The 88,207-nt window shown below is 68.3% G+C and carries 79 protein-coding genes, 1 tRNA gene, 1 pseudogene and 1 riboswitch (1 of these 82 only partly in view); of the genes and pseudogenes, 36 read left to right on the forward strand and 45 right to left on the reverse strand.

The features are described 5' to 3' along the window. Positions 1-460 carry the end of an acetaldehyde dehydrogenase (acetylating) gene (locus ACWEKS_RS06695; protein WP_452339172.1) on the forward strand. It extends 524 nt beyond the left edge of the window, so only the last 460 of its 984 coding nucleotides appear in the window; the start codon falls outside the window, past its left edge; the stop codon is at positions 458-460. After that, a complete protein-coding gene (gene dmpG / locus ACWEKS_RS06700) occupies positions 457-1,488 on the forward strand; it encodes a 4-hydroxy-2-oxovalerate aldolase (RefSeq protein WP_452339173.1) in 1,032 nt (343 codons plus the stop codon). The genes ACWEKS_RS06695 and dmpG overlap by 4 nt, the downstream gene beginning before the upstream one ends. Positions 1,489-1,537: 49 nt before the next feature. Here the strand turns inward: dmpG and ACWEKS_RS06705 are convergent, their stop codons facing one another. From ACWEKS_RS06705 to ACWEKS_RS06730, 6 genes are all read right to left on the reverse strand, one after another. Then, the gene (locus tag ACWEKS_RS06705) at positions 1,538-2,167 is read right to left on the reverse strand and encodes a hypothetical protein (protein WP_452339174.1); all 630 of its coding nucleotides are present in this window, start codon (positions 2,165-2,167) and stop codon (positions 1,538-1,540) included. A gap of 160 nt (positions 2,168-2,327) precedes the next feature. Further along, positions 2,328-5,129, reverse strand: a complete 2,802-nt coding sequence (locus tag ACWEKS_RS06710; RefSeq protein ID WP_452339175.1) for a DUF5682 family protein — start codon at positions 5,127-5,129, stop codon at positions 2,328-2,330. Positions 5,130-5,203: 74 nt separating this feature from the next. Continuing rightward, positions 5,204-6,322 (reverse strand): ATP-binding protein, encoded by a 1,119-nt coding sequence (locus ACWEKS_RS06715; RefSeq protein ID WP_452339176.1) that lies wholly within the window; start codon positions 6,320-6,322, stop codon positions 5,204-5,206. Between the two features lie 13 nt (positions 6,323-6,335). Beyond that, positions 6,336-7,697 (reverse strand): VWA domain-containing protein, encoded by a 1,362-nt coding sequence (locus tag ACWEKS_RS06720; protein ID WP_452339177.1) that lies wholly within the window; start codon positions 7,695-7,697, stop codon positions 6,336-6,338. Next, positions 7,694-9,070, reverse strand: coding sequence for a hypothetical protein (locus ACWEKS_RS06725; RefSeq protein WP_452339178.1), 1,377 nt, complete (start codon positions 9,068-9,070; stop codon positions 7,694-7,696). Before ACWEKS_RS06725 ends, ACWEKS_RS06720 begins: the two co-directional genes overlap by 4 nt. Then, the gene (locus tag ACWEKS_RS06730) at positions 9,070-9,480 is read right to left on the reverse strand and encodes a hypothetical protein (RefSeq protein WP_452339179.1); all 411 of its coding nucleotides are present in this window, start codon (positions 9,478-9,480) and stop codon (positions 9,070-9,072) included. The genes ACWEKS_RS06725 and ACWEKS_RS06730 overlap by 1 nt, the downstream gene beginning before the upstream one ends. A 505-nt stretch (positions 9,481-9,985) precedes the next feature. Here ACWEKS_RS06730 and ACWEKS_RS06735 point away from each other — a divergent pair. The 5 genes from ACWEKS_RS06735 to ACWEKS_RS06755 all read left to right on the forward strand — a co-directional run bounded on the left by ACWEKS_RS06735 (position 9,986) and on the right by ACWEKS_RS06755 (position 15,748). Next, positions 9,986-11,929: a serine/threonine-protein kinase gene (locus tag ACWEKS_RS06735; protein WP_452339180.1), complete on the forward strand. Its 1,944-nt coding sequence runs from the start codon at positions 9,986-9,988 to the stop codon at positions 11,927-11,929. Between the two features lie 144 nt (positions 11,930-12,073). Then, positions 12,074-13,342 carry a glycosyltransferase 87 family protein gene (locus ACWEKS_RS06740; protein WP_452339181.1) on the forward strand — a complete coding sequence of 423 codons (1,269 nt, stop codon included), beginning with the start codon at positions 12,074-12,076 and terminating at the stop codon, positions 13,340-13,342. A 105-nt stretch (positions 13,343-13,447) separates the two neighbouring features. After that, positions 13,448-14,410 (forward strand): DNA polymerase domain-containing protein, encoded by a 963-nt coding sequence (locus ACWEKS_RS06745; protein WP_452339182.1) that lies wholly within the window; start codon positions 13,448-13,450, stop codon positions 14,408-14,410. A gap of 301 nt (positions 14,411-14,711) precedes the next feature. Next, positions 14,712-15,236 carry a DUF3558 family protein gene (locus ACWEKS_RS06750; protein ID WP_452339244.1) on the forward strand — a complete coding sequence of 175 codons (525 nt, stop codon included), beginning with the start codon at positions 14,712-14,714 and terminating at the stop codon, positions 15,234-15,236. Continuing rightward, the gene (locus tag ACWEKS_RS06755) at positions 15,236-15,748 is read left to right on the forward strand and encodes a DUF3558 family protein (protein ID WP_452339183.1); all 513 of its coding nucleotides are present in this window, start codon (positions 15,236-15,238) and stop codon (positions 15,746-15,748) included. The genes ACWEKS_RS06750 and ACWEKS_RS06755 overlap by 1 nt, the downstream gene beginning before the upstream one ends. A 97-nt stretch (positions 15,749-15,845) precedes the next feature. Here ACWEKS_RS06755 and ACWEKS_RS06760 read toward each other — a convergent pair whose 3' ends face one another. Continuing rightward, positions 15,846-16,262: a hypothetical protein gene (locus ACWEKS_RS06760; protein ID WP_452339184.1), complete on the reverse strand. Its 417-nt coding sequence runs from the start codon at positions 16,260-16,262 to the stop codon at positions 15,846-15,848. A 280-nt stretch (positions 16,263-16,542) separates the two neighbouring features. Beyond that, positions 16,543-16,723: riboswitch (M-box (ykoK) riboswitch) on the reverse strand. Positions 16,724-16,827: 104 nt separating this feature from the next. Here ACWEKS_RS06760 and ACWEKS_RS06765 point away from each other — a divergent pair. Beyond that, the gene (locus ACWEKS_RS06765; RefSeq protein WP_452339185.1) at positions 16,828-18,168 is read left to right on the forward strand and encodes a magnesium transporter MgtE N-terminal domain-containing protein; all 1,341 of its coding nucleotides are present in this window, start codon (positions 16,828-16,830) and stop codon (positions 18,166-18,168) included. Further along, entirely contained in the window at positions 18,165-19,805 is a 1,641-nt protein-coding gene (locus tag ACWEKS_RS06770) for an NRAMP family divalent metal transporter (protein WP_452339186.1), read from the forward strand. Before ACWEKS_RS06765 ends, ACWEKS_RS06770 begins: the two co-directional genes overlap by 4 nt. Positions 19,806-19,827: 22 nt before the next feature. Here ACWEKS_RS06770 and ACWEKS_RS06775 read toward each other — a convergent pair whose 3' ends face one another. From ACWEKS_RS06775 to ACWEKS_RS06805, 7 genes are all read right to left on the reverse strand, one after another. Next, positions 19,828-20,019, reverse strand: coding sequence for a hypothetical protein (locus ACWEKS_RS06775; protein ID WP_354835950.1), 192 nt, complete (start codon positions 20,017-20,019; stop codon positions 19,828-19,830). 258 nt (positions 20,020-20,277) lie between these two features. Then, positions 20,278-21,270: an AraC family transcriptional regulator ligand-binding domain-containing protein gene (locus ACWEKS_RS06780; RefSeq protein ID WP_452339187.1), complete on the reverse strand. Its 993-nt coding sequence runs from the start codon at positions 21,268-21,270 to the stop codon at positions 20,278-20,280. 9 nt (positions 21,271-21,279) lie between these two features. After that, entirely contained in the window at positions 21,280-22,152 is an 873-nt protein-coding gene (locus ACWEKS_RS06785; protein WP_452339188.1) for an AraC family transcriptional regulator ligand-binding domain-containing protein, read from the reverse strand. 91 nt (positions 22,153-22,243) lie between these two features. After that, positions 22,244-23,164 (reverse strand): AraC family transcriptional regulator ligand-binding domain-containing protein, encoded by a 921-nt coding sequence (locus ACWEKS_RS06790; protein ID WP_452339189.1) that lies wholly within the window; start codon positions 23,162-23,164, stop codon positions 22,244-22,246. Between the two features lie 125 nt (positions 23,165-23,289). Beyond that, on the reverse strand, positions 23,290-23,481 hold the full coding sequence (locus tag ACWEKS_RS06795; RefSeq protein WP_452339190.1) for a hypothetical protein: 192 nt from the start codon (positions 23,479-23,481) through the stop codon (positions 23,290-23,292). Between the two features lie 41 nt (positions 23,482-23,522). Then, a complete protein-coding gene (locus ACWEKS_RS06800; RefSeq protein ID WP_452339191.1) occupies positions 23,523-25,223 on the reverse strand; it encodes an AMP-binding protein in 1,701 nt (566 codons plus the stop codon). After that, positions 25,220-26,857, reverse strand: a complete 1,638-nt coding sequence (locus tag ACWEKS_RS06805; protein WP_452339192.1) for an AMP-binding protein — start codon at positions 26,855-26,857, stop codon at positions 25,220-25,222. The genes ACWEKS_RS06800 and ACWEKS_RS06805 overlap by 4 nt, the downstream gene beginning before the upstream one ends. A gap of 55 nt (positions 26,858-26,912) precedes the next feature. Between ACWEKS_RS06805 and ACWEKS_RS06810 the strand changes: the two genes are divergently transcribed. Beyond that, positions 26,913-27,794: a response regulator transcription factor gene (locus ACWEKS_RS06810; protein ID WP_452339193.1), complete on the forward strand. Its 882-nt coding sequence runs from the start codon at positions 26,913-26,915 to the stop codon at positions 27,792-27,794. A 33-nt stretch (positions 27,795-27,827) separates the two neighbouring features. Here the strand turns inward: ACWEKS_RS06810 and ACWEKS_RS06815 are convergent, their stop codons facing one another. Together ACWEKS_RS06815 and ACWEKS_RS06820 are read right to left on the reverse strand one after the other, a co-directional pair. Next, positions 27,828-28,175 (reverse strand): ribosomal subunit interface protein, encoded by a 348-nt coding sequence (locus ACWEKS_RS06815; protein ID WP_364608230.1) that lies wholly within the window; start codon positions 28,173-28,175, stop codon positions 27,828-27,830. A 135-nt stretch (positions 28,176-28,310) separates the two neighbouring features. Continuing rightward, positions 28,311-29,519, reverse strand: coding sequence for a UDP-N-acetylglucosamine--N-acetylmuramyl-(pentapeptide) pyrophosphoryl-undecaprenol N-acetylglucosamine transferase (locus ACWEKS_RS06820; RefSeq protein WP_452339194.1), 1,209 nt, complete (start codon positions 29,517-29,519; stop codon positions 28,311-28,313). A gap of 276 nt (positions 29,520-29,795) precedes the next feature. On the opposite strand from ACWEKS_RS06820, the gene ACWEKS_RS06825 reads away from it, so the two are divergent. Together ACWEKS_RS06825 and ACWEKS_RS06830 are read left to right on the forward strand one after the other, a co-directional pair. After that, positions 29,796-31,958, forward strand: a complete 2,163-nt coding sequence (locus tag ACWEKS_RS06825) for a terpene synthase family protein (protein ID WP_452339195.1) — start codon at positions 29,796-29,798, stop codon at positions 31,956-31,958. Between the two features lie 732 nt (positions 31,959-32,690). Next, positions 32,691-33,095: a hypothetical protein gene (locus tag ACWEKS_RS06830; protein WP_452339196.1), complete on the forward strand. Its 405-nt coding sequence runs from the start codon at positions 32,691-32,693 to the stop codon at positions 33,093-33,095. 24 nt (positions 33,096-33,119) lie between these two features. On the opposite strand, the gene ACWEKS_RS06835 is transcribed toward ACWEKS_RS06830, so the two are convergent. Next, entirely contained in the window at positions 33,120-33,932 is an 813-nt protein-coding gene (locus ACWEKS_RS06835; protein ID WP_452339197.1) for an SAM-dependent methyltransferase, read from the reverse strand. A 129-nt stretch (positions 33,933-34,061) separates the two neighbouring features. Here ACWEKS_RS06835 and ACWEKS_RS06840 point away from each other — a divergent pair, with 129 nt between their 5' ends. Next, a complete protein-coding gene (locus tag ACWEKS_RS06840) occupies positions 34,062-35,240 on the forward strand; it encodes a cytochrome P450 (RefSeq protein ID WP_452339198.1) in 1,179 nt (392 codons plus the stop codon). Positions 35,241-35,277: 37 nt separating this feature from the next. Here ACWEKS_RS06840 and ACWEKS_RS06845 read toward each other — a convergent pair whose 3' ends face one another. After that, positions 35,278-35,991, reverse strand: a complete 714-nt coding sequence (locus ACWEKS_RS06845) for a phosphatase PAP2 family protein (protein ID WP_452339199.1) — start codon at positions 35,989-35,991, stop codon at positions 35,278-35,280. Between the two features lie 95 nt (positions 35,992-36,086). Between ACWEKS_RS06845 and ACWEKS_RS06850 the strand changes: the two genes are divergently transcribed. Then, complete coding sequence (locus ACWEKS_RS06850) at positions 36,087-36,809, forward strand: response regulator transcription factor (protein WP_452339245.1); 723 nt, start codon at positions 36,087-36,089, stop codon at positions 36,807-36,809. Here ACWEKS_RS06850 and ACWEKS_RS06855 read toward each other — a convergent pair. Next, positions 36,723-38,141, reverse strand: coding sequence for a sensor histidine kinase (locus ACWEKS_RS06855; RefSeq protein ID WP_452339246.1), 1,419 nt, complete (start codon positions 38,139-38,141; stop codon positions 36,723-36,725). The two genes, ACWEKS_RS06850 and ACWEKS_RS06855, sit on opposite strands and share 87 nt — an antisense overlap. Before the next feature lie 6 nt (positions 38,142-38,147). Further along, positions 38,148-38,771 (reverse strand): TetR/AcrR family transcriptional regulator, encoded by a 624-nt coding sequence (locus tag ACWEKS_RS06860; protein WP_452339200.1) that lies wholly within the window; start codon positions 38,769-38,771, stop codon positions 38,148-38,150. A gap of 120 nt (positions 38,772-38,891) precedes the next feature. Here ACWEKS_RS06860 and ACWEKS_RS06865 point away from each other — a divergent pair, with 120 nt between their 5' ends. Continuing rightward, positions 38,892-39,704, forward strand: coding sequence for a class I SAM-dependent methyltransferase (locus ACWEKS_RS06865; protein ID WP_452339201.1), 813 nt, complete (start codon positions 38,892-38,894; stop codon positions 39,702-39,704). Between the two features lie 75 nt (positions 39,705-39,779). Here ACWEKS_RS06865 and ACWEKS_RS06870 read toward each other — a convergent pair whose 3' ends face one another. The 4 genes from ACWEKS_RS06870 to ACWEKS_RS06885 all read right to left on the reverse strand — a co-directional run bounded on the left by ACWEKS_RS06870 (position 39,780) and on the right by ACWEKS_RS06885 (position 43,699). After that, positions 39,780-40,853 (reverse strand): amidohydrolase family protein, encoded by a 1,074-nt coding sequence (locus ACWEKS_RS06870; protein ID WP_452339202.1) that lies wholly within the window; start codon positions 40,851-40,853, stop codon positions 39,780-39,782. Positions 40,854-40,899: 46 nt separating this feature from the next. Next, positions 40,900-42,234, reverse strand: coding sequence for an FtsW/RodA/SpoVE family cell cycle protein (locus ACWEKS_RS06875; RefSeq protein WP_452339247.1), 1,335 nt, complete (start codon positions 42,232-42,234; stop codon positions 40,900-40,902). A gap of 113 nt (positions 42,235-42,347) precedes the next feature. Then, entirely contained in the window at positions 42,348-42,602 is a 255-nt protein-coding gene (locus tag ACWEKS_RS06880; protein ID WP_452339203.1) for a hypothetical protein, read from the reverse strand. Positions 42,603-42,694: 92 nt separating this feature from the next. Further along, positions 42,695-43,699, reverse strand: a complete 1,005-nt coding sequence (locus tag ACWEKS_RS06885) for a polysaccharide deacetylase family protein (protein WP_452339204.1) — start codon at positions 43,697-43,699, stop codon at positions 42,695-42,697. Between the two features lie 123 nt (positions 43,700-43,822). Between ACWEKS_RS06885 and ACWEKS_RS06890 the strand changes: the two genes are divergently transcribed. Next, positions 43,823-45,154 carry a putative glycoside hydrolase gene (locus ACWEKS_RS06890; protein ID WP_452339205.1) on the forward strand — a complete coding sequence of 444 codons (1,332 nt, stop codon included), beginning with the start codon at positions 43,823-43,825 and terminating at the stop codon, positions 45,152-45,154. A 51-nt stretch (positions 45,155-45,205) separates the two neighbouring features. Here ACWEKS_RS06890 and ACWEKS_RS06895 read toward each other — a convergent pair whose 3' ends face one another. Then, positions 45,206-45,565, reverse strand: coding sequence for an ArsR/SmtB family transcription factor (locus ACWEKS_RS06895; RefSeq protein WP_452339206.1), 360 nt, complete (start codon positions 45,563-45,565; stop codon positions 45,206-45,208). A gap of 104 nt (positions 45,566-45,669) precedes the next feature. Between ACWEKS_RS06895 and ACWEKS_RS06900 the strand changes: the two genes are divergently transcribed. Next, on the forward strand, positions 45,670-47,643 hold the full coding sequence (locus ACWEKS_RS06900) for a heavy metal translocating P-type ATPase (protein ID WP_452339248.1): 1,974 nt from the start codon (positions 45,670-45,672) through the stop codon (positions 47,641-47,643). On the opposite strand, the gene ACWEKS_RS06905 is transcribed toward ACWEKS_RS06900, so the two are convergent. After that, a complete protein-coding gene (locus tag ACWEKS_RS06905) occupies positions 47,625-49,298 on the reverse strand; it encodes a PHA/PHB synthase family protein (protein ID WP_452339207.1) in 1,674 nt (557 codons plus the stop codon). The genes ACWEKS_RS06900 and ACWEKS_RS06905 overlap by 19 nt on opposite strands. A 216-nt stretch (positions 49,299-49,514) precedes the next feature. Here ACWEKS_RS06905 and phaZ point away from each other — a divergent pair, with 216 nt between their 5' ends. Further along, positions 49,515-50,354 carry a poly(3-hydroxyalkanoate) depolymerase gene (gene phaZ / locus ACWEKS_RS06910; protein ID WP_452339208.1) on the forward strand — a complete coding sequence of 280 codons (840 nt, stop codon included), beginning with the start codon at positions 49,515-49,517 and terminating at the stop codon, positions 50,352-50,354. Between the two features lie 126 nt (positions 50,355-50,480). After that, the gene (locus tag ACWEKS_RS06915) at positions 50,481-51,836 is read left to right on the forward strand and encodes a DUF2254 domain-containing protein (RefSeq protein WP_452339209.1); all 1,356 of its coding nucleotides are present in this window, start codon (positions 50,481-50,483) and stop codon (positions 51,834-51,836) included. Here ACWEKS_RS06915 and ACWEKS_RS06920 read toward each other — a convergent pair. From ACWEKS_RS06920 to ACWEKS_RS06935, 4 genes are read right to left on the reverse strand one after another with little or no spacing between them, the layout of a single operon-like run. Then, positions 51,807-54,035 carry a hypothetical protein gene (locus tag ACWEKS_RS06920; protein ID WP_452339210.1) on the reverse strand — a complete coding sequence of 743 codons (2,229 nt, stop codon included), beginning with the start codon at positions 54,033-54,035 and terminating at the stop codon, positions 51,807-51,809. The genes ACWEKS_RS06915 and ACWEKS_RS06920 overlap by 30 nt on opposite strands. Continuing rightward, positions 54,032-55,273 (reverse strand): hypothetical protein, encoded by a 1,242-nt coding sequence (locus tag ACWEKS_RS06925; protein ID WP_452339211.1) that lies wholly within the window; start codon positions 55,271-55,273, stop codon positions 54,032-54,034. The genes ACWEKS_RS06920 and ACWEKS_RS06925 overlap by 4 nt, the downstream gene beginning before the upstream one ends. 4 nt (positions 55,274-55,277) lie before the next feature. Continuing rightward, positions 55,278-55,421 (reverse strand): hypothetical protein, encoded by a 144-nt coding sequence (locus ACWEKS_RS06930; RefSeq protein WP_452339212.1) that lies wholly within the window; start codon positions 55,419-55,421, stop codon positions 55,278-55,280. Between the two features lie 9 nt (positions 55,422-55,430). Beyond that, positions 55,431-56,534, reverse strand: coding sequence for a serine/threonine-protein kinase (locus ACWEKS_RS06935; protein ID WP_452339213.1), 1,104 nt, complete (start codon positions 56,532-56,534; stop codon positions 55,431-55,433). Between the two features lie 188 nt (positions 56,535-56,722). Here ACWEKS_RS06935 and ACWEKS_RS06940 point away from each other — a divergent pair. Then, positions 56,723-56,795, forward strand: a tRNA-Ala gene (locus tag ACWEKS_RS06940). Positions 56,796-56,870: 75 nt separating this feature from the next. Here the strand turns inward: ACWEKS_RS06940 and ACWEKS_RS06945 are convergent. Further along, a complete protein-coding gene (locus ACWEKS_RS06945) occupies positions 56,871-58,343 on the reverse strand; it encodes an ATP-binding protein (protein ID WP_452339214.1) in 1,473 nt (490 codons plus the stop codon). A gap of 198 nt (positions 58,344-58,541) precedes the next feature. Between ACWEKS_RS06945 and ACWEKS_RS06950 the strand changes: the two genes are divergently transcribed. From ACWEKS_RS06950 to ACWEKS_RS06960, 3 genes are all read left to right on the forward strand, one after another. Next, complete coding sequence (locus ACWEKS_RS06950; RefSeq protein WP_452339215.1) at positions 58,542-58,772, forward strand: ribbon-helix-helix domain-containing protein; 231 nt, start codon at positions 58,542-58,544, stop codon at positions 58,770-58,772. Then, positions 58,769-59,212, forward strand: coding sequence for a PIN domain-containing protein (locus ACWEKS_RS06955; protein WP_452339216.1), 444 nt, complete (start codon positions 58,769-58,771; stop codon positions 59,210-59,212). The genes ACWEKS_RS06950 and ACWEKS_RS06955 overlap by 4 nt, the downstream gene beginning before the upstream one ends. A 215-nt stretch (positions 59,213-59,427) precedes the next feature. Further along, positions 59,428-59,796 (forward strand): hypothetical protein, encoded by a 369-nt coding sequence (locus ACWEKS_RS06960; protein WP_452339217.1) that lies wholly within the window; start codon positions 59,428-59,430, stop codon positions 59,794-59,796. 58 nt (positions 59,797-59,854) lie between these two features. Here ACWEKS_RS06960 and ACWEKS_RS06965 read toward each other — a convergent pair whose 3' ends face one another. Then, positions 59,855-60,208, reverse strand: a complete 354-nt coding sequence (locus ACWEKS_RS06965; protein ID WP_379379016.1) for a hypothetical protein — start codon at positions 60,206-60,208, stop codon at positions 59,855-59,857. A 348-nt stretch (positions 60,209-60,556) separates the two neighbouring features. On the opposite strand from ACWEKS_RS06965, the gene ACWEKS_RS06970 reads away from it, so the two are divergent. The 3 genes from ACWEKS_RS06970 to ACWEKS_RS06980 are packed head-to-tail and all read left to right on the forward strand — an operon-like array spanning position 60,557 to position 62,984. Further along, positions 60,557-61,411, forward strand: a complete 855-nt coding sequence (locus ACWEKS_RS06970; RefSeq protein WP_452339218.1) for a GntR family transcriptional regulator — start codon at positions 60,557-60,559, stop codon at positions 61,409-61,411. After that, positions 61,408-62,835, forward strand: coding sequence for an amidase (locus ACWEKS_RS06975; RefSeq protein ID WP_452339219.1), 1,428 nt, complete (start codon positions 61,408-61,410; stop codon positions 62,833-62,835). The genes ACWEKS_RS06970 and ACWEKS_RS06975 overlap by 4 nt, the downstream gene beginning before the upstream one ends. Continuing rightward, complete coding sequence (locus tag ACWEKS_RS06980; protein ID WP_364617505.1) at positions 62,832-62,984, forward strand: hypothetical protein; 153 nt, start codon at positions 62,832-62,834, stop codon at positions 62,982-62,984. Before ACWEKS_RS06975 ends, ACWEKS_RS06980 begins: the two co-directional genes overlap by 4 nt. Positions 62,985-63,184: 200 nt before the next feature. Here ACWEKS_RS06980 and ACWEKS_RS06985 read toward each other — a convergent pair whose 3' ends face one another. Next, the gene (locus ACWEKS_RS06985) at positions 63,185-64,048 is read right to left on the reverse strand and encodes an Ig-like domain-containing protein (RefSeq protein WP_452339220.1); all 864 of its coding nucleotides are present in this window, start codon (positions 64,046-64,048) and stop codon (positions 63,185-63,187) included. Positions 64,049-64,471: 423 nt separating this feature from the next. On the opposite strand from ACWEKS_RS06985, the pseudogene ACWEKS_RS06990 reads away from it, so the two are divergent. Continuing rightward, a pseudogene (locus ACWEKS_RS06990) lies at positions 64,472-65,793 on the forward strand (family 1 glycosylhydrolase). 161 nt (positions 65,794-65,954) lie between these two features. Beyond that, a complete protein-coding gene (locus tag ACWEKS_RS06995; RefSeq protein WP_452339221.1) occupies positions 65,955-66,953 on the forward strand; it encodes an MBL fold metallo-hydrolase in 999 nt (332 codons plus the stop codon). Here ACWEKS_RS06995 and ACWEKS_RS07000 read toward each other — a convergent pair. Next, positions 66,945-69,674 (reverse strand): helix-turn-helix transcriptional regulator, encoded by a 2,730-nt coding sequence (locus ACWEKS_RS07000; RefSeq protein ID WP_452339222.1) that lies wholly within the window; start codon positions 69,672-69,674, stop codon positions 66,945-66,947. The genes ACWEKS_RS06995 and ACWEKS_RS07000 overlap by 9 nt on opposite strands. A gap of 119 nt (positions 69,675-69,793) precedes the next feature. On the opposite strand from ACWEKS_RS07000, the gene ACWEKS_RS07005 reads away from it, so the two are divergent. Further along, positions 69,794-71,038 carry a M24 family metallopeptidase gene (locus ACWEKS_RS07005; protein WP_452339223.1) on the forward strand — a complete coding sequence of 415 codons (1,245 nt, stop codon included), beginning with the start codon at positions 69,794-69,796 and terminating at the stop codon, positions 71,036-71,038. A 57-nt stretch (positions 71,039-71,095) separates the two neighbouring features. Then, positions 71,096-71,512 carry an anthrone oxygenase family protein gene (locus ACWEKS_RS07010; protein WP_452339224.1) on the forward strand — a complete coding sequence of 139 codons (417 nt, stop codon included), beginning with the start codon at positions 71,096-71,098 and terminating at the stop codon, positions 71,510-71,512. Positions 71,513-71,589: 77 nt separating this feature from the next. Here ACWEKS_RS07010 and ACWEKS_RS07015 read toward each other — a convergent pair whose 3' ends face one another. The 6 genes from ACWEKS_RS07015 to ACWEKS_RS07040 all read right to left on the reverse strand — a co-directional run bounded on the left by ACWEKS_RS07015 (position 71,590) and on the right by ACWEKS_RS07040 (position 75,052). Beyond that, positions 71,590-71,718 carry a hypothetical protein gene (locus tag ACWEKS_RS07015; RefSeq protein ID WP_379439127.1) on the reverse strand — a complete coding sequence of 43 codons (129 nt, stop codon included), beginning with the start codon at positions 71,716-71,718 and terminating at the stop codon, positions 71,590-71,592. 202 nt (positions 71,719-71,920) lie between these two features. Next, entirely contained in the window at positions 71,921-72,796 is an 876-nt protein-coding gene (locus ACWEKS_RS07020; protein WP_452339249.1) for an NAD(P)-dependent oxidoreductase, read from the reverse strand. 154 nt (positions 72,797-72,950) lie between these two features. Next, entirely contained in the window at positions 72,951-73,433 is a 483-nt protein-coding gene (locus ACWEKS_RS07025) for a Dps family protein (protein WP_452339225.1), read from the reverse strand. A gap of 32 nt (positions 73,434-73,465) precedes the next feature. After that, entirely contained in the window at positions 73,466-74,311 is an 846-nt protein-coding gene (locus tag ACWEKS_RS07030; protein ID WP_452339226.1) for a catalase, read from the reverse strand. Between the two features lie 31 nt (positions 74,312-74,342). Then, positions 74,343-74,798: an aquaporin gene (locus ACWEKS_RS07035; protein ID WP_452339227.1), complete on the reverse strand. Its 456-nt coding sequence runs from the start codon at positions 74,796-74,798 to the stop codon at positions 74,343-74,345. After that, positions 74,744-75,052, reverse strand: a complete 309-nt coding sequence (locus tag ACWEKS_RS07040) for a hypothetical protein (protein WP_452339228.1) — start codon at positions 75,050-75,052, stop codon at positions 74,744-74,746. Before ACWEKS_RS07040 ends, ACWEKS_RS07035 begins: the two co-directional genes overlap by 55 nt. Positions 75,053-75,212: 160 nt before the next feature. Between ACWEKS_RS07040 and ACWEKS_RS07045 the strand changes: the two genes are divergently transcribed. Both ACWEKS_RS07045 and ACWEKS_RS07050 read left to right on the forward strand, forming a co-directional pair. Continuing rightward, the gene (locus ACWEKS_RS07045; protein WP_452339229.1) at positions 75,213-75,902 is read left to right on the forward strand and encodes a response regulator; all 690 of its coding nucleotides are present in this window, start codon (positions 75,213-75,215) and stop codon (positions 75,900-75,902) included. Between the two features lie 184 nt (positions 75,903-76,086). Beyond that, entirely contained in the window at positions 76,087-77,061 is a 975-nt protein-coding gene (locus tag ACWEKS_RS07050; RefSeq protein WP_452339230.1) for an aldo/keto reductase, read from the forward strand. A 35-nt stretch (positions 77,062-77,096) separates the two neighbouring features. Here ACWEKS_RS07050 and ACWEKS_RS07055 read toward each other — a convergent pair whose 3' ends face one another. Beyond that, complete coding sequence (locus tag ACWEKS_RS07055) at positions 77,097-78,548, reverse strand: purine-cytosine permease family protein (RefSeq protein ID WP_452339231.1); 1,452 nt, start codon at positions 78,546-78,548, stop codon at positions 77,097-77,099. A gap of 106 nt (positions 78,549-78,654) precedes the next feature. On the opposite strand from ACWEKS_RS07055, the gene ACWEKS_RS07060 reads away from it, so the two are divergent. Further along, on the forward strand, positions 78,655-80,229 hold the full coding sequence (locus tag ACWEKS_RS07060) for a PucR family transcriptional regulator ligand-binding domain-containing protein (RefSeq protein WP_452339232.1): 1,575 nt from the start codon (positions 78,655-78,657) through the stop codon (positions 80,227-80,229). Positions 80,230-80,289: 60 nt separating this feature from the next. Here ACWEKS_RS07060 and ACWEKS_RS07065 read toward each other — a convergent pair whose 3' ends face one another. From ACWEKS_RS07065 to ACWEKS_RS07075, 3 genes are read right to left on the reverse strand one after another with little or no spacing between them, the layout of a single operon-like run. Continuing rightward, positions 80,290-81,159 (reverse strand): polysaccharide deacetylase family protein, encoded by an 870-nt coding sequence (locus ACWEKS_RS07065; RefSeq protein WP_452339233.1) that lies wholly within the window; start codon positions 81,157-81,159, stop codon positions 80,290-80,292. After that, positions 81,156-82,277, reverse strand: coding sequence for an oxidoreductase (locus ACWEKS_RS07070; protein ID WP_452339234.1), 1,122 nt, complete (start codon positions 82,275-82,277; stop codon positions 81,156-81,158). Before ACWEKS_RS07070 ends, ACWEKS_RS07065 begins: the two co-directional genes overlap by 4 nt. Further along, positions 82,274-82,906 carry a DUF1989 domain-containing protein gene (locus ACWEKS_RS07075; RefSeq protein WP_452339235.1) on the reverse strand — a complete coding sequence of 211 codons (633 nt, stop codon included), beginning with the start codon at positions 82,904-82,906 and terminating at the stop codon, positions 82,274-82,276. The genes ACWEKS_RS07070 and ACWEKS_RS07075 overlap by 4 nt, the downstream gene beginning before the upstream one ends. A gap of 119 nt (positions 82,907-83,025) precedes the next feature. On the opposite strand from ACWEKS_RS07075, the gene ACWEKS_RS07080 reads away from it, so the two are divergent. From ACWEKS_RS07080 to ACWEKS_RS07090, 3 genes are all read left to right on the forward strand, one after another. Further along, positions 83,026-84,351: an amidase family protein gene (locus tag ACWEKS_RS07080; RefSeq protein WP_452339236.1), complete on the forward strand. Its 1,326-nt coding sequence runs from the start codon at positions 83,026-83,028 to the stop codon at positions 84,349-84,351. Positions 84,352-84,606: 255 nt separating this feature from the next. Next, positions 84,607-86,139, forward strand: a complete 1,533-nt coding sequence (locus ACWEKS_RS07085) for a GAF domain-containing protein (protein ID WP_452339237.1) — start codon at positions 84,607-84,609, stop codon at positions 86,137-86,139. Positions 86,140-86,629: 490 nt separating this feature from the next. Next, positions 86,630-86,884: a hypothetical protein gene (locus tag ACWEKS_RS07090; RefSeq protein WP_452339238.1), complete on the forward strand. Its 255-nt coding sequence runs from the start codon at positions 86,630-86,632 to the stop codon at positions 86,882-86,884. 5 nt (positions 86,885-86,889) lie between these two features. On the opposite strand, the gene ACWEKS_RS07095 is transcribed toward ACWEKS_RS07090, so the two are convergent. Next, on the reverse strand, positions 86,890-88,207 hold a 1,318-nt coding region (locus tag ACWEKS_RS07095; RefSeq protein WP_452339239.1), incomplete at its 5' end, for a LuxR C-terminal-related transcriptional regulator.

Genomic DNA, 88,207 nt, shown 5'->3' on the forward strand with positions numbered 1-88,207 from the left:
GTTCACCGAGACCACCGCGCACGCGATCGAAACGGTCGGTGGCGCCCAGCGCGGCAAGGCCATCATCATCCTCAATCCCGCGGACCCGCCGCTGATCATGCGCGATACGGTGCTGTGCCTGATCACAGCGCCCGATGCCGGCACGCACCGGGCGATTCGCGAATCGGTGGAGCAGATGGTCGCGCAGGTGGCCACCTACGTGCCCGGCTACCGCCTCAAGCAGCGAGTTCAGATCAGCGCCGTGCCGCAGGATCAACCGGTGCGCACCCTGCTCGGCCCGGACACGGCGGCCGCGCCCACGCATCAGGTGTCGGTCTTCCTGGAAGTCGAAGGAGCCGCCCACTATCTCCCGGCATACGCCGGCAACCTCGACATCATGACCTCGGCGGCGGTGCGCTACGCCGAATCCATCGCCGACACGATCACCGCCGCCCCGGCAGAACAGGAAGCGCTCCGATGACCACCCGGCTGTTCATCCAGGACGTCACACTCCGCGACGGCATGCACGCGGTGCGCCATCGCATCACGCCCGGCGACGTCGGCCGGATCGTGGCCGCGCTCGACGCGGCGGGTGTCGACGGTATCGAAGTCGCCCACGGCGACGGTCTCGCCGGCGGCAGCTTGAACTACGGGCCGGGGAGCAACACCGACTGGGAATGGATCGAGGCCGCCGCCGCCAATCTCACGAACGCTCGGCTGACCACGCTGCTGCTGCCCGGCATCGGCACCATCGAAGAACTGAAGCAGGCCTACCGGCTGGGCGTCCGGTCGGTGCGCGTGGCCACCCACTGCACCGAAGCCGATGTGTCGGCCCAGCACATCGCCACCGCACGGGAACTCGGCATGGACGTCTCCGGATTCCTGATGATGTCGCACATGGCCGAACCGGCTCGCCTCGCCGAACAGGCGAAAATGATGGAATCGTATGGGGCGCAGTGCGTTTACGTCACCGATTCCGGTGGCCGGCTGACCATGAACGGTGTCCGTGACCGGGTTCGCGCCTACCGTCAGGCGCTCGATCCGGGTACCGAGATCGGCATTCACGCGCACGAGAACCTCTCGCTCTCGGTGGCCAATTCGGTGGTGGCGGTCGAAGAAGGCGTCACCCGGGTCGATGCCTCGCTCGCCGGACACGGCGCGGGGGCGGGCAACTGCCCGATCGAACCCTTCGTCGCGGTCGCCGACCTGGCCGGCTGGAAGCACAACTGCGATCTGTTCGCTCTGCAAGACGCCGCCGACGACCTGGTGCGGCCGCTGCAGGATCGTCCGGTGCGGGTAGACCGCGAAACCCTCACCCTCGGGTACGCCGGGGTCTACTCGTCCTTCCTGCGCCATGCCGAAACGGCGTCGCGGCGCTACGGCATCGACGTGCGCACGATCCTGCTCGAGGTGGGACGCCGCGGACTGGTCGGCGGACAGGAGGACCTGATCGTCGACATAGCCCTGGACCTGCTCCCCGCCGCCGACAGGGCGACAGCCCTTTCCTGACGTGTGAAACGAGAAAGGCACGGTCCATCAGGACCGGGCCTTTCCACATTCAGAGGGTGCCGTTTTCGATGTCGCGTTTCAGCGCCGCCTGGTACGCCTGGTGGGATGAGACGCCGTTGTCGACGGTGAAGTTGATGAGCAGCGGGTTGGCGATGAAGGTGAGGTGCTCGTTCACCGAGGTGGTGCCGTTGCCGTTGTCGACGAAGGTGACCTTCTGATGGGTGATGACGCCGGGCGAGTCGTAGCTGTCGGTGAGGTAGTAGTGATCGACCGGGTAGAGGCGCTGTTCGGCCTGGGTTTTCGCGGGGTAGTCGACCGAGCCCATCGGGATGTTCTCCAGCGCGGTGAAATCGATGGTCTCGGTGGCGCCGTCGGTGCAGGTGCGATGCACGATGATGTCCTTCAGGAACGGATGCCGCCCGATGTCGTTGCGCAGGTTCGAGTACACCGTCCATACCTTGGCGATCGGCGCATTGATGGTGATCGGCAGATCGACCGTCCGCGACGACGTGCCGGACGACGGACTCTTCTGCTCGGCCTGGTACGTGGCCCAGCCGGTCTGCCAGCCGGCGGTGTAGGCGTTCGGGGTGTCGGTACAGGTCGGTGCGGAATCCGCCTGCGCCACCGGTGAACCCGCCGCGAACGACAGGGCCATTGCGCATCCCACAAGATATTTCACGGGCGGACTGTAACGTGTTCTCGCGCCCGATCGCGAGGCGCTCCCGAATTCGAGACCGAACCGTATGAATTGTGCTGTGCGGCCCGCCTACCAGCAATGCACGGTCCGAATGACCGTCCGGCCGGCCGACCGTCGGAAGGACGAGCCGGCCGGACCCGCGTCAGCTCCGCGCGGCCGGCACGCCGAGTAGCGCGGCCAATCCCGCAGCGGTGCCGGGGAATCGCTCGAGCAGGCCGGCTACCTCGTGGTTTCCGGCCGGGCCGGCCTCCTGCCAGCCGCCCTCGATGCCGAGCAGTCCGCTGAGTGCGTCACACGCGGCGGGGTGGGCGGCCAGCAGTTCGGTGACCGGCCCGCGCGGTGCGGCGGCCACCGGCGGTGCGGCCGTGGTGAATTCGGCCGACCAGGGCGGGACGAAGGCGTCCACGGCGGGCAGCGCGCCGGGGAAGGTACGGCCCGCTTCCCGGACCAGGCCCGGGATCAGATCGCCCGCCTGATCCTTCAGGGTGGTGATCAACTTCGGCAGCCAGGGCAGCAGTACCGTGTCCGGCAGCGTGCCGAAGGCCTTCGACAACAGCTCCACCACAAAGGGTTTCAGTGCCGGAGCCGGGTCGATGGCCTGCACGAAGCCGCTCACGTACTGCGGAACCGTCGGCAGCACCAGCGGATTGGCCAGCATCCCGTCGCACCGCGCGCGCAGCTCGGCCATGGTCAGCAGGCCGAGCTGGAACCGCGCCGCCCACAGCAGGGCCACCTTGGCCGGCGCCTCCGGATGTGATTGCAGCACCGCCAGTTCCAGCTGGGTGTGATCGCAGCCCAGTGACAGCGCCAGGTTCTCCATCCCGAACAGGAAGCCCAGCATGGCCGCCACCTGCGCCGGCCCGGTCTCCTCGGCGGCGAAGGCGGTGGGCAGCAGGGTGCAGTAGTGCGCGTACCCGGCTGTCACGAACCGTTCGCACCACGCCGGTAGGCCGTCCTCGGTGGAGCGGAAGTAGTTGAGCAGCACCCGGATCCGCCGCAGCACGACGGGCGCGTCGTCCACTGTCCGTTCGGCGGCGAGGAGTTCGACCGCGCGCCGGCCCAGCTCGTCGGCGAGCCGGACCGAGCCCAGATACACCAGCGCGTCCTCGACCGCGCCCAGCGCCACGGCCGCGGTCGCGTCCGGCGCGGCGACCGCGCGCCGCAGGCGCTGCTCCAGCACCTGCTCCACCGACACGCCCTCGTACCCGAGCTCCACCAGTGAGCGCTGGTGTTTGCCGAGCCCGATGTCCCAGCTCTCCTGGATCGAGGTCTCACCCAGTCCGCGCGAGCCCATGATGGGCCGCAGCGCGTCCTGCGGCAGCAGCCTGCGCAGCAGCCACAGCAGATCCGAGCACGGCCGCAGGTCCGGATTCGCCTTCAGGTCCAGCAGCGCGCGTTGCAGCGTCCGCTTGGACAGATCCAGTCCCAGCGGTGCCAGCCGGTCGAGCACATCGCGGGCCAGCGGCGGCAGCGCCGCGTACCCGACCTGGCCGATGCGGTCGCCGCCGAGCAGGATCTCGCACAGTCGCCGCACATCCCGCCGCCCCGGTACCCGGTCCTTCTCGAGGCAGGTGACGGCCGCGTCCTGGAAGTCGTACGGCGTCGGACGGGCACGATTGCGCAAGCCCGCCAGCAGGATCGAGGTCTCGAAGATGGCGATGGCGTCGGCGGTGCTGGCCAGGTAGCCGTTGCGCCGGGCCAGCCGGACGATATCCACCGACCACTCCAGGAGCTCGGCCTCGTCGAGCGGGTCCAGGATCGGTGGCCGGGACAGGAAGCCCGAAAGCCGGTCCGTCACTTCGGCTTCCGCTTCCGCCGGAAGTGGCGGCTGCTTGACGCGCTTCTTCGCTCCCTGCTGGCCTTCCAGCTGGAACGACTGCAATTTGCCGCGCCGCAAGCCCTTCGCCCAGGTGGCCGCCGCGATCGACACCGCGCCGCCGGCCAGCCCGAACTGCGCCTCGATGGCGGAGTGGCTGGACGGGATCAGCCCGTAGTGCCATTTCGTGGCCGAGCGCGGCGAGATCTCGAACGGCTCCGACGCAGCCAGTCCGAACTGTTCGACGGGGCTGGCCGCATGGGCCGCGCCGCACACGTACAACGCCTGCGCCGGATCGATCTCGTTGGCGGCCAAGTGTTCCCGCATGCGGGTCCACATGTACCGTTCGCGGTCCTCGTCCTCGACGGTGCTGCCGCGCCGCAGCCGGCGGAACAGGCTGCCGATCATCACCATGACCTGACGGTAGGTGTCGTAGTCGGCGTCCACGAGGGGCTGCTCGACGTACTGGTCCCACCATTCCGACCAGTGCCGGACCTTGCCGTGGTGCAGCAGGTGTTCTTCCAGTTCGGCGAAACGCGGTCGCAGATCACCGATTTCGAGGCCGACCGCGCCGCCGTGCAGGCCGTCGTCCTCGGCCTGCTCGCTGTCGGCGGGTGTCTCGGACTGCTTCGCCTCGGGAGCCCACTGGAAGACGTGATCGGTGGACCGATCCACCAGCACCAGTTCGACGCCCGGCGTATCGAGCGCGTAGGCGATGGCCTGGTACTCGGCCGACGATTCGGTGATCGGCGCGACCACCGACAGCGGCGCCCATTCCGCGGGGAAGCCCTCGATCTCGGTGGCGAAGGCCTGCAGCGCAATCGGCAGGCGGCAGTTGCGCAGCTCGTCCAGCAGCGGCCGCATGTCCTCGCACAATTCCAGGTAGATGACGCTCGGCTGCTTCTCGCGCAGCCGTCGCACCATGGCCAGACCGGAGGCGGGCGAGTGGTGGCAGACCGGGAAGATCTCCAGCCGCTCCGACAGCGCCCGGTCGACATCGTCGACGATGCCCGCCAGGATGTCGCCCGCCGCCCCGGGTGCGCCGGCGAACGCGACGGCCGCGTCCGCCAGCTGATCCCGCAGCGCGGCAAAGGTATTCGGCGCGGGCCGGGTGTCGGGCACGCTCACGGCTCCACCTCGCTGGCGCTCGGTTCCGCCGTGCGCGTGGGCGCGCTGTATCGATGGTTCGCTCGCAAGCTCGCTCACGACAGCCTCGCGATCGCTGCCCGGCCGCCCTCGAGGAATTCGCCCCAGGCGGCATCGCCCTTCTTGTCCTTGGTGCGCGGCTCGACGACACCGTGCAGGTACTTGTTGAGAATGGCCAGGTCCTCGGGCGTGCGCCGGGCCAGCGACCCGACCAGCGAACCGGCGAGGGTCTCCGCGCGCAGTTCCTTCGCACCGAAGAACTGGCTGTGCAGGATGGCGTCCTCGAGTACGCCGATCTGCTCGGCGGTGGACAGCGCCGACTCCAGCTTGTCGTCGTCGCTGGTGGCGGCCGCCGCGGCGGCGCGCAGATCGGCGAAGCTCTCCAGCAGGATGTCCAGCAGCGTGGGCGGCAGTTCCAGCTCGATGGAGTGGCGACGCAGCAGTTCCGCGGTGCGGAAGCGCACGATCTCCGCCTCGCTCTTCTTGTTGGACACCACCGGAATTCGCACGAAGTTGAAGCGCCGCTTGAGTGCCGAGGACAGGTCGTTCACGCCGCGGTCGCGGCTGTTGGCGGTGGCGATGATGGAGAAGCCCGGCTGCGCGAACACCACATTGTCGTCATCGAGCTCGGGGATCGAGACGTACTTCTCCGACAGGATGGAGATCAGCGCATCCTGCACATCGCTGGTGGACCGGGTGAGCTCCTCGAAGCGGCCGATCACGCCCTGCTCCATGGCGGTCATGATCGGGGACGGGATCATCGACTCCCGCGATTGACCCTTGGCGATGACCATGGAGATGTTCCACGAGTACTTGATGTGGTCCTCGGTGGTGCCGGCGGTGCCCTGCACCACCAGCGTGGAATTGCGGCTGATGGCCGCCGACAGCAGCTCGGCCAGCCAGCTCTTGCCGGTACCCGGATCGCCGATGAGCAGCAGACCCCGGTCCGAGGCCAGCGTGACAATGCTGCGCTCGACGAAACTGCGGTCACCGAACCACTTCTGCTCCACCTGGCGGTCCAGTCCGTCGGCGCGTTCGGACCCGAGTATGAACAGCCGCACCATCTTCGGGCTCAGCCGCCACGCGAACGGCTTGGGGCCGTCGTCGATGGACTCCAGCCAATCCAGTTCTTCGGCGTACTTGACCTCGGCGGGGGCGCGCAAAACGTCGTTCATGATGGCTGGTCTCCTAGTCGAGAAAGTTCTTGAGTTCGTGCACGAGCTTCTGGATGCGTCCGGAAATCACCGGGGTGCCAAGATTTTTGAACCGCTCGCGGAACCACGGGTTGACGCTCTGGTGGCCGGAGCTGTTCACCGAGCCGACCGGGATGAGCTTCACCCCGGAGCGGTGCACCGCCTCCATGGCCTCGAACAGCGGCTGGGAGCGATCGAACTCGTAGAAGTCCGAAATCCACACCAGCACGGTGTTCTTCGGGTCGGTGATCTTGGGCTGGGCCATCGCCATGGCGATCGGGCCGTCGTTGCCGCCACCGAGATTGGTGCGCAACAGCACCTCGAACGGATCGTGCACCCACGGGGTGAGATCCAGGGCGCGGGTGTCGTAGGCGATGAGATGCACATCCACCTTGGGCAGGCCCGCGAAGATCGAGGCCAGGATGGTGCAGTTCACCATGGAGTCGACCATGGAGCCGGACTGGTCCACCACCACGATCATGCGGGCGGGGACGGTGCGCTTGGCGGTCTGGCGGTAGTAGAGCCGGTCGACGTACAGCCGCTCGTCCTGGGGGTTCCAGTTGGGCAGGTTCTTCCAGATGGTCCGATCCACATCCAGATTGCGCAGGATCCGCTTGGGCGGGACCGAGCGGTCGACGGTGCCGACGCTGGTCTGCTGCACCTGGGTACGCAGCACTTCGGCGACCTCGTCGATGTAGCGGCGGATGAGGCGTTTGGCATTGGCCAGGGCCACGCCGGACAGATTGTGCTTGTCGCGCAACAGTTGTTCGATGAGCGACATGCTCGGGGTGAGCTGGGCGGCCAGGTGCGGATCGGCGAGCACCTCGCGCAGCCGCATGCGGGACACCAGCTCACCTTCCAGACCAGTGAGCACGCCTTGCACGGCGCCGGCCTGCTCCTCGCCCAGGCAGCGCCGCAGCCAGTTCGCATCGGACTGCCAGCCCGCCAGCTGGGTGGCGCTGACCTGGCCGGCGCCGGTGGCGAAGACGTTCAGCAGCAGCTTGGAAACCAGTGCGGCGGTGCGGACATCGGCCGCGCCGATGGATTGGGGCGCGTCGTCTTCGATCTCGGTCCCGGCGGCTTCGGCCTCGGTCCCGGCGTTTTCGGCTGCCGGTCCCTCGGTCGCGGAGTCCCCGGTTTCGGAGAAGTCGAGGCTTTCGAACTCCGCCTGCATCTCCGGATAGCGTTGCACCACATTGTCGATGGAGATGCCGGGATCGAGCACGGCCAGCGGCAGACCCAGATCGTCGACGATGCCCGCGCTGGCCTGCTCCAGCGCCGGTTGCTGATCTCCGGCGAAGACACCGGCCAGCAGACGCCAGTACAGGATCTGGCGTCGCGTTTCATGATTCGTCATTTGCGCAGCAACCGTCCCGCGCGCTCGCGCAGCACCGCCACGGCATCGCCCGACTTGGCCTGTGCCTTGGCGACTTTCGGATCCGTCGGGCCGAGCGCCCAGTCACCGTTGTGGAAGGCGGTGAGCGCACCCTTGACCTTGCGCTGCACGGCCAGCGGCCGCACCGACCAGACGCCCGCATCCCAGCGCAGCAAGCCGATCATGGCGCTGGACCCGGTCACCCCGGCCGGAGTGAGCGGACCGGCGGACGGCAGCGCGTCCAGCTCCACCCGGATCCGTTGGTCACCCATCTCCAGTACGCCGTCGCGGAACCGGTACCCCTCGAGCACAACCGGTTCGGCGATGTGCACCGGATCGCGATCCAGCGGCGCGACGGCCGGGGCCTGCGCCTGCGGCAGTTGCACGGTGGCGGTGACGAACGGATCGGCGGCCTCCCCAGCCTTCGCCCGATCGTCCTCCCACAGCAGGTCCCCGGCCGCCGTCAGCGGCATATCGGTGAGCTCCAGCGCCCGCTGCCCGGCCAGCGCGGTGAGCAACTGGCGATGCGCACCCAGCAGCTGCCACACCGCCGGTCCCACAATGGTGTCCACCTTGGCCGCCGCCACCGACACCCGCACCCGGCGGGCCGGTGCGCCCGCGACCTCGAGCACGCCGTGCACCTGCGCCTGTACCGCGGTCCCGTGCTCGTGCAGATCCACGCCGAGCGGGAGCAGGCGACCCGAAACCGGTTCGGTGGCAGTGGATTCCGCGCCGCGCCAAGACAGCAGCAGGGCCCGCGTCCACAGATCGGCCCAGCGTCGCGCGGGCACCCGGTCCATGGTGGCGATCGGCGCGGACGCGCCCAGTTCGGCGGTGAAGCCGTCCAGCAGCATCGCCAGTCGCCGCAGCGCGGGTTCGGCCAGCAGCGACTCCACGGTCTGATCCGCGGCCGCCACCAGGTCATGGTCCACGCCGCGCCATCCGGCGATGGCCAGTTCACCCAGCCAGGCGCGCGAACCCGCCGCGAGCGGGCTCGGCGCGGCCGCAGCCGGCGTGGCCGTCCACTCGGATCGATTGCGGCCCATGGCCGTATCGGCCTGGTCGACCAGTGCGTCGTGCACCGCGCCCAGCAGGGCGGCCCGGGCGGCGGCCAGCGCCGACAGCTCATCCGCGCTGATCGCCCCCGTGCTCACCTTCGACACCGCCGCCGAAACCGCCTCGGCCAGAGGCGAACCCGCCACCGCCGCGGCCAGTGCGGCCAGCGCCGCGCTCTGCGGTTCGGAAACCCGGGCGAAGCCATTGACCAGAGCGGAATCGAACCCGCTCACCGCGTCCAGGGCTGCCTCGACACCGGCGGGCGCATCCACCAGCGCGGCCAGTTGTACCGCCTGCATCAGCGACCCACCCCCGCCGGGAACCAGTGCAGCTCCGGAATCGGTGTCGCGCTACCCGGCAGCTCCAGATAGGTCAGATGCCGCAGGAACCGGCTGAACACCGCGGCGGCCGGAGCCGGATCACGAGTTCCATTGAGACAGTGGCCAAGTCGAGATCCCTCCGGGACTTCGACCCGCAGGAACCGTGCCACCCGATCCTGCCCGTACTGGAGCACCGCTTCATCGATCAGCGCGTCCAGATGCTTGCAGGCCCACCCCTGGTTCAACCCGCCGCACGGCCGGTTGTTGTTGGTGCTGCAGCTCAGCCCGTGCGTCCCCGCGGTCACCGATGCCACGTACACCCGTGAGATATCGGAGCCACTCGACACCACCCCTTGCAGGCGTCCGTCGGCCAGCTCGACGAACGGCACCTTGTTCAATTTCCGCGGCGCGACAGCGGGCAGAACCCGCACCACAGAAGCGCTTTCCCAAGCCGGTTCACCCGGCGTGGCACTCGGATTCGAGGCCATCGTTCTCCCTCCCGGTCGATCACGATGCGCCCAAGGTATGTGACCCCACCGACAAGTCCCGCCCCACCCCCGAATCGGCTGGTGAGGACCCCTTCTCGCGGCAGCTCCCGGACCCATCCGCCGACGCCGGCGCCTGCCGTGAACGGAGCCCCGCCGCTCGAATCGGACGTATTTCACTGACTCGCAACGTAATTCCGATATCTGGCGCGGGAAGCTGTGCAATTCATCGCCATTCGCCTCGCCCGGTGCCGTGATTCGGCTCGTCAACCGGCAACGGTCACTCGGATTTCCGTCGTATCCGTGCCTATGGATGGTCCCCTCGGCTCCACGAAGATCGGCGCGCTCGGCAACCCGCCGCGCGATAAAATCGATCATGGCTCGGGGTTTCAGCTCGGGGTGATGCGCAATGGGTGATCGGCCGACCGGCGATGCCACCGCTGCCTTCGATCCATTGGCCGATCGGGCGGTGCGTGAGCGGTCGAGCGCGCCGATCGCGAGTGACGAACTCGGGCCGGGCGATCGGATCGACGATTTCGATCTGCTGCTGGAGCTGGGCCACGGCTCGTTCGCCACGGTGTTCCTGGCGCGGCAGCGCTCGATGCAGCGACTGGTGGCGGTGAAGGTGTCCACGGACCACGGCATCGAACCCCAGACGCTCGCCCGGCTGGAGCACGAGTACATCGTTCGGGTCTACGACCAGCGGGTGCTGCCGGAGCGCGGGCTGAAACTCCTGTACATGCAGTACCTGCCGGGAGGAACGCTGGCGGCGGTGCTGAAGCGGGTCCGCGAGACCCCGCCGGAGCTACGCAGCGGGCGGTTGCTGCTGGACGCCGTGGACGCGGCATTGGAGGAGAAGGGCGAGATCCGCACCACGGGCCTGCGGGTGCGTGAGGAAATCGCCGCCCTGTCGTGGCCGGAGACCGTGGCCTGGCTCGGACGCCGGCTCGCCGAGGCACTGGACTACGCCGAGCGACAGGGTGTACTGCACCGCGACATCAAGCCCGCGAACGTCCTGCTCTCCGCTGACGGTGTGCCGAAGCTGGCCGATTTCAATATCAGTTTCAGCGACCACTTCGCGGGCAGCAGTCCGGTGGCGTACTTCGGCGGGTCCCTGGCCTACATGTCGCCCGAGCATCTGGCGGCGAGCCACCCGTCGCTGCCCGGCACGGTCGACGACTTGGACACGCGCAGTGACATCTACGCCCTCGGCGTCGTGCTGTGGGAGCTGCTGACCGGGCGGCGACCGTTCCCCCGGGTCGAGGCGAAGGATTCGCAGGACTATGTCGAGCAGGAACTCGCGATCCGCCGCCGCCCGATCGCCGAGGAATTCCTGGACGACCTGCCCGCCGACTGCCCGGCCTCGCTGCGCCGCGTGCTGCTGACCTGCCTGTCGCCACGACGGGACGATCGGTGGGCCAATGGCGCGGAGCTGGCTCAGCAATTCGAGCTGTGCCTCGACCCCCGGGCCCGGGATCTGGTCGACCCACCGCAACACTCCCGGCGGCCGACCGGTCCGCTGTGGCCGCTGCCGATGATCGCGATAGCGATCGGAATACCGAATGTGGTGGCGGCTGGGTACAACTATTACTACAACAAAATGCTCATCGTCAGTAAGCTCGCGCCCGCAGCTCAGCGGTCCTTCGACTATGTCGCCTCGGTGCTGTATCCGCTCGCTATCGCGGTGGGCGGAATCCTGATTCTCTACGCGTCGCGCCGCCTCATTGTCGTACCCATTGGTTTGCGGCTCGGATGGAACTACAGCGACGAGACCCTCACTCGGACGCGTATCGATGCGCTGCGGCTCGGTAGCCGGGCGGCGCGGATTGCCTTCGTGTTCTGGGTGCTCTGCGGCGTGATCGTCCCGGTGATGCTGAACCTGATCGCCGGCGGCGTTCCACGCGGCACCTACGTGCATTTCCTGCTGTCGGTCGTCGTGTGCGGCGCAATCGCGGTGGCGTATCCGTACTTCGCGGTCACCTGGTACGTGGTGCGGTGCCTGTATCCCGTCTTCCTCGTGCACGGACGGTCCGACGCCGCCGATATCGACCACCTGGGCCGCCTCGCCGGGCGCACCGGTTTCTACCTCACCGTGGCGGCCGCGGTGCCGCTGGTCGGCGTGACCGGCATAACCTTCCTGCCGGGCGCGGAGATCGAATCCATTATCTGGGCGGTCCGGATCCTGTGCATCGGCGGCATCATCGGCTTCGTGCTCGCCTATCTGCTCTACGGCGTCATCGAGAAAGATATCGAGGCGCTCGAACGTGTTGCCTCCGCATCCGATACGTGTGCCGCGGGCACGGACGAGCCGAGCCCCGATACGGCATCGGAGTCGTCTCGGCGGCAGGACTAGCGGTCGGGAGCCCCACACGGGCGCGGCGGCTGCGCTGGTCCGAGCGGTGCGCGCGGCGGTCCGCGACCGGCATCGATCCCCATTGGCGAGTCTCGGTGGGTGCGGGTGCACGCCTGGGAGGGGACGCCGATAATGTGATGGCGGATGAGTTGTTCTACCGCTGTTGCTGACCCGAAGTCGCTGACCCGCCGTTTCGGGCGGGTGATGTGGCTGGTTCCGGCGTTGTGTGTGGCGTCCACCGCGCTGTGCCTGATGCTGCCCGTGTGGCCGTTCAAGCAGATCACCGGTGGGTTCATCGACCTGCAGGTGTATCGGCTGGGCGTGCAGACGCTATGGCACGGCGGGGATATGTACGGGCAGTTGCCGCAGACCACGATCGGGATCGGGCTGCCCTTCATCTATCCGCCGTTCTCCGCGCTGGTGCTGTCGCCGTTCGCGGCGTTGCCCTGGGACGTGGCTCGCACCGGGTTCTTCGTGACCTCGGTGGCCGCGCTGGCGATTTCGTTCTATCTGGTGGCGCTGCGGGTGTGGCCGGGGGAGAGCCGGCAGCGGCTCGGGCTGTGGGTGACCGCCTGCGCCACGCCGTTGGCCCTGCTGCTGGAGCCGACCCACTCGACGCTGGATTTCGGGCAGGTCAATCTGCTGCTGATGGTGCTCGTGGTGGCCGACTGCCTGACGGAGAAGCCGAAGTGGCGGCGCGGCATGCTGATCGGTATCGCGGCCGCGGTGAAGCTGACGCCGGCCGCGTTCATCCTCTACTTCCTGATTCGCCGTGATTACAAGGCCGCCGTCACGGCCGCGATCACCGGTGCCGTCGCGACCGCGCTGACCTTTGCCGTATTGCCGCAGGCGTCGGTGAAGTACTGGTTCGGCGGGTTGGGCAATGTGTCGGGGCTCAGCGGTTCGGCATTCCACACCAATCAGTCGATTCAGGCGGTGCTGGCTCGGTTCGAGATCCACAAGCCACTGCTCACGATTCTGTGGCTGGTGCTGAGCGCCGCACTGCTGGCGCTGGTGGTGCCCGCCATGCGCCGCGCGGTGGACTTCCCGCCGCTGGCCCTCGGGATCAACGCGGTCTTCACGCTGCTGGTGTCCCCGATCTCCTGGTCGCACCACTGGATCTGGATCGCCCCGGCCCTGCTGGCGATGCTCGGATACGCGACCCGGTTGCCCTGGCGCCGTGCCGCGGGCTGGTACCTGGTCACCGCGATCACGGCCGCGATCTTCGTGATCGGCCCGCAGAACTGGCTCCCGGACGGTGAACATCGCGAATCGCACTGGACGCCTTGGCAGCACCTGATCGGCAACACCTACGTCTGGTTCAGCGTGCTGCTGGTGGCGCTGTTCCTGCTCAGCACCCGGCGTGTGCAGCCGGTCGACCAGAACCATGCGGTTGGTGCGCTGGTCCGTTAGGCCCCTTCCTGTTTCATCATTTCCGGTATCAGCTCGCGGTAATGTGCCGCGGCTGCCACGGCCGGGATGGTTGACGGCGGTACGGGTGTGGCGCATGGTGGGCCGATGGGCGATGACGTGCGGGCCGGGCTGAAGTTCTCCAGTCTCGACAGTCCCTTGTTCGACGGGGCAGAGGCCACCAAGGGCGATTTGATCGACTACCTGGAGGCGATCGGCGAGCGGATGGTGCCGTCATTGCGGGAGCGGCCGCTGTCGGTGGTGCGGGTGCGGCCGGGGCAGGAGCCGTTCATGCAGAAGAACCTGCCCAAGTACACACCGGAGTGGGTGCGGCGGGTGACGCTGTGGGCGGGCAGCTCGAAACGGGAGGTGTCCTACGCGCTCTGCGATGACGTGCGGACGTTGCTGTGGTTCGGGAATCAGCGCGCGGTGGAGTACCACGTGACACTGCTGTACGCGGCGGGTCTCGCCGACTATTCCGGCAGCCCAACGCATCTCGTGCTGGATATCGACCCGGCGCCCGATCAGCCCTTCGCCCGGGTGGTCGGGGCCGCGCAGCTCATTCGGGAAGCGCTGGCGGCGGACGGGCTGGCGGGCGCGGTGAAAACCAGTGGCTCCAAGGGCGTGCACATCTTCGTCCCGGTGGTGCCGGGCGTCGATCTCGAGGATGCCGCGGCGGCGACCCGGGCGATCGCCGCGCGTGCCGAGCGGCTCGATCCGCAGCTCGCCACCACGGCGTTCATTCGAGAAGACCGGGGCGGCAAGGTCTTTCTCGATTCGACCCGCGCCGGCGGCGCGACGGTGGTGTCGGTCTACAGCCCGCGGATTCGCCCGGGCGCGACCGTCTCGTTCCCGGTCGTCTGGGCGGACCTGCCCGACATCGACCCGCACGATTTCACGATTCGCACGGCGGCCAAGATGCTCGGCGACCGCGATCCCTGGGCCGAGGCCATGCCCGAACCCCAATCTCTCCCAGCCGATCTCATCGCCGAGGGGCACACCATCCCGGTGGCGCGGGTGCAGGCCATGCACGAGGGCAAGCGCCGCGCCCGCGCCCGCCGGGAGAACTGACTCAGGCCAGGCACGCCGACCGGCACCCATACCGCGGTGGACACCACCGGCAGCACGAGCACCCGGCTCAGGCCGGCCAGGCCCATGAGGGCGGTGGGCCCGAATTCGGCCGGCCAGACGATCGTCGCGGGACGATCCGGAATGGTGAGTTCGAGAGTCATGGATGAATCCGCATCCATTCGAGAAAGGCACGCGGAAATAGGCGAGCGGCAGGTGCGTCGCCGAATATCGGAAAGTCACAAATCGTCCGCCGCGTCGCCGATCGCATGATTCGGGCGGTTCGCCTACGCTGGTCGGCGTGATGAGAGCGGCGGGCGCGGTGGCGGGGATCGCCCTGATCGGGGCGGCGATCGCGGGCTGCGGCGGCTCGTCGAATCAACGGGCGGCCCCGGCGACGACCACATCCAGGGCGGCGGTGATGCCGGCGCCGAACACCATCGGACTGTGCGGCGGGGTGGCCGATGCCGATGTCGGCCAGGCGACCGGGCTCAATGGGCTGCAGCGAGTGGCGGTGAATCCGCTGGGATGTGCATGGCAGCGGCCCGCGGGCGGTGACTACGCGGTGGTATTCCACTGGTTCCGGGGCAGTCCGCTCGCGGACCGGCGGACTCAGATCACCGACGCGCGCCCGTCCGACGTTCAGGTGGGCGGGCAATCCGGCATCGAATGGCAGGGGCCGCAGTCGTGCGAGGTGGCACTTCCGTTCGGGGACAGCGATTTCATCGATTGGTCGGAGCGGGCCGCGATTACCGAGACCGCCAAGGAGCCCTGCAAGGGACTGGAACAGCTGGCGGCGTCCACTCTGACGAAGGCCGGGCAGGGGTAATGCGTCGGGTTCGAACGCGAATCGCCTTGGCGGCCTTACTGATCGCCGCACTCTCGGGGTGCTCGCAGGGCCCGAAGGAATCGCCCGTGCGCGCCGCCGACGCCCCGAACCTGCTGGCCGGCTGCGGCCCGCTGGAGGATCAGAAGATCGCGAGCAACCTGCACGTCTCGGGCATCAGACAGCAGAGCGCCCCCACCATCTGCAACTGGACCGCCACCAGTCCGAACGGCGGTGCGGTCGACATCACCTACGCCTGGCTGGAGAACGACACCCTGAGCCGTGAGGTCCAGATCGCTGACCAATTCGGTTATCAGGTCGAGCGTTTGGTGATCAAGCACTTCGGCGGCATGTACTGGCGTGACCCGAAGGATCCGAGCACCTGCGCCGTGACCGCCTCCGACACCGGCACCGTCACCTGGTGGGTCCAGAACCGCGACCACGCGGCGCAACCGGACCCGTGCGCGGGGGCCATGACTCTCATGCAGGCCACCCTCTCGGTAGACGGTGTGTGACCGTTCCCAACCTACTGCCGGACAAGAAGACAGCGGCGGTGAGGGGCGAGACCCTCATCGCCGCAACGGGTTTCACCGAAACAATCGGACTAGCCCGCTAGACGGCAGGCGCCGCGCCGGCGGGAGCCGGGGTGGAGTCGGGCGCGGACAGGCGCTGGGCCAGGCCGATGCCGACCGCGATGGCGGCGGGCACGCCGGTCAGCACCAGACCGGCCGCCGCACCCAGCGGAATGCCGATGGCGGCGCCCGTGAGGCCGCCCGCGATGCCGGTCGGCACCGACATGACCGTGACGCCGGCGATGGCGCCGCCCGCGGCGCCGATGGCGCAACCGGCCGCGCCGCCGATGAGGGTGCCGATCAGGGTGCCCATCGAGGTGGCCAGACCGAACTGGTTGACCGCCGCGGCGAACGCGGCATCCTGGTCGGCCTGGCTCGCGACGGTCTTCGGCACCGGCGCGGACAGGGCAGGGGCGGGGACGGTGGCGGCCAGGGTGTACGCGGTGATTTTCCTCATTGGCGAACCTCCGAAATTCTGGGTGGATGATTTCGAATGAGGGTGGAAAGGCCAGCACGTATTACACGGCCGCGTCATGGGGATACGCATCGTGCGTGGTGTGGTGAAAGGTCAGAGTCGTGTGGCGTGTTTCCACCCGCAAACGGGTGAGTGGAACGGATCACTCGGATACGGACTATCGCCGGGGGTCATGGGTCGTCCTCACCTCCTTGCGGCCGGAGCGCACGAGGGCGCTGACCAGGGTGCACACGAGGAGTCGCCACGGCAGCAGGCCGGAGGGCGAGCACCCCTCTCGTCAGAGCTTCGGCACTGTACGACGTATCCCCAATGACAATGACGTTGGGAAGCCACTTCGGGTGACCCCTTAATCCGGGGAAACCTGTCCTAACCCTGGGCGTCTCTCGACGTCGTCGGATCAGTGGCCTGTGTTCGTACAGGAGCCTCGCCTAGCGAGGTGCTGATTGACGCCGCAAAGTCTGGCAGTAGAGGATTGATTCGTCAAATTCGGACATGCAATGTTCGCCCGTGGCCGCCGGAATTCCGGGTCGCCGAGTCAGGAGCGCATATGACCGAACCCACAGTATGGTCGAAGCCGGAATCGGTTGCGACGGTGCATCTGTCGCAGTTGCTGAAGGCGCCGGTGATCGCCGCGTCGGGGGAGCCCATCGGCCGCGTGGACGACCTCATCGTGCGCCTGCCGGGTGGCGACGCCTATCCGCCGGTGATCGGCGTGGTCGTCGGGATGGGCGGGCGCGATGTGTTCGTCTCCGCCGAACGTATCCGGCTGTTCGAAGCCGATCGCATCGTTCTCTCGGTCAACAAGGTCGACCTGCGGTCCTTCGAGCGGCGTGCGGGTGAGGTGCTGCTGCGCGCGGACATCCTGGGTCACCGGCTGATCGATGTGGAGGCGGTGGAGCTGGTGCACGCCTACGATGTCGAGCTCGATCGGGTCGGCGTGCCCGACGACTCCGATTCGGGCTGGGTGCTGGCGCGACTGGACACCCGCCGCCCGGCTCGCCTGTTCGGGCTGATCAAGTCCGGCGGCGGTCACGCCTCCCGGGATTGGAAGGCGTTCGAGCCGCTGATCGGCCATGAGCAGTCGCTGACCCTGCGGCTCAGCAGCCGGTTGCGCGGGCTCAAGCCCGCTGAGATCGCCGACCTGCTGGAGGACGCGGACAAGCACGAGCAGGACGAGATCCTGGATCAAGTGCACGACGACCCTGAACTGGAGGCGGATGTATTCGAGGAGCTCGACTCCGACAAGTCCAGCCGCCTGCTCAACGATATGTCCGATGCGGAAGTCGCGGCGCTGCTCGGGCGCATGCGCGCCGACGACGCGGCCGACTCCGTCATCGAACTCAAGCAATCGCGCCGCCGGCGGGTGCTCGACCTGATGCCGCCCGGGCAGCGCGTCAAGGTCGTCACGCTGATGGGGTTCAATCCCGACAGCGCCGGCGGGCTGATGAACGTCGACTTCGTCTCGTGTCCGCTGGACGCTACGGCGGCACAGGCGCTTTCGGTGGTCTCCGCCGCGCACGCATTGCAGCCGGAGGCCCTGCTGAAAGTGCACGTACTCGACTCCGGCCGGCTGGTGGGCGTGGTCTCGGTGATCGCGCTGCTGCAGGCCGACCCGGCGACGCCGGTCGCCGGCCTCATGGACGACGATCCGGTGCGGGTCGCGCCCGAGACCGATATCACCGACATCGCCCTGTTGATGGCTGACTACAACCTGTACGCCGTGCCGGTGTTGGACGACGCCGATCGGGTGCTCGGCGTGGTCACCGTCGACGATGTGCTCGAGGATGTCATTCCCGAGGACTGGCGGCGCCGTGAACCCGCGCCCCGGCCGGCCCGGCCGGTCGCGACCGGATCCGGCGACGACTCGGACGGCGCGGCACGGCCATGACCGATGCCGAGGAGAACCGTTCCGCGAATCATCGGTCGGCCGTGCTGGATTCGGCGCACCTGGGCGATATCGAGGGCGCGCTCGGCAAGATCAAGATCGGTGACATCGAGCATTCGCGCACGTTCAAGACCCGGATGCTGACGCTGCTGGCCATTATCGGCCCCGGGCTGATCGTCATGGTCGGTGATAATGACGCCGGCGGTGTCGCCACCTACGCGCAGGCCGGGCAGAACTACGGCTACAGCCTGCTGTGGGTGCTGCTGCTGTTGATCCCGGTACTGATCGTCAACCAGGAGATGGTGGTTCGCCTGGGCGCGGTCACCGGCGTCGGGCATGCGCGGCTCATCAACGAGCGCTTCGGCCGCGGCTGGGGCTGGTTCTCGGTGGGCGATCTCTTCGTTCTGAACTTTCTCACCATCGTGACCGAGTTCATCGGTGTCAGCCTGGCCGCGGAGTATTTCGGCATCTCGAAGTACGTCGTGGTGCCGGTGGCGGCCGCGGCGCTGGTGGCGATCATGGCCACCGGCAGCTTCCGGCGGTGGGAACGGGCGATGTTCGTCTTCATCCTGATCACCCTGCTGCAGATTCCGATGCTGTTGCTGTCGCATCCCGACTGGGGCCGCGCCGGAAAGGATTTCGTGGTGCCCGGTGTCGAGGGCAGTTGGACCTCCGACGCGGTGCTGCTGATCATCGCCATCGTCGGCACCACCGTCGCGCCGTGGCAGCTGTTCTTCCAGCAGTCCAATATCGTCGACAAGCGCATCACCCCGCGGTTCATCGGCTACGAGCGGGCCGACACCGCCCTGGGCGCGTTCGTCGTGGTGATCGGTGCGGCCGCGCTCATGATGACCGCCGACTACGCCGCGCGCGCCAATGACGCGGTCGGGAAGTTCGTCGACGCGGGCGAGATCGCGCACCTGCTGGGCCAGGTCCACCGCCTGCTGGGTTCGGTCTTCGCGATCGTGCTGCTGGACGCGTCGATCATCGGCGCTGCGGCGGTCACCCTGGCCACCAGCTACGCCTTCGGCGATGTGTTCGGCATCAAGCACTCGCTGCACCGCGGGTTCAAGGACGCCAGGCAGTTCTATCTGTCCTATATCGCGATGGTGGTGCTCGCCGCGGGCATCGTGCTGATTCCGGGTGCGCCCCTGGGGCTGATCACCACCGCCGTGCAGGCCCTGGCCGGGCTGCTGTTGCCCAGCGCCAGCGTGTTCCTGCTGCTGCTGTGCAACGACCCGCAGGTGCTCGGGCCGTGGGTGAATCGCACCTGGCTGAACGTCGTGGCGGCGATCATCGTCGGCGTGCTGCTGTTGCTGTCGGGAATCCTCATGGCCACCACGCTGTTCCCGGACCTGGATGTGGTCGCCACGGCCGGATACCTGGCGGTGGCGCTGGTGTTCCTCGCCGTGATCGCGTTGGTGGCGCTGAGGTTCACGCAGCGCGGGGCGCCCGCGCCCCCGCCGCGCCCCCGCTTCGAGGCGTCCGCGAAGGACACCTGGCGGATGCCGCCGCTGACGCTGCTGGAACCGGTGACCTGGTCGGCCGGTACCCGGCTGGGCATGATCGCCCTGCGCGCCTATCTGGTCGTCGGCGCGATTCTGCTGCTGGTCAAGGCGATTCAGCTGGGGCGGGGCTGACGGCCGCGGGGCGCGGCCGAGCTCAGTGCTCGAGGAAGGTGGCGACGATGTTCCAGAACATGTTCGGGTCCACGCTGTTGAAATCCCAGCTCTCGGTGAGGCTGTGCGTGATGCTGACGATGCTCGGGATGTCGAAGTCGTGCCGGGTGGCGGTGCCCTTGGCCTCCACGGCGGTGACGACGTAGGCGGTGGCGGTTTCTGCGGTGTGGGGCACGAGGAAGCTCCAATCGAGGACCGGGACCGGATAGGGACACGTGGCCGTGGACAGCATCGGCCACAACCACGCATCGCAAACGCCGTGGCGAGCCTCGCGGCGGGCGCGTCGTGGCGTTTCCGTCCAGTTTTATTTCCGCTCGCGTCGCGCGGGAGTTCCGAAGACGCCAAACCGGGCCGGTACACGCCAACCTTGCTGTGTGGTTGCCGGAATACCGTACGGTAGGTGCGATTTCGGCCTGCGCGCGGGGTCCATCTTTCAGGAATCCTCGCGATCGCGCCAGCGATGTACGGCGCGCCGCAGGCTGGCCGGATCCGCGTATCCCAGGAATTCCGCCTGCTGAGCGCGTGGAAGGTGGTCGGCCCGTTGCAATCTGCGGCGCCGTGCCCGGTCCACCTCACGGCGCCAGGTGGTTCCGGACTCGGTCAGGCGGCGTTGTAGTGATCTTGGTGAGGTCAGCAGACGCCGCGCTACCACTTCCAGTGTCGCCGTGCCCTCGTCGAGAGCGCCGTCGAGGACGTCGCCGAGCCGTTCCAGCCAGGTGATGCCGGACTCGGGAGTGGCCGGCAGCGTGGCCGCGTAGGACAGCAGCACGGCCGTCAACTCGGGATCGGCCGACTTCATGGGAAGCGCCAGATCCGCGGTCCGCAGCGTCAGGGAGTCGACCAGGCTCCCGAAATCGATTGCGCGAGTGCCGAACAGCTCGGTAACGGCGGCGAGGTCGACCGGCGCGGTCTGCCGGAAGGTCACCCGCGTCGGCACGATCGGGTAGCGGGTGGCCGCCCGGCCCCGGCCCACGAGGAGCGCGAAAGCCGCCTGCACCAACAGTTCCCGCCCGCGGCAGTCCTCCACCCCGGACAGCACCTCGTAGCAGACCTCGTGTTCGGTGCGATGCGTGATCCGGAAGTTGTAACTCGTTGTGAGACTGCCGGTGTGGTGCACGCAGGCGTCCAGTGCCGCGCCCAGGGTCTCCGCCGACAGGAACAGATACTCCAGCAGACCGAATTCGCCGGTCGCACTGTCCTCCGGTACGCGCAGGGCGATATCCGGGTCACCGGTTTCCTGTTCGAGCAGCTCCCACACCCGCAGGCAGTACCGGGACGACACCCGGGTCCCCTCGCCGCCCTCACGCCAGGCGGGGACCCCGGCCAGCCGGGCGATCCGCTCCGGGTCGAGCCCCGCCCGGGCCGCCCGCTCCAGTGCGAACCGGGCCATCAGAATGCTGTCGTGAGAGTCGGATCGAGTAGTCACGGCCACCCATCACCACGCCGCCCGCCGGCGCGCGCTCGCCAGCTCCCGGCTCCAACTGGTCCCGGCCGCGGCCAGTCGTCGCTGCAGGGTGCGCGGGCTGGTATCCAGCCGCCGGGCCATGCCGTGGATCGACGCCGTCTCCAGCGACGCTAGTGAATCTAGTTCGGCGGCAAGCAGATCGGCCCAGGCGCGCGCGGGCGGGGTGGACAGGGTCGCTACCGCGGCGGCCCGGCGTAGCACGGCCGCCAGCCCCGGATCGGCGGTGAACTGCCGCCGGTCCAGGTCCGCATGGTGCAGCGTGAGCGTGTCGGCATCGGCGCCGAAATCGACCGCGGCCGTGCCGAAGAACTCGGTATACGGTGCGTGGTGGCGCGGCGCGCGTTCCCGCAGGGTCACCGCGACCGGCGCGATCCGCGTCCGGGCACCGAGCCGTGCGCGACCGGTCAGGAAGGCGAAGCTCGCCTGCGCCGCGACCTCCGTCCCCCGGCCCTCCCCGGTCGTCTCCGCCGCGAAGGTGACGTGCCGGTCGTCCTCGCCGACCACGGCCAGGCGCCGCGTGGTCGACAGCGCGGATTCGAATTCCCCTGCGGCCCTGAACCCTTCGCCCACGGTCGACGCCGTGGCGAGCAGATAATCCATCATCCCCAGTTCCCCCATTCCATACCGTTCGGCCGCCCGCAGTCCCACGTGCGGCAATTCCGCCCTGCGCTCGAACAATTCCCACAATCGCGGATAGCACTGCCCCGGAATGCTTCCCGGCGGCCCGTCCAGCGCGCCGGCCCCGATTCCCGCCGCCCGCGCCAATTCCACCGGATCCAGCCCCGCCGCCCGGGCTCGCGTCAGCACGAACCGGGCCAGCAGCACACTGTCCGAGGCGGTCATGATCGCTGCTCCATTCGCCCGGCCACACCGCCTCGTCCACGCCACCCCGGGTCACCTCGCCGGAGCGGGTACCCCCTGGAACTTCGGCGAATCATGGCGTATCGCCGTCGTGTTCGGCGGCCCAGCCGGATTCGAGATCTTCGAGGTGGCGTTTGCGGGCGCGGTCGACCTCGAGGCGCCAGGTGGTGCCGGATTCGGCGAGGCGGCGCTGAAGGGTGCGCGGGCTGGTGTAGAGACGGCGCGCGACCTGGTCCAGCAGCGCGTCGGTGCCGTCCAGGACCTCGGCCAGCACCGCCGCCACCCGGTCCGGCCACTCGGTGGCGCGCGGCGGCGGGGGCGGCATGGTGGCGGCGTGGCGGCGCAATACCGCTGCCAGCAACGGGTCCGCCGTGATCTGGGCCAGCTCGAAGTCCGCGTTGCGGAAGGTGATCCGGTCGACCGGAGCGCCGAAATCCAGCCGCGCCGTGCCGAACTGCTCGGTGAAGGCGTCGAGGCGGCGGGGAGCGCGCTCGCGCAACCCGATGCACACCGGGTCCATCGGGCGGCCGGCCGTCTGGCGCGTGCGCGCGATCAGGCAGGCCAGCGCCATCTGTACCGACAGGTCGCGGCCGCGGCCCTCGGCATTGACGGTGTAGATGTCGAAGGTGGACTCGGTCTCGGTCTGCGCGCCGGCCTCGACGCGGAAGTTGGTGGAGATCGACCCCACGAACGGGCCCAGCACGCCGAAGCCTGCGCCGACTGTCTCTGCCGTCGAGACCAGATAGTCGATCAGCCCGAATTCCCCGAGCCGGTAACTTGCGGTGGCCCGCAGGGTGACCTCCGGGTCGTCCAGCTCGTACTCCAGCAGCTCGCACAGCCGCGGGAAGTAGTCACTGGACACCCGGGCATCGCCGTCCTCCAGCAGCCAGCCCGGCATGCCGGCCGCGCGGGCGAGGCGGGCCGGGTCCAGGCCCGCGGCCGCGGCGCGCGACAGGACGAAACGTGGCAGCAGCACGGAGTCGGAGGTGTGCATCAGCCAATGGTGCGGGGAATTCGCGGCCGGAAACCGCGAATTCGCCGAACTGTGAGACAACCCGCTCGTCCCCGATCTCCTGCGGGTCCGGGCGAGCGGGGTGTCGCTCCCTGTTCTGCTGCGGGTCAGGCGCGCAGGAAGGTGGCCGCTATGCCCCAGAACCGGCGGCGGTCGACCGCCTGGAAATCCCATGTCTGCGTGATGTTGTGCGTCGTGCTGACGATCCCGGGGATGTCGAAGTCCTCACGGGTCGCCGTCCCCTTGGCTTCCAGGGCGGCGATGACGTAGGCGGTCGCGGATTCCACGGTATGGGGCATGGGAGCTCCGGTCTGTCGTAGGGGCATGGGGCGGTGCGGTTTCAGCGGATGGTGTCGCTCAGTACTTCCTCGTAGCGGTACTCGGTGGGGATGGTCTCGCCGGCCGCGTGCGCCTGCTCCTCGCGATGGCGCAGGTCGACGCGGCGGATCTTGCCGGAAATCGTCTTCGGTAGCTCGGTGAACTCCAGCCGGCGGACACGCAGGTAGGGCGCCAGGTGATCGCGGGCGTATTCCAGGATGGCGCGGGCGGTTTCACGGTCCGGCTCCCATCCCGCGGCCAGTGCCACGTATGCCTTGGGCACCGCGAGCCGCGTGTCATCCGGCTGCGGCACCACGGCCGCCTCCACCACGGCCGGATGCTCGATGAGCACGCTCTCCAGCTCGAAGGGGGACACCTTGTAGTCGGAGGACTTGAAAACGTCGTCGGTGCGCCCGATATAGGTGATGTATCCGTCCGCGTCTCGCACGGCCACATCGCCGGTATGGTAGTAGCCGCCGTCCATGACCGCGGCATTACGCTCCGGATCGCCGAGATAGCCGGTCATCAGATTGACCGGCGCCGCAGCCAGATCCAGGCAGATCTCGCCCTCCTCGGCGCGCTGCCCGGTGATCGGATCCACCAGCACCACCGGCACGCCCGGTGCGGGCCGCCCCATGGAGCCGGGCTTGAGCGGCTGCCCGGGCGTATTGCCCACCTGCAGGGTGGTTTCCGTCTGGCCGAAGCCGTCGCGGATGACCAGGCCCCACGCCTTCTCGACCTGCGCGATGACATCGGGGTTCAAGGGCTCACCCGCGCCGAGGATTTCGCGCAGTCCGGCCGGACGCTCGCCCAGATCGGCCTGGATCAGCATGCGCCACACCGTGGGCGGCGCGCAGAACGTGTTCACATCGGCCCGGCGCAGCTGCGCCAGCATGGCCGCGGCGTCGAAACGCGTGTAGTTGTAGACGAATACGGTCGCCTCCGCCAGCCACGGCGCGAAGAAGCAGCTCCAGGCATGCTTGGCCCAGCCGGGCGCGCTGATGGCCAGGTGCACGTCGCCGGGGCGGACACCGATCCAGTACATGGTGCTCAAGTGACCGACCGGGTAGCTGATCTGGGAGTGCTGCACCATCTTCGGCTTGCTGGTGGTGCCCGAGGTGAAGTACACCAGCAGCGGATCGGTCACCTCGGTGACGGCCCGGAACGGCCCGGCCGATTCGACGGACGCCGCTTCGGCGTAGTCGTGCCAGCCGGATACCGGCTCGCCCACCACGACTCGCGTGTAGTCGCCCGGCACTTCGTCGAACTTGCCCGTATCGCCGTGATTGGCGATGACGAAACGCGCTCCGCCGCGCTCGATCCGGTCGCTCAGATCGGCCGGGCCCAGCGCCCCGGTGGTGGGCATGATGACCGCGCCCAGCTTGGCCACCGCCAGCATGGCCTCCCACAGCTCGGCCTGGTTGCCGAGCATGAGCACGACGCGGTCGCCCTTGCCGACGCCCAGCCCGGCCAGCCAGGTGGCCACCCGGTCCGAGCGCTCGGCCATCTCGGCGAAGCTGATCCGCTGTTCGGAGCCGTCCTCCTCGACGATCCACAGCGCGGGCCGGTCGTTGCCGCGGGCGATGTGGTCGAACCAGTCGGTGGCCCAGTTGAATTCGCCGGTCAGCCGTGGCCATTCGAACTCGCGCAGCGCCGCGTCGTAGTCCGTCGACACGGCCAGTAGTGCGTCGCGGGCGGCGCGGTAGGCCTCGGTGTTCGTCATGCGTTCTCCTCGTTCAGGCCGAGCAGTCGCGCGCCGATCTCGCGCATCTCGACCTTGCGGATCTTGCCGGTCACGGTCATCGGGAACTCGTCGACGACGTGTACATAGCGGGGGATCTTGTAGTGGGCGAGCCTGCCGGCGCAGTACTCACGCAGACTCTCGGCGGTCAAAGGCGGTGTACCCGGGCGCATCCGGATCCACGCCATCAATTCCTCGCCGTATTTGACGTCGGGCACGCCGATCACCTGGGCGTCGACGATGTCGGGATGGGTGTAGAGGAATTCCTCGATCTCGCGCGGGTAGATGTTCTCGCCGCCGCGGATGACCATGTCCTTGATGCGGCCGGTGATGGCCACGTAGCCCTCGTCGTCCATGGTGGCCAGGTCACCGGTGTGCATCCAGCGCGCGGCGTCGATGGCCTCGGCGGTCTTCTCCGGTTCGCCCCAGTAGCCGAGCATCACCGAGTAGCCGCGGGTGCACAGTTCGCCGGCCGCGCCGCGCGGCACGGTCACCCCGGTCACCGGGTCCACGATCTTCACCTCGATGTGCGGCCCGGCCCGGCCGACCGTCGCGGTGCGCTGCACCAGCGAATCGTCGCCGCGGGTCTGGGTGGAGACCGGGCTGGTTTCCGTCATGCCGTAGCAGATGCTCACCTCGCGCATGCCCATGCGCTCGATGATCTGCTTCATCACCTCCACCGGGCACGGCGATCCGGCCATGATGCCGGTGCGTAGCGAGGACAGGTCGTAGGTGTCGAACGCCGGATCGGCCAGTTCGGCGATGAACATGGTCGGCACCCCGTACAGGGAGGTGCAGCGTTCGGCCGCTACGGCTTCCAGGGTGGCGCGCGGGTCGAAGGCCGGGGCCGGGATGATCATGGCCGCGCCGTGCGTGGTGGCGGCCAGATTGCCCATGACCATGCCGAAGCAGTGGTAGAAGGGCACCGGAATGCAGATCCGGTCCTGCTCGGTGTAGCCGCACAGCTCGCCCACGAAATAGCCGTTGTTGAGGATATTGTGGTGGCTGAGGGTCGCGCCCTTGGGGAAACCCGTTGTGCCGGACGTGTATTGGATATTGATCGGATCGTCGGTGGACAGCGCCGACTGCGCCGCGGCCAGCAGATCCGGATTCGAGGCCCGGCCGCTGGTGCTCAGGCTCCGCCATTCGAGGCTGTCCAGCAGCACCACCTGCTCGAGCTCCGGGCACTCCGGGCGCACCTCGGTGATCATGGCAGCGTAGTCGGAGGTCTTGAACGACGGTGCCGCGACCAGCATCCGAATTCCGGCCTGGCGCAGCACGTAGCGCAGTTCGTGTGCCCGATACGCCGGATTGATATTGACCAGGATCGCGCCGACCTTGGCGGTGGCGTACTGGATCAGCGTCCACTGCGGGCAGTTCGGCGCCCAGATGCCCACCCGGTCGCCCTTGCCGATGCCGGCCGCCAGCAGGCCCAGCGCCAGGGCGTCGACCTCGGCGTTGAATTCGCGGTAGGTCCAGCGGATACCGGTGGTGTAGTCGATGAGGGCCTCGCGGTCCGGATACGCGGCCGCGGTCCGTTCCAGGTTGGCGCCGATGGTCTCGCCCAGCAGGGGAGCGTCCCAGACTCCGAAGGTGTAGCTCGTGCTCTCGCTCACACCAGTAGGATCTACGTCACACTCACCCTGAACTACCCCCGAAAGGGGCTGACCGATGACCTCGGCCACGGACGGGCTCCTGCGCCCCAGCGACGGTGACGCTCTGCGTGCTGAGCTGCGCACTCTCGCCTCCGCCAGCAAGCTTCCGGTCGTCTTCGGCGGCGAGGTGCACGCGGGCATGCTGGTGCTCAGCGAGTTCGTCGGCACCCGCACCAACGGCATGCGCGGCCTGGCCGTCGCACCCAGCTCCGGGCTGGGCGGCTCGGCGGTGGTGACGGGCAAGCCGCGCTCGGTGTCCGACTATCGCTCGGCCTCGACCATCACCCACCACTACGACGCCCCGGTGCTCGGTGAGGGCCTGCGCGCGGTGGTGGCCGTGCCGGTGGTGGTGAGCGGCGAGGCGCGGGCGGTGCTGTACGTGGCCAATCGGGACTCGGGGGTGATCGGCGACCGCATCGCCGACGAGATGGTGCAGGCCGGGCGCCGGCTCGCGACGGAACTGGCCATTCGCGACGAAGTGGATCGGCGGCTGCGCCTGTCCTTCGCGCGGGAGTCCACGACGAGCGGTATTGCCTTCGTCGCCGAAGCCAATACCGTTGTCACCGAACAACTCCGGGATCTGCACGCGGAACTGCGCGGCATCACCCAGGTGGTCTCGGAGGCCTCGGCCCGCCGGCGCCTGCGCGAGGTGACCGAGAAGCTCGCCCGCCTGGTGTCCGGCGTCGCGGCCCCGGACGACGCGGTGAGCCTCGCGCCCCGGGAACTGGACGTCCTCGCCCACGTCGCGCTGGGCTGCACGAATCTGGAAGCGGCGCAGCGACTTTCGGTGCGCCCGGAGACGGTCAAGAGCTATCTGCGCAGCGCCATGACCAAACTCGGCGCGCACAACCGCCACGAGGCGGTCGTGCGCGCACGCCGCCTCGGGCTCCTTCCGTAACCGAATGTCCGAGGCAGCGGCCCGCGGCCGGACTCAGTCCGACACGAGGTGGCGGATCGATTCACCGCCCTTGGCGTGATGCAGCCGCCCGAACTTGCTGTCGAGCAGGTGAGCCATGCTGTCGGCGGCTCCGGTGTAGGCGTCCTCGGCGGTGGCCGCGCGGTGGGTGGTCGCCACCGGTGGCTGGCCCTTGGGCCGCGCCTCGAGGCTGCACTTCTTGTCCTCGGAACCACCCTTGTGCCCGTTCACATCCGTGATGTGGGCCTCGACCCGGGTGAGGTGATCAGCGAATCGATCCAGAATCGAAGCGATGGTGTCCGTCGCTTCCTGCGCGATCGCGCCGCCGCCGATGTTCTTGTCGGCGAAGACCTGGATTTGCATGGCATCTCCAATCTCTCGGGTAGCAAGCCCCGGAATAACCGAGGGCTTGCTGACACCTCCGACCATACCCACTCCGACTGAGAGTGGCATGTGGAATAGATCGCGTAGCGGCGTACGGCTCTTCGTGATCCGCGCTCAGCGGGTGGCCAGATCCAGCACGGTGAGGGCGAGGTCCGTGGCGGCCTCCGGGTGGCCGAGGGCGCGGGCGGCGGCCGACACGGCGGCGCGGGTCCCGGCATCGGTCAGGAGTTCGGTGAGAGCCGTGCGGAGGTTCGCGACGGTGGCATCGTCGCCGACGAGGGCGCGAGCGGCGTTGTGGTCGGCCAGGATTCGGGCATTGCGGATCTGCTCGCCGCCGACCGAATGCGGGTACGGAATCAGCACCGAGGGCTTGCCCAGCGTGGTGAGCTCGGCGAGAGTCCCTGCGCCGGAACGGGATACGACCACGTCGGTGAGCGCCAGCACATCGGGGAGCTCGGGGCCGATGAACTCCCGCACCAGGTATCGGCCGCGCACCTCCACCGGGAGGGTGGCGGCGTGGTCGCGAACCTGCGCGAAGGAGAGCCGTCCGCACTGGTGAATCACATTGGCGGAGTGGAGGAGTTCGGGCAGCAGCTGCCCGATCAGCTCGTTGATCTGCACCGCGCCCTGCGCGCCGCCGGTGATGTAGACCGTCGGCAGGCCGGGGGTGTAGCCCTCCCAGTCGAGCGCCTTGACCGCCGCGGCCGGATCGCCGGTCGTGAGGGTGGGGCGAATCGGGTTGCCGGTGACCACCGCCCGGTCCCGGGCGCGCGCGGGCAGCATGGCGATCGACGCCTCGGAGCTGAGCGCGATGCGGTCGGCCATCCGGGCCAGCAGCAGGTTGGCCTTGCCGACGCCGGTGGTCTGCTCGTGGATCACCAGCGGCCGCCGGCGCAGCGCGGCGGCCATGCCGATCGGGGCGCACACGTAGCCGCCGGTGCACAGCACCGCGTCCGGGCGGAACCGGCGCACCACGCCCTGGGCGGTGAGGACGCTGACCGGCACGCGCAGGGCATCCCGCGCATTGTCCTTGTTGAGCATCTTGAGCGGATTGCGGTCGCGGCGCAGCTTGCCGGCCTTGATGCCGGCGAAGTCGATGTCGTTCTCCGCCGCGACCCGCTGCTCCAGGCTGTCGGGCACGCCCACCCACAGCACCTCGGCCGCGGCCCCGGTCTCGGCCGCCAGATCCCGCAGCGCCCGCACGGCCGCCACCGCCGGATAGGTGTGGCCACCCGTGCCGCCACCGGCGACGATCACGCGCACCCGGCCACGGTCGCCCAGTCGCTGCAGGATCGGGGCGCGGTCGGCGGCGGGATTCGGCATGGACGATCCTCCTGGTGCGGGTGGCGGGTGCGGGTGGCGCAGCGCCCAGGCTATCTCGGGCGGGCGCGGGCCGGCCGGTTCGGGAGGTACCGGTCGGTCGGAGAAGATTGCGAGGTGTTGGCGAGACGGCGACGGGCCTCTACCATGATTGTGACGCTGATCACGTTGTCGCAGTGAGAGTTCTGACGCGGTTCCTTCGACATATCGCAAACAGCAGCGCAATACCGGCGCCCCCCGGCGACCGGAGCGCACAACCTCCAGCGAGAGGGCCCTGAATTGCAGCCCTTCACCCTGCCCGATTTCTATACCCCGCATCCCGCCCGGCTCAATCCCCATCACGGGTACGCCCGCGCGCACTCCAGTGCGTGGGCGCTGCGCATGGGCATGCTCGGCGAGCTCGGAGTCGACGGCAAACCCATCTGGGACGCCGAGAGATTGGACCGTATGGACTACGCGCTGCTGTGCGCGTACACCCATCCCGACTGCGACGCCGAGGCTTTGGCACTGCTCACCGAGTGGTACATCTGGGTCTTCTATTTCGACGACTGGTTCCTGGCCGAGTACAAGTACACCGGCAACCGGGCCGCGGCCACCCGCTATCTCGCGCGCCTGGAACTGTTCATGGCCGAACCAGGCTGTCCCGCACCGGAACCCGAGACGCCGTCGGAGGCCGGACTGGCCGACTGCTGGGCCCGGACCGTGCCGGCCATGTCCCCGGGCTGGCGGCAGCGCATGCGCCGCTCCACCCACAACCTCATGGTCGAATCCCTCTGGGAATTGGACAATATCGCCCGCGACCGGGTGGCCAATCCGGTCGAGTACATCGAGATGCGCCGCCGGGTGGGCGGCGCCCCCTGGTCGGCCAATCTGGTGGAGTTCGCCTGCGGCGCCGAGGTGCCCGGCCGTTTCGCCGCCGAGCGGCCGCTGCGGGTGCTGTGCGAAACCTTCTCCGACGCAGTGCATCTGCGCAACGACCTGTTCTCCTACGAGCGCGAGGTCCGGGTCGAGGGCGAGAACGCCAATATGGTGCTGGTGCTGGAACGGTTCCTGGGTCTGCCCACGCAGGCGGCCGCGGAGCTGACCAACGACATGCTGACCTCGCGGCTGAAGCAGTTCGAGGACACCGCGTCGGTCGAGGTGCCGCAGCTGTTCGTGGAACGCGCGGCCACCCCTGCCGAACAGCTGGCCGTCGCGCGGTACACCGGGGGCCTGCAGGACTGGCAGTCCGGCGGGCACGAGTGGCATCTGCGGTCGAGCCGCTATATGAACAGCGGCGTCGACCGTGGTCCGACCGGGCTGGGCAGCGCGGCCGCCCGGCTCGTGCCGGGGTTGCGAATCCAGCTCCAGCAGCACCGTCCGCCGCCGCGAACATCCGGACCGCTGCCGGTGCGCGAGCTGGTGATGCCGTATCCGGTGTCGATGAATCCGCAGGTGGCGCTGGCTCGCGCCGACGGGCCGAGGTGGGCCGCGGCCGTCGGACTGCTGGATCCGCGGGTCGGCTGGACGGCCGAGACCGTGGCCGCCGCCGATTTCGCGGGGCTGATGGCCATGCTCGATCCCGGTGCCGATGCGGCCGCGCTGCTGCTGCGCACCCGCTGGTGCACCTGGGGCACCTACGCCGACGACCTGGCCACCCGGGTGTTCCGGCGGGAGCCGGTATCTGGACGAGATCAGTTGCGGCGCTTGTCAATTCAGCTCTCCGGCAGCCCGCCCGCACCGCTCACCGCCCTCGAATACGGCTTGGCCGCGCTGTGGCGCGATACCGCGGCCGGCTGTGACGAGGCGGGGCGGCAGCGCCTGCGGGCAGCCCTGATCGAGCTGTTCGAAGGCTGGGAGTGTGTGCTGGAGAACGAGATTCGGCATCGGCTGCCCGATCCCGTCGACTATCTCGAGCAGCGACGCCTGACCTCGGGCGGGCCGCTGTTCTGCGCACTCGATGCCCTGTATTCGCCAGAAATTGCCGCCGACCCAAGGATTTCGGAGATATCGGACTCCAGTATTGTTCGGCAGCTGCAGAATTCGGCCCACGACTACGCGGCCCTCGTCAACGATCTCTATTCGTATCAGAAGGAGATCGAATACGATGAGGAGATCTACAATCTCGTGTATCTCACCCAGTCCTTCCTGGGCTGTTCCCGAGAGCATGCGGCCGATATCGTCGTCGATCTCGCCAATGAACGGTTGACGCAGTTCGAACTCGTCGCGCGCGAACGGCTGCCCGAATTCTTCGCCGACCACGAGCTGCCCGGCGAGGTGCGTGCGGCGCTGCTCGGCCATGTCGACCGGCTGCGTGATCACATGGCCGGAAATCTGCACTGGCACACCAGCACCGGCCGCTATTCCGAGCAGACCCTGCGGGCCTCCCGCCCCGGGCCGGTCATCACCGGTCCGGTCGGCCCCTTCGTCAGTGTGCTCGCCGATCGGGCGGGCCGCCGCTGACCCGCTGCGCCGCGGCCGCCCGGCGCTGTGGCGGCCACGGACCGGTTCGGCCGCCGAGGATCTGCCGGCGCCGGCCGGTTCTGCCGGGCGGCGATAAATCGAATTCGGACAAATGAATTCGACCGGACGGTTCATATTGCGCGGCAATATCTTTTCGTGATGCAACCGTCAAGCGCGCTTAACCCGTAGGTGGCGCACATAGCGGACCGCTTGCGCTGGTGATGCTGGTTTCCCTGCGCGCCGGGTCGCGCGATGCCGTGGGACTTAGGTAATCGATTCACCGGAATCCATTGCTCTAAAACTGCTGGGCTGTCACGATATCCCACACGCGGTGGATGAGTTCGGTGCGATTCGCCGTTGAATTGTCAACCAGACGTGCAACTTTCACATTCGGATGCTTCCGGGCTGCGATACGCCTCATTTCGCCGTGCCTATTTCCCAGGAGTTCGAGCATGACTACGGGAGCTGTCGCCGCACCCCGGCGACCGCTGGCGCTGGGCCGCGAATCCGCCAGGGAATTGGTTCAGGAATTGGCGCAGGCCGCGGTCACCACGCGCACCTGCACCGGGCTGGCCGATCTCCGGGTGGTGGCCATGATGGCCGCGGTCGACGGCGACATGCTCCCGCCGCGACCGCCGCAGCCCATGCTGCGCGGCGGTCACGAACCCTCACCCCGAGGAAACCAGAGAGGACGCAATGAACACATCGAGCAATGCAGGTGCCCCCGGCAGCATGACCGACCGGGTGTCGACGCTGGTGAAGGTGCTGCGCTCGGAGGTGCCCGAATGCATCGCCGCGGGCGCCATCGACATGGCCACCGGGATGCTGCTGGCGGTGGAGACCGTCGACAACCATCCCCAGGAGGTCCTCGATCTGCTGGCCGCGGCCACCCTGGAGCTGTTCCAGGGCCGCAATGTGGTGATGATCGAGAACATTTGGAAGGAGCGGCGCGGAATCCGGTTGGAGCGCCACTACTTCCAGGAGATCCTGGTCAACAGCGACAACCTCACCCACCTGTTCGTGCGTGCCGAGAGCCGCGAGGACGTGGTCGTGGTGGTGGTGTGCCGCAAGTCGGTCAATGTGGGCATGCTGTTCGCCCAGACCCGGCGGGTGCTCGAGGACGTCGGCAGGCTCTGACCGTGCGCGCGGCGGGTTGCCGGATCAGGGAATGCGGCCCACCGCGCCCAGCATGGCCACCGCCTCGGGACGCGGATGCGGCCGGTACTCCTCGGGCCGCCAGAGGGTGACCGCGGTGATGCCCGGCGGGGTCAGGGTGAATCCGTCGAAGAACTTGGCGAATTCGGCGCTGGAACGCAATTGGAACGGCACGCCGCTGCGGGCATTGGCCTCGGCGGAGCGGGCCAGGTCGTACTCGTCGAGGTAGTCGTTGGTGGCGTGCGACATGACCAGGTAGCTGCCGGGGGCCAGGGCGTCGGTGAGTTGGCGGACGAGGTCGTAGGGCCGTAGCTCGTCGGTCATGAAGTGCGCGACCGCGACCACCATGAGCGCGACCGGCTTGCTCGGGTCGATGGTGGCCAGCAGGTCGGGATGGGTCAGGATGTGCTGCGGGTCACGGAGGTCGGCGTCCAGATACGCGGTCCGGCCCTCGGGGGAGCTGTTGAGCAGATCGCGGGCGTGCACCAGCACGATGGGGTCGTTGTCGACATAGACGATGCGGGACTCGGGGGCGATGCCCTGCGCGATCTCGTGCACGTTCCCGGCGGTGGGCAGGCCGGTGCCGATGTCGAGGAACTGGCGGATGCCCGCCTCACCGGTCAGATACGCGACCGCGCGGCGCAGGAAGTTGCGGTTCTCCACCGCGGACAGCTGCACGGTCGGGAAGGCCTCGGCCACCGCGTCGGCGGACTCGCGATCGGCGGGGAAGTTGTCCTTGCCGCCCAGCCAATAGTCGTACCGGCGCGCCGGATGCGGTTTGGTGGTGTCGACGCGGTCTGCCGCTGATTCCGAGTTCAAAACGCTCACAATCCTTTTCGGCTACTGTCTGAATCTGTCAGCTCCAGTTGCGGATCGGTAGCGACTCTGTACCTTCGGAAACCGGCAGAGCCGTGCGCCCGCCCCCGCAGCATCGCCGGAAGGTTCGTCATGCAGTTGCGCTACAGCCCGTTCGATTTCGATGTCCATGCCGATCCGTACCCTTACTATGCCAGGTTGCGCAGCGAGGCCCCGGTCTACCGGAACGACACCGACGACTTCTGGGCCTTCTCGCGCCACGCCGACGTGCTCGCCACACTCCGCGATTCGGACCGTTTCTCGAGCGTGAACGGCCTGCGCATGGAACCGGCCTTCTGGGGACCGCAGGCCGAACGGTTCTTCTCCTTCGTCGCCATGGACCCGCCCAAGCACACCCGGCTGCGCGGCCTGGTCACGCGCGCGTTCACCGCGCACCGGGTGCAGTCGCTGCAGCCGCGGCTGCGCGAGATCGCGATCGGCCTGCTGGAACCGCTGCTGGAACGCGGCAGCTTCGACCTCATGGCCGAATTCGCCGGGCCCTTCCCGACCGAGGTGATCTCCGAGCTGGTCGGCGTGCCCGAGAACGACCGGGAGATGCTGCGCAAGCTCGGCATGGAGATCATGTACACCGAGGAGGAGTCCACCGATCTGCGGCCGGAGGCCATGCAGGCCATCGGCGCGCTGGTGGGCTACTACACCGAGCTCACCATCGAGCGCAGCAAGTCCCGGCAGGAGGATCTGCTCTCGGGTCTGCTCGATGCCGCCGACGGCGATGACCGGCTCACCCCCGAGGAGATCGTCGGCGTCCTGATCCTGCTGGTCGGGGCCGGCATCGAGACCAGCATGCTCACCTTCGGCAATGCCTGGCATGCCGCCTGGCTGCACCCCGACCAGCGCCGGCAGGCCCTCGACGGCCGCATCGACGACTGGATCGCCGAGGCCATGCGCTGGGACCCGGCCACCCAGACCCAGCTGCGCACCACCACCGAACCGGTCGAACTGCACGGTGTGTCGATTCCCGCCGACGCCCGCATCCTGCTGCTCACCGGGGCCGCCAACCGCGACCCGGAGGTCTTCGCCGATCCGGACACCTTCGACCTGGACCGCGACACCTCCGCCTCCCTGGTCTTCGGCAGCGGCCGCCACCACTGCCTCGGCTCCAACCTGGCGCTGCTGGAACTGCGCACGGCGCTGCAGGAAATCGCCTCGCGGGTAACCGATTTCGAAGTCGACCCGGCGGGGCTGCAGCGCATCCACGCCTCCAACAACCGCGGCTTCGCGAGCCTGCCGACCACGGTCACGCTGCGCTGAGCCCTACACCTCCGTGCGGTGCCGCCGCCGGTCCGGTTCAGCGCAACGAGCCGGGCAGGCGTTCGGTCACCAGGCGGGTGTGTGGGCGCAGGGTCAGGCACACCGAGAGCCAGCACGCGCCGATGAGCCAGCCGGCCAGGACGTCGGTGGGCCAGTGCACGCCCAGGTAGAGGCGGGACAGGCCGACCGCCACGGCGAACAGGACGGCGAGGGTGATCACCAGGATGCGGGTGATCCGGCGGGCTAGAACCGGCAGGAGGACCGCGACCAGGATGCCGGCCGCGACGGTCGAACCGAGGGCATGCCCGGACGGGTAGGAGTGATTGGTCTCGGTGACCAGATGGTCGATCACCGGGGGCCGATCGCGGGCGATGAGCAGTTTGCCGAAGAAGACCAGCGCCCCCGCGCCGGCCGCCGCGACGGCGATGAGCACCGCCTGGTCCCAGTACTTCCGCCACGCCAGCAGCACGCACGCCAGGATCGCGTAGATCGCCACCGAGGTGGTGTCCCCGGCCACGCTGACCGCCTTCGCGAGGCTGGTCCAGGTCGCGGTGCGCTGGTCGATGAACCACTGCAACCAGGGGGAATCCGGTCCGGCCGGGCCGTTGTACCAGACCACCACACAGGTCAGGACGAGAATCACGGCAGCCAGCGCCAGCGCGACCAACGTGCCGGTGAGGGTGCGGCCGGGGAATCCGGCGGGCCGTTTCGTGGTGGACGCTTCCTTCTGGGCGGGGGGTGAGGACAGCATGCCACCGAGGTTGCCATGGCATCGCTGAGAGAACGTTGAGAGCCCGGCCGGGGCCGGGCCGCCCCGCGGCCGCATCGTCGGGCATGCTGGTGCCCGTGCGGGTGCTGGTGGTCGAGGACGAGGAGCGGCTGGCGCGGACGGTGCAGCGCGGGCTCGAACTGGAGGGGTTCGTGGTGCAGCTCGCCCACACCGGGACCGACGGGCTGTGGGCGGCGGTCGAGGACAGCTTCGATGTGATCGTGCTGGACATCATGCTGCCGGGGCTGAGCGGCTACGAGGTGCTGCGCCGGCTGCGCGCCCGGGACGTGACCACGCCGGTGCTCATGCTGACCGCCAAGGACGGCGACTACGAGCAGGCCGACGCACTGGATCTCGGCGCGGACGACTACCTGACCAAGCCCTTCTCCTTCGTGGTGCTCATCGCCCGGCTGCGCGCGCTGCTGCGCCGGCGCGCACCGCAGCAGCCGGTGCTGCTGACGGCGGGCGATCTCGTGCTGGACCCGGCGCGGCGCACGGTGCGGCGCGGCGAGACCGCGCTGACGCTGACCCCGCGCGAATTCGGGCTGCTGGAATTCCTGTTGCGGCACAAGGGATTGGCGCTGACCAAGATCGAGATTCTGCGCAATGTGTGGGACGCCCACTACGACGGTCCGGAGAACGTGGTCGAGGTGTACGTCGGCTACCTGCGCAAGAAGATCGATGCGCCGTTCGGCAGCATCAGCATCGAGACGCTACGGGGCGTCGGCTACCGCATGGTCGACCCCGACTGGTCCGGCGACGGGCAGGTCGATGACGAATCGGGCTCCGCCCCACGGTGATTCGCCGATCCTGACCGAACCGCCGTGCGCGGCCACGATTTCCGCGACGATGGCCAGGCCGAGCCCGGAGCCACCGGTGGCGCGGGCGCGGTCGGCCTCCAGCCGCACGAAGCGGCCGAAGACGCGCTCGCGGTCGGCGGCGGGGATGCCGGGACCGTCGTCGTCCACCAGTACCCGGGCGCTGTCGCCGTCGCGCTGGACCGTCACCGCCACCGTGCTGCGGGCGTGCGCGGCGGCATTGTCGACGATATTGCGCAGTGCCCGTGCCAGTTTCGGTTGATCGCCCCGGATCCGCACCGCCTCGATCGCCGTCCGGACCGTGCGGCCGCCCCGCGCCCGCAGGGCCGCGGCCTGCTCGCCGGCCAGATCGTCGAGATCCACATCGCCGGTGCGCATGTCGAGACCGCTCTCGTCGGCGGCGGCCAGGGTCAGCAGATCCTCGATGAGGTGCCGCATACGCTCGGTCTCGGGCAGCAGTGTGCCGCCGATCAATTCGGCGTCCAGCACCTCGGGCCGGTCCCGGGCGAGCTCGAGGGCGGCGGTGACCGCGGCGAGCGGGCTGCGCAGTTCGTGTGAGGCGTCGCCGACGAAGCGCCGCTGGGCCGCGTGCCCGGCCTCGATGCGGGCGAGCATGTCGTTCATCGTCTCGGCCAGCCGGGCGATCTCGTCGCGCGCCACCGGCACCGGCACCCGCTCCGACAGCCCAGCCGCGCCGATGCCCGCCACCCGGCTGCGGATCTCCTCGACCGATCGCAGTGACCGCCCCACCAGCAGGTAGGTGGCCAGCGCGGCCGCCGCGACCACCAGGGGCCCGCCCACCGCGACCAGGACCGCGACCCGTTTCACCGCGTGCTCGGCCGATTCACTGTCGCCGGCTACCAGCACGAGGTACCGGCCGTCCGGTGCGGACAGCGTGTGGGCCGACACCCGCAGGTCCTCGTCGTACGCGGAGACCGGCCGGCGCCCGGTCTCTCTCGCGCCCACGGTCCCCGGGTCCAGCAGCGGCGCCGACAGCTTCGCGTTCGACTCCCGCGCGATCCGCCCCTGCGGGTCGATGACCTGCACCACTCCGATCTGCCCGGTCGCCTCGAACAGCGAATTCGGCAGCTCGGCCACCGAATTCCGGGTCAGCTCACTGGCGATGGTCTCGGCCCGCGTGCCGGCCGCCGTATCGATCTCCCGCAGCAGCGACCGATTCAGCAGCCCGAGCATGGCGCCCGCCGCCAGCAGCAGCACCGCGCCCACGGTCAGCGCGGCCGCGATGGCCGACCGAATCCGCAACCCCCAGTGCGAGGGCCGCAACCATTCCCGGATCCGATTCACGTCCCCCATCATGGGTCACCCGCGCGCCGGGTCGTCCAACAGGCCGCGGTTGACCAGGCCGAGCACCTGATCGACCGCGAAATCGATGTCGGCGCGGGTGGTGGGCAGTGACCCGTCCAGCAGCAGGGCGGCCAGACCGTGGACCGCCGACCAGGCGGCGATATCCGCACCGGGCCGCAGCTTCGGGTCGAGGAGTCCGGCGGCCTGCGTCTCGTCGAGGACCTGGCCGAGGATGCGGTGCGGGTCGTCGGCCGGTTCGTCGGCGGCATCGGATGCGGCGGGCGAGTGTGCGCCGAAGGCGGTGCGGAACAGGCCGGTGTGGGTGAGCGCGAAATCGATGTAGGCCGTGCCCACCGCGTGCAGGCGGCCGCGCGGATCGTCGGTGCGGGCGATGCGCCGGCGCATCTCGGCCGCGAGTGCGGCGCGAGCGCGGCGGGATACCGCGGCGAGCAGGGCCTCACGATCGGCGAAGTGCCGGTAGGCGGCCGAATGCGACACCCCGGCGGTGCGGGCGACCTCGCGCAGGACCACTCGGTCGGGTCCGCCGTCGTCGGCCAGTGCGAGCCCGGCGTCGACGAGGGCCGCCCGCAGGGCGCCGTGGTGATAGGTGGTGCGGCGGTCGGGGGCAGCTGGACTCATAACGTCAGGATTGCACATTCGGCCGAGATGTTGACGACGGTCACATGAGCTCGCATACTCGTAGATGTGACCAATGGAAACATTCTGTCTGCCACCCGGCCTTCGAATGAAAGTGCTGATATGAACGACATTTCCATCGATACCCCGTACGCCTCCGGCAACTCCCGGACGGATATCGAAAAGGCCCTGCTCGCGGCCGGGCACGACCTCGACCGGCTACGGCTCGCCGACCTGGCGCTGGTCGAGGACTTCCACACCATGGGCCGGATCGCCACGGGTGCGCTGGCGGAACTGGCCGGTCTCACCCCGGCGTCGCGGGTGCTCGATGCCGGCAGCGGAATCGGCGGCACCGCACGGTATGTCGCGGAAGCCTACGGATGCCGGGTCACCGCGGTGGATCTGACCGAGGACTACTGCGAGACGTCGCGCTGGCTCAATCGCCTGGTCGGACTGGACGATCGGATCTCCGTGCGGCAGGGCGACGTCACCGCGCTGCCCTTCGCCGACGGCGACTTCGACGTGGTGTTCAGCCAGCACGTGCAGATGAACATCGCCGATAAGGACGCACTGTATCGGGAAGCGCGGCGGCTGCTGAATCCCGATGGCCTGCTGGCCATCTGGGACATCACCACCGCTTCCGGCGCCCGCCCCGACTTCCCCGTCCCGTGGGCCGACCGCTCCGAGCAGAGCCACCTGGTGACCCCGGACGACCTGCGCGCCACCCTGGAGCGCTCCGGTTTCGCCCTCGACCACTGGGACGACCTCACCGACCAGGCGGGCACGATCATGCGGGCCGTGCTGGCCGCCCCGCCGAATCCCGTTGGGCTGCAGGCCTTCGTCCCGAACTTCCCCGTGAAGATCGAGAACCTGACCCGGGCGCTCACCGACGGCCGGCTGTGTGCCGTTCGCGCCGTCGCGCGCGCTCTGCCGTAGCGCGGGCCGGATCGGGGGAGCTCCGAGTGCGGGTTTGCGCGGTTGGCCGCAGCCGGAGCTCCCCGATCATGAAAGTTACCGGGGGACCGGGATTCCCGCAGACCAGACGCCGCGGATCTGCGTTGTAGCCGTGATGTCGGCGAGCGGATCGGCGTCGAGCAGAACCAGGTCGGCGCGCAGACCCGGGGCGATGGCGCCGCGATCGGTCAGGCCGAAGTGCTCGGCGGGCCGGGCGGTTGCCGCCTCGAGGGCCTCGACGGGGGACAGTCCGGCGCTGACGAGCAACTCCAGCTCGTGGTGCAGGCTCGCGCCGAAGGCCGGGTTCATGGGCACGCCGGGGGAGGAATTGGCGTCGGTGCCCGCCAGGATCGGGACGCCCGCGGCGCGCAGCGCACCGACATTGGTCAGGGCGTCGGCGAAGGCTCCGGGGACGCCGTGGGCGGCGGACATGCCCTCCATCATGGTCAGGGTCGGGACGACGACCTTGCCCTCGGCGGCCAGGCGGGCGATCACCGCCTGCGGCAGCGCGACACCCACGGGGATGTGGGTGATGATGTCGACGCCGGCATCGAGGGCCATGGTGTACGCGGCCGGGTTGGTGGCGTGAGCGATGACCATCAGATCGCGGGCATGGGCCTCGGCCACAACGGCTTTGGCCGCGGCCGCGTCGGGGCCGCCGTCGCCGGGGGCCTCCAGCACCAGCTTGATGTAGTCGGAGCCGGTGGAATGACGCTGGGAGACAGCGGATTCGGCCTGGTCGGCGCTGCGGATGATGGCGGGTTCGCCGAGGAACCTGCCGTGCATGCCCTCGGGGCCGACGATGGCCATGCCCGCGCTGCGAATATCGCTGGTGCCGACGGTGTTCCGGAGCTCGGCCACCACCTCGGCGAGGCTGGCCATATCGAGCGCGGTGGTGACCCCGTGCGCGGCGAGCAGCCCGGGAGTCTGCGCATCGTGGATGTGGACATGGGCGTCGATGAAGCCGGGCAGCAGGATCGCGCCGCCGGCGTCGAGGCGTTCGGCGCCGGCGTCGTCGGTGCCGATGCGGTCGCCGTCGATGACGATCGTGGTGGGTTCGGTGAGCGCGCGGCCGTCGAAGACGCGGACATTGTCGAGCGCCGTCCGGCTCGCTGAGCGTGAAGAGGTCACCGAATCAGCTTCCTCTCCCTTGCCCCGGGCGACACCGCGATTCGGGTCAGCGCCGGCGGGGCAGCAGGCGGCGGGAGACGTGCTCGGTCACGGCGTCGGCGATCGGCGGGACCGTCGGCGTGGGCCGGGTGGGCGGCGGCGGGGCCGAGCGGGCGTCGGCGGAGATGCGGATCAGCAGCGCCAGGATGATGTAGTTGGCCAGCAGCGACGAACCGCCGTAGGACATGAACGGGGTGGTGAGACCCGTCAGCGGAATCAGTTTGGTGACACCGCCGACCACCACGAACAGCTGCCACCCGATCGAGAACGCCAGCCCACCGCCGAGCAGCTTGCCGAAGGCGTCGCGGGTGGTGAGGGCGGCGCTGAAACCGCGGACGCACAGGATGAGGAACAGCGCCAGCACGGCGGCCAGGCCGATCAGCCCGAGCTCCTCGCCGATGGTGGAGATGATGAAGTCGGTACCGGCGAACGGCACGTCCTGCGGCCGCCCGCTGCCCAGCCCGGTCCCGGCCAGCCCGCCGGTGCCCATGCCGAACAGGCCCTGCGAGATCTGATATCCGGTCGTGTAGTAGGTGGCGAACGGGTCCCGCCACACCTCGACGCGGACCCGCACGTGCCCGTACAGCTGGTAGGCGATGACCGCGCCGACCGAGAACATGGCCAGGCCGATGAGCAGCCACGAGGCCCGCCCGGTGGCGATGTACATCATGGCCAGCACGGTGCCGAAGACCAGCAGCGAGAAGCCGAGGTTCTTCTCGTACACCAGCACCAGCACCGCGATGAAGGTGACCAGCAGCAGCGGGGCCAGATCCCGCAGGCGCGGGAAGGTCATGCCCAGGAAGCGTTTTCCGGCGGTGGTGAACAGGTCCCGGTTGGCGACCAGGAAGGCGGCCACGAAGATGATCAGCAGCACCTTGGCGAACTCACCGGGCTGAATCGAGAACCCGCTGATCAGGATCCAGCTCTTGCCGCCGTTGACCTCGCTGAAGCGGGAGGGCAGCAGGGCCGGGACGAGCAGCGCGATCACCCCGGCCAGGCCGAAGGTGTAGCCGTAGCGGGCCGGTTTGGTGTGGTCGGGCACGAAGACCAGCACCAGCACGAACAGCAGCATGCCCAGGCCGGTCCAGATCAGCTGATGCGCCGAGTCCGAGGACGGAATCGGCTCGCCGGCGTTCTTGGCCTTCACCACCTCGGCGCGGTCCAGCCGGTCGATGAGCACCAGCCCGATGCCGTTGAGCAGCACCACGCACGGCAGCAGCACCGGGTCGGCGGCGGGCGCCCAGCGGCGCACGGCCAGATGGGTGACCAGCACGAAGACCGTGAAAACGGCGAGCGCGCGGACACTCTGGCCGTCGAAGCCATTGCCGGTGGCCGAGGTCATGGCCAGGTAGGCGAAGGCGATCAGGGCCAGCGCGGCCACGCAGAGTAGCAACTCGGCATTGCGCGGAACTCGCCCTCTCGACCTTGTCGGGGGAGGGCTGTGCCGAAATGCGCTCACACCGAACAGTATCGCGTGCGGTAGCGGATGAGGAGCCAAAGCAGTAGTGCTTCGGCTATGGCGGTGAAAACGGTGAGGAATTGGCTGAAGTAACTGGCCAGTACATTCACCACGGTCAGCGGCAGAATGCCCGCGGCCATCAGATACAGCCGCGTGATCACCACGGTGAGTCCGAAACGGACCGCCATGATGGTCACCAGCCGGCCGGAGCCGGGGCGCCACCGCATTCTCGCCACACGTTCGCCGAACACGGTGTCCACCGTGGCACATGACCGGCGGCCGCGTCATCGCACCGAATCAGGTGGTCATCGCACCGAATCGGGTTCCGGGAGCTTCAGCCGGATCAGTAGGGGTGGGCGGTGGCGGAGAAGCGGGGGGAGAGCTGGTCCGCGAGGGCGCGGGGGAAGGACTGGTGGGCGGTGTCGCCGTCGGAGGTGTAGCGGGCGGTGGGGTTCGCCGCGAACCAGTCGAGCCAGTAGGTGGAGTCGAAGGGAACCGTGGTGCGGCCGGAGCGGATTCGGGGGAGGCCGGTCGGGTCGAGGGCGGCGGCGAACGGGGAAGGGGCGGGGTCGGCGCCGACGAGGAGGACCGCGTCGAAGGTGTACGGGGTGCCGTCCCAGGTGCCGGAGGTGGCGAGGGCGTGGTCGGCGGGGTAGACGCCCAGGGGCAGGGCCATGGAGTGGACGACGGTGCCGGGCGCGGCGGTAGCGATGGCGCGGACGTTCTGGACCAGTTCGCGCTGAACGTCGGTGGGGGACAGATGCGCCAGGTTGGGATGGGTGGCGGTGTGGGCGCCGATGTCGTAGCCGTGGCGGACCAGCCAGGCCAGGGCGCGGGGGTCGTCGCCGAACGGCTCGTTGTTGACGTAGAAGGTGGCGGTGGCGGCGAAATCCGGGTGGCGGGAATGGAATTGCTCGAGCAGGCCGACCGCGCAGTCGGGGGTGGGGTCGCCGGAATCGCCGAGGGTGAGCTGGGTTCGGGTGGAGTCGTCGAAGGTGAGAGCCACCGGGTGGGTGCCTGCGGGTAGGTCGATGGCGCCCGCCAGATACTGGGCGATGGTGATCGGGCGGTAGCCGTCGGTGTAGAGGCGGTCCAGCTCGGCGGTGAATTTCGTTGGCGTCTGGTCGTATTCGCTGCCCGGCTCGGCCTCGATGCGGTGGTACATGAGGATCGGGACCCGACCCAGCTCATTGGCGGCCACCGTGGCCGGATCCGGCGGTCTCGAGGTCGATGGGGGTGCGGTGACGGCCGCGGGACGCGGCACGGTGGCGGTGGTTGCTCCGCAGGCGGTGGCGGTCGCGCACAGCAGCGCCGCCGCGACCATCCGCAGCGTCGTCGACGCCTTCATCGCCGCAACGCTACGCGGCGACAACGGTTTTGAGGTGATCTCGGCGAAAAACGGCCGACGCCTGCGTGCAGGCGCGATAGTGATGCCAACAGCTGTCAGTGGAAGTTGGTGTGTACGTTGCTCATGCGACTCCGGTCGATCCGCCGCAGGCGGTCCACCCTGCTCGCGATCGGCGCGGTCGTGGTCCTGGTGCTCGCCGCGCTGGTGTTCGTCTTCGGCCGCAGCCGCCCCTCGGCCGCCGGCGCCGACACCCGCCCGGCCCGCCTGGAGCTGGCCCCGACGGCCGCCGCGACCTCCTACCGGGATCCGGTGACGGTGCGCGGCACGGCGATCGGCGCGAAGCAGGTGTCGGTGGGCGACCGGTCCGTCCAGCCGGCCAAGGACGGATCCTTCGAGATCCAGCTGCCGCACGCACCGCTCGACACCACCGTCGTGGCCACCGGCGCCGCGGGCGACCGCGTCACCGCCCCGCTGAAAGTGGAGGTGGCACTGCCGCGCATCCGGGCCGTCCATGTCACCGCCTACGCCTGGGCTTACGACCCCATGCGCGATGCCGTGCTCGACATGGCGCGCGAGGGCCGCATCGACACCGTCGAACTCGATATCAAGGACGAGGACGGGATGGTCGGCTACGACTCGCAGGTGCCGCTGGCACGCGAATCCGGTGCCGCCACCACGATTTACGACGCGCCGGCCGCGCTGAAGCAACTGCACGACATGGGCATCAAGGTGGTCGGCCGCATCGTCGCCTTCCGTGATCCCACCCTGGCCGGCTGGGCCTGGCACAACGGCCACCCCGACTGGGTGATCCAGAACCCGTCCGGCCAGCCGTACTCCAGCGGCTACGGCGCGATCGCCTTCACCAACTTCGCCAGCCCCGAAATCCGTTCCTACAACCGGGATCTCGCGGTCGAGGCGGCCCGGCTCGGCTTCGACGGCGTCATGTACGACTACATCCGCCGCCCCGACGGCAACCTCGTGGGCATGCAGTTTCCGGGCCTGGCCGAATCGCCGTCGGACTCCATCGCCAACTTCCTGCGCGACTGCCGCGAACCCGTGCACGACGCCGGAGCCTCGCTGAGCGCGGCCGTCTTCGGCATCGCCGCCACCCGCCCCGACGAGATCGCCCAGGACATCCCGTCCATGGCCCGCTACGCCGACTTCCTGGCCCCGATGCTCTACCCGAGCCACTGGCACTCCGGCGAATACGACGTCACCAATCCGAACGCCCAGCCCTACGACATCATCTTCCGGTCCCTGCAGGACTTCCGCGCCCGCACCGCGGGCACCAACGCCCAGATCATCCCGTGGCTCCAGGATTTCAGCCTCGGCGTGGCCTACGGCGACGCGGAGGTGAAGGCGCAGATCGACGCCACCTACGCGGCGGGCTACAACGGCTTCTTCCTCTGGAACCCCGCGGTCAGCTACCACCCCGGCGCTCTCGCGCCCAACTGATCAGCCTCGCAACGCTTCTCGTCGGGTCGGCCCCCGCCGACCGGGTCCGGATCAGGCGATGGTGGGGCGGTCCGCGAGCCCCAGGCGCAGGTGTTCGCTGTGGTAGATGGCCTCGTCCAGCAGTTGCGCGACGTGGTTGTCGTAGAGGCTGTAGACGATGCTACGGCCGGTCCGGGTGCCCACGACCAGCCCGAGATTGCGCAGCAGGCGCAGCTGATGCGAGACCGCCGACTGCTCCATGCCGATCGACGACGCCAGTTCGGTGACCGCGAGCGGGCCCTGGCGGAGCTCGCTGAGGATCAGCAGCCGGCTGGGGGTGGCCAGCGCTTGCAGGGTGGTCGCGACATGGGTGGCGGCCTCGGCGTCCAGCCGTGCCGTCGGCCGATCGCGGCCCTCGACGCCATGTCCCATAACACAGGAGGGTACCTCGAGGAGCTCTATACACATGAAGACGTCTTCATGTGTTCTGGTATCGTCGCGGCCGTCAGGGGTAGCAATGGAGGTGAGTCGTGGTCGTGGCGACGCCGGTGCAGGCATTCGCGCAGCCGGAAGTGGCGGTCCGCCGGACCCGCCTGTTCGAGCTGGCCGAGATGCGATGGGCCGCAGTGGCCCTCGCACTGTTCCTGCTCGGGCTGGCCGCCCAGCTGGCCGGCGCGCCGAGCTGGCTGTGGTGGGGGCTGTACCTGGCCTGCTACGCCGCGGGCGGCTGGGAGCCGGGCTGGGCCGGGCTCCAGGCGCTGCGCGAGAAGACCCTCGACGTGGACCTGCTCATGGTGGTGGCGGCGCTCGGCGCGGCGGCCATCGGGCAGATCACCGACGGGGCCCTGCTGATCGTCATCTTCGCGACCTCCGGGGCGCTGGAGGCGCTGGCCACCGCGCGGACCGAGGATTCGGTGCGCGGCCTGCTCGACCTCACGCCCGAGACCGCGACCCGGCTCACCGTCACCGGTGAGGAGACCGTGCGCGCCGCCGACCTGAACATCGGCGATGTGGTCCTGGTCCGCCCCGGCGAGCGAATCGCCGCCGACGCCACCGTGATCGACGGCGGCAGCGAAGTGGATCAGGCCACCATCACCGGCGAACCGCTGCCCGTGGACAAGACCGCCGGCGACGAGGTGTTCGCCGGCACCCTGAACGGCACCGGGGCACTGCGGCTCCGGGTGGATCGCCGTGCCGAGGACTCGGTGGTGGCGCGCATCGCCGTCCTCGTCGAACAGGCCGGGCACACCAAGGCGCGCACGCAGCTGTTCATCGAGAAGGTGGAGCAGCGGTATTCCCTCGCCATGGTCGCGGTGACCCTGGCGGTGTTCGCGATTCCCCTCGCCCTCGGCGACCCGCTGCAGCGAGCCCTGTTGCGCGCCATGACCTTCATGATCGTGGCCTCCCCGTGCGCGGTGGTGCTGGCCACCATGCCGCCCCTGCTGGCCGCCATCGCCAATGCCGGCCGGCACGGCGTGCTGGTCAAGTCGGCCGTGGTCATGGAGCGGCTGGGCGTGACCACGCGGGTCGCCTTCGACAAGACCGGGACGCTGACCCGGGGCGCCCCGCACGTCGACGAAATCCGCAGTGTCGATCCGGAATTCAGCGAGCCGGAGGTGCTGCGGCTGGCGGCGGCCGCCGAATTCGACAGTGAGCACCCGCTCGCGGCGGCCATCGTGCGTGCGGCCCGCGCCGCGGGGCAGCAGCTGCCGGCCGTCGAAGGATTCGCCGCCGATCCCGGGCGCGGCGTCAGCGCCCGGATCGGGCAGCGCCGGATCGCGGTCGGTTCTCCGGCGGCGCTGCTGCCGAGCTCCGGGCCGGGTGCGCCGGACGCGGACCGGGCCGCCCGCACGGCCGTGGACGCATTGCAGGAGAAGGGATTCACCGCGGTCGTCGTCGCCTGTGACGCGCGTCCGATCGGAGTGCTGGCGATCACCGATCAGCTCCGCCCCGAGGCCGCCACCGCGATCGATCTCACGGCCCGCGTGACGGGGGCCGCCCCGATGCTGCTGACGGGAGACAACAGCCGCGCCGCGCATCGGCTCGCGGCTCGGGTGGGGCTCACCGAAGCCCGCGCCGAATTGCTCCCGCACCAGAAGGTCGATGCGGTGCGGGCGCTGCAGTCGGCCGGTGACCGGGTCGCGGTGGTCGGCGACGGCATCAACGACGCACCCGCTCTCGCCGCCGCCGACACCGGAATCGCCATGGGCGGAGCGGGTTCCGACCTGACCCTGCAGACCGCCGATGCCGTGGTCGTGCGCGACGACCTCACCGCTATCCCCGCCGTCATCGCGCTGTCCCGGCGCGCTCGCCGCGTCGTGGTGGCGAATCTGGCGATCGCCGCGACCTTCATTGCGGTCCTGGTGATCTGGGACCTGATCGGTACCCTGCCGTTGCCGCTGGGCGTCGCCGGTCACGAGGGCTCGACCGTGATCGTCGGCCTCAATGGTCTGCGCCTGCTGCGCCGCGCGGCCTGGCAGCGGTCCGCCTCCTACCTGTCCAGCACGTAACTGCCCGGAGCGGCCTCGATCGGCTGGAATCGGGCGTTACCGAGATGCGCCGGTGCGGGCACCAGCTCACCGGAGCGGTCGCCCAGCCATTGCGCGAAATCCGGCCACCACGAACCCTGTTCGGTGGTGGCGGTGCGCTGCCACGCCTCGGGGTCGAGGCTGTTGTCGTCGGAAACGCGATAGCTGGACTTGTGATTGTCCGACGGGTTGACCAGGGCAGCGATGTGGCCATTGGTCGACAGCACGAAACGCACCTTGCCGCCCAGCATCTGGCTGCTGCGGTAGCAGTTGGTCCACGGGCAGAGGTGATCGGCCGAGCCCGCGACCACGTAGGAATCGGCGGTGATCCGCTTCAGGTCGATCTCGGTGCCGAGCACGGTGACGCCGCCGGGCCGGGCGAGCTTGTTGCCCAGCGCGGTGTCGAGGAAGTCGCGATGCAGTTTCGCCGGCATCCGGGTGGTGTCGGCATTCCAGAACAAGATGTCGAAGGCCGGTGGCTTGCGGCCCTGCAGATAGTTGTTGACCCAGTAGTTCCAGACCAGGTCTCGCGGGCGCAGCCACGCGAACACCGCGGCCAGCTGCTTGCCGTCCAGATAACCCTGTCGCCGCGAGCGGGCGATCGCGGCGGCGGCGGCCTGCTCGTCCACCATCGCGCCGAACGCGTCCTCACGCGCCTGGTCGAACATGGTGACCAGCAGGTTGAGGCTGGCCAGTTGGTCGAAGCCCGCGGTCTCGGCCCGATAGGCCGCCGCCATCGCCGCGAGCAGCCCGCCCGAGCAGGCGGCGAGCACGTGTGCCGTGCTGTGACCGGTGATCTCGTCGACGGCGTCGAACGCCCCGACGACCGCCTCGACGTAGGCGTCGAAGCCCCACTTGCTGTGCCGCGCATCGGGATTGCGCCAGGACACCACGAACACCTGCTGGCCCTGCCCCACCAGGTACTCGATGAGGCTGCGCCCCGGCGCCAGATCGAGCACGTAGAACTTGTTGATGGTCGGCGGGATGATCAGCAGCGGTACCGCGCGCACGGTTTCGGTCTGCGGCCGGTACTGGATCAGCTCGAACATCGGGGTCCGCAGCACCACCGCGCCCGGGGTGATGCCGAGGTCGGACCCGACGCGGAACGCGGACTGATCGACCATGGACGGGATGAACGGGGCATGGCTGAAGTCACTGATCAGCTGCTGTGCGCCGGTGCGGAGATTGCCGCCGCCGGTGTCGATGATCGCCTTCCAGGCCACCGGGCTGAGCAGCGGATTGTTGCTCGGCGCGAGCGCCTCGACGAGATTCGTGGTGAGGAATTTGATCCGCTCGGCGTCCTGCCACTCCAGGGGCAGGTCCTGCACCAGGCCCTCGGCGGCGATCCCGGCGGCCAGATAAGCCTGCACCACGCGGCGCAACAACGGATTTCCCGTCCAGGCGGGATCGGCGAACCGCTTGTCCCGGCTGGACGGGGCGACCGTGGAGGAACCGGCCGCGATGCGGGTCAGCTCCGCGCCCAGGGTTGCCGCCCGGCTCGCGACGCGCCGGGGCCGTTGCGCCATCGCCAGGAGCAGGTTCAGTCCCGAGCGCCCCGGCAGGAACCGGCGGGCGATCCCGGTGGTGGCCTCGGTGAGGATCAGGTCCGGGGGTGCGGAGACATCCAGATCGGTCATGACAGTCCTTCTGGGAGAGACGATTTCACGTTCGATGAGATGGGCGAAGGTCGACGATGACTCGCACCTGTCAATCGTCGGAGAGCCGCGCGGGCAAACCTATGTGCCCGGGAAACATGAAATGCCGCTAACGATGTGGTCGAGCACATTCATCCCGGACGGGGCGATGCGTACTCTGGTGCTCGGATCGTGCTCCGATACCCACGAGGACACCCAATGGCGAGTGAAAATGCCCGGGAGTACACGGTATCCGGCGACCGCCTGCGCGTTGTGGTCCGTCCCGGCGTCGGCGTCCCGCTGGTGTTGTGCAATGGGATCGGCGCGAGCCTCGAGCTGCTGCAGCCATTCGTCGACGAGCTCGATCCGGCGATTCCGGTGATCCGGTTCGACCCACCGGGGATCGGTCGTTCGCCGTTGCCCCGGCGGCCCTATCACCTGACCACGCTGGCCGGCCGGGTGACCACGCTGCTCAGCGAACTCGGCTACGACACCTTCGATGTGCTCGGCATCTCCTGGGGTGGCGGCCTGGCTCAGCAGATCGCCCTGCAAAACCCCCGGCGCTGCCGGCGCGTGGTCCTGGTCAGCACCGCCACCGGCTGGATGATGGTCCCCGCGCACCCGAAGGTGCTGCGCAAGATGATCACTCCGCGCCGATACCGCGACGCCGAGTACGCCACCAGGATCGCCGCGGAACTCTATGGCGGCCGGCTGCGCACCGATCCGGATCGGGTGACCACCCTGCTGGCCGGCCACTCGTCGGCGTCCTCCGCTCGCGGCTACCTGCTGCAGCTGCTGGCCGGCGCCGGGTGGACCAGCCTCCCGTTCCTCGGTTTGATCCGCCAGCCGACGCTGATCCTGGCGGGCGACGACGATCCGATCATTCCGCTCGTGAACGCGAAGATCATGGCCCGGCTGATACCCGACGCGCGGTTGCACGTGTACCACGACGGCCATCTGGGTCTGGTCGTGATTTCCGATCAACTCGCCCCGGAGGTGAGCAGATTCCTCCGGGGTGATCGGCAGCTCGACCTGGAACGGAGGGATGTCGTTCGCTGACCCTGCCCGCGCCGTGGCGCTGAGCAGGGGGTACGGTGATCAGACGTCCGGGGATCTCGGATGGGTGAGCCGGGAAGTCTGGTCGGCGTCAGGACATGACGCCGGAACAGCGCAGGAGGCTCGACCGTGGCCGGCATACCCCTCGAATTCGACCGCCACCGCGAGGCATTGCGGACCAATCTGTGGTTTGTGCCGACCGTCGAAGTGCTCGCGGCCATCGGGCTGTTCGGGATCACCTACCTGCTGGACCGGGCGGCATATCAGAGCGGGTTCACCTTTCCGTCCTGGGTGATCGGCGGCCCGCCCGACACGGCCCGGCAGGTGCTGACGGCCATCGCCGCCGCCATCATGACCGTGGTGGGTGTGGTCTTCTCCATTACCATCCTGGCGCTGACGCTGGCCTCCACCCAGTTCGGTCCGCGCATGCTGCGCACCTTCATTCGCGATCGGGGCACCCAGGTCACCCTGGGTACCTTCGTGGCGACCTTCGTCTATGCCATCGCCGCCCTGGTATCCATCGGATCGGATTTCGTGCCGCACATCAGCACGACGGTGTCGATCGCGTCGCTGGTGCTCGATCTCGCCGTGCTGATCTACTTCATCAATCACATCGCCATGGCGATCCAGCTGCCCAATGTCATCGCCGAGATCGCGGGTGAGGTGGCGGCCGGAATCGAGGCGCAGCGCAGCGACGCGCCCAGCACCCCGCACTGCGGGCCGACGGCGGCCGAATTGCTGGAACGGATGGCGGGTGAGGGCGGCGAGGTCCGGGTGACCGGCAGCGGATACCTGCGCTACATCCGCTACGAGCAGCTGGTGCGGCTCGCGACCGAGGCGGACGCGGTGATCCACCTGCCCTACCGGCCCGGGCATTTCCTCACCGAGGGGCAGGTGGTGGCCACCGTCTGGCCCGCGTCGGTGGCCGGGCGGATAGCGGAGAACTTCTCGCGCGGGCATGTGGCCGGGCCCACCCGGTCGCTGACCCAGGACATTTCCTTCGGCATAGACCAGCTGGTCGAAATCGCCGTGCGCGCGCTGTCCACCGCGGTGAACGACACCTTCACCGCCCTGACCTGTGTCGACTGGCTCGGTGATTGCCTGTCGCGGGCCGCGGTGGCGTGGGAGCCGAGCCCGGTCTACCGCGGCAAGAACGGCTATGTCCGCGTCATCGCGGCGCAGGCGAGTTACGAGCGGCTGGTGCAGCGGGCCTTCGAGAAGATTCGGCAGTCCGCGCGCGGCATGCCCGCCGTCATGATCCGGCAGCTCGAAGCGCTGGCCCAGATCTCGGACCACACAACCGATCCCGAGCGGCGCAGCATCCTGCTGGAGCAGGCGGCGATGATCGTGCGGTCGGCGCGCGAGTCGGTGCCGGAGGACGCGGATCTCCAGGACGTGCTGCGACGGTACCGGGTGCTGGTCGGCGAGGCGGAGCTGCCGCTGATTCAGGCCGTGTCAACGCCAGAACTGCCAGGCACGGCGTGAATCCTGTTCCTGCGGCATGAGTGACGCCGCGGGCGGCAGGCTGTCCGCGGGGTCCAGGACCAGCAGGGCGGTCATGGCCCGGGGGAGGTCCAGGCGGGTGCGGAGCCAGGGCCAGCCGCCGGTGAGGGTTTCGGTCAGGTCGGCCGCGGGGAGGTCGAGGGCCGCCACCGCTTGCAGGAGCGTGGATGAGGGCATGTCCCATTGGCGAGCGCAGGCGGTGACCAGGGCGGGGAGCTGATCGGTGGGGGTGAGGGCGAGGATGCGGCGCAGGGCGGGGACGGCGTCGGAGGTGCGGGAGCGGGAGACCAGGGTGGAGACGACGAATTCGAGGTCCGCGGTCAGGGCGGCGGACAAGGTGCCGGTGGGGGATTCGGCTTCCAGCGGTTCGTCGGCCGGGGTGCGCAGCAGGGCCGAGAGTTCGGCGCGGGACCAGGTGCCGCGCTGTCTGCTCCATCCGAATGCTCTGCGGGGCAGGCGGAGTCCGTCTCGCTGCTGATCGTCGACGGGCGCCGGGACGGCGAGGACGACCAGGGCCTCGATCGGCTCCGGAAGGTCCAGGGTCTTGCGCAGCGTGCGCCACGCGGGGCGGAGGGCGGCCACCAGTTCGGCCGGTTCGGAGCGGCTGAGAGTGAGGGCCTTCAGCAGGGCCGTGGCGTCGATCGCGGGGTAGCGGGTGGCCTCGGCCAGCAGCGTGGGCAGCAGGTCGGCGGGCGCGCAGGCCAGGATCTGCTCCAGCGCATAGCGATCGCGGCCGGTGCACGAGACGTTCACCACCAGCTGGGCGACGATGCCCAGGTTGGTGTGCATGGCCTGGCGCAGGATTCGGCTGTCGCCGGTGTGGGTGCCCGGATCGTCGACCTCGGCGCTGAGGGCCGCGTACACCAGGGCCCGGTCGCGGGAGCCGATCGCCTGCTCGCGCAGGGCGCGATGGCGCAGCAGATGGGCGGCGACGATGCGGCGCTGCTCGGCTTCGCCGGTGGCCCAGCCCCGCTGGAGGCGCGGCCAGACCGATTCGGCATCGGACGAGGTCAGCGGCGCGGTCCCGGATTCCAGGCGGTGCCAGGCGGAGGTGGCCAGCGCCGCGCTGAGATCGATGCCGAGCTGCCGGGCCGCCTCGACGGTGCGGGTACGGTCGCGGCCGTCGGCGAGGACGCGGTCGCTGAGAACCTGCTCGAAGGTGCGGCGGACGCTGGGATGGTGGTCGAGTCGCGCCAATGCCTGTGCGACGCTGGGTCTTCCGATGGCGAGACGGACAGCGCGCCCGGCCACCGCGTGGTCGCGGAGCCAGTCGGGGTGCAGCTCCGGGTCCGTGATCACCTCGGCCAGGTGGTCGTCGTCCAGCTCGGCGGGATCCAGGGCGCGCAGGTGCCGTCGATAGCACCAGTGGCCGATTTCGTCTGCGGTGGACAGGGATTCGGGCAGCGTGACACCGGCGCGCCGGTGGCCGATGATCCGCTGCCCGAGCAGGACGAACGGGTCCGATTCGTCGCCGGGATCGCCCGGTGTGACGATGCGGCGGGCGCCGCCGGGCGGGGCGGGGCTGTCGCGGGTCACCGCGGTGATCGCGGCGGGAGCCGAGGACGGCGTGCTGGAGGTGCAGAAGGTCAAGTCCCGCAGGCTGTTCCGGGGTAGCAGGCCGTAGAGTGCCCGCAGCATGGCCACGGCGTCCGTGCCGCTCTCGACGTGCAGTTCGATGGCGGGGCCGCGCCCGGCCAGATGCGCCAGGGTGTAGCCGAGCAGCGCGGGCAGCCAGTCCAGGTCGAGGTAGGCGTCGGCCGCGGCGGTGACGGCGGGACTGTGCTCCACGGAATTCGGCAGCGGCGGCCAGCGATCGGTGGGAAGTTCGGCGTCGTCGAGCGAGGTGCGGAATCGTCCCGCGTCGTAGAGGCTCAAAGTCGTTGCGCCGTCGAGTGTTCCGCGACCACCCGCGACGAGGTGTGCCACACAGGTGCCCGGCCGGTCATTGGCGGGCGTCTTCAGCACCGCCACCGCGAGCCCCCGCACCACGGTGAACTCCAGCGCGAACGCCTCCGGCGACGCGGGCGAACCATCCCAGCTGACCAGCGACCCCAGCTCCCGTGTGGTGGATCCCAGTGCGGCGGGCCAGTTTCCGGACCTGGCGACCACGCCGACCCCGGTCCCGGAGGACTCCAGCGTCACCATGGCCCAGCCGCACAGCAGCTGCGCGAAACCCGTCATCGGTCCGCCCGTAACCGGTCGATGCGGTCGAGCATGTGGATGACCGGGTCCACGGCCGCGAACGGCTTGAACACCGGATAGCTGTTGTCGGCCCGCTTGCCGCACCCGACCGCCGAGACCGGGAAGTAGCGGTTGTGCGGGAAGTGGATGGACAGCGTGGCGTCGACGGCCGGAAACAGTTTGCGCACCAGGCTTCTGGTGGCGTCGGAGCGATAGTCGATCTGGCCGGGCTGATACAAGTTGCCCGCACCATTGAGGCTGTACGGCGTATCCGCCCAGTCCGGCGGCGGTGCGACCAGGCCGACCTCGGGCAGGTTGATCAGCGACAGCAGATCCGATTTCGCGATGATGGTCGAGGCGTGCAGGCGCGGCGGCTCGATGGGCAGATCCAGCGGATAGCTGTTGGCCGTGCGCCACAGCTTGGCGATCTGGTCGATCATCATCTTGGTGCGGCCGACGGTCTGGGAGTGCTCGACATTGTTGTTCAGGCTCTCCTCGTTGGCCGGTCCCGCGTGCTCGCGCATGATGGCCAGGTACTGCTTGTTCAGCGTGGACGGCACCACGAACCAGAGGAAGTCGGCGATGGCCAGGTGCGGGCTCACCTTGGCGGCGATCTCGGCGTCGGCCACATCCTCGCCCGCGACATCCACGAAGGCGAGATTCACCGTGCGCCTGGTGGACAGCGAGGTGAACTTGATCAGGATCGGGGTGCGGACCTGCCAGCCGCTCCAAGCGTGGGTCCGGGTCTGCTGCTGTTGCTGCGCCATCGGCGGTTGCGGCGGGCGCGGTGGTTGCGGTGCGCCGAGCGGCCCGATGCCGTTCTCCTGCCGCTGCTGCGCGCCGACGTAGCCGCGCTTCTGGGTGTAGCCGATGGCCTGCCGGTTCATCAGCGTGTTCTCCAGCGCGGCCAGCATTTTCGTCGAACGGCGCGACGGCACGATGGACCATTCGCGGGCCAGCATCGGGTCGTTCATGACCGAATAGATCATCGACACGATGAGATGCGTCTTGGACGAGGCGGATTCGCCGACGAAGCCGATCACAGTGGTCGGATGGTCGAGGATCTCCTCGTCGATCTCACAGCCGTTCGGGCAGCGCCGATCCAGCCGCCGCGAATAATCCCCGACGCGGGTCGCGAACCCGCCGTTGGGCTGGCGCAGCACCCAGATCCAGGAGCGGCGGGCGGTATCGAACTTGAACTCCGCCAGGCAGTTCAGGCAGACGATTCGCACGGGCACCCCCTCAGAGCACGGTGTAGGTCAGCCACAGCAGCGTGGCCAGGAAAAAGGCCCCGCCGACCCCGGACGCCACCCGCAACCAGTGCCAGGAGCGGGATCCGGCGTACACGTACTGCTGCCAGGCCAGGCCGGCCCGTCGGTTGTTCATCGCAGTTCCTCACAGGTGGTGGGCGATCGACACGATCACCCAGGCGAGCAGCACGAAAACCAGCCAGCCCAGCACGATTCCGGCACCGGCCGCGCCGAGCAGCACGCCGCCGATGTAGCGGGGATCGTCGCGGGTCAGTCCCTCCAGCACGCGCCGGCGGTATTCCAGGGCCGGGCGGACGAAGATGCCCCACAGCCCGGTCTCGGGCAGATCGACGCCGTGCCGTTCCGCCGGCGGCCGCACCGGCGGGCCCGGGGTCAGGACGCTGGTCTGCGCCCGCACCGGCACGGTGACCGGTTCCGGCCTGGGGCCCTCGACGGTTCGGGTCAGATTGCGGGTCTCGGAGTGGACCGCGTCGCGGAAGTAGTGCTGGAACTCGGCCGCGGATTGGAAACGCAGCGCCGGATCCGGCGAAAGCGCCTGATCCAGCACCGATTTCAGCCGGCCGGGCAGCGACGCCGGCGCGAACACCGCCTCCAGCACCTCGTGGCACACCACCGCGAACGAGTACACGTCACTGAGATGGGTGAACCTGCCGTGTTCGAGATACTCGGGCGCGGAATAGTTCTGCGTGCCCACCACCTGGTTGGTGCGGGTCAGCCGCAGCATGTTCTCCCGCATCTCGATGGCGATGCCGAAATCGGCCAGCTTCGCCGTGCCGTCGCGGCAGATCATGATGTTCTCGGGCTTGATGTCGCGGTGCACCACCTGCTTGGAATGCGCGTACACCAGCCCGCTGAGCGCGTCGGTGAGAATCCGGGCCAGCGCCGGCAGCGACCAGTTCTCCTGGTCCCGCATGAACTGCCGCAGATTCTCCCCGTGAATGAACTCCATCACCAGAAACGGTGAGCGGCACCCGTTCTCGGCGAACACCCCCGAGTCGTGCAGCATCACCACATTGGTGCAGTTCATCTGCGCCGCGATCCGCGCCTCCCGCTCGAACCGCTGCCAGGCCACCTGCTCGTCCTGCGCCCGCACCGCAACACTGCCCGCATCGAGCACCTTGACCGCAACCTGCCTGCGCAACTGCCGATCCCAGGCATCCCAGACCTCGGCCATCCCGCCCTTGCCGACCAGCTCCCGCAGCTCGTACCGGCCATTGATCAGCCTCACCGGCGTCCGACCTTCCCCGCGGAGCGGCCGCCTTCCCCGCGAACCACCCCGGACGACAACGAATCACCGCCCACTGTACGCGCGCCCACCCACCCCCCGCCCACCCATATTTCCAGCCGATTTGCACTCGAGGGGGTCCCCTGGTGTACCTTCTCCCAGTCGCCCGGGAAACCGCGCGGCAACCATCCGGGGCTATGGCGCAGCTGGTAGCGCACCACACTGGCAGTGTGGGGGTCAGGGGTTCGAGTCCCCTTAGCTCCACCGAACAGTAGAGCCGCAGGTCAATAGCCTGCGGCTCTGTTGTTTTCGTGGCAGCGCACGAACCGTTCGAGGCGGTCATGGGCGTGCGTTCCACAGGGCACTGACCGGCAGGGCGCGGAATTTCGGTCCGAAGGGGAGAGTTTCGGTGCCGGTGTAGAGCACGTATCCGGCGAGGAGGTCGTCGCCCAGGCGTTCGGCGAGGTGGCGGAGGCCGCGGAAGTCCTCGCCCTTGACGGTGGCGGCGGCTTTCACCTCGATGGCGATCACCTCGCGTCGGTTGTTCTCGAGGATGATGTCGACCTCGACGTTGTCGCGGGTGCGGTAGTGGAACATGCGGGCCTCCTGGTCGGACCAGGTGAGCTGCCGAGCGAGTTCGGCGGCTACGAAGCCCTCCAGAAGTGACCCGAGCGGGCCGTTCACGGCCCGCAGCGCGCGCGGGTCGGCACCGCACAAATATGTGGCGATTCCGGAATCGACCATGAACACCTTGGGGGTTGCGACGGCCCGCGTGGTCAGGTTTCGGGACCAAGCGGGGATTCGCTTGATCAGGAAAACCTCTTCCAGGAGGCGGAGGTAACGGGCGACGGTGTCTTTGGGCAGGCCGAGTTCATTGCCGAGGGCCCCGGGCACCAGAAGTTGACCGGATCTGGCCGCGACGAGGTTGGTCAGGGTGAACATCTCTGCGGAACGTTCGATCTCGGACAGTTGCATGACGTCTCGGTTGATCAGATCGGCGACATAGGAGGAGAAGAATCGGGAACGCCGTTTGCCCTCTCGTGCAACGGCTTCGGGGAAGCCACCGCGTGCGATCCGTTCGATGTAGTCATCGCGATTCTCGGTCCCATCGTGCCGTAGCTGGGGTCCGCGTTCGAAAGCGCAATCGATGAATCTGTCGGGCGTGCCGTCGATTTCGCCTTGGGAGAGCGGCCAGAGTCCGATCGTCTCCATGCGTCCTGGGAGCGCGTCTGGAACGCTCCGAAGTGCCATGACGTGAGCCGAACCGGTCAGCAGGAACCGGCCGGGTCGTCCATCGGCGTCGACGGTCTCCTTGATCGCCAACAACAGTTCCGGTACTCGCTGTACCTCGTCGATGATCAAGAGGGAATCGTCGAGGACGAACTGCGTGGGGTCGTAGCCGGCTGCCTGCCGAGTCTCCGGCTTGTCGAGGCTGCGCCAGGTCGCGCCGATCTCCCTGCCTATCCGGGAGACCAGCGTGCTCTTTCCGCATTGGCGAGCGCCGTTGACCAGGACGACACGAGTATCTGCAAGGGCTTCATGCACTGCCGAGTGGGCATGGCGGGGAAGGATCCGACCAATCGGAGATGACGAGAAGGACGAGGTCACCGCAGTAGTATCACATACGCTATGCGCGATTTGCCGCACATTACGTGCGCGATCTGCCGGAACTGTTGTGCGCGATCTGCCGCTAAGTCCGTGCGCTTCTTGCCGATGCTGGAGCCGCTGCTTCGCTGGAGCGTTGTCATTGAGTCGGCGGTTTGGTCCGCAGGTGATTCGTTGCGATCGGGCATGGGGAGCGGTCGCGATCATCGGGCACCGCCAACCGGGCCCGGCCGGGCACCTACCGCTCTAATCATGATGTCGGGCCCGTCGACCAGCACGACCCGGTTCGCATGCTGGTCCGTCAGGTCCACAGAGTAAAAGAGCCGCAGGTCGTTGACCTGTGGCTCCTTTGTCTTTCCGGCAATGCACGAACCCGAGAAGTGCCCTACGTAGTACCCTACGTTTATGAAGGCCAAAACGAGCGTGTACCTGGATCCCGAGCAGGCTGCCCGTCTCAAGGAGGCGGCCGAAGCGGCGGGGCGATCGGAAGCTGATTTGATCCGCGAGGGGATCGAGCTGGTGCTGTTGCGGTCGCACCGGGTCGTCCGGACCCGTCCGTGGCCGTCGTTCGATTCCGGCGATCCTGGGTTCGCCGCCAATAGTGAGGAATTGCTCGGCGAGGCATACGGCGAGTGAGCTTCTTCATTGCCGACACCTCGGCCATCATCGCCGCTTACGACCGCGCCGCGGAACTGCACGAACAAGCCCGGGAATTCCTCGCCACCTCGGTCGCGGTCGTCTCGCCGCTGGTGCTGGACGAGATCGATCATCTGCTCATCGCACGGTTCGGAAAAGACCGCCGCATAGCCGATCTCGTCCTCGATGATCTGCTCACCTCGGCCGAGGAGGGCGCGGTGCTCGTGCCGCAGGTCGACCGCGACGATTTCCGAGTTGCCCAGAAGATCATCGAGCAGTATCGCGGCCTCCGGCTCGACCTGGCTGATGCGGTCACTGTCGTGCTTGCCGAGCGCTACCTCACCAACGACATACTGACGTTGGATGAGAAGGACTTTCGCGCCGTGCGACCCCTGACACCCGCTCATCCGTCATTCCGGCTTTTGCTCCAGGGCGACTGAACCGCAGACAACCGTGGCCGGGTACCGATCGCCCGAATCATGATGTCCGGCCCGTCGACCAGCACCGCCCGGTTCGTATGCTGGTCCGTCAGGTCCACTCGCAAGGATCCGCAGGTCAGAGGACCTGCGGATGTTCTTCTTTCTGCTTCCGGTCAAAGCCCCAGTGCCGGATCCTGGTTGGCCAAGATGGCTGAGGCGGTCTCGCCCTGAGTTCGATGCTGGCGTGGCAGCGCGCGCCACGCGGAGTGTTCGGGTACGAGATGAGTGGCCAGGTTAGAGATCCGGCGTCGGTCAGAGCCGGCGAAGTCGGCACGTTCCGCGAACGGATCCTCGACGCATGCCAGCAGCGCGGCGGCGTCGTGAAGGTGCCGGTCCCGATCTCGGGAATCCGTCGGGTAAGCCGCTGCCTCGAGAATCACGGCCCCGAATGGGCGCGGCGCGGAGATATCGGCGACCAGCCCTGCGCTTATCTCGATGCGTGCGTTGATGGTTCGACGCAGAGCTTGGGTACCACCTTCGATGCGAACCATTTCGCGGCCGCGGAGTCGTTCGACAACCCTAGGTGCCGGATGGTCGGAAATTAGGACGTCGACGTGGTCCTCTGGTGGCGAACCCGCGACGAGATCGACGGTTGTCGTTTGCTCATCCGGTATTTCCAGGTCGCTGTACCTCACTGAAGTCGGCACGCTGGAACGGTCCGGTGAGCTGCGCGACCAGCGATGGATCGGTGTGGATCTCGGCAGTGTGCTTCCACGCGATCAGGTTCCGCATGAACGGCAGGTAATAGCCGGTGTCCACACCGGCGAGCAGATCGTCGAGCAATTCAGTCACAGCTTCGCTGCGGTGCTCCGGCGGTAGCCAAACCAGCCAGGGCAGTTCGACAGCCAGCACCTCTTCCGCCATTACCCGGTTCGCCTTCGCTACCAAAGCGAGCGACCTGGCCGCGATGCGCAGCGCGCCATCCATCGCCCGATACCGTTCGTCGCGCATCAGCACGACGTTCTCCGCGTCCCGCCGCTCGAGCAGTACGTCGGCATCCTCCAGGAGCGGGAACACCGATGTCTGTTTCCTGATCAGCTCGCTGAAGGGTAGTGACCTCATGCATCCATGGTAGCTGGCACTGCTGAATTAGTTCAGCTCTTCGGGTGAAGACTCGTCACCTGGCCGCGTAACGCTCCTCAGCGAAGGGATCCCAACGCCGTTGCGGTCGAGCGATCCGCGAAACCCGTGGCGATGAGGTGGCGAGGAGCAGGTCAAGGCCATGGTTTTCGTTGCGCGGGCCGCGTAACTGGACGTTAACCAAATTTCTTGCCGCGTAATGCGGCCCGAACGCACACTGCGGTGATGCAGTTCAGAACACATCCACCCCGCCGGGCCGGGCAGGACGATTTCCGCGATGGGCGGGCGAGGTTTCGCGACCAGTTGCGGGAGGTGCTGCCCTCGGCATCGCATCTGCTGGCCCGCCGCCTCCACGATGCCCTCCGCTCGGCGCTGCGCGCCGGGGCCTTCGGCGACGGCAGGTTGCCCGCCGAACCGGAGCTCATGGCCGAATTCCATGCGTCGCGCGATGTCGTACGGGAGGCGTTGGATCTCTTGCGGCGGGCCGGGCTGATCGAGCGTCGCCGGGGGATGGGGACGGTGCCGATCCGATCGGAATACGTTGTGCGTGGTGCACTTCCGCCTGTGGGACGTTCCCTCGAGGAGCATCTGGCGGTGGGGCGGATCGCGCCGCGACTGCTGCACTGGGCATGGATTCCGGCCCCGGAGGTGATCAGCGATCGACTCTCCGGGGTGAACCCCGGCGATGACTGCCTGTGCGTCGAGTACGTGCTGCTGGTGGATGATCGTCCGCTGGCGATCTTCACCAACTATCTGCGCTCACCCGAGGCGGCGCGGATCGACCAGGTTGCCTTCGTCGATGACTTCTATTCGCTGCTGCATCATGGCGGCGTTGCCATCGACACCTTCGATATCGGCATGCAGGCCGCGTGCGCCGACGACTACGCGGCCGCGCTGCTGCATGTGATGCCGGGGGAGCCGGTGATGTTGCTGGAGCAGTCGATTCGCAATCGTGACGGCGAGATCGTCGACTATGCGCTCGGAACCTGTTGCAGCGAACTCCAATTGCGTATCGACCGGGTGATGCGCATCGATCTGACCGGGACGCTGACCGGCGGACGTTTCGAGGAGCAGCAATGAGCACCGACGTACCGGCCGTGCACAGCCTCACCGATGCCGCCGCGGCCTTGCGGAACCGTGAGGTCAGCGCCGTGGAATTGGTCGAGCGGGCCATCGCCTGCGCCGACCGCCACGACAGCGAGGTCGGGGTGTTCCTGAGCCGATTCGACGACCGGGCACGAGAACAAGCCGAACGCGTCGACGCCAAGTTCGCGGCAGGTGAGCCGTTGTCGCCGTTGGACGGAATCCCGTTGGGAATCAAGGATATTCTGGCGCATCCGCATGGGCCGACCACCGCCCAGAGTCTCGTCCTCGATCCCTCGTGGGCGGACACCGTCGGGTACAGCGTCGCCGTCCACCGTCTGGAGGCCGCCGGCGGCATCGTGATGGGCAAGACCACGACCATGGAGTTCGCGATCGGAATTCCGGACCCGGACAAGCCTTTTCCGGTTCCGCGCACCCCGTGGGATCCGCAGTGCTGGGCGGGCGGCTCGAGCTCGGGTTCGGGCAGCGGTGTCGCTGCGGGCATGTTCCTGGGTGCGGTGGGTACCGACACCGCGGGCAGTATTCGAATTCCCGCCGCGTTCAATGGAATCACCGGCCTGAAGCCGACATTCGGCCGTGTCCCGAAATCCGGTGTCGTGCCGCTCGGACACACCCTGGACCATGTCGGTCCGATGGCTCGCAGCGCCGCCGACTGTGCCCTGCTGCTTTCCGTCCTGGCGGGTCACGACCTCTCCGACCCGTACAGCGCCCGGGCACCGATCCCGGACTATCCGGCGGCTCTCACCGGCGATCTACACGGGATCACGATCGGAGTGGACAATCTCGACCGCTACGCCACGGCGGGTATCGATGGCGAGCAGCCGGCGCGGTTCACGGCCGCCCTCGATGCGCTCCGCGCGACGGGCGCGACCGTCGTCCCGGTCGAAGTCCCGATGTATCCCGAGGTGGTCGCTATCGATATCGTGGTCATGCTGGCCGAGGCCCACGCCTACCACCGCTGCGACCTGCTGGAGCGGTGGACTGACTACGGCCGTGGCACACGCATCATTCTCGCCGCCGGAGCGGCCGTCACAGGCGCGGATTACGTTCAGGCCCAACGCGTCCGGCGGATAGCCCGGAACCGGGTGGCCGAGCTGCTGGATCGAGTGGACCTGATCGTCACTCCCACCGGCCACCTCGGGGCCCCGCGCGTGGATACCATCGACCAGCTCGAGCCGCTGAACGTTCTCGCCTCCTTGCACACTCCGTACTGGAACCCGCTCGGCTACCCGACCCTCGCCGTCCCGATCGGCCTGTCCAGCACGCACACCCCGCTCTCGATGTCCATTACAGGTAAGGATTTTGGCGAATCCCTCGTCCTCCGCGCCGGCGACGCCTACCAACGCCACACCTCCCATCATCTCGCCGTTCCTACCGCCGACAGCAAAGGCCAACAATGACCACATGGTCCGAAGACCCGAAGGAGAATGAGGCAGTCGAGACCCTCCAGCGCCTGGTCTCCGACCTTGCGGACACTCTCCACAAGATCCCCGACGCCCGATCCGCCGACCCGGTGTACGGCTTCATGATCGAATACCCCTCGGCGTAGCGCGTCGTCCGATCTCGCCGAGCTGTACGAAGCATCACGCCGGCGGATCAGCGGGTGTGGGCGGGCCAGGCATACTGCTCGGCGAGGCGGTCCACCTTGGAATCGACGGGTGTTCCTGGGCCGCAACAGATTCCGTTTACATGACCACTGCGGTCGGGGTATCCCCGACCGCAGTGGTCATGGCGTGCCGGGTGCGGCGATCAGCCGAAGGAGCCGGTGCTGGGCTTGGGGGTCGGGGTGGGGGTGGGGGTCGGGGTGTCGGCCACGGTTACTGCCTGGGTGGTGGTGGAACCGGCTACGCCGGTGCGGCCGGAAAAGGTGGCTGCGATGTTGTAGGTGCCCGCGGCACCCGGGGTCCAGACGATCGAGGCGGTGCCGTTCGCGGCGACGGGGATGTCACCGAGAACCTGGTCGCCCGCCTTGAACTGGATGGTGCCGCCCGCTGCCGCCGGGGAGACGGTCGCCTGCAGGGTGACGGCATTGTTGACCTGGGCGCCGCTCACCGGGGCGAGCGTGGTGGTCGATACGGCGTCGCTGGACACGGTGATGGCCGGGCCCTTGTCGGTGTAGTTGCCGGAGCCGAGGGAGCCGTTGTAGCTCATGGAGGTCGGCAGCGGGGTGTCCCGGGCGCAGTTGACCCCCACGGTGTACTGCACCTCGAAGGTCTGGGACTTCGGTGAGATGTTCGGGTACACGGGGTATTTGACGATACTGAAGGAGGCGCTGACCGAGTCCGGGGCCGAGGTGTCGAGCGTGACCTGGTCGCCGCCCATCCTGCCCGAGCCCGCGACCGGAGTCAGGCAGGCGGGGTGCGCGTCCTTGACGGAGTAGATGTACTCGACCGGGATGCCGGTCCGCTCGAACATCGTCGTGACGGTGATGGTTTCGCCGGCGATCGGGTTGGTGTCCGAGACCGTCCGGGTGAACTTGCTGTTCCCGTCGGTCCAGGTGACCGTTCCCGATGCGGCCGAGGCCGCGCCGGGGATCGCGGCGACCGCGAAACCGGCCGCCACCGCGAACGCGGCCATCGAACCGGCCGCCCGCCGCGTACTGCTGTCCATCATTGTTTCTCCCACAGACATCGGGTGTCCCTCGACACGGTCGTCGAGGGGTTGCCGCACCCGAGTTGGGCAGCATTAGATCACGGTGAAATGGTCAATGGACCAGTTTCTGAAATGATCGTGATTCAGTTTTGGTGAGTGCCGCGGCGGACCAGGTCGTCATGGACCGGTGGGCGCGGCCGCACCGTCAGCCCGCGTCTGCGGGCGAACGCACTGTAGACGTTGGGACACAGGATCTTCACGCCATTGCTGGAACGCTTGCCCCGCGCGGGTGCAGACCCGGCCGCCGCGAGGCGCCGGCGCGTATCTCGACCGTGGTTGTGCCAAACCACTATCGACCCGGCATATTCCCGAGACGAATTGCAGCTATCCAGGAGTAAGTAACCGCGTTCACTCATTTCGAGTACTGGTCCCGGGGAAGTGCTGATGCGCACTCGATTTCGCTGTCTCGTCGCGGCCGGGCTGGTCATGGCCGCCACCCTGCTCCTGGTGCCCGGGGCCGCCCGCACCGCACCGGAAAGACACATCGGCGTGCTCGGCGACGATTTTCTCTGGGGTGTGGCGGCCTCCGGATTCCAATCCGAAGGCCAGTCACCCGACAGCAATTGGACTCGTTACATCGAAGACAATCCGGGCTGGGACCGCCTCGGCGATTCCGTCGATTTCCATTCCCGGTTCCGGTCGGATATCGCCTTGGCCGAGAACCTCGGCGTCAAGGTGTTTCGGATCGGCGTGGAATGGGCACGGCTGGAACCCCAACCGGGAGTATGGGATCCGGCCGCCTTCGCCTTCTACGACGACGTGATCGACGCCATCGTGGCAGCCGGTATGCGCCCCATGCTGACGCTGGACCACTGGGTGTATCCGGGCTGGGAGGCGAACCGGGGCGGCTGGCGCAATCCCGGTATGGTGGCGGACTGGCTCACCAATATGCGGAAGGTCGTCGACCGCTACGCGACTCGCAACCCGATCTGGGTGAGATCAACGAGCCGGTCGCCTACATCATGCACGAGGTACGTCAGAACCGGACCGACGCCGGCCAGATGCTGAACGAGGTGGCGCAGGCGCACAACAGCATCTACGACTACATCCATCAGGCGCAGCCGAATGCATTGGTGACCAGCAATGTCGGCTACGTTGCCGGGGCGGAGTCACAGGTCAACGGACCTCTGCTGGAACGCATCGGCGACAAACTCGATTTCATCGGCATCGACTACTACTTCGGCTACCAACCACCGGACCTCGCCGCCGCGAACACGCCCGGCGGTTCGGCGCCCGCCCCGGTGGGAATGTGGGATCTTCCGGTCCGGCCCGAGGGCATCTACTTTGCGCTGCAACACTATTCGCAACAGTTTCCCGGCAAGCCATTATGGATCGTGGAGAACGGCATGCCCACCGAGAACGGGCAACCCCGCGCAGACGGTTACACCCGTTCCGAACACCTGCGAGACACCGTCTACTGGCTGCAGCGCGCGAAGACCGACGGCATGAACCTCATCGGCTACAACTACTGGAGCCTGACCGATAACTACGAATGGGGCTCCTACACACCACGATTCGGCCTCTACACCGTGAACGTACGCACCGACCCGGCCCGGAACCGCGTACCCACCGACGCGGTCGGCACCTATCACGACATCATCGCCCACAACGGCGTGGCCGCCGAGTACCTACCGGTCCGCGCCCCCGCCGACTGCGAGCTGGTCGATCCTCCCGCCAGCTGCAACACACCGGTCACAGCACCCTGAGCACCACATGGACGTGCTCGAGCATCTCTGGTCGGCGGGCCGATCGCTCGGGCTGGAAGACATCTTTGTGCTCGACCGACCCCAGTCGTTCGACGGATTCCGTTGACGCGGCCGGTTCTTAGCGTTGGGCGGGTTCACCGTTCTCGAGGGAAGGCAATGAGATGAACGCCCAAGCGATACCGGACCGGGAGCTCACCGAGCGGCCGGACGGATATCAGGGACCGAACCTGTCACCGGTGGGGCTCGAACATCGGGCACAGTGGTTCGCGGATGGGGTTGTCGCGCTGATGGCGACGCTGCCGCCGAAGGATAACAACGGGGTTATCGTGGGCAGCGCTGCGGCGCTCGTGGTGGATGCGGGAATTACGCCGGCCATTTCGGCGCGGATTCAGGCGCAGGCGGCCACATTGACCGATCGGCCGGTGCGATACCTGGTGAATACGACCTATCACGGCGATCACACGTTCGGCAATGCCGCGTTCCCGGATGAGGTGGTGGTGATCTCGTCGCGGCTGAACAAGGAGAACATGTTCGATCTGGACAACGAGAAGCGGCAGCGGACCGGGAACATGTACGGCGCGGAGGCGGAGTTCGACGCGGTGACCCGCTGGCGCACACCGGATGTGGTGTTCGACGACTTCGCCGAGATCGATCTGGGCGGGCGCGTCGTGCAGCTGTGGCAGTTCGGGCCGGGCAACGGTCCGGGCGACACCGTGGTGTACGTCCCGGATACCCGCACCGCATGGACCGGTAACTACGTTTGCCATGCGGGCATCGCGCCGATGCTGCTGCAGGGCGGGCCCGAGCCCTATCTCGCCTCCTTGCGGAAGATGCGGGAAACACTGCCGGACATGGCGATCGTGGTGCCGGGGCACGGGCCGATGGGCAATGCGCTCGAGGCGGTCGACTGGTTGATCGGATACCTGGAGCAGCTCCGGGACGAGGTCGCCGTGGCGGTTGCCGAGGGAAAGACCCTGGAACAGGTTCAGTCGCAGGTCACCGATCCGTGGGCGGAGACGCTGGCGCCGAGTCTGATTGCCGCGCTGCATGATTACGCGGTTCCGGCCGAGATCGCCACCCAGGGCCTGCTCATGCTGTGCCGGAATCTGCACCGGCTCAATGTGCTGGCGACCTACCGGAGCCAGTCTCGCTCAGCGTGATTCGTGGAGGAGGGCGGCCAGTTCGGCCCGCGTCGCCACACCGAGTTTCGGAAATGCCTTGTACAGGTGGTAGCCGACGGTGCGGGGGCTGAGGAAGAGCTGGCCGCCGATATCGCGATTGGACAGTCCCTCGGCGGCCAGGCGCACGACCTGAAGTTCCTGGGGCGTCAATAGATCCAGGACCGAAGCGGTGGGCGGCCGCCGGCCGGTGTCGCCGGTGGCGCGGAGTTCGGCGCGGGCGCGCTCGGCCCAAGGGTGGGCGCCGAGCCGGTCGAAGGTCTCCGCGGCGGCGCGCAACCGGGTGCGGGCTTCCGCCTTGCGCTGGTATCGGCGCAGCCATGCGCCGTAGAGCAGGGCGGTCCGAGCCCGTTCGAAGGGGCGACCGCCCTTCTCGTGCAGGCGCTCGGCCGCCTCGTAGTGCCCCTCGGCCTCGTCGGCGGGGCCGGTCAGGGCCAGGCAGCGCTCGTATACCGCACGTGTACAGAGGGATCCACTGGCGGCCGACCAGCGGCGGAGTTTGTCGAGGGATTCGGCGAGGTGGTCGGTCCGCCCGGTGCGTACCGCGGCTTCCACCCGCAGGGGTATGAAGGACACGGCCATGTAGTGGCCGGACATCGGTCCGCGGGCGGCGGATTCGAGCCGGTCGGCTACCAGGTCGTAGCGGCCCGCACCCAGATCGAGCAGGGCGAGGGCGGTGATGGCCAGCACCGCGGTGGCGGTTTCCCCGCGGTCGAGGGCGGCCGTGAGGGTCGACTCGGCGAGCGCGCGGCAGCGAGTCTCGTCACCGGCCAGTGCGGCGGCCCAGGCGAGAGTGCAACGCAGGCCGTCCATCTGGTTGCGCTGCCCGATGGCGTCCGCGAGCGCGAGTCCCTCCTCGGCGTGCACGGTGGCGTCACGGTTGCGCCCGGTGGCGAATTCGGCCGACGCGAGATAGTAGAGCCGCATGGGCAGCGCGCCGAGCATCGACTGCTCGCGCGCCTCGGTCACGAGGGTTTCGAGCAGTTCACAGGCTTCGAGGTCGAATCCGGTCATGAGACCCATTGCGGCGCCGTTCATTCGCTCGTCCTGGGTGAGTTCCGCCGACCGCGTATGCACGAATTCCGCGCAGGCGCGCAATCTGGGTAGCGCGAATTCGTCGTCACCGCTGAGCATTCGGGCCATCCCGATCAGCCCCTCGGTCAGTGCATTGGGTCCGAAGCGACGGTCCAGCAGGGTGGCCGCGCGTTCGGTGAGTTCGGCATCGCCGACGAAGAAACCGTTACGCACCGCGTCGACCAGCATCGGGCCCGCCGCATCGTCCGGCGCCCCGGCGGCGGCGTCGACGAGGATGCGCGCCGCAGTGCGGCGGGAACCGAATTCGGCCTCGACCGCGGCCCGCAGCGCGGCCAGCCGCGGGGCATCGGCTTCGCCGATCGGTCCTCGCCCGGCCCGGCGTAGCAGGGCGCCGGTTCGGTGCAGATCACCGGCGACCGCAGCCGCCTTGGCGGCGCAGATCAGGCGCCGGGTGCCGGTCCCCGCGACGACGGTCAGCTCGGCCGCGCGTTCCATCGCCGCGGACGCGGCGGCATGGTCCGCGCGCTCGTATGCGCGGCCGGCCGCGGCCTCCAGGTCGTCGGCGAGCGTGTCGTCCGGACCCGTCGCCGCCGCCGCACGATGCCAGACTGCGCGGTCGGCAGCCTCGGTACTACCGCTGCGGTGCAGCGTTTCGGCGAGTGCGTGGTGTGCGGCCAGCCGGAGGTGCAGCGGGGCATCGCGCAGGATGGCTGCGCGCACCAGCGGATGCCGGAAGCTGACCTGGTCGCCCCGGCGCACCAGCAGTCCCGAGCGTTCGGCCGCCGCCAGATCCGCGGGGCTCGCGCCGAACGTGGCGGCGGTGTCCAGCACTACCGAGAGTTCCCCGGTCTGCTCGGCCGCCGCGATCAGCAGCAGGGTGGCCGCGGCTTCGTCGAGGCGGGCGGCGCGGGCACCGAAGGCGGTCTGTACCCGGGTGGACAGCGGGAGCATGGCGAGGTCGTAGGGCACGGCCGGGGCGGCTCCGGTCCGCTGGTCGGCGCTCAGCGCGGACGGCAGTTCGACCAGGGCCAGCGGGTTTCCCTCGGATTCGGCGAGCATGCGGGTGCGTACCTGCGGTGCGAGTTCGGGGTACCGTTCGTCCAGCAGGGCCGCGGCGGCCGCGCGGTCGAGTCCGCGCAGTTCATGCGCGCTGAGCCCGGCCACGGGGTGGGTGCCGCCGCGCACGGCGAACAGCAGCAGCACGCCCTCGTGATGCAGTCGGCGGGCCGCGAAAGTCAATGCCTCCGCAGAGGATCGGTCCAGCCATTGGGCGTCGTCGACGAGGCACAGTACCGGCCCGTCCTCGGCCAGTTCGGCCAGCATCGACAGCACGGCCAGACCGATCAGGAAACGATCACCGGTCTCCGCGGCGGCCAGGCCGAAGGCGCCGCGCAAGGCGGCGGCCTGCGGTTCGGGCAGGGCGTGGAGCCGATCGAGTGCCGGTCGGAGCAGCAGATGCAGTCCGGCGAACGGCAATTCCGCCTCGAGTTCGATACCGGAGACCCGGATGACGCGCAGTCCGTCGGCGCGCGCCGCGGCGTAGTCGAGCAATGCCGTCTTGCCGATGCCCGCGGGTCCGGTCAGCACCAGCGCTCCGCTGCGGCCCGCGACCGCATCCGCCAGCAGTCGATCGATCAGCGCCAGCTCTTCGGCACGCCCGTACAGCACTCGACGGACCCTACCTAAGGGACATGACAGATCACGGACCGGTCGATTGACTGAATTCTTCTGCAGCGCACCGCCATAGCGTTTCTACCAGTCGATACCCACCGAAATCAGGAGCTGGTATGCATCCGAATTACTCGCTGAGCGAACGTGATCGACGCTGGGCGCTGGCCCGCGAGCTGATGGACGACCAGGGCGTCGACGCCTTGGTGATCTACGGCGAGCACGAGACCGGCGGCCCCGCACCGTTCGCGCCCGACGTCTACTTCACCAATGAGCGTCCCGGCGCGATCGTGGTCTTTCCCCGTGACGCCGACCCCATCTCGCTGGTGTGGTCGCCCATGCACATCGCCGACCACATCGAGGCCCGCCGCCGCGGCGAGGCATGCTGGACCGAACCGCAGAACATGCGGGTGGCCAAGCATGCCCAGGGCGTCGTCGATGTGTTGAAGGAGCACGGGCTGGAGCGGTCGGCGGTCGGGGTGATCGGCCTGGAGCCGTATCCGCCGTTCCACTTCAACCCGATCATGCCGTACGGGCTGTGGACGGCGGTCCTGCAGCAGTTGCCGCAGGTGAATGTCAAGCCGATGTGGTTTCCGTTCCTGCTGCGCACCCTGACCCAGTCGGCGGAAGAGCTTGCGGTGCTGCGGCGTTCGGCCGAGACCGGCGAGGCGATGGCGCAGGCCATGCTGGACGTCGCCGCGCCCGGCGTGAGCGAGGCCGAGGTGTACGCGGCCGGCATGTCCACGTCGTTCCGGCTGGGCACGGTCGCGCCCGGCATGCTCATCCAGTCCGGTCCCGGCTTCGCCTGCTGGGGACCGCCGGTCTGGTCCTACCGCCCGCAGGAGCCGCGGACCATCGAGGACGGCGACGTCATCCTCGCGGAAGTGTTCTGCCAGTACGGCATGCGCGAATCCCAGCATCAGGTGGCCATCGCCGTGGGTGAGGTGCATCCGGACATCGAGGTGGCGGCGAAGGTGGCGCGCGCCTCCTACGAAGCCGGCGTGGCCGCGCTGCGGCCGGGCAATACCTTCGGTCAGGTGGTCGACGCCATGAAGGCCCCCCTCGACGCGGCCGGCGGCTGGAACGTGCATCCACTGGTGCACGGGATGAATCCCTATGGCACCGTCTGCGGCTTCGGCAGCGGGATGCGCGAACTGCCGGAGGCCGCCGAGTACGGACTACTGGCCGAGGTGCCGACCATCGGCAGCGATCTGCCATTGGCCGAAGGCATGGTGTTCGCCTTCGAACCCAACTGCGTCATCGGCGGGAGGCTCGCGAACATCGGCGGTACCGTCGTAGTCGGGGCAGACGGTGCGGTGGAACTGAATTCGCTCACCACCGATCTACTGCGCGCACAACCCTGAATCGACGGCGCGAAAATGTATCGGACACTTGCCTTTCTGGCGATTCTGTCGGCTGCCATGCTGGTCGGCCTGATGACCACGCTGTTGACCGTCATGCGCGGCATGTGGAATCAGCAGAGCGACGCCGGCGCAGCACGCGGCTTCCAGGACTTCCTCCAACACGCGGCCACCAACCGCGTGCTGTCCACACTCACGATCATCCCCATCATCAGCGCCGTCTGGATGGCGTTCCTCCATGCACCGGACACCACCGCCAAGGTGTGTGCCCTGACCGGCGGCGGCGTCTTCCTGATCGGCTTCTTCGTGTGGACCGCCGTGTTCAACCTGCCGATCTACAAAGCCGTCGCAAAATGGGACCTGACCGAGGCCATACCGGACGATGTCCGCACCGAAATCGGCCGCTTCCACGCCTCCAACATCGGCCGCCTCACCGCAGCGCTCGCCACGAGTGTGCTGTTCTTCCTAGCGATCTGAGCACCTGATGATCCGGACGGGACCGAGGCCGCAGGTTGTGCGGCCTCGGCCCCGTTCTCGTTGTCGGGTTGGGGAATTCAGATGTGGTCGACCAGGCCTCTCGCACCCTCGGACAGGGCGCAGTGCGCACAGCAGAAGAACCTGCCGTCCGCCTCCACGCCGTGACCGATGATCTTGCAGTTGCAGTGCTCGCAGATGGGTGCCATTCGGTGGATCGCACATTCGAAGCAGTCGAAAACGTGCCGCACTCCCTGAGCTTCGACGACGATCGGCATCGCGTAATCGTTACCGCAAACCTCGCATGCGCTCATGGATCGCACGCTACTCCGTGGGACCGGTTCGGCGTCTGAAGTTCCGGTTAATAGGCCCTTGACCAGCAGGTTTGCGGTGCCGAGGTGGCTGCCTCGGCTACGCCGGCAGGCCGGCCCGGCGGCGGGCCACGGCGGCAACGGCGGCCCAGTCCTTGTCGCCGTCGCCGTGGGCGAGGGCGTCGAGGAAGGCGTCGCGCAGCACGCTGCCGAAGGGCAGCGGGACGTTCGCCGCGGCGCCGGCGGTCAGGGCCAGATTGACGTCCTTGAGGCCGAGTGGCAGCCGGAAGCCGGCCGGTTCGTAGCGGCGGTCGGCGACCATTTCGCCGTAGCCGGTGTAGATCGGACCGGGAAACAGTGTGCCGCTGAACATTTCGACCAGGTCGGTGGGCCGGACACCGTGGGACTCCGCCAGACTGCACGCCTCGGCCATGGACTCGATGGCGCAGGCGATCAGGAAGTTGGCGCTGATCTTCGCGGCGTTGGCCTGGCTGGGGCGGGTACCGAAAGGCCAGGTGCGCCGGCCCATCGCGGACAGCAACGGCGCTGCCTGCGCCAGCGCCGTGTCACCGCCGGCGGCGAGGATGTTCAGTTCGCCGGCGGCGGCCACCTGGGGCCTGCCGAGGACGGGCGCGGCGACGTATCCGATGCCGTGCTCGGCGTGCAGGGCTGCGGCCCGGTCGGCGAGCGCGATCGAGACCGTCGCCATGTTGACGTGCACGGCGGCCTTCGCCCCGGCCAGCAGCGCCGGGTCGAGCAGCAGCTGTTCGACGGCGTCGTCGTTGGCCAGCATGGAGACGACCGCCTCGGCGGCGAACACGTCAGCGATGCTCCCGGCCGCGTCGGCGCCCTGGGCGACCAGCGCGGCGACCGGCTCGGGGGAGCGGTTCCAGACCAGGAGCCGATGGCCGGCCCGCAGCAGGCTGGCGGCCATGCCCTGTCCCATTGCGCCGAGCCCGATGAAACCAACTGACATTCCGGTCATCACACACTCCTCGTTGTCGTCGTCGGCCGACCGGCTGGGCGGCGGCCGTCTCCAGGCCGAAGGCCAGGGTGCCGGGCCGGACGGACCGGGCCCGATTCATCGTCCTCCCCTGGTCCGGCATCGCCTCGTCCGACATCGCCGCTGTCTATCCCGCAGTGCGGTTTTCGCTGCTGAGCAGCCACGCCTGCTTCTCGAGTTGATTGATGACGGCATGGAGCAGGTCCGCGGTGGACGGATCTTCGGCATCGATGTCGTCGTGCACGGCGCGCAGCGTCGCCACCACATCGCGAATCTGTGTGGTGACCAGGTCGACGATGACGGCGGTGTGCTGCTCACCGGCCGGGAGTTCCGGCAGGAGGCTGGTCGCCGCGATCGTCTGGGGCCGGCCGTCCGGCACCGCGTCGAGGGCGCGCATCCGTTCGGCGATGGTGTCACCGGCTTCGCGTGCGGCATCGACGATTTCGTCGAGCTGCAGGTGCAGGTCACGGAAGTTGTGACCGACGACGTTCCAATGCGCCTGCTTGCCGTTGAGGTGGAGAGCGGTGAGCTCGACGAGGACCTGCTGCAGATTGCCCGCCAGTCGTGACGACGCGCGAAACGCGATTGCCGATTCCATGTGAGTGGTCATGATGGTGCTCCTGAATGTGTTGGGGTGGTGGACTATTCGGACCAGAGATCGGTGGTTCCGGCGATCAGGCTTTGCTGAGTGCGGACACCCTGCTCGATGCGGTCGCCGAGCTTCTTGTCGACATTGCGCCAATACTCGAAGGCGCGTCGCAGGACCGGTTCGGTGACACCGTGGAGGAGGTGGCCGACGATATTGCCGGCCAGCCGAGCCCGCGCGGCATCGTCGAGCACGTCGCGCACGAGGGCGCCTGCCTGTCCCCAGTCGTCGTCCTCGGGTCGCAGGGTGTAGGCGGTGCGCACCATCTCCCCGTCGGTGTGCCAGCCCGCCGGTTCGCCGTAGCGTTCCGGGTCGGCGCGGGGGCCGCCCTTGGAGTTCGGCGCGTACACCGGGTCGGAGACGGTGCGGTATCGCATCGCGCCGTCCTTGCTGTAGCTGTGCACGGGCGTGATGGGTGCGTTCACCGGCAACTGGTTGTAGTTGGTGCCGATCCGGGCGCGGTGGGCGTCCGAGTAGGCGAACATCCGGCCCAGCAGCATCCGGTCCGGGCTCGGACCGATGCCGGGCACCAGATTGCTGGGCGCGACGGCCACGGTCGAGAACCTGATCACCAGCTCGGTCGTCGTATCCGGTTGGAACACAGCGGCTTTGGTGTAGGCACTGACGTCGGCGGTGACCTCGAACCGGCCGAAGGCGCCGCCGCCCTTGGCGTGTGGCTGACGTTCGGGCACACGTTCGCGGTTGAACTGGGCCATCTGCTCGATCAGATAGTGATCGTGCAGCAGGATCGGTCCGTCCGGGCCGACGGTCAGCGAGTGCTCGTCGCTCTGTACCGGGATGCCGGCATCGGTCGTCGTCGCTCTGGGCGCCGGGTTGGTCATGGCTTGCCTTTCTGGTGGTGGAGGGAGCGGATCAGCGATCGTCGGGATCGAGTGCGAGGAAGACGGCGCCCGCGGGGGCGCCGGCGATCAGCTGAGCCGCGAGATACACCCACAGCGTCGGCCAGGCGAACATCCCCAGCACGGCCGCGCCGATCGTGACCGCCGGATTGAACGCTCCGCCGGAGATCGCGCCGACCGCGAATCCGCCTGCCACGACGGTGAATCCGATCGCCAGCCCGTAGAACGAGTTGTCCGGATGGCTCTTGCTCGTGGCGACGTTGAGCATCACGTAGCACAGCGCGAAGGTGAACAACAGCTCGACCACGAACGCGGCCGCGATGGTGTGATAGGTGGGGGCCGGATGCGGCGGGGCTGCGGGCTGCGCGGGATCCACGACGGCACGCGCTACCACCGCGGCCAGTAGCCCGGCAATCAGCTGCGCGATCCAGTACCGGACGGCGTCGCGCAGCGCGATCCGATGTCGCACCAGCACCGCCAGGGTGACCGCCGGGTTGTAATGCCCCCGGAGATGTGCCCACCGGCGTAGATCATCACCATCAGCACCGCGCCGATCGCCAGTGGTGCGAACGGGCCGACGCTGCGGACGGCCGTCCCGACCGTGAACACCAGGAAGAATGTCCCGATCAGCTCGACGGCGTACTTCGCCGCGGTCCGGCGGGCAGCGGCCGCCCGGTACGGTTCAGCTGCGCGGACAGTGGCGGCCTCTTCGAATGTGACCATGTCGCGACTCCTCGGTTTGCCTTCTGGGACTTCCAGAATCGCTGTCACGCGAGCCGGTGTCGTCGCTGCTGACATCCATCGGTGCTCCCCGCCAGCACCACAGTGGGTATGGCGGCTACCTGCAATCGGCCCGGTTATGCTCGACGTCTATCGGCCATCCATGTCCGGCGCAGCCAAGGAAGGCGAGAGTTCAGTGACGACTCCGTTGCGGGTGCTGCTGGCCGATGACGATGTACTGCTCCGGGAGGGGTTGGCGAGCCTGCTCACGCGTTCGGGCTTCGACGTCGTGGCGCAGGCCGCAGACGCCTCGCACTTGCTGGAGCTGGTCCGGGACATGCGGCCCGATCTGGTGGTGGTCGACATTCGAATGCCGCCGACCCACACCACCGAGGGGCTGGACGCGGCCCGCGCGATCCGCGACGAATTCCCGGAAACCGGCATCCTCGTGCTGTCGGCCCACTCCGATGTCGAGCATGCGATGGAGTTGCTGGCCAGCGGCCGGGGAATCGGCTACCTCCTCAAGAGCCGGGTCACCGATGTGGAGGATTTCATCGACACGCTCCAGCGAATCGCCAAGGGCGCGTCGGTCGTCGATCCGGCGCTGGTGACGGAGTTGGTGTCCGCCCGCCGGCGCAACGATCCGCTCGCAGCGCTCAGCGCACGCGAGCACGAGGTGCTGGCCCTGATGGCGCAGGGGCGTTCCAACGCCGGGATCGCCCGGCAGTTGTGGGTCACCGAAGGCACCGTCGAGAAGCACGTGCGCAGCATTCTGACCAAACTGAATCTCGCCGAGACCCACGACGATCATCGCCGGGTGCTGGCGGTGATCACCTTCCTCGAGTCGCGCTGACCCGATCCGCTCCTGCGCCCCGCAGCAGCGCCGCCGTGCTGCGCACACGCAGGGCAGGTGCAGCTGCCGGGAAGGCCGGGATTGCTGCTGGCAGGAATCGTCGATGGGCGCTGGCCGTGGCGACAAGCACCCTCCGGAGCGCGACAGTAGGCAGCAAGACCCCTACAGAGATTCGGAGAGCGACATGAAGACAACAATTTTGGGAAGAAGCGGACTGCACGTTTCTCGAATTGCCTTCGGCACGTGGCAACTCGGCGGTGATTGGGGGCGGTTCGACGAGGACGCCGCGATCACGGCGATCCGGCGCGCCCGTGATCTCGGCGTCAACTTCTTCGACACCGCGCAGGCCTACGGCTTCGGTGCGTCCGAACGGATCCTGGGCCGGGCGCTGCGCCCCGAACTCACCAGCGCCCGTGACGAACTCGTGATCGCCACGAAGGGCGGGCTGCGCAGGACCGGCACCGGCCTGGTCCGCGACGCGAGCCCCGACTGGTTGCGCAAGGGAGTGGACGCCAGCAGGGCCGCGCTCGGCGTCGACCACATCGACCTCTATCAGGTGCACTGGCCGGATGCGGCCGTGCCGGCCGCCGAGACCGCGGGCGCGCTGGCCGACCTCGTCGCCGCGGGCAAGATCCGCCATGTCGGGGTCTCGAACTACAGCCCGGCGCAGATCGCGGAATTCTCCGCCGTGCTGCCGGTGGAGACGGTACAACCGCCGTACCACCTGTTCCGGCGGGACATCGAGGACGACCTGCTGCCGTACTGCCGGGTGCAGAACGTCGGCGTGCTGGTGTACGGGCCGCTGGCACATGGCTTGCTGACCGGAACGCTGCATCGCGATACGACGTTCGCCGACGACGACTGGCGCAGCACGAGCCCCGACTTCACCGGCGACGTCTACCGGCAGAATCTGACAGCCCTGTGGGAGCTGGAGACCTTTGCCGCCGACCGCAACATCACGGTCGGTCAATTGGCAATCGCCTGGACGTTGGCCAATCCCGCCGTGCACGTCGCGATCGTCGGCGCCCGGCAGGCCGGCCATATCCAGGACAGCCTCCGAGCCGCGGACATCGTGCTCGACGATTCCGACCTGGACGAGATCGACAAGATCATGGCATGGGCCATGCCGATCGCCGGGCCGTCACCGGAGAGTGTGTGAGCTGGTGACCAGCACCGGGGCCGGCACGTTCACGCTCACTCGCGCTCTCGGTGCAAGGCCGTCGAGCAGCGCCACCGACGGGCGGCGGTGAGGAAGGTGTAGAGCCCGCCGGCGACAAGACTGCCCGATAGCCAGGAGAAGTCGGTATTGGCCAGGGCCTTGGCAAGCGGGCCTTGCATCGCGGGGACCAGGCCGTATTGCCAACTCCAACTGGCGAGCAAGCCGGCCACGACGCTTGCCAGGCCGGGGATGTTGAGCTTGCCGTAGGCCGAGGACGCGGCATCGCGGTACAGGTCGGGAATCGACGGGGTGCGGCGGTGGATCAGGAAATAATCGACGAGCAGGATGGACATCCAGGGGCTGATCCACATGAGTATGGAAACCATCCAATTGTCGAAGGCGTGGGCGAAGCTCGATGAGTTGATGAAGATGGCCAGAACGACAGCGGCGATCGCACCGGCGAAGAGGGTGATCTTCCAGCGGGCGATGCGGATGCCGATGGTCAGCGCGGCCAGCGAGCACGAGTAGAGGTTGAGGATGTTGGTGGCGACCGGGCCGTGCATGATCAGCAGGAGTACGGGGATCGCGAGGGCACCGAAAGTGCCGACGACCAAGGTGGACGGGTCGGCGCTGCCGCCGGCGCTCGCGAGACCGGCGCCGAGGGCGGCGAGCCAGACCGTCGGAATGTACATGCCGGAGGCCGAAGCCCAGAAGACGGTCCGGGCGGGCAGCTTCGGCCGGGCGAAGCGGCTGTAGTCGGCGGCGTAGGGGATCCAGGTCAAGCCCCAGCCGACGCCGATGGCGGTGACGAGCTGTGTGATGGCCGTGAGCTTTTCGGCGGGAGTGTCGGCCTTGGCGGGTGACCAGTCCAGGTGGGTTCGGGCGAGCGCCACCACCGTCATCACCACCATGACCGCGACTGTGAGCGGTACCGTGTACTTCTCGAAGGCGCGGATGGCGTAGAAGCCGTACAGCGCGAGGGCGAGCTGCACAGCCATGATGACCGCCGCCACAGCGATTTTCAGCCCCAGACCACCTCGGATGCCCATCTGTTCGAGTACGGCCAGGACCAGGTCGAGCACCACCCAGCTGTTCACGCCGACCCAGGCCATGGTCAGCAGACCCTGCACGATGGCCGGCAGCGCCGCGCCGCGGATACCGAAGGCCGAGCGCCCCAGCACCATCTGATTGACGGCAGTGCGGTGACCGATCACATTGAACAGGCCGAATATCGCGCAGCCGAACAGATTTCCGACCACGACGACGATCAGGGTCTCGAGCAGGCTGAGCCCGAGGGTGATGCCGAGCGCACCGAGCACCCAGTTGATGGGAGCGATATTCGCGCCGCACCAGATCCAGAACAGTTCCCAGGATGAGCAGTCGCGCTCCTGGTCCGGGATGGGCAGGATGCCGTGCTCGTCGAAGCGGACTCCGGGATCGGTGGGGGAGGTGATCTCGGCGGTGCCGGGAGGTTGCGGAGAGGACATAGCAGTGTTCCTTCGTAGTGAGGTATCTCATAACAGCACCGTCAATGCCACCGAAGGGATGGATGTTCATCCACCAATTACCGGCTCTCCGTGTACATTCCGCCAGGTGTTGACTATTGGCCGACTCGTCGCGGATCCCGCCCTGGGGCTGCGAGTCGTGACGACGGAACTGACCGAATCCTTGGGGACGGAGATCCACTGGCTGCACACGACGGAGCTCGCCGACCCGTCGCCCTATGTCCGGTCCGGCGAACTCGTGCTCACCAATGGCCTGTGGCTGTCACATGTTTCGGCGGACCGGTTCGTGGCGGCCGTCGCGCGGGCGGGTGCGGCCGGGTTGGTGTTCGGGCTCACGGCGCAGACCCCGTCGCTGCCCGAAGGGCTTGCCGCGCTGTGCCTTGCACACGGTTTGCCGCTCATCGAGCTGTGTGTCGGGGTGCCGTTCGCCGCGCTCACCCGAGCGGCCGCCCGGATCCAGAACGAGGTGCTGCAGGCGGAACTGACCGCCACTGTCCATCGTGGCGACGCCCTCGCCACCGCTCTCTCGCGCGGCAGCGGTGCGGCGGGCGTACTCGAAATCCTGCGCGGTGAAACGGAATTGCCGCTGCTCGTGGTAGACCGCAAAGGTCGCCGCCTGGCCAGTATCGGCTGTGAGCCGACCGATGAGCAGGTGCGGATGGCCGCGGCCGCGCTCAATCGCACCCCGCCGCCGATCGAGGTCGATCTGCTCGGGCCCGGACCGGCGGTGCTGTATCTCGTGGAGGGTGCGATGGGGGAGATCGACGCCGGGCTCTACTGCCTGGAACCGGCCGCGACTCTCACCGCCGCCGATCGGGACGCGCTGGCCCAGGCGGCGCGCTTCCTGAGCTTGGAGGTCACCAAACAGCAGGCCGTCCACGCCATCGAGGCGCGTTTCGCCACCGAGCTATTGGAGATGATCCTCTCCGGGCCGCGCAGCAGCGGTGAGGTGATTCGCCGCCTGCGCGCCTATGGCGTGCCACCGGACCGGCCGCTGGGAGTGCTCGTGTCCGCACCGGTTGCCGCCTCCGATGCCGATGCCCTGCCCGGCGATATCGCCCACACGGTCGGCGCGTTCTTCGCCACCCATGGCATACCGGTCTTCAGCGCGGCGGGCAGCCGGGATGTGGTGTCCATCTGCCTGTGGGAGCGCTCGGCGGACGAGTTGGCGCGCTTCGCCCGAGACCTGGCCGCGGAGGTCGGTAGACGGGTCTCCGCCGAACGGGTCGTGATCGGCGTCGGGGATATCGCCACGGCGGGTGGACTGCGGGAATCGCTGGTGCGCGCCCGCGAGGTCTGCCAGATCTTGCGAGCGCAGCATGGCCCGGACACCGCTGTCTTCGCCGATATCGCGACCTTCCGGATGCTGCTCGGCCTGCTCGACGACCAGGTGCGGCAACGATTCTCGGAGCAGGTGCTGGGCGTCATCCGTGACCACGACGCCCGCACCCACACCGACCTCGAGCACACCCTGCGCACCTTCCTCGCCCACGACGGCCAGTGGGCGGTCACGGCCGCTGCCCTGCACGTCCACGTCAACACCCTGCGCAATCGCATGGCCCGCATCACCGAGCTGACCGGACGCAATGTCAATCGCCTCGAGGACACCATCGACCTGTACCTGGCCCTGATGGCCGAACCGCTGGGCCCGGCCACCTACTGACCGGCCTCGATCCGGATGCCCTCCACTTCGCCGCGCACCCGCGTCGGTGTGAGCGGTGTGCTACGTCGGGTAGACGGCTTCGTCCACGTCGTAGGCGGGCAGGGGGCGGGTCGGGGTGTGGGTGTCCTCCCGTGCCCAGGCCGCCACGTCGCGGCAGCGGCCGAAGGTGACGTCTCCGCACTCCTGGGCGTAGGCGATCAGGTTGCGCAGGGCCAGCATTCGGCCCGGACGACCGGTCAGGAACGGATGCATGCACACGTTGAACAGGCAGCCGTAGTGACGCATGCCGTCGAGCTCGGCCCGCCACATCTGCTCGACCTTGACCGGGGACTCGATGACCGAGCCGATGCGCGGTGCGGGCAGGTACGCGTACTGCTCCCAGTCGTCCAACGACCAGTGCACGGGCAGTTCGACTACCGGGCCCTGTGGGGTGCCCACGTGGTACGGCCGGTCATCGCCCATCAGCGAGGAGTCGTAGGCCAGGCCGTATTCCGCTATCAGGGAAAGGGTTTCGCGACTGGCGCTCCACATCGCGGCGCGATGCCCGGCGATCTCGATGCCCTGGGACGTGAATACCTGCAGGGCGCGTTCGAAATCGGCGCGCTCGGCGCCGGCGGGCAGCGAGGTGGGCGGCCGGTGACTGTAGGAATGGTGCGCGACCTCGTGCCCGCGCTCGACGATCGACGCGGCCAGTCCCGGGCGTTGTTCGGCGACCCAGCCGGGTACGAAGAACGTTGCGGGAACACCCATCTCGTCGAGCAGGTCGAGAATGCGCGGCACCCCCACATCCGGTCCGTAGGCCTGGTGCGACATCACCATGGGGTGCTCGGCGTAGTGCCGGCCCTCGGCGAGGATCGGCGTCTCGGCGTCCACGTCGAAGGTCAGCGTCGCCACCGCGGCCCCGCCGCGGGTCCAGGTCCGAGCGCTCATTCGCCGGTGCGCTCGCGCCAGGCCGCGGCGCAGTCCAGGGTTGCCATGGGGTGCAGCATCTCATGATCGAACGAGGAGAGTTCGGCCCCGGTCTCGACCCGGCGCGGCAGGTCCGGATTGGCCAGTGCGCCCGTACCCAGCGACAGGACGTCGGCGTGCCCGCCGGTCAGCACATCGGCGGCCTGGGGCAGATTGTGCATGCCCCCATTGGCGATGACCGGGCGACCCGACACCTCCCGAGCCAGCTGGGTGACGGTCGTGCCGCTGGGGAGTTTCGCGGTCTCGAGGAAGTCCCGGCCCTCGCTGGCGATGTGCAGATACGTCGCCTCGGTCAGGGTTGCGAAGATGGCGCGCGCGTCGGCCTCACCCTCCGGCCAGCGATAGGTGAAGTCGTTGACCTTGGTCTGCGACAGCCGGACGCCGATCGGGAAGTCGCCGAGGGCGTCACGAATCGCCCGCAGCACCCGCGCGGTGAGCCGGATGCGATTCCGCACCGGCCCGCCGTATTCGTCGGTGCGCTGGTTGGTGTAGTCGGTCAGGAACTGATCGAGCAGATAGCCGTTGGCCCCATGGATCTCGACGCCGTCGAAACCAGCCGCACGGGCGTTCTCCGCCGCCGCGACGAAACCGGCCACGACATCGTCGATGTCGTGCGCGGTCATCTCCCGGGGCGCGTTCCACGCTCCACCGACCCCGCCGTAATCGACCATCATCTGCCCACGCGGCGCCACCGCGGATGGTCCGATGGTCGCGAAACCGTGCGCATTGCCCTGGGAAATGGCTCCGGCGTGCATCAGCTGCGCGACGATCGGAGTCCCGGCCGCGTGCACGGCGTCGACCACCGCGCGCCAGCCCGCGACGTGCTGCTCGGTGACCAGGCCGGGCTGGTTGAGGTAACCCTGGCTGTGGGCGGCGTCCGGATAGATGCCCTCGGTGATGATCAGGCCGAATCCGCCCAGCGCGTATTCGCGGTAATACGAGGTCATCTGCTCGGTGGGAGTGCCGTCAGGGGTGGCCGAGACCCGGGTCATCGGCGCCACGGCGAATCGGTTGCGTAGTTTCAGGGTGCCCAGCCCGAACGGCTCGAGTGCGGGGTGGGCGAGTTCGGTGGTGGTCATCGGTGGTTCTCCTCGCTGGTCGGGGGAAGGACGGTCAGGGCCAGTGGCGTGGGTCGAGCCCCATTGATGGGGTTGTGGTCTTGCGGACAGGCGGAAACCACCACCAGGCAGTCCATTTCGGCGCGGAAGGTGATGGCGTCCCCGGGCGCGGTAGCGGCCTCGAGCCAGGTCAGGCTCTCGTCCGCGGCTACCGGAATGCGCATGAACACATTGATCGGTTGCGGAATGAACGGCGGCGCACCGTATCCCAGCTCGGTCACGGTGTGGCGCAGATTGTCGGCGCAGTTGGCGTGTTCCGGATCCCCGTACGCCGCATAGCGTTCCGGATCGCAGGCGGCGATCAGCATGTCGTGCACACCCGGCGAGGTGTCCTCGGTATACGTGAGGATCGGTCGCCGCCGGTTGGTCACGAATGACTCGCCGAGCGCGGGAAACAGTCGCGCGGTGTGGGTGCGCGTGTGCGAGGCGCTGTGATGCTCGGTGAGATCGTGGGCGTTGTAGGCGAACACATCACCCACCTGGCCGCCATCGACGTCGGTGATCCGCAACCTCGCACCGGCGCTCAGGGTCACCGCTCGGGCTCGCCTCGCCGGCACGGTAATCGGCTCCGGATGGCTCAACACTGTCATGGAGGTCAGTCAACCGAACGACAGGGCGCGGTCGAAATGGATGATCACACAGCATCATTGGAATTCGGTGGATCTTCCTCCATATCGAAGCGGAAATACTGCTGGGTAGCGTCCTGTCCATGACCACCGCCATCGCCATGGGTCGGGCGCTCGCAGCGGGCGATACGACCTCGGCCCACCTGGCCGCAGTCGCCGTAGACCGGGCCCGGCAATCGGATTCGACCGCGGTACTCGTCACCGTCACCGCCGAGCGCGCCGGATACCAGGCCGGGGCTGCCGATCGTCGCCAACTGCGCGGCACCCGGCGCGGTCCGCTCGACGGAGTCCCGATCGCGTGGAAGGACGTCTTCGATATCCAGGGCACGGTCACGACCAGCGGTTCGGCCAGCCACCTGCACGACGAACCCGCCGCGGTGGACAGCCGCCTCGTCCGGCGCGCCCATGACAGCGGGCTGGTCACCATCGGCAAGACCAACCTCAGCGAGTTCGCCTTCTCCGGTCTCGGGATCAACCTGCACTTCGGCACCCCCGCCAATCCCGTCGACCCGGAGCTGGTCCCGGGCGGCTCCTCATCCGGATCTGCGGTGGCGGTCGCGCGCGGCATCGTCCCGCTGGCGGTCGGCACCGACACCTCGGGATCGGTACGGGTGCCCGCCGCCTACTGCGGAATCATCGGGTATCGCGCCAGCCCGGGACGCTACGGTGCGAACGACTTCGCGCCCCTGTCCAGCACACTCGACAGCACCGGCATCCTCGCCACCAGCGTGAACGACATCATCGCTCTCGACCGGATCTTCGCGCCCATGCGACGCGGCGAGCACACGCCGCTGCGGCGATTCGTCGTGCCCGGCGGCGAGTGGACACCAGACGTCACGCCCGGGATCGCCGCCGAATTCGAGGCCGCTCTTGCCGAAATCCGCCGCGCCGGAGCTGATATTCGCAGGCGCGACATGGCATCGCTGAGTGCTGCACAGGAATTGATGGACGGCGCCGGCACCATCGTGGGCGCGGAGGCATACCGGCTGCACGGTCACCGTCTCGGCTCCGGCCTGCCGATCGAGCCCGCCACTCGGCGCAGGCTCGAAAGCAACTCGCACACAGCGGATTCCATCGCCCCGGTGTACGCCAGGATGAGCGCCTTGCGCGCGGAATTCGCCGCTGAACTCGACGGCGCGGCACTGCTGTGCCCTACCGTGCGTCACCCGCCGCCGCGCCTGGCCGATCTCCGAGACCCGGCTGGCTACGACAGCGCGAATGCCGCCACTCTGCGCACCACGATGGTCCTCAGCTACCTGGGCACCTGCGGAATCACGCTACCTGTCCGGACTTCGGCAGGCGGGCCCGCGTGTGGGCTGCTGCTGTCGCTGCCGGCCGGGCGCGACGGCGACCTGCTGGCACACGCCGAGTGGGCGCGGCGCATCTTCGTGAATGCGCGGACGTCGTGACGGCCGTGCGTGCCGGCCCGGATCGCGTCGCGGGCCGCTGACCCGCCACTCCGATGTCCATCGCCGGACAGGTGTCGAACGGTGCGTAGGCTGCAGGGTGACGATCGAGATCCAATTCGAGGACCTTGTCCGAGCCCGTCGGCTCGACGTGAACGCTGGGTGATGATGTGGAAACGGTCTGAGGCGCACAGCTGGCCAACCTCGACGCCAGGTGCAGAATCCGCGCGCTACCAGTCCGATAGGCCGCTCTTCTCGATGCGTGCACATGTGCTGTCGTGGTCGATGCGCCCGACGACCCCGCCGCTGCCATTGGGCGTCGCGGTGGCCGCGTTCTTTATTGCGGCGGAGTCGGTTCTCGTCCTCTGGCTCGGGCGGATCGCTCCCGGCAATGCCTTCGGTGTCGTCTATCTGCTCGGTGTTCTGGTGGTGTCGACCGGGTGGGGACTCGGTCTGGCGGTGACGACATCGGTCGCCAGCGCCATCGCCTTCGGCTATTTCCAGCACCGGCCGGAGCAATCCAGCTCGACCGCAGCCCAGAACGGCGTCACCATCGCGGTCTTCCTCTGCGTGGCGCTACTGGCCAATACCCTTGCGGCAGTGGCCCGATCGTATGCCGCGGAGGCGAATCGCCGCCGCCGGGCGGCCGACCTCGTCGCCCAGCAGCAGGCCGCGTTGCGGCGGGTCGCCACCCTGGTCGCGCGCGGTGCGACATCGTCGGAGGTGTTCTCCGCGGTGGCGCACGAGTCGGCCAGGTGCCTGGGCGTGGTCAACGCGTCCCTGTTCCTCTACGCACCCGATGGCTCGGGCATGTTCGTCGCGGCACGCGACGAACCCGGACTGCCCAGGATGCCGGTCGGCGAGCGGTTCACGCTCGAGGGCGAGAACATCGCGGCCATGGTGCTGCGCACCGGCGGCACCGCCCGGATGGACAGCCACGACCAGGCGACCGGCTCCGCCGCGGCACGCATCCGGGAGCTGGGTCTGCGCTCGGGCGTCGGGGCGCCGATCGTCGTCGACGGCCACCTGTGGGGCGCGATCGTCGCCGGATCGTCGCGCCGCGAGCCCCTGCCGGCCGACACCGAGGAGCGCCTCGCCGAATTCGCGGACCTATTCGCGACCGCGATCGCGAATGCCGAGGCCCGGGCCGAACTCACCGCATCCCGCGCCCGCATCGTCGCGGCCGCCGACGAGGCCCGGCGCCGGATCGAACGTGATCTGCACGACGGCGCGCAACAACGCCTCGTCTCGCTGGGACTCGCGCTCCGCACCGCCGAGGCATCGGTGCCACCCGAACTGACCACGCTCGAAGCGCAACTTTCCGACGTCGTGCAGGGCCTGGTCGGCGTCTCGGACGAACTCCGCGAGATCTGCCGCGGGATCCATCCGGCGATCCTGTCGAAGGGCGGACTCGGCCCGGCGCTGAAGGCGCTCGCTCGCCGCTGCACCGTTCCGGTGAACCTCGACCTGAACCTCGACACGCCCATGCCCGAATCCACCGAAACCGCCGCCTATTACATCGCGGCAGAGGCGCTGACGAACACGGCCAAACACGCGCGGGCCACCGAAGCGACCGTGCACATCACCACCGCCGGCCAGCAGCTCCAGCTTTCGATCCGGGACGACGGAATCGGCGGCGCCGACCCGGCCAAGGGCTCCGGGCTGGTCGGTCTGCGAGACCGCATCGAAGCCCTCGGCGGCCGGATGGAGCTGACCAGCCATCCGGGCGAGGGGACGTTGCTGCAGGCCGGCATTCCGTTCGCGACCTCGGCTGCGATATCCGAGGAATAACCTCGTCGTCATCCGATCGCCCGCTCGCGCGCCGAAAACAGGTAGGTGGGCCCGCCGAAAACAGGTATGTGGGTAGGTAGATATCCCGTCGTCCGAGCGGCGGTTCCCGAAGAAGGTGGTGGAGGACAGGTCAGCCACTACCGCTCGGGAACATCATGGATGGACGGAATCAACAGCGAGGTCGCGACGCGTTCTGGGTCCGGTCGGCGCTGAGTCAGTTGGAGTTCCTCGCGTCCGGCAGATCGATCGAACCGGACACGAGGTCGGTGATCGAATTCGCGATCCGCTGGGCGCCGTACGGCGGTGCGAGTGCGGGCGAGCTGTTGGTGGCATTCGGTGTCGACCGGCGGCGGTTCATGACGCTGCTCGAGGAAGGGTTGTCGATTCGGCGATCCGACAACTCGGAGCAGCGGTGGTTCAAGCAGAAATTGTCGGACGCGTTGACCTCGGCGTGGCGCGTTGATGGCCGCAGCAGGGCCGGTGATGTTCGATGCTGACCAGCGCCGAGGAAGCATGGCTCCGGGCCCAGGGCGATGTGCACGTGCGGATCTGGTTGGGCGGAACGGTGTTCGACTACCGGGCAACCTTGGCCGCCGCCCGGAATCTGATTCATGATTGTCGCCGAAAGTGCTGGTGTGCAATCGAATTGATCATGCAGGAGATCGAGGAATCGCTGCCCGCAGCGCGCCTGCCGAATGAGCGATTGTTCCTCGATCCGCAACCTGCCGGGCCTGCTGGGTGGTAACGGATTCAGGAGCCGGGCTGCTCGGCCGCCCATGTCGCGATCTGTAAGCGCGAGGTGAAACCGAGCTTGGTCAGGATGTGTTCGACGTGACCTTCCGCGGTGCGCTGTGAGATCACGAGCTGAGCGGCGATCGCCCTGTTGGACAAACCTCGGGCAACGAGCTCGGTGACCTGGCGCTCCCGCTTCGTCAGGGTTGCGCCGGGACCCTGGGCGGGTGCGGCGGCGCTGGATTGCTCGCCGAGCGCGAAGGCCACAGCGGAATCGAACGTCATGGCGGCGCCTTCCTGGCGGGCCGCCTCGAATGCTTTGGCACCGAGCGCCTCCCGGGTGGTGCTCACGCAGTCGTTGCGGTGGACGAGCAGAACGGGAAACACGAATGCGGAACTGCCGGCAACGCTCACCAGCGAATCGGCGGCACCCATCAGCACAGCTGGGCGTCGATCAGGGTGTTGCTCGGCCGTGACCCAGGCCAGTGCTTCCATACAGGCCGCGGCAACGAGCGGATCTGCCGCCAGCCGGGCCAGCCGAATGCCCTCCTGCAGCAAGTGCACAGCGCGGTCGGGCTCGCCCCCACGCCAAGCGGTGTACCCCGCTGCCCACAATGCCCAGGACCGGAGCATCGTTTCGTGGGTGGATTCGGTGATTGCGAGCACCCGGTCGAAGCATCCGATGGCCTGCGGCATGTCACCCAGGACCGCGCAAGACCATCCAAGGGAGATCAGCGCATCCAATTGCAGGCTGAGCTCACCGGATGCTTCGTAGATCTCGACGGCGTCGGCCACGAGCTTGTGCGCGCGATCCACGTCGGCGTCGCCCCGCATCAGAACGGTGTTTCCGGCAGAGTGCGCGAGCAGAGCCCCGACCACGGGGTCGTTGGTCTGTTCGGCCACGTGCCTCAGTTGTGTCAGTTTGTCGGTGGCGTCGGCGAAGTCGCCTTGCAGCGTGGCCATTGCCTCGGCGGCATGCAGCGCCTTGGCCCGATCGATGGTCGGCGCTCCGGTCGTGCGGGTGAGTGCACGAGCAGTCCAGCGGCGACCCTCGCTCAACCGCGCGCGCATTATCCAGAACGGGTACAGGGCCATGGTCATCCGCAACGCTGCTTGGTTCGCCTCGGACACAGCGAATTCCAGTGCCTTGCGGAGATTCGGCAGTTCCCGCTCCAGTCTGGCAACCCACTGCATCTGGTGCGGTCCGATCCATTCGGCCTCTGCCTGGAGCGCCAGACCGAAGCACCAATCCTGGTGTCGCCGAACGGAATCCATGTACTCATCGGCGTCCTCGGCCTGGTGCCTGCCGTATTCCTGGACGGTCTCGAGCATCCGG

The sequence above is a fragment of the Nocardia sp. NPDC004711 genome, assembly GCF_053601595.1.

Bases quoted from the DNA above. Each gene is read 5' to 3' on its own strand.
- dmpG (WP_452339173.1), top strand. From the start codon at position 457: ATGACCACCCGGCTGTTCATCCAGGACGTCACACTCCGCGACGGCATG.
- ACWEKS_RS06715 (WP_452339176.1), bottom strand. From the start codon at position 6,322: ATGAACGACGTTTTGCGCGCCCCCGCCGAGGTCAAGTACGCCGAAGAA.
- ACWEKS_RS06720 (WP_452339177.1), bottom strand. From the start codon at position 7,697: ATGACGAATCATGAAACGCGACGCCAGATCCTGTACTGGCGTCTGCTG.
- ACWEKS_RS06725 (WP_452339178.1), bottom strand. From the start codon at position 9,070: ATGCAGGCGGTACAACTGGCCGCGCTGGTGGATGCGCCCGCCGGTGTC.
- ACWEKS_RS06735 (WP_452339180.1), top strand. From the start codon at position 9,986: ATGGGTGATCGGCCGACCGGCGATGCCACCGCTGCCTTCGATCCATTG.
- ACWEKS_RS06740 (WP_452339181.1), top strand. From the start codon at position 12,074: ATGAGTTGTTCTACCGCTGTTGCTGACCCGAAGTCGCTGACCCGCCGT.
- ACWEKS_RS06745 (WP_452339182.1), top strand. From the start codon at position 13,448: ATGGGCGATGACGTGCGGGCCGGGCTGAAGTTCTCCAGTCTCGACAGT.
- ACWEKS_RS06750 (WP_452339244.1), top strand. From the start codon at position 14,712: ATGAGAGCGGCGGGCGCGGTGGCGGGGATCGCCCTGATCGGGGCGGCG.
- ACWEKS_RS06755 (WP_452339183.1), top strand. From the start codon at position 15,236: ATGCGTCGGGTTCGAACGCGAATCGCCTTGGCGGCCTTACTGATCGCC.
- ACWEKS_RS06760 (WP_452339184.1), bottom strand. From the start codon at position 16,262: ATGAGGAAAATCACCGCGTACACCCTGGCCGCCACCGTCCCCGCCCCT.
- ACWEKS_RS06765 (WP_452339185.1), top strand. From the start codon at position 16,828: ATGACCGAACCCACAGTATGGTCGAAGCCGGAATCGGTTGCGACGGTG.
- ACWEKS_RS06770 (WP_452339186.1), top strand. From the start codon at position 18,165: ATGACCGATGCCGAGGAGAACCGTTCCGCGAATCATCGGTCGGCCGTG.
- ACWEKS_RS06785 (WP_452339188.1), bottom strand. From the start codon at position 22,152: ATGACCGCCTCGGACAGTGTGCTGCTGGCCCGGTTCGTGCTGACGCGA.
- ACWEKS_RS06790 (WP_452339189.1), bottom strand. From the start codon at position 23,164: ATGCACACCTCCGACTCCGTGCTGCTGCCACGTTTCGTCCTGTCGCGC.
- ACWEKS_RS06795 (WP_452339190.1), bottom strand. From the start codon at position 23,481: ATGCCCCATACCGTGGAATCCGCGACCGCCTACGTCATCGCCGCCCTG.
- ACWEKS_RS06800 (WP_452339191.1), bottom strand. From the start codon at position 25,223: ATGACGAACACCGAGGCCTACCGCGCCGCCCGCGACGCACTACTGGCC.
- ACWEKS_RS06810 (WP_452339193.1), top strand. From the start codon at position 26,913: ATGACCTCGGCCACGGACGGGCTCCTGCGCCCCAGCGACGGTGACGCT.
- ACWEKS_RS06815 (WP_364608230.1), bottom strand. From the start codon at position 28,175: ATGCAAATCCAGGTCTTCGCCGACAAGAACATCGGCGGCGGCGCGATC.
- ACWEKS_RS06820 (WP_452339194.1), bottom strand. From the start codon at position 29,519: ATGCCGAATCCCGCCGCCGACCGCGCCCCGATCCTGCAGCGACTGGGC.
- ACWEKS_RS06830 (WP_452339196.1), top strand. From the start codon at position 32,691: ATGACCGACCGGGTGTCGACGCTGGTGAAGGTGCTGCGCTCGGAGGTG.
- ACWEKS_RS06840 (WP_452339198.1), top strand. From the start codon at position 34,062: ATGCAGTTGCGCTACAGCCCGTTCGATTTCGATGTCCATGCCGATCCG.
- ACWEKS_RS06845 (WP_452339199.1), bottom strand. From the start codon at position 35,991: ATGCTGTCCTCACCCCCCGCCCAGAAGGAAGCGTCCACCACGAAACGG.
- ACWEKS_RS06855 (WP_452339246.1), bottom strand. From the start codon at position 38,141: ATGGGGGACGTGAATCGGATCCGGGAATGGTTGCGGCCCTCGCACTGG.
- ACWEKS_RS06860 (WP_452339200.1), bottom strand. From the start codon at position 38,771: ATGAGTCCAGCTGCCCCCGACCGCCGCACCACCTATCACCACGGCGCC.
- ACWEKS_RS06865 (WP_452339201.1), top strand. From the start codon at position 38,892: ATGAACGACATTTCCATCGATACCCCGTACGCCTCCGGCAACTCCCGG.
- ACWEKS_RS06875 (WP_452339247.1), bottom strand. From the start codon at position 42,234: ATGACCTCGGCCACCGGCAATGGCTTCGACGGCCAGAGTGTCCGCGCG.
- ACWEKS_RS06885 (WP_452339204.1), bottom strand. From the start codon at position 43,699: ATGAAGGCGTCGACGACGCTGCGGATGGTCGCGGCGGCGCTGCTGTGC.
- ACWEKS_RS06890 (WP_452339205.1), top strand. From the start codon at position 43,823: ATGCGACTCCGGTCGATCCGCCGCAGGCGGTCCACCCTGCTCGCGATC.
- ACWEKS_RS06895 (WP_452339206.1), bottom strand. From the start codon at position 45,565: ATGGGACATGGCGTCGAGGGCCGCGATCGGCCGACGGCACGGCTGGAC.
- ACWEKS_RS06905 (WP_452339207.1), bottom strand. From the start codon at position 49,298: ATGACCGATCTGGATGTCTCCGCACCCCCGGACCTGATCCTCACCGAG.
- phaZ (WP_452339208.1), top strand. From the start codon at position 49,515: ATGGCGAGTGAAAATGCCCGGGAGTACACGGTATCCGGCGACCGCCTG.
- ACWEKS_RS06920 (WP_452339210.1), bottom strand. From the start codon at position 54,035: ATGACGGGTTTCGCGCAGCTGCTGTGCGGCTGGGCCATGGTGACGCTG.
- ACWEKS_RS06930 (WP_452339212.1), bottom strand. From the start codon at position 55,421: ATGAACAACCGACGGGCCGGCCTGGCCTGGCAGCAGTACGTGTACGCC.
- ACWEKS_RS06945 (WP_452339214.1), bottom strand. From the start codon at position 58,343: ATGATCGCGACCGCTCCCCATGCCCGATCGCAACGAATCACCTGCGGA.
- ACWEKS_RS06950 (WP_452339215.1), top strand. From the start codon at position 58,542: ATGAAGGCCAAAACGAGCGTGTACCTGGATCCCGAGCAGGCTGCCCGT.
- ACWEKS_RS06960 (WP_452339217.1), top strand. From the start codon at position 59,428: ATGCTGGCGTGGCAGCGCGCGCCACGCGGAGTGTTCGGGTACGAGATG.
- ACWEKS_RS06970 (WP_452339218.1), top strand. From the start codon at position 60,557: ATGCAGTTCAGAACACATCCACCCCGCCGGGCCGGGCAGGACGATTTC.
- ACWEKS_RS06975 (WP_452339219.1), top strand. From the start codon at position 61,408: ATGAGCACCGACGTACCGGCCGTGCACAGCCTCACCGATGCCGCCGCG.
- ACWEKS_RS06980 (WP_364617505.1), top strand. From the start codon at position 62,832: ATGACCACATGGTCCGAAGACCCGAAGGAGAATGAGGCAGTCGAGACC.
- ACWEKS_RS06985 (WP_452339220.1), bottom strand. From the start codon at position 64,048: ATGATGGACAGCAGTACGCGGCGGGCGGCCGGTTCGATGGCCGCGTTC.
- ACWEKS_RS06995 (WP_452339221.1), top strand. From the start codon at position 65,955: ATGAACGCCCAAGCGATACCGGACCGGGAGCTCACCGAGCGGCCGGAC.
- ACWEKS_RS07005 (WP_452339223.1), top strand. From the start codon at position 69,794: ATGCATCCGAATTACTCGCTGAGCGAACGTGATCGACGCTGGGCGCTG.
- ACWEKS_RS07010 (WP_452339224.1), top strand. From the start codon at position 71,096: ATGCTGGTCGGCCTGATGACCACGCTGTTGACCGTCATGCGCGGCATG.
- ACWEKS_RS07015 (WP_379439127.1), bottom strand. From the start codon at position 71,718: ATGGCACCCATCTGCGAGCACTGCAACTGCAAGATCATCGGTCACGGC.
- ACWEKS_RS07020 (WP_452339249.1), bottom strand. From the start codon at position 72,796: ATGTCAGTTGGTTTCATCGGGCTCGGCGCAATGGGACAGGGCATGGCC.
- ACWEKS_RS07025 (WP_452339225.1), bottom strand. From the start codon at position 73,433: ATGACCACTCACATGGAATCGGCAATCGCGTTTCGCGCGTCGTCACGA.
- ACWEKS_RS07030 (WP_452339226.1), bottom strand. From the start codon at position 74,311: ATGACCAACCCGGCGCCCAGAGCGACGACGACCGATGCCGGCATCCCG.
- ACWEKS_RS07040 (WP_452339228.1), bottom strand. From the start codon at position 75,052: ATGGTCACATTCGAAGAGGCCGCCACTGTCCGCGCAGCTGAACCGTAC.
- ACWEKS_RS07045 (WP_452339229.1), top strand. From the start codon at position 75,213: ATGTCCGGCGCAGCCAAGGAAGGCGAGAGTTCAGTGACGACTCCGTTG.
- ACWEKS_RS07050 (WP_452339230.1), top strand. From the start codon at position 76,087: ATGAAGACAACAATTTTGGGAAGAAGCGGACTGCACGTTTCTCGAATT.
- ACWEKS_RS07055 (WP_452339231.1), bottom strand. From the start codon at position 78,548: ATGTCCTCTCCGCAACCTCCCGGCACCGCCGAGATCACCTCCCCCACC.
- ACWEKS_RS07065 (WP_452339233.1), bottom strand. From the start codon at position 81,159: ATGAGCGCTCGGACCTGGACCCGCGGCGGGGCCGCGGTGGCGACGCTG.
- ACWEKS_RS07070 (WP_452339234.1), bottom strand. From the start codon at position 82,277: ATGACCACCACCGAACTCGCCCACCCCGCACTCGAGCCGTTCGGGCTG.
- ACWEKS_RS07075 (WP_452339235.1), bottom strand. From the start codon at position 82,906: ATGACAGTGTTGAGCCATCCGGAGCCGATTACCGTGCCGGCGAGGCGA.
- ACWEKS_RS07080 (WP_452339236.1), top strand. From the start codon at position 83,026: ATGACCACCGCCATCGCCATGGGTCGGGCGCTCGCAGCGGGCGATACG.
- ACWEKS_RS07085 (WP_452339237.1), top strand. From the start codon at position 84,607: ATGCGTGCACATGTGCTGTCGTGGTCGATGCGCCCGACGACCCCGCCG.
- ACWEKS_RS07090 (WP_452339238.1), top strand. From the start codon at position 86,630: ATGCTGACCAGCGCCGAGGAAGCATGGCTCCGGGCCCAGGGCGATGTG.